General features: G+C 55.0%; 88 protein-coding genes and 1 tRNA gene (2 of these 89 running past the window's edge). 58 read left to right on the top strand and 31 right to left on the bottom strand.

The window, feature by feature from the left end; translation table 11 throughout:
- The 13 genes from hutW to AC6I1V_RS03495 form a co-directional block, all read left to right on the top strand.
- A protein-coding gene (gene hutW, locus AC6I1V_RS03555; RefSeq protein WP_486853981.1) for a heme anaerobic degradation radical SAM methyltransferase ChuW/HutW crosses the window boundary here: on the top strand, positions 1 to 867 show its 3' portion. Its footprint begins 528 nt before the window's first position; 867 of the gene's 1395 nt are visible here — the last part of the coding sequence; the start codon falls outside the window, past its left edge; it ends in the stop codon at positions 865 to 867.
- Positions 867 to 1553 carry a TonB-dependent receptor plug domain-containing protein gene (locus AC6I1V_RS03550; protein ID WP_486853980.1) on the top strand — a complete coding sequence of 229 codons (687 nt, stop codon included), beginning with the start codon at positions 867 to 869 and terminating at the stop codon, positions 1551 to 1553. Before hutW ends, AC6I1V_RS03550 begins: the two co-directional genes overlap by 1 nt.
- A gap of 94 nt (positions 1554 to 1647) precedes the next feature.
- Entirely contained in the window at positions 1648 to 3027 is a 1380-nt protein-coding gene (locus AC6I1V_RS03545; protein ID WP_497736855.1) for a TonB-dependent receptor, read from the top strand.
- A gap of 136 nt (positions 3028 to 3163) precedes the next feature.
- The gene (locus tag AC6I1V_RS03540) at positions 3164 to 3715 is read left to right on the top strand and encodes an MptD family putative ECF transporter S component (RefSeq protein WP_479859737.1); all 552 of its coding nucleotides are present in this window, start codon (positions 3164 to 3166) and stop codon (positions 3713 to 3715) included.
- On the top strand, positions 3693 to 4475 hold the full coding sequence (locus AC6I1V_RS03535; RefSeq protein WP_302552713.1) for an energy-coupling factor transporter transmembrane component T family protein: 783 nt from the start codon (positions 3693 to 3695) through the stop codon (positions 4473 to 4475). The genes AC6I1V_RS03540 and AC6I1V_RS03535 overlap by 23 nt, the downstream gene beginning before the upstream one ends.
- Positions 4475 to 5878, top strand: coding sequence for an ABC transporter ATP-binding protein (locus AC6I1V_RS03530; RefSeq protein ID WP_497736854.1), 1404 nt, complete (start codon positions 4475 to 4477; stop codon positions 5876 to 5878). Before AC6I1V_RS03535 ends, AC6I1V_RS03530 begins: the two co-directional genes overlap by 1 nt.
- A 133-nt stretch (positions 5879 to 6011) precedes the next feature.
- On the top strand, positions 6012 to 6545 hold the full coding sequence (gene hutX / locus AC6I1V_RS03525) for a heme utilization cystosolic carrier protein HutX (RefSeq protein ID WP_302552711.1): 534 nt from the start codon (positions 6012 to 6014) through the stop codon (positions 6543 to 6545).
- Positions 6542 to 7054, top strand: a complete 513-nt coding sequence (locus AC6I1V_RS03520) for a flavodoxin family protein (RefSeq protein ID WP_486854949.1) — start codon at positions 6542 to 6544, stop codon at positions 7052 to 7054. The genes hutX and AC6I1V_RS03520 overlap by 4 nt, the downstream gene beginning before the upstream one ends.
- Before the next feature lie 82 nt (positions 7055 to 7136).
- Complete coding sequence (locus AC6I1V_RS03515) at positions 7137 to 7775, top strand: MotA/TolQ/ExbB proton channel family protein (RefSeq protein WP_302552709.1); 639 nt, start codon at positions 7137 to 7139, stop codon at positions 7773 to 7775.
- A complete protein-coding gene (locus AC6I1V_RS03510) occupies positions 7768 to 8154 on the top strand; it encodes an ExbD/TolR family protein (RefSeq protein ID WP_302552708.1) in 387 nt (128 codons plus the stop codon). The genes AC6I1V_RS03515 and AC6I1V_RS03510 overlap by 8 nt, the downstream gene beginning before the upstream one ends.
- Positions 8123 to 8968 carry an energy transducer TonB gene (locus AC6I1V_RS03505; protein ID WP_483971702.1) on the top strand — a complete coding sequence of 282 codons (846 nt, stop codon included), beginning with the start codon at positions 8123 to 8125 and terminating at the stop codon, positions 8966 to 8968. The genes AC6I1V_RS03510 and AC6I1V_RS03505 overlap by 32 nt, the downstream gene beginning before the upstream one ends.
- Before the next feature lie 820 nt (positions 8969 to 9788).
- The gene (locus AC6I1V_RS03500; protein WP_486854948.1) at positions 9789 to 10415 is read left to right on the top strand and encodes a class I SAM-dependent methyltransferase; all 627 of its coding nucleotides are present in this window, start codon (positions 9789 to 9791) and stop codon (positions 10413 to 10415) included.
- Positions 10416 to 10606: 191 nt separating this feature from the next.
- Positions 10607 to 10783, top strand: a complete 177-nt coding sequence (locus AC6I1V_RS03495; RefSeq protein WP_486854947.1) for a hypothetical protein — start codon at positions 10607 to 10609, stop codon at positions 10781 to 10783.
- 91 nt (positions 10784 to 10874) lie between these two features.
- Here the strand turns inward: AC6I1V_RS03495 and AC6I1V_RS03490 are convergent, their stop codons facing one another.
- Together AC6I1V_RS03490 and AC6I1V_RS03485 are read right to left on the bottom strand one after the other, a co-directional pair.
- Positions 10875 to 11435 (bottom strand): metal-dependent transcriptional regulator, encoded by a 561-nt coding sequence (locus AC6I1V_RS03490; RefSeq protein WP_302552705.1) that lies wholly within the window; start codon positions 11433 to 11435, stop codon positions 10875 to 10877.
- Between the two features lie 24 nt (positions 11436 to 11459).
- Complete coding sequence (locus AC6I1V_RS03485) at positions 11460 to 12833, bottom strand: MATE family efflux transporter (protein ID WP_486855000.1); 1374 nt, start codon at positions 12831 to 12833, stop codon at positions 11460 to 11462.
- 393 nt (positions 12834 to 13226) lie between these two features.
- Between AC6I1V_RS03485 and AC6I1V_RS03480 the strand changes: the two genes are divergently transcribed.
- The 6 genes from AC6I1V_RS03480 to AC6I1V_RS03455 all read left to right on the top strand — a co-directional run bounded on the left by AC6I1V_RS03480 (position 13227) and on the right by AC6I1V_RS03455 (position 20444).
- Positions 13227 to 13460, top strand: coding sequence for a FeoA family protein (locus AC6I1V_RS03480; RefSeq protein WP_302552703.1), 234 nt, complete (start codon positions 13227 to 13229; stop codon positions 13458 to 13460).
- Complete coding sequence (feoB, locus tag AC6I1V_RS03475) at positions 13457 to 15706, top strand: ferrous iron transport protein B (RefSeq protein WP_486855001.1); 2250 nt, start codon at positions 13457 to 13459, stop codon at positions 15704 to 15706. Before AC6I1V_RS03480 ends, feoB begins: the two co-directional genes overlap by 4 nt.
- Positions 15707 to 15917: 211 nt before the next feature.
- Positions 15918 to 16166 (top strand): DUF6110 family protein, encoded by a 249-nt coding sequence (locus tag AC6I1V_RS03470; protein ID WP_005029800.1) that lies wholly within the window; start codon positions 15918 to 15920, stop codon positions 16164 to 16166.
- 179 nt (positions 16167 to 16345) lie between these two features.
- Positions 16346 to 18448: a heavy metal translocating P-type ATPase gene (locus AC6I1V_RS03465; protein ID WP_486855051.1), complete on the top strand. Its 2103-nt coding sequence runs from the start codon at positions 16346 to 16348 to the stop codon at positions 18446 to 18448.
- Positions 18445 to 18888 carry an HMA2 domain-containing protein gene (locus AC6I1V_RS03460; protein WP_302552700.1) on the top strand — a complete coding sequence of 148 codons (444 nt, stop codon included), beginning with the start codon at positions 18445 to 18447 and terminating at the stop codon, positions 18886 to 18888. The genes AC6I1V_RS03465 and AC6I1V_RS03460 overlap by 4 nt, the downstream gene beginning before the upstream one ends.
- A 158-nt stretch (positions 18889 to 19046) precedes the next feature.
- Positions 19047 to 20444, top strand: a complete 1398-nt coding sequence (locus AC6I1V_RS03455; protein ID WP_486854467.1) for an outer membrane homotrimeric porin — start codon at positions 19047 to 19049, stop codon at positions 20442 to 20444.
- Between the two features lie 292 nt (positions 20445 to 20736).
- Here the strand turns inward: AC6I1V_RS03455 and AC6I1V_RS03450 are convergent, their stop codons facing one another.
- Together AC6I1V_RS03450 and AC6I1V_RS03445 are read right to left on the bottom strand one after the other, a co-directional pair.
- On the bottom strand, positions 20737 to 20940 hold the full coding sequence (locus AC6I1V_RS03450) for a hypothetical protein (RefSeq protein ID WP_486854468.1): 204 nt from the start codon (positions 20938 to 20940) through the stop codon (positions 20737 to 20739).
- Between the two features lie 411 nt (positions 20941 to 21351).
- On the bottom strand, positions 21352 to 24024 hold the full coding sequence (locus tag AC6I1V_RS03445) for a mechanosensitive ion channel family protein (RefSeq protein WP_486854469.1): 2673 nt from the start codon (positions 24022 to 24024) through the stop codon (positions 21352 to 21354).
- A gap of 503 nt (positions 24025 to 24527) precedes the next feature.
- Between AC6I1V_RS03445 and AC6I1V_RS03440 the strand changes: the two genes are divergently transcribed.
- From AC6I1V_RS03440 to AC6I1V_RS03430, 3 genes are read left to right on the top strand one after another with little or no spacing between them, the layout of a single operon-like run.
- Positions 24528 to 25634, top strand: a complete 1107-nt coding sequence (locus tag AC6I1V_RS03440; protein ID WP_486854470.1) for a class II glutamine amidotransferase domain-containing protein — start codon at positions 24528 to 24530, stop codon at positions 25632 to 25634.
- Positions 25622 to 27253, top strand: coding sequence for a glutamate synthase-related protein (locus tag AC6I1V_RS03435; protein WP_302552696.1), 1632 nt, complete (start codon positions 25622 to 25624; stop codon positions 27251 to 27253). Before AC6I1V_RS03440 ends, AC6I1V_RS03435 begins: the two co-directional genes overlap by 13 nt.
- A gap of 11 nt (positions 27254 to 27264) precedes the next feature.
- Entirely contained in the window at positions 27265 to 29568 is a 2304-nt protein-coding gene (locus AC6I1V_RS03430) for an FAD-dependent oxidoreductase (protein WP_486854471.1), read from the top strand.
- A gap of 1135 nt (positions 29569 to 30703) precedes the next feature.
- Here AC6I1V_RS03430 and AC6I1V_RS03425 read toward each other — a convergent pair.
- Positions 30704 to 32317: a Na/Pi cotransporter family protein gene (locus AC6I1V_RS03425; RefSeq protein WP_486854472.1), complete on the bottom strand. Its 1614-nt coding sequence runs from the start codon at positions 32315 to 32317 to the stop codon at positions 30704 to 30706.
- Between the two features lie 259 nt (positions 32318 to 32576).
- Between AC6I1V_RS03425 and AC6I1V_RS03420 the strand changes: the two genes are divergently transcribed.
- The 6 genes from AC6I1V_RS03420 (at position 32577) to AC6I1V_RS03395 (ending at position 49695) form a co-directional block, all read left to right on the top strand.
- Positions 32577 to 32666 (top strand) — tRNA-Ser (locus AC6I1V_RS03420).
- A 94-nt stretch (positions 32667 to 32760) separates the two neighbouring features.
- Complete coding sequence (locus AC6I1V_RS03415) at positions 32761 to 33117, top strand: DUF6538 domain-containing protein (RefSeq protein ID WP_486854473.1); 357 nt, start codon at positions 32761 to 32763, stop codon at positions 33115 to 33117.
- Between the two features lie 53 nt (positions 33118 to 33170).
- Positions 33171 to 34442: a site-specific integrase gene (locus tag AC6I1V_RS03410; protein WP_497736853.1), complete on the top strand. Its 1272-nt coding sequence runs from the start codon at positions 33171 to 33173 to the stop codon at positions 34440 to 34442.
- A 1202-nt stretch (positions 34443 to 35644) separates the two neighbouring features.
- On the top strand, positions 35645 to 36946 hold the full coding sequence (locus AC6I1V_RS03405; protein WP_497736852.1) for an AAA family ATPase: 1302 nt from the start codon (positions 35645 to 35647) through the stop codon (positions 36944 to 36946).
- Between the two features lie 928 nt (positions 36947 to 37874).
- Positions 37875 to 48341 (top strand): VCBS domain-containing protein, encoded by a 10467-nt coding sequence (locus tag AC6I1V_RS03400; RefSeq protein ID WP_497736851.1) that lies wholly within the window; start codon positions 37875 to 37877, stop codon positions 48339 to 48341.
- 223 nt (positions 48342 to 48564) lie between these two features.
- Complete coding sequence (locus AC6I1V_RS03395) at positions 48565 to 49695, top strand: glycosyltransferase family protein (protein ID WP_497736850.1); 1131 nt, start codon at positions 48565 to 48567, stop codon at positions 49693 to 49695.
- A gap of 42 nt (positions 49696 to 49737) precedes the next feature.
- On the opposite strand, the gene AC6I1V_RS03390 is transcribed toward AC6I1V_RS03395, so the two are convergent.
- From AC6I1V_RS03390 to AC6I1V_RS03370, 5 genes are all read right to left on the bottom strand, one after another.
- Positions 49738 to 50361: a hypothetical protein gene (locus tag AC6I1V_RS03390; RefSeq protein ID WP_497736849.1), complete on the bottom strand. Its 624-nt coding sequence runs from the start codon at positions 50359 to 50361 to the stop codon at positions 49738 to 49740.
- A gap of 565 nt (positions 50362 to 50926) precedes the next feature.
- Complete coding sequence (locus AC6I1V_RS03385) at positions 50927 to 51352, bottom strand: hypothetical protein (RefSeq protein ID WP_497736848.1); 426 nt, start codon at positions 51350 to 51352, stop codon at positions 50927 to 50929.
- A 55-nt stretch (positions 51353 to 51407) separates the two neighbouring features.
- Positions 51408 to 51701, bottom strand: a complete 294-nt coding sequence (locus AC6I1V_RS03380; RefSeq protein ID WP_497736847.1) for a hypothetical protein — start codon at positions 51699 to 51701, stop codon at positions 51408 to 51410.
- 16 nt (positions 51702 to 51717) lie between these two features.
- The gene (locus tag AC6I1V_RS03375) at positions 51718 to 52347 is read right to left on the bottom strand and encodes a YagK/YfjJ domain-containing protein (protein WP_497736846.1); all 630 of its coding nucleotides are present in this window, start codon (positions 52345 to 52347) and stop codon (positions 51718 to 51720) included.
- A 913-nt stretch (positions 52348 to 53260) separates the two neighbouring features.
- Positions 53261 to 53785: a hypothetical protein gene (locus AC6I1V_RS03370; protein ID WP_497736845.1), complete on the bottom strand. Its 525-nt coding sequence runs from the start codon at positions 53783 to 53785 to the stop codon at positions 53261 to 53263.
- Positions 53786 to 53938: 153 nt separating this feature from the next.
- Between AC6I1V_RS03370 and AC6I1V_RS03365 the strand changes: the two genes are divergently transcribed.
- The 18 genes from AC6I1V_RS03365 (at position 53939) to AC6I1V_RS03280 (ending at position 67583) form a co-directional block, all read left to right on the top strand.
- Positions 53939 to 54637 (top strand): lysozyme inhibitor LprI family protein, encoded by a 699-nt coding sequence (locus AC6I1V_RS03365; RefSeq protein ID WP_497736844.1) that lies wholly within the window; start codon positions 53939 to 53941, stop codon positions 54635 to 54637.
- A gap of 117 nt (positions 54638 to 54754) precedes the next feature.
- Positions 54755 to 56266: a magnetosome protein MamC family protein gene (locus AC6I1V_RS03360; protein ID WP_497736843.1), complete on the top strand. Its 1512-nt coding sequence runs from the start codon at positions 54755 to 54757 to the stop codon at positions 56264 to 56266.
- Positions 56267 to 56276: 10 nt separating this feature from the next.
- Positions 56277 to 58442, top strand: a complete 2166-nt coding sequence (locus tag AC6I1V_RS03355; RefSeq protein WP_497736842.1) for a hypothetical protein — start codon at positions 56277 to 56279, stop codon at positions 58440 to 58442.
- Positions 58376 to 59386: a helix-turn-helix transcriptional regulator gene (locus tag AC6I1V_RS03350; protein WP_497736841.1), complete on the top strand. Its 1011-nt coding sequence runs from the start codon at positions 58376 to 58378 to the stop codon at positions 59384 to 59386. The genes AC6I1V_RS03355 and AC6I1V_RS03350 overlap by 67 nt, the downstream gene beginning before the upstream one ends.
- A gap of 129 nt (positions 59387 to 59515) precedes the next feature.
- Positions 59516 to 59950, top strand: coding sequence for an ERF family protein (locus AC6I1V_RS03345; RefSeq protein ID WP_486853764.1), 435 nt, complete (start codon positions 59516 to 59518; stop codon positions 59948 to 59950).
- A gap of 342 nt (positions 59951 to 60292) precedes the next feature.
- The gene (locus tag AC6I1V_RS03340) at positions 60293 to 61096 is read left to right on the top strand and encodes a hypothetical protein (RefSeq protein WP_497736840.1); all 804 of its coding nucleotides are present in this window, start codon (positions 60293 to 60295) and stop codon (positions 61094 to 61096) included.
- Between the two features lie 78 nt (positions 61097 to 61174).
- Entirely contained in the window at positions 61175 to 61420 is a 246-nt protein-coding gene (locus AC6I1V_RS03335) for a type II toxin-antitoxin system Phd/YefM family antitoxin (protein WP_227327165.1), read from the top strand.
- Positions 61410 to 61694, top strand: coding sequence for a type II toxin-antitoxin system RelE family toxin (locus tag AC6I1V_RS03330; protein ID WP_479859294.1), 285 nt, complete (start codon positions 61410 to 61412; stop codon positions 61692 to 61694). The genes AC6I1V_RS03335 and AC6I1V_RS03330 overlap by 11 nt, the downstream gene beginning before the upstream one ends.
- Positions 61695 to 61778: 84 nt before the next feature.
- The gene (locus AC6I1V_RS03325; protein WP_486853762.1) at positions 61779 to 62768 is read left to right on the top strand and encodes an AAA family ATPase; all 990 of its coding nucleotides are present in this window, start codon (positions 61779 to 61781) and stop codon (positions 62766 to 62768) included.
- A 2-nt stretch (positions 62769 to 62770) separates the two neighbouring features.
- Positions 62771 to 63091 (top strand): hypothetical protein, encoded by a 321-nt coding sequence (locus tag AC6I1V_RS03320; RefSeq protein WP_486853761.1) that lies wholly within the window; start codon positions 62771 to 62773, stop codon positions 63089 to 63091.
- A gap of 10 nt (positions 63092 to 63101) precedes the next feature.
- Positions 63102 to 64079 (top strand): DUF3150 domain-containing protein, encoded by a 978-nt coding sequence (locus AC6I1V_RS03315; protein ID WP_486853760.1) that lies wholly within the window; start codon positions 63102 to 63104, stop codon positions 64077 to 64079.
- A gap of 4 nt (positions 64080 to 64083) precedes the next feature.
- Positions 64084 to 64737, top strand: a complete 654-nt coding sequence (locus tag AC6I1V_RS03310) for a hypothetical protein (protein ID WP_486853759.1) — start codon at positions 64084 to 64086, stop codon at positions 64735 to 64737.
- Positions 64619 to 65653, top strand: a complete 1035-nt coding sequence (locus AC6I1V_RS03305) for a vWA domain-containing protein (RefSeq protein ID WP_497736839.1) — start codon at positions 64619 to 64621, stop codon at positions 65651 to 65653. Before AC6I1V_RS03310 ends, AC6I1V_RS03305 begins: the two co-directional genes overlap by 119 nt.
- Entirely contained in the window at positions 65650 to 65778 is a 129-nt protein-coding gene (locus tag AC6I1V_RS03300) for a hypothetical protein (protein WP_308770701.1), read from the top strand. Before AC6I1V_RS03305 ends, AC6I1V_RS03300 begins: the two co-directional genes overlap by 4 nt.
- 249 nt (positions 65779 to 66027) lie before the next feature.
- Entirely contained in the window at positions 66028 to 66273 is a 246-nt protein-coding gene (locus AC6I1V_RS03295) for a hypothetical protein (protein ID WP_486853757.1), read from the top strand.
- On the top strand, positions 66270 to 66749 hold the full coding sequence (locus AC6I1V_RS03290) for a type II toxin-antitoxin system death-on-curing family toxin (protein WP_486853756.1): 480 nt from the start codon (positions 66270 to 66272) through the stop codon (positions 66747 to 66749). Before AC6I1V_RS03295 ends, AC6I1V_RS03290 begins: the two co-directional genes overlap by 4 nt.
- A complete protein-coding gene (locus tag AC6I1V_RS03285; protein WP_486853755.1) occupies positions 66650 to 67264 on the top strand; it encodes a restriction endonuclease in 615 nt (204 codons plus the stop codon). The genes AC6I1V_RS03290 and AC6I1V_RS03285 overlap by 100 nt, the downstream gene beginning before the upstream one ends.
- The gene (locus AC6I1V_RS03280) at positions 67209 to 67583 is read left to right on the top strand and encodes an endonuclease NucS domain-containing protein (RefSeq protein WP_486853754.1); all 375 of its coding nucleotides are present in this window, start codon (positions 67209 to 67211) and stop codon (positions 67581 to 67583) included. The genes AC6I1V_RS03285 and AC6I1V_RS03280 overlap by 56 nt, the downstream gene beginning before the upstream one ends.
- 776 nt (positions 67584 to 68359) lie before the next feature.
- Here AC6I1V_RS03280 and AC6I1V_RS03275 read toward each other — a convergent pair.
- On the bottom strand, positions 68360 to 69610 hold the full coding sequence (locus AC6I1V_RS03275; protein ID WP_486853753.1) for an MFS transporter: 1251 nt from the start codon (positions 69608 to 69610) through the stop codon (positions 68360 to 68362).
- A gap of 356 nt (positions 69611 to 69966) precedes the next feature.
- On the opposite strand from AC6I1V_RS03275, the gene AC6I1V_RS03270 reads away from it, so the two are divergent.
- The 3 genes from AC6I1V_RS03270 (at position 69967) to AC6I1V_RS03260 (ending at position 75268) form a co-directional block, all read left to right on the top strand.
- Entirely contained in the window at positions 69967 to 71241 is a 1275-nt protein-coding gene (locus AC6I1V_RS03270) for an ABC transporter substrate-binding protein (protein ID WP_497736838.1), read from the top strand.
- On the top strand, positions 71238 to 73529 hold the full coding sequence (locus AC6I1V_RS03265; protein WP_486853751.1) for a bifunctional diguanylate cyclase/phosphodiesterase: 2292 nt from the start codon (positions 71238 to 71240) through the stop codon (positions 73527 to 73529). Before AC6I1V_RS03270 ends, AC6I1V_RS03265 begins: the two co-directional genes overlap by 4 nt.
- Positions 73530 to 75025: 1496 nt before the next feature.
- Positions 75026 to 75268: a phage regulatory CII family protein gene (locus tag AC6I1V_RS03260; RefSeq protein WP_302551598.1), complete on the top strand. Its 243-nt coding sequence runs from the start codon at positions 75026 to 75028 to the stop codon at positions 75266 to 75268.
- Positions 75269 to 75735: 467 nt separating this feature from the next.
- On the opposite strand, the gene AC6I1V_RS03255 is transcribed toward AC6I1V_RS03260, so the two are convergent.
- From AC6I1V_RS03255 to AC6I1V_RS03245, 3 genes are all read right to left on the bottom strand, one after another.
- Positions 75736 to 77193: an SLC13 family permease gene (locus AC6I1V_RS03255; RefSeq protein WP_486853750.1), complete on the bottom strand. Its 1458-nt coding sequence runs from the start codon at positions 77191 to 77193 to the stop codon at positions 75736 to 75738.
- A 141-nt stretch (positions 77194 to 77334) separates the two neighbouring features.
- Positions 77335 to 79050: an FAD-binding protein gene (locus AC6I1V_RS03250; protein WP_486853749.1), complete on the bottom strand. Its 1716-nt coding sequence runs from the start codon at positions 79048 to 79050 to the stop codon at positions 77335 to 77337.
- Positions 79051 to 79061: 11 nt separating this feature from the next.
- Entirely contained in the window at positions 79062 to 80702 is a 1641-nt protein-coding gene (locus tag AC6I1V_RS03245) for an FAD-dependent oxidoreductase (RefSeq protein ID WP_486853748.1), read from the bottom strand.
- 364 nt (positions 80703 to 81066) lie between these two features.
- Here AC6I1V_RS03245 and AC6I1V_RS03240 point away from each other — a divergent pair, with 364 nt between their 5' ends.
- Positions 81067 to 84135 carry a sigma 54-interacting transcriptional regulator gene (locus tag AC6I1V_RS03240; protein ID WP_486853747.1) on the top strand — a complete coding sequence of 1023 codons (3069 nt, stop codon included), beginning with the start codon at positions 81067 to 81069 and terminating at the stop codon, positions 84133 to 84135.
- Positions 84136 to 84291: 156 nt separating this feature from the next.
- Here the strand turns inward: AC6I1V_RS03240 and AC6I1V_RS03235 are convergent, their stop codons facing one another.
- From AC6I1V_RS03235 to AC6I1V_RS03215, 5 genes are all read right to left on the bottom strand, one after another.
- Positions 84292 to 84558, bottom strand: coding sequence for an amidohydrolase family protein (locus AC6I1V_RS03235; protein ID WP_486853766.1), 267 nt, complete (start codon positions 84556 to 84558; stop codon positions 84292 to 84294).
- Positions 84559 to 84579: 21 nt separating this feature from the next.
- Positions 84580 to 84705 (bottom strand): hypothetical protein, encoded by a 126-nt coding sequence (locus AC6I1V_RS03230; RefSeq protein ID WP_486853746.1) that lies wholly within the window; start codon positions 84703 to 84705, stop codon positions 84580 to 84582.
- Positions 84706 to 84798: 93 nt separating this feature from the next.
- The gene (locus tag AC6I1V_RS03225; RefSeq protein ID WP_486853745.1) at positions 84799 to 85680 is read right to left on the bottom strand and encodes an SDR family NAD(P)-dependent oxidoreductase; all 882 of its coding nucleotides are present in this window, start codon (positions 85678 to 85680) and stop codon (positions 84799 to 84801) included.
- A 71-nt stretch (positions 85681 to 85751) separates the two neighbouring features.
- A complete protein-coding gene (locus AC6I1V_RS03220) occupies positions 85752 to 86462 on the bottom strand; it encodes an SDR family NAD(P)-dependent oxidoreductase (RefSeq protein ID WP_497736837.1) in 711 nt (236 codons plus the stop codon).
- A gap of 13 nt (positions 86463 to 86475) precedes the next feature.
- On the bottom strand, positions 86476 to 87399 hold the full coding sequence (locus tag AC6I1V_RS03215; protein ID WP_486853743.1) for a DMT family transporter: 924 nt from the start codon (positions 87397 to 87399) through the stop codon (positions 86476 to 86478).
- Between the two features lie 559 nt (positions 87400 to 87958).
- Here AC6I1V_RS03215 and AC6I1V_RS03210 point away from each other — a divergent pair.
- Positions 87959 to 89350 carry a GGDEF domain-containing protein gene (locus tag AC6I1V_RS03210; RefSeq protein ID WP_497736836.1) on the top strand — a complete coding sequence of 464 codons (1392 nt, stop codon included), beginning with the start codon at positions 87959 to 87961 and terminating at the stop codon, positions 89348 to 89350.
- Between the two features lie 325 nt (positions 89351 to 89675).
- Here the strand turns inward: AC6I1V_RS03210 and AC6I1V_RS03205 are convergent, their stop codons facing one another.
- From AC6I1V_RS03205 to AC6I1V_RS03185, 5 genes are all read right to left on the bottom strand, one after another.
- Entirely contained in the window at positions 89676 to 90344 is a 669-nt protein-coding gene (locus tag AC6I1V_RS03205; RefSeq protein ID WP_302551609.1) for a YoaK family protein, read from the bottom strand.
- A gap of 1100 nt (positions 90345 to 91444) precedes the next feature.
- Positions 91445 to 92254 carry a MetQ/NlpA family ABC transporter substrate-binding protein gene (locus AC6I1V_RS03200; protein ID WP_302551610.1) on the bottom strand — a complete coding sequence of 270 codons (810 nt, stop codon included), beginning with the start codon at positions 92252 to 92254 and terminating at the stop codon, positions 91445 to 91447.
- Between the two features lie 77 nt (positions 92255 to 92331).
- Positions 92332 to 92994: a methionine ABC transporter permease gene (locus AC6I1V_RS03195; protein ID WP_308771239.1), complete on the bottom strand. Its 663-nt coding sequence runs from the start codon at positions 92992 to 92994 to the stop codon at positions 92332 to 92334.
- Complete coding sequence (locus AC6I1V_RS03190) at positions 92987 to 93988, bottom strand: methionine ABC transporter ATP-binding protein (protein ID WP_368044244.1); 1002 nt, start codon at positions 93986 to 93988, stop codon at positions 92987 to 92989. Before AC6I1V_RS03190 ends, AC6I1V_RS03195 begins: the two co-directional genes overlap by 8 nt.
- Positions 93989 to 94687: 699 nt before the next feature.
- Positions 94688 to 95032, bottom strand: a complete 345-nt coding sequence (locus AC6I1V_RS03185) for a cupin domain-containing protein (RefSeq protein WP_486854933.1) — start codon at positions 95030 to 95032, stop codon at positions 94688 to 94690.
- A gap of 444 nt (positions 95033 to 95476) precedes the next feature.
- On the opposite strand from AC6I1V_RS03185, the gene ndk reads away from it, so the two are divergent.
- Positions 95477 to 95893 (top strand): nucleoside-diphosphate kinase, encoded by a 417-nt coding sequence (ndk, locus tag AC6I1V_RS03180; RefSeq protein ID WP_302551615.1) that lies wholly within the window; start codon positions 95477 to 95479, stop codon positions 95891 to 95893.
- 364 nt (positions 95894 to 96257) lie between these two features.
- Positions 96258 to 96389 carry a hypothetical protein gene (locus AC6I1V_RS03175; protein WP_486854934.1) on the top strand — a complete coding sequence of 44 codons (132 nt, stop codon included), beginning with the start codon at positions 96258 to 96260 and terminating at the stop codon, positions 96387 to 96389.
- Positions 96390 to 96736: 347 nt separating this feature from the next.
- Here the strand turns inward: AC6I1V_RS03175 and AC6I1V_RS03170 are convergent, their stop codons facing one another.
- The 5 genes from AC6I1V_RS03170 to AC6I1V_RS03150 all read right to left on the bottom strand — a co-directional run bounded on the left by AC6I1V_RS03170 (position 96737) and on the right by AC6I1V_RS03150 (position 106369).
- Positions 96737 to 97423 (bottom strand): hypothetical protein, encoded by a 687-nt coding sequence (locus tag AC6I1V_RS03170; RefSeq protein WP_497736835.1) that lies wholly within the window; start codon positions 97421 to 97423, stop codon positions 96737 to 96739.
- Between the two features lie 196 nt (positions 97424 to 97619).
- On the bottom strand, positions 97620 to 99002 hold the full coding sequence (locus AC6I1V_RS03165; protein ID WP_486854403.1) for a sodium-dependent transporter: 1383 nt from the start codon (positions 99000 to 99002) through the stop codon (positions 97620 to 97622).
- A gap of 152 nt (positions 99003 to 99154) precedes the next feature.
- A complete protein-coding gene (locus tag AC6I1V_RS03160) occupies positions 99155 to 102853 on the bottom strand; it encodes an AAA family ATPase (protein ID WP_497736834.1) in 3699 nt (1232 codons plus the stop codon).
- Positions 102854 to 102863: 10 nt separating this feature from the next.
- A complete protein-coding gene (locus AC6I1V_RS03155; protein ID WP_486854405.1) occupies positions 102864 to 104093 on the bottom strand; it encodes an exonuclease SbcCD subunit D C-terminal domain-containing protein in 1230 nt (409 codons plus the stop codon).
- 77 nt (positions 104094 to 104170) lie between these two features.
- Positions 104171 to 106369 (bottom strand): hypothetical protein, encoded by a 2199-nt coding sequence (locus AC6I1V_RS03150; RefSeq protein ID WP_486854406.1) that lies wholly within the window; start codon positions 106367 to 106369, stop codon positions 104171 to 104173.
- A 190-nt stretch (positions 106370 to 106559) separates the two neighbouring features.
- On the opposite strand from AC6I1V_RS03150, the gene AC6I1V_RS03145 reads away from it, so the two are divergent.
- Positions 106560 to 106826: a hypothetical protein gene (locus AC6I1V_RS03145; protein ID WP_302553173.1), complete on the top strand. Its 267-nt coding sequence runs from the start codon at positions 106560 to 106562 to the stop codon at positions 106824 to 106826.
- 679 nt (positions 106827 to 107505) lie between these two features.
- On the opposite strand, the gene AC6I1V_RS03140 is transcribed toward AC6I1V_RS03145, so the two are convergent.
- Complete coding sequence (locus AC6I1V_RS03140) at positions 107506 to 107928, bottom strand: hypothetical protein (RefSeq protein ID WP_486854407.1); 423 nt, start codon at positions 107926 to 107928, stop codon at positions 107506 to 107508.
- Between the two features lie 300 nt (positions 107929 to 108228).
- On the opposite strand from AC6I1V_RS03140, the gene AC6I1V_RS03135 reads away from it, so the two are divergent.
- The 4 genes from AC6I1V_RS03135 to AC6I1V_RS03120 all read left to right on the top strand — a co-directional run bounded on the left by AC6I1V_RS03135 (position 108229) and on the right by AC6I1V_RS03120 (position 114606).
- Entirely contained in the window at positions 108229 to 109110 is an 882-nt protein-coding gene (locus tag AC6I1V_RS03135) for a YitT family protein (RefSeq protein ID WP_486854408.1), read from the top strand.
- An 808-nt stretch (positions 109111 to 109918) separates the two neighbouring features.
- On the top strand, positions 109919 to 110530 hold the full coding sequence (locus AC6I1V_RS03130; protein ID WP_005027572.1) for a TetR/AcrR family transcriptional regulator: 612 nt from the start codon (positions 109919 to 109921) through the stop codon (positions 110528 to 110530).
- Positions 110521 to 111558 (top strand): HlyD family secretion protein, encoded by a 1038-nt coding sequence (locus AC6I1V_RS03125; RefSeq protein WP_486854409.1) that lies wholly within the window; start codon positions 110521 to 110523, stop codon positions 111556 to 111558. The genes AC6I1V_RS03130 and AC6I1V_RS03125 overlap by 10 nt, the downstream gene beginning before the upstream one ends.
- Before the next feature lie 24 nt (positions 111559 to 111582).
- Positions 111583 to 114606: an efflux transporter outer membrane subunit gene (locus tag AC6I1V_RS03120; protein ID WP_486854410.1), complete on the top strand. Its 3024-nt coding sequence runs from the start codon at positions 111583 to 111585 to the stop codon at positions 114604 to 114606.
- Positions 114607 to 114834: 228 nt separating this feature from the next.
- On the opposite strand, the gene AC6I1V_RS03115 is transcribed toward AC6I1V_RS03120, so the two are convergent.
- Positions 114835 to 115343 carry the 3' end of an aldehyde dehydrogenase gene (locus AC6I1V_RS03115; protein ID WP_497736833.1) on the bottom strand. Its footprint extends 991 nt past the window's final position, so only the last 509 of its 1500 coding nucleotides appear in the window; the start codon falls outside the window, past its right edge; it ends in the stop codon at positions 114835 to 114837.

Raw genomic sequence — 115343 nt, 5'->3', positions numbered from 1 at the left:
AATTTCGGCCCTGACAAGATGGAAGCCTGCTTTGATGGCGGTGCGAACCGTTTTTCGCTCGGGGTGCAGAGCTTTGACACGGAGATCCGGCAGGCGATGGGCCGTGTGTCCGATCGCGATACGCTGATCCGGCAGCTTGAGCTGTTGCAGAGCTATGATCAGGCCGCCGTCATCGTGGATCTCATCTACGGCTTCCCCATGCAGACGATGGATCGCTGGCTGGCGGACATCGCCACGGCCCAGTCGCTCAAGCTCGACGGCGCGGACTGCTACCAGCTCAACGTGTACCGGAACACCCCGCTTGCCAAGGCCATTGAGAGCGGCCGGCTTCCCGCCGGGGCCGACATCCCCATGCAGTCGGCCATGTTCGCCGCAGGGGTAAAGGCCATGCAGAAGGGGTTCTTCCGCCGTCTTTCAATCAGCCACTGGGCCCGGACGTCACGGGAACGCAACCTGTACAACCTGTACGTCAAAGGCCGTGCCCACTGTCTGGCGTTCGGCCCCGGCGCTGGCGGCAATCTGGACGGGTTCTTCTACCTGAACCAGTCGGACTACCGCGCGTGGCAGGAAGAAGTCCGGGCCGGAAGCAAGCCCATCGCCATGATGTTCCGCCCGTTCCCGCAGGGCAAGCTGTTCAAGGCCATCGCCGAGGGGATGGAGCAGGGCTGGTTGGACATGCCGGGGCTGGAAGCGGCTTATGGTATCCCGGTGGGCGAAATATGGAAACCCGTGCTTGAGCAATGGGAGCGGGCGGGTCTTGTCGAACGGGACGGGGCCTTTGTCGTGCTCACGCTCGCCGGGCAGTTCTGGCAGGTGAACCTTTCACAACTGTTGCTTGATTATCTCAAGCGTTCTTTGGAGGACTGATGTTTGTAAGGAAGATGCTGGCCCGCGCTTTGCCGTTGACGGCGCTGGGCTTGGCGGCGTGGTGCCCCGCGTATGCCGTGGAGGAGCCGATCAAAGCGGACGATGTGTACGTGACGGCCACGAGGGTGGAAAAGGAATTGCAGGACGTTCCCATGAGCGTTTCCGTCATGACGAGCGAGGACATCAAGCGTTCCCCAGCCCGGACCATCGGCGAGCTTTTGCAGGACATTCCGGGTGTAGAAATCAACAATTCCGGCGGGCAGGGCTTTAAGCGCATATCGATCCGCGGCGAAAGCCCCAACCGGGTGCTGATCCTCATCGACGGGCAGAAGCTTGTGGAAAACAAGTCGATGGACGGCACGCCCCTGTTGATCGATCCGTCCAATGTGGAGCGCGTGGAAGTCATCAAGGGCCCCGCGTCCGTGCTCTATGGCTCGGAAGCCATCGGCGGCGTGGTCAACATCATCACCAAAAAGGGCGGTGATAAGCCGATTCAGGGCGAGGCGTCCGTGGCCTACAACGGCGCATCCAACGGTTTTGCCGAATCCCTGTCGGCTTTCGGCGGCATGAACGGATTCAAATACCGCGTGTCCGGCTCATACAGCGATCAGGGGAACCTGCGCACCCCTGACGGCGAAGCGCCGAATACCTCCTTCCGCCAGAAGGAAGGCAGCGCGTTCCTGTGACTTTTCCGACAAGTTCACGGTCGGCGGCGGGCTGGACAGCTTCAAAGGTTCCATCCATGCCGGAAGCATGGAGCCCGGCTATGAAAATTTCGCCGTGAACGTTCCCAAGTGGCAGCGCGATAAGGTCTATGCCTTTGCCGAAGCCAAAAACGTGACGCCGTGGCTTCCCCGTGTGCGCTTCGATGCGTTCTGGCAGAAGAACGAAAAGGACATGCATAACCATGTGGAAGTAGATGGTATGCCTATGATCCTCGATAACTACGCGGACAATAAGAACGGGCAGATCGGTGCATCAATTCAGGCGGACTGGCAGATCGGTGCGAACCACTATCTGATCACTGGCTACGATATCAACCGCGATACGTTAAAGGCGACGACACGGGCCACAGCCAACTCCGAGATGATGTCCGGGACGTTGGCGACAATGAAGGGGGTGTACGACAGGCTGGCACTTATTAATCCCGCTTCTGCCGCGAGCATTAAGGCTGCCATCGAGGAGATTGACGATACATTCAACTATAACTCTGTAGCCAACCATAAGGGCGACATGCTGACCAACGCCCTGTATGCGCAGATGGAATCGATGCTGCCCTACGACTTCACATTGAGTTATGGAGTCCGTTATACATGGGTGCAGTCCAGCATGAACCGCGCCGACGGCATAAAGACCCTCGGTACTTTCGGCACGGTAAACGGCATGGATGTGGGGATGGAAGGTTCCTCGGACAATTCCCGGCCTGTCTTCAACGTGGGCCTCACGTGGTCGGGCATCCCGGATCTGACGCTGCGGGCCACCTTTGCGCAGGGCTTCCGCGTTCCTTCGCTGCAGGAAAAATATGTGATGTCCGCGATGGGCGGCGGGACGATCCTGCCGAACCCCGGCCTCAAGCCGGAAACCTCGAACAGCTATGAAATCGGGGCGCGGTATGTCCACGATGGCCTGTCGGTAGACGTCGCGGCCTTCTATTCCGATGCGGACGACTACATTTACAACCCCACCATCGACCCGGACACCGATACCTCGCGCTATATCAACATCTCGTCGGCAAAGACCCACGGGGTGGAACTGGCGGCGAGCTATGATTTTGAAAACGGCCTCACGCCGTATGTTTCCGCGACATGGATGCGGCGCAAGTTCGACTACGGCACGCTGAGCACATGGAAAACCGGCGTACCCGAATGGTCGGGCAGGGCTGGTGTGCGCTTCAAGCACGCCCTGAGCGAAAACGTGGACTTCAACGCCGACGTGTACGGGCGGTTCTCCTCAAATTCCGTCGAGAAAACCGAAAGCGAGACGCTCCATTACAACAACTGGCAGACGGCGAACGTGGCTTTTGGCTTCGACTTTGGCGACGAGAAGCAATATTCTGTCACCGCCGAAGTCCTGAACCTCTTCGACAAGCGGTATCGTCAGGACGACAGCATTTTGGAACCCGGCCTGCACGCCAACATCAAGGTTGGGATGAAGTTCTGATTTCGTGAGAAAGTTTGTGCTTCTGTATTGAAATTGAATTTCATTTAGATTATCAAAAGCTCCTCCCGCGCTGCACGGCAGCGGACGCCCACGGCATGGCCGTGCGGCGTCAGGCGGAGGAGAGGAAGGAAAACGGATGCCGTCACAGGTTTTCAACCGTCATTACTGGAGCGCGCAGGAACTCGTCGTCCTTGGCGTTTTCTCGGCTGCCGCCAAGCTTTCCACCCTGCTGGTCGCGCTGGTGGGGGGAGGGATGAACCCGGTGAGCCTGCTCGCCAAGAACCTCATTTTCACCACGCTGCTCGTGGTCATGCTCTACAAGGTGCGCAAGCCGGGGACATTGGCCCTGTTTGTCCTTGTGAACATGCTCATCAGCATGCTTCTGCTTGGCGGCAGCGTGACGCTTCTTCCGGCCATGCTGCTGGCGGCGGGATGCGCCGAGGCTGTGATGGCCTGCTCCGGTGGGATGCGGAAGCCGTGGGCGCCCGTGCTGGGCGTCGCGGTGTATGATCTCACTTCAAAAGTTTTTTCACTGGGCGTCTCGTGGCTGTTCATGCGCGAGAGCCCGGCCTTGTTATATGTCATCGTTCCCATTGTGGTCATTGGCTACGTGGGATCGCTGTGCGGGCTTTTTTCCGGCGTCCGCGCCGTTCGGGAGCTGCGTCATGCAGGCATTGTCCGTAACTAAGGGTTCCGTCTGGGGTGGCGGGCTGCACGCGGTGGATACGCGGGCGAAGATGTTCGTCAGCCTGCTGGCGTCCGTGGCTACGGTGGCCCTGTCCGCTGTTGAGCCGCAGATGGTGCTTTTCGGCATGTCTCTGGTGTATGCCCTTGGGATGCGGCGGTTCCGCATCCTGCTGATCGGGTATGCTGTCCTTGTCGGCATGTCGCTGCTGGCTATGGGCTGTGCGTTCGGGATGAGCCTGCTGATCCCGTCCATGCCCCCGTTTTCGGCGGTGTCGCTGGTGGTGCCGTTCCTGCGCATGGCGACGATGCTGAACGTGATCCTGCCGCTGGCCTTTTCCTGCCGGGTGCAGAGCCTGCTGACCTCCCTGAAGAGCCTGCACCTCCCGTTTTGCCTGTATCTCCCGGCGGCGGTGATGATCCGCTTCATCCCCACGTTTTTGCATGACGTCAAACAGGTTTCGGAGACGCTTCGGATACGCGGCTGGCGCATGACCCCGTGGAATGCCTTCCGCCATCCTGTACTGATGATCCGGCTGGTGTTCACGCCGCTGCTGTTCCGTTCGCTGAAGACGTCGGAAGAGCTGGGCATCGCCGCCGAACTCAAGGGCCTCGGCTACGGCGAGGGGATGCGCCCTTACCGTAAGTTGGTCTGGAAGGCGTCCGATACGTGGCTTTTGATCGCGGCCTGTCTCGTGGCCGTTGCGGCTGTGCTGTGCCAGAATGCCGTGGGGTGGGCTCCGCTGGAAGGGGGGATGCGCTGATGATCCGTTTTGAAAACGTGACCTACACGTATCCGTTCCAGACGCGCCCGGCGGTTTCGGATATTTCGTTTTCGGTGCGGCCCGGCGAACTGGTGCTGTGCACCGGGGCCAGCGGCTGCGGCAAGTCCACGCTGATGCGCCTCGCCAACGGCCTGTGCCCCCACTATTTCCAAGGGGCGCTGGAAGGGCGTGTCCTGATCGGCGGCGAACCGACGGACGCCCGGCCCATCAACGTCATTGCGCGGGAGGTCGGGACGCTTTTTCAGGATCCCGAACAGCAGTTTTTCGCCCTGAATGTCGAGGACGAACTGGCGTTCGCCCATGAATGGCAGGGCGTTTCGCCTGAAGACATCGCCGCCAAGATCGATGAGGCGGCGCGGGCCTTCCGGCTTGGGCCAATCTTGTCTTCCTCCATCCACGAGCTGTCCGAAGGGCAGAAACAGAAGGTCGGGCTGGCCTCCATCCTTTCACAGGGGCCGAGGGCCCTTATCCTTGATGAGCCGAGCGCCAACCTCGATCCAGAAGCTACCGAGGATCTGGCCCGCAAGCTCGCTGAACTGAAAGCGCGGGGCATGGCGATCCTTGTGGTGGATCATCGGCTGTACTGGCTGGAAGGCATAGCGGATCGCGTGCTTGTCATGCAGGAAGGCCGGATTGCGGAACGGGGCGGTTTTGACCTGCTGTATGACGACGCCCTGCGCGAGCGGTGCGGGCTGCGCGCCGCCCGTGTGGACGATCCCCGCCGCACGCTGCCGGACTGCGCGGCGGAACGGCTGGAGCCGGGTGAAGGCGGGCTGGCCGTTTCGGGCCTGCGGTTCGCGTACCCCGGAAAGCCGGCCCTGTTCGACGGTGTGGACGTGTCGGTTCCGGCGGGCGTGACCGCGCTCATCGGGGACAACGGCACGGGCAAGACCACGCTCGCCCGCCTGCTTACCGGCCTGAACGCCGCGCAGGAAGGGCGGTTCGCCATCGCGGGGAAGCCTGTCCCGGCGGCGAAGCTGCTTTCGAGAGTGGGGATCGTGCTCCAGAACGCGGATCACCAGCTTCATATGAAGACGGTGCGGCAGGAGCTTGAAGTCAGCCTGTCGCTGGCGGGATACGGCGCGGACGATGTGCCCGGCCTGCTGTCGCTGTTCGCGCTGGAAGGGCTTGCGGAACGCCACCCGCAGTCGCTTTCCGGCGGCGAAAAGCAGCGGCTTGTGATCGCCTGCGCCTTCGCCAAGCGCCCGGACGTGCTCATCCTCGACGAGCCCACCAGCGGCCTTGACGGGCGCAACATGCGCCGCATCGCCGACGCGCTGGATCTGCTCGCGGGCAGGGGGGCATGCGTCCTTGTGATCACCCATGATCTCGAACTGATGGGGCTGTCCTGCGCTAGGGCGCTGCGGCTGCCTCTTTCATAGCGGGTGCGTGCGGAGGGAATGCTGCCGGAAGCGAAGCCTTCCGGGGGCCCCACATGAGCCATTTTTTCCGAGGCGTTTCAGACGAAGCGCCGCGGGAATGGGAATAAACGGAAACCAAACGGGAGAACGAAGTATGACGGCATCGTGTTGCCAGAAGACGGAAACGCTGGGCGAGTCCATCGCCACGGCCCTGCGGGAAAAGAAGCCGGTGATGCTGGCGAGCCTTGCGGAACGCTTCGGCGTTTCGGAACTGGAAGTCGCTGAAGCCCTGCCGGATGATGCGCGGGCCTTCGCGGGCAAAGACGCCTTTGATACGGTCTGGCAGACTCTGACCTCATGGGAAAACGCCACCTTCATCATGACGCATTTGGGCACCGTCATCGAAATCAAGGGAAAGATACCGGAAGGCAGGCACGGGCACGGTTATTTCAACCTGTCCGGCGGCAGCGGGCTCGGCGGGCATCTCAAGATCGACGATCTTGGGCACATCTGTTTCCTGTCGCTGCCCTTTATGGGTTTGGAAAGCCATTCCGTACAGTTTTTCAACGCGGCGGGCACGGTCATGTTTTCCGTGTATGTGGGCCGCGAAAACCGTCAACTCATCCCGGCCGCGCGCGAGTCGTTCTTCGCATTGCGTGAGGCCGTGGGCACAAAGGAACTGTCATGAAAGCTCTTGTCGTTTATTCGTCCCGGACCGGGAATACCCGGAAAATCGCCGAAGCCATCGCCGCCGTCCTTCCCGGCTGTGAGATCCATCCTGTGGAGTCCGCTCCCGCGCCTGAAGGGTACGATCTGGTCGCCGTAGGCTACTGGGTGGACAAAGGCATGCCCGACGCACAGGCCAAGGCTTATCTGGAAACGGTGCGCGACACGAATGTGGCCCTGTTCGGCACGCTGGGCGCATGGCCTGATTCCGATCACGCCAGGGACTGCATCGCTCAGGGCGAGGCGCTGGTGAACGCTCCCGAGCGGGGGAACAAGGTGCTCGGCACCTACCTGTGTCAGGGCAAGGTCGATCCGAAGATCGTCGCCATGATGCAGAAAGTGGCGTCCGACGTGCATCCCATGACGCCGGAACGCAAGGCGCGCCTTGAGGAAGCGGCCAAGCATCCCGATGAGGCCGACTGCCTCCGGGCGCAGGAAGCCTTCAAGGGGTTTGCGGGACAGGTGGCCTGACGGCCAGAAACATCAACGGGGCTTCGGCCCCGAAACCGGAAGGGCGGCTCTGCCGCCCATACATCGTGTTCAGGAAACGCTCATGAATCTTGCCTCAATTTATGCGTCCATAGGCCCGGCCGGTGTTGCGCTGATTTTTGTCGGCTGCGCGGGATTGTACCTCGCGTTGCGGAATCTTCTGTACCTGCATTTCGTTTGGCGCGACTTTAAGCGGGATTTTCTTGACATCGAACATCAGGAAGGCCGCTGTATGCGCGACGTATGCGATAAGAGCGACAATCCGCTGATCGCCATCATCCGCGATATCGTGAAGACCCACGGGGGCCACTCCGAGGACATCCGGGCCGAGGTCGCGTACCTGTTCCACCGCAATTTCGAGCAGGTCACGAAAGGCCTGTGCTGGCTGAGGCTCATTTCGGTGGTATCGCCGCTGCTCGGCCTGCTCGGAACCATCCTCGGCATGGTGACGGTGTTCCGTACCATCGCGGAAAACAGCGCCCCCAACGCCGCACAGTTGGCGGCGGGCATTTGGGAAGCGCTCATCACCACGATCATGGGCCTGTGCGTCGCAATCCCCATGCTGATGTTCTATTATTACCTGATGCTCAAATTTAAGGGCTTCCATATCGAAGCCGTGGAGCACAGCTACCGTGCGTTGGAGCTGTGCGGCGGCGCGAAGCGGGAAGCCCGGCCTGAACCCCGGGGGACGAGCCATGAATGATTTCGACGAAGATGCGAGCATCGATCTGACGCCGGTCATCGACGTTATATTCATGCTCCTGATTTTCTTCATTATGACCACGACATTCAGCAAACCGGTGCTGGATATCGTGCTTCCGGCCTCGGAGACCGCCGAGGAACCCAGCCGCAAGAACGCGGAACTGTTGATTTCGGTAAAGGCCGACGGGACTATCCACTATCAGGATCAGCAACTGACGAAAGAGGCGTTGACCGCCGTGCTTGAGACGCGGCCCGAAGCGCTGCTGAATCTGTACGTCGACGAAAAGGCCCCTTTTGAAGCGTTTGTCGACGTCATAGACATCGCCAAGCTGAAGAGAGGAGGACACTTTGTTATCAGCACGCAGCCAAGTGAGCGTTAGGCCCCTGTACGGGGTGGAGGAATTCCGCAAGAGCCGCAGCATGGCGGGCGGCATGACCGGAGGCTTTGTCCTGCTGGCCTTGGCCGTGTGCCTGATGACCCCCTCCGTCAAGCTCCTCACGCCGCCGAAAGCCCCTTCATCCGTCATGTTGATGCGCGTGATCCGCCCTGAGCCGAAGCCGGAGGTGAAACCCGTTCAGCCGGACGCCATGCGCAAGCTGTTGAGCCCTGAATCGGAGGTGACCATCCCCGTGCCGCCTCCGGTCGTTGAGCGGCCCAAGCCTCCGCAGGAGGCGCCCAAAACGGTGGCTCCCGAACCCGTGAAGCCGAAACCGGTCAAGAAGGCTCCTCCGGTGAAAAAAAAGCGGCCGGTGGTTCAGCAGCCGCAGAAGCCCGTGCCGCCTTCCGCCCCCGTGGGCAAACCGGTGGAGGCCCCCCCTTCGGCTACGCCGGGGACGGGTGTAGCCTCCGTGACGGCGGTCGCGCCTCCGGCTATGGTCGGGGGGACGGAGGAACGGCCGGACGACAAGAGCAAGGCGCTGGGGACTATCCTTAACGCCCTGAATCGCCATAAGCGGTATCCCCGGCAGGCGCGGCGCATCGGCGCCGAAGGGACGGTACAGCTTCTTGTGACGATCTCCGCCGACGGAAAGGTCAGCGCGTGCTCGCTCGGTAAGGGCAGTGGTTTCGGCATGCTCGATGCGGCCACCGAGCGGCTCGGTGAGAAGCTCATCGGCCTTGATGTGCCCTCGGTTCGTGGAGGAAAAGGTTTTCAGGTGCTGGTGCCGGTGCGCTACTCGCTCAAGGATGCCTGATCAGGCCCCTGTTGCCTCGCCGGATCGGAGCGCCTCGATGTGGGTGCTCCTCTTGGCGTATGGGCCGTCGGTTCCGCAAGGTTCCGTATGAGGAAATGTTGAGGGATATTCGGATTGGGGGCGTTCGCTCTGGTAAGGGAGGCCCCCCGGATTCCCCAACGCCTAGGGAGGGCCTGTTGTGCCGGGGTTTCTGCCCGTGGACAATATTGGCTCTGTCATAGCATATGGTTGTTTTATTTCAGCAGGATGCTGAAAAGAGGGACTTTTTCTCCAATTTTTCCGCTGACGGACTCCATGATGGGGAAACTTTATTGGTTATGCCTTTTGAATTTCAAGAAATAAAACATCAACCGTTTCCTATGACACAGCCACAATATTTCGGGCGCCCTCGATCTGTTGGGGGAAGGCTCTTTGTAAAAGGCTGTGTTCTAGAAAATGGTTGATGCTTTTTTCCTTGAAACTCCAAAGGGATAACCGGAAAAAGCCTTAGCCGTGGATCCCGCCAAGGGGAAAACCGGAAAAAAAGCTCTATTTTTCACCGCACTGTGGAGATGAAACAACCACATGCTATAAAGAGCCTTGTAAAATAAGGGGTGTTCCATCTCCGCCATATGGTAAAGGGAAGCCTTTTTCCTTCAGTTTCCCCCGTTGGTGGGCTCCACGTCTGAGGCGTTTGGGGCTATCCCTTTGGAATTTCAAAAAAGAAAGCGGCAACCGTTTCCTATGGCACAGCCTTGGGAAAAAGATGGTATCCGAAACCGAGGCTTGTTCCATTTGATGCGGAGCAGGGCGGGATCAGCCGGATAGACGAGGAGGGTATATGCACCGTTTGTTGCGTGCGTTTTTTCAGAATGCCCGGAAGCCTGACGGCGTAGCCGGAAGGGTTATGCTGTGGGCCATGAACTGGGGGCACGCTTCGCTGGCAAAGTGGGGGCGGGCGCATGTGTCGCCGGAGCCCGATGCCCGTGTACTCGATATAGGATGCGGCGGAGGGGCGAATCTGGCGCAGTTCCTGAAGCTTTGCCCACAGGGGCATGTCTGTGGGATTGATTTTTCTATCGAGAGTGTCGCAAGCAGCCTTCGGAAGAACGCCGGAGCCGTCGCCGCCGGGCGCTGTGAAGTACGGCAGGGGGATGTTTCCCGGCTGCCGTATGCCGATGGTTCCTTCGATCTCGCCACCGCTTTCGAGACGGTCTATTTCTGGCCGGATGTGCCCGCCGCCTTTGCCGAGGTATTCCGTGTGCTCAGGCCGTCTGGCGTATTTTTGATCGTAAACGAAGAGTCCGGGGATTCCCGGTGGTGCGCCATTGTGGATGGGATGCGGACGTATGCGGCGGACACTTTGACGGAATGGCTGCATGCCGCCGGATTTGGCGACGTCAGGGCCGACATCAGGGAAGACGGGGCGCTGTGCCTCGTTGCGAAGAAAGCCCCTGATTCCGTCTGAGAGGCCAAGGCGGCAGAACCACAGCGGGGCAGGGGAGCAACCTAAAAAGAACGGGAATATTCATACGGACGAATATTCCGGGTCTTTTCCGCGTGTTGGGGCCAAAGCCAAGCGCGAAGCCTTAGGAATGTGTTGTTAATTAGATATAATCTATTGAAACTATTTAATTACTCTTGGATCTGTCATGATATATGGTTGCTTCATCTCCACAACATGGTGAAAATGCAGACTTTTTCTCAAGATTTTCCTTTAGCGGAATCCATAGCCAAGGCATTTTGCCGGTTATTCCTTTGGAACTTCAAGGAAAAAAGCATCAACCTTTTTCTAGGACACAGCCTTATTTTTTAAGTCAAAAATATTTTAAATAATTTCACATGGTTATATATAGATTGACGGCACGGTAGGGTGTCTCCGCAGGCCGCACCCCATGCGGGGTGGATCCGTGTTAACGGTACTTTGTTAACGGTACTTTTTCCGCAGCTCGTCCTGCCCCATCATCTGGGTGCGCATGGCGAGCATGGGCGGCACGTTGCGGACAAGATCCCTGTCCGCATTGGCGGACTGGATATGTTCCAGCCTGATTTCTTTGTAGTCTTCCTGCCAGTTTTTCCAGTTCTCCTCGCGGCTCCGCAGATACAGGACAAATTGCCCCAAACGCCGGATGACGTCGGGCGGGATGACATGCTCCAGTTCACAGGCCACGTCGTTGGAGACGCTCGGCCCCAGTTGGAGGATATGCTGGAAAAATTCCTGAATGACGATATGCCTGTGGGCGATGTCCCTGCCGATGTGCATCCCCGCTTCCGTCAGGTGGACGAGGCTGTAGGGCTCATAGTCTACATAGCCCATGCTTTTCAGCGCCTTCAGCGTGCTGGTGACGGTGGAACGGGACACGCCCGCCGCCTCCGCGATGGAACTGGCACGGGCCGCGCCTTCCCGGATTTCCTGATAGAAGATGATTTCTAGGTAGTTTTCCAGCACAGGTGAAAGCTGTCTGGCGTCATTCCGCTCTTCGGGCATACCGCATTCTCCTCTTGTGGCTCGTCAGGCATTCTGACGCTTTCGCATGCCGTATTCAAGCCATTTTTTTCCGGCATAGAGCCGTGCGTACCAGAATGCCGAACCCGCATTCGCACAGAGCATGGCGGCGTAGATGCCGACCGCTCCGAAGGCGTTGCCGAGTGCCCACGCCAGCGGAAGCTGGAACGCCCACATGGTCACGCAGTTGACTTTGCAGGAGACGCGTGTGGCCCCCGCCCCGGCGAAAGCCCCGTTCACAAGCATGGAATAGGTCTTGAGCGGTATGCCCGCGCACGCGAAGACGAGGAACTGCGCCGCTTGCCGGACTACCTCAGGCTGTGTGGACAACAGCCCCGCCACCGGCCCCCGGAACAGGAACAGCAGCCCCGCGCCGATTCCAAGCGCGAGGGCGGCTGAAAGGGCGAGCCGTTGGCCGAAACGGAACAGGGCTTCGAGCCTGTTCGCACCGATCAGATGCCCGCTCAGGATGGTGACGGTCATGCTCAGCGCCGCCGTGGGGAAGGTCAGAAAGCTTTCCACCCGCGAGCCGAGGGTCATCCCGGCAAGGACCGGAACCATGTCGCCGGGCAGTCCCGTGAGCAGCGACAGGATGACGAGATTCCCCATGTGGCCGGCCAAGGCGCCGAGGGCGGACGGCCCGCCCACCTTAAACAGGTAGGGCATGGCGCGCCGGGCCCACCGCCACGGGGCGAGGGATGCGCGGGTCAGGATGCCGTGCCGGACGATGGCGCACAGGTTGCAGGCGAGCCCGAGCAGGGCGGCCCCGAAGGTGCTCCACGCGATCCCCTGATACCCGTAATTGGGAAGGCCGCACAGCCCCAGCCCGAAACCTGCGCTGCCGATGAGATTGCCGACGGCGACCACGGCGATGGCGATGAGCGGGAGGCGAACCAGCTTGTAGGCCCGGAATACCGAGTTCAGCATGATCAGGGTGTAATAAAACGGCAGTTGGCAGCTATAGGCAATGATAAAGGTTCTGACCACGGGCTCCATTTCGGGGGAGACGTGCATGAGCCGGAGCGTCAGGGGCAGGCATAGGAGGCTTGCCGTTGCGATGATTGTGCCCGTAAGCCCGGCAAGCCCCGCAATCAACGCCGCGTACCTGCGGGCGCGCTGTTCGAGCCCGGCCCCAAGTGCTTGGCTGATGGTCGTCAGGCAGCCGCTTCCGGCAAGGGAGGTGATCAGCATGAGGAGGGTAAAGACCTGTGAAACGATGCCGAGCGACGCCTGTACGGAGGCGTCCAGCCGTCCCGCCACCCAGAGATCCGTCATGGAAACGGCGAGATGGCACAGCATCATGCCGAGCTGTGGCACGGTGAGGGAAACGAGTTCCCGGGCGGTTGGCAGGGCATTGTTCGGAGCGGCGTTTGTAAGCATGGATTCCCCCAAAAGCCGGGAAGTAGGTCAAAAGTGTTTATTTGTCAAATAAAGTTTGACTAATCAATCTTTAAGATTTTCCCTGAAAAAGGCCCGCTCCAAGTTGTTTTGGCTGGGGAAATGGCCTTGCTGCGTTTTCTAACGCGCAGAAATCGTATGCTATAGAAAAGTGCAGACATACAATTGAAAGTTTTTCTCACTTATATTGACAATACTTTTCAAGAATGGCATCTTTCCCCCGTTCCGGGAGGGCTCACATCAGGGTGGTGCAGACCCCGTGAAAGTCCCCCGGTGGAAAACCGTAACGCACGCAGTAAACTGCATGCGCTGGTGAAGCAGAGTGTCGTCTGGTTTTCTTAATAAAGAAAATCAAAATCAATCTTGGAGGACTGTATGCGGAGGATAGGTTTGCGCCAGATGCAGGCGGGGCAAAAGGGCAGCATCGTCAGCGTGAATGCCGACGGCGAGCTCGGGCGGCGTATCCGCGACATGGGGCTCATCCCCGGTACGGATGTGGAAGTTGTGGGCCGCGCGCCGTTGCGTGACCCGGTTGCACTGCGGCTTTTTGGGGTCACGCTGGCCCTGCGGAACCGTGAAGCCGATTATATCACTGTGGAGGTCGCATGAGTCAGGCCCATGCCGATTGCCCGCACTGCCGTCAGGACGGCGGCGGGGCGAAGCACATCGCGTTGAAAGAGGTTCGTATTGCGCTGGCGGGGAACCCGAACTGTGGGAAAACCACGGCGTTCAATGAATACACCGGAACCCATCAGCATGTGGGGAACTATCCCGGCGTCACCGTCGATAAGAAAGAAGGCTATGTCTCCATCGACGGCGTCGAAGTCCTGATGGTTGACCTTCCCGGCACGTATTCCCTGACGGCGTACTCGCAGGAGGAAATCGTCACCCGTGCCGTGCTCGCGCCTGAAAAGGCCGAGGAAAAACCCATGGCGGTCGTGGATCTGGTAGACACCTCCGCACTTGAGCGCAACCTGTTCCTTACCGTCCAGATTATGGAAATGGGCCTGCCGGTCGTGCTGGCCTGCAACATGATGGACGAAGCCCGCAAGGCCGGCATCCACGTGGACACGAAGGAACTGGGCAAGCAGCTCGGCATCCCCGTTGTGGCGACCGTGGCGCGTTCCGGCGAGGGCCTCAAGGACGCCCTGCGCGAAGCCATCGCCTTCGGCCGCCGGGGGAGCGCCCCGCTGAACATTTCCTACGGCCCGGATCTCGATCCGGTTCTCACCAAGATGGAGCGGCTCCTTACCGAGAAGGGGCTGCTGACGGATCGTTATCCTGCCCGCTGGATCGCCTTGAAGGTACTGGAAAACGATTCCGAAATCCTGAAGCAGGTGGAGCGTATGCCCGACGTGGCCGCACAGCTGCGCGCCGACCGGGAAACCGTGGCCGAACATCTTCGGGGTACTTTGCAGACGTCGCCCGAAGCCATCATTGCCGACTACCGTTACGGCTTTATCCGCGGGGTGCTGCGCAGCGGGGCCGTCCGGCGCGAATCGGCCAAGGATCGCCTTGAGCTGTCCGACAAGCTGGATAAGGTGCTGACCAATACCCTGTTCGGCCCCCTCATCATGCTTGCCGTGTTGTACGCCATGTTCCAGCTCACCTTTGTGATCGGCGCGTACCCGCAGGGATGGGTCGAGGAAGGCTTCGGCTGGCTTGGCGAAACCGTAAGCAATCTGATGCCCGACGGCTTCCTCAAGTCGCTTATCGTCAGCGGCGTCATCGACGGCCTTGGCGGTGTCATGAGCTTCGTGCCGCTTATCGTTATTATGTTCACGCTGGTTGCGATTCTCGAAGACTTCGGCTACATGGCTCGTATGGCTTACATGCTTGACCGCGTGTTCCGCGCCTTCGGCCTGCACGGGGCTTCCGTCATGCCGTTCATCATTGCGGGCGGCATCGCGGGCGGCTGCGCCATCCCCGGCGTCATGGCCACCCGCACGCTGCGCAGCCCCAAGGAAAAGCTGGCGACCCTGCTCACGCTTCCTTATATGGCGTGCGGAGCCAAGCTCCCCGTGTTCCTGCTGCTGGTGGGCGTGTTCTTCCCCGAAAACCCCGCCCGCACCATGTTCCTGCTGACGCTGGCAGGTTGGGCCGCCGCGCTCATTATGGCGCGCATCATGCGCTCGACCATTATCCGCGGCGAATCCACGCCGTTCGTCATGGAGCTGCCCCCGTACCGCATCCCCACCCTGCGCAGCGTGCTCACCCACTGCTGGGAACGTACATGGATGTATCTCAAGAAGGCCGGGACTGTGCTTGTCGCCGTCTCCATCCTGATTTGGGCGAGCATGACCTTCCCGACGCTGGATCCCGAACAGGCCGCGCCGCTGGAAGCGCAGATCGCCACCTTGCAGGAACAGGTGGACGCCTTGCCCGAAGGGGATGAGGCCCGCGCTCCGCTGGAGGAAGAACTGGCCGCTGTGCAGGCGACCCTCGCTGAAGAAGCCCTGCAGTACTCGTGGGCGGGACGGCTCGGCATGGCCATCGAACCCCTGACCAAGCCCGTGGGCTTCGACTGGCGCACGGACGTGGCCCTGATTGGCGGCATCGCGGCCAAGGAAGCCATCGTTTCCACGCTCGGCACGGCCTATTCGCTTGGCGAGCAGGATCCTGAAGAAGCGACGTCGTTGGCGGAACGCCTTGCGCAGGATCCGAATTGGAATAAGGCGACGGCGCTGTCCCTCATGCTCTTCGTACTGCTGTACTCCCCCTGCTTCGTGGCCCTCGTGGTTATCCGTCAGGAAGCGGGCAACTGGGGTTGGGTTGCGTTCAGCATGATATTCAACACCGTGTTTGCGTACGGCGTGGCGGCGGCAGCCTATAGGATCTGCATGGCTGTTTTGTAGGCATCTTTTGAAAGGCTGTGTTATAAAAATGGTTGATGCTTTTTTTCTTGAAATTCCAAAGGAATAACCGGAAAAATACCTTAGCCGTGGATTCCGCCAAGAGGAAAACTGGAGAAAAGGGCTGTATTTTCATCGCACTATGGAGATGAAACAACCGCATGCTGTAACAGAGCCTGATGAAAAACGAAATTCCACATCGAAGGAGAATGTTATGAACGAGAACATGAAGTACGGCTTGTTTTTCCTCGGCGGCTTGGCCCTTGGTGCAATCGGCGCGGTGGCGGTGAGCAAGGGCAAGCTCGACCTGAAGCCTATGGCCGCTGACCTGCTGAGCCGTGGCATGGACGTCAAGGACGCGGTGCTCGCCAAAGTGGAAACCGTGAAGGAAAATATGGACGATATGGTGGCTGAAGCCCGCCATGCGGCGGAACAGCGCCGGGAAGCGAAGGAAGAGGCCTAGCCTCTGTTTCCCGCGGGCGTTTAGCCGATGTTTCCGGTAGGTTTCCCCCGAAAGAGGGGCAACTCCGGGAACGGAAGCGCAACGTCCTCCCCCCCCTCTCTTACGCCTCCGGGACGGCTTCATGCCGCTCCCGGAAGGCGGGCGGCCTTCCCCCGCCTTTCCTCCAAAAAGGAATTCCCATGCAGTTTTTTATTGTCCATGATGTGCCGGGGCGGGTCCGTCTGCGTGCCCGATCCGGTTTCAGCCTCCGCAAGGCGCAGGTCCTTGCGGACAGGCTCGACGCCGTCGACGGCATCGAAGGGGTGCGCGTCAATCCCCGTACGGGGAGCGTGCTTCTCTTGTATGCCACCGAGGAAGCGAAGCGGGCCGCGATCCTGTTGCTGGCGGTGCCCGCTTCGGAACAGCCTTCCGGGGATGTCGCCGTGTGCGGCGAAAACCTCCCCGAACCGGCCGGAAGGCCCAGTTGGGGGCCTTTCCTCCGCTATATTTTTATCCGGCCGTTTATGCCGGCCCTCATTCGGGTGGCCACGGCGGTGGCGGCCTCCGTCCCCTTTATCCTCAAAGGGGTTGCCGCGTTGTGCCGCGGACGCCTCAGCGTGGATGTCCTTGATGCCGCCGCCATCAGCATTTCCCTGCTGCGCCGCGATTTCAAGACGGCGCGCCTGCTGACCCTGCTCCTTGGCTTCGGTGAAGCGCTTGAAGCGTGGACGCGCAAGAAGTCGCTGGATACCCTCGCCCAGAGCCTTGCGCTTGATGTCGATACCGTCTGGGTGCGGCGTGAAGGCCGGGAGATGCACGTCGCCATCAGCGAGTTGGGCGAAGACGATCTGGTCATTGTCCGCACGGGTTCCGCCATTCCGGTGGACGGTGTGGTGGCTGAAGGCGAGGCCTCGGTCAATCAGGCTTCCATGACCGGAGAGCCGCTCGGCGTCCTGCGCTCTCCCGGTTCGTCGGTATACGCGGGAACCGTGGTTGAGGAGGGCGAGATCGCCATCCGGCCCACGGGTGTGGGCGACGGCACGCGCCTTCGGCAGATCGTCCGTTTCATTGAGGATTCCGAAGCGCTTAAGGCAGGGGTGCAGGGCAAGGCGGAACGGCTTGCCGATGCGGTGGTGCCGTTCAGCTTCCTGCTGGCTGGGCTCGTCTGGCTGGTCACCCGCAATCCGGCCCGCGCCGCTTCCGTCCTTCTTGTCGACTATTCGTGCGCACTGAAACTTTCCACCCCTCTGGCGGTGCTTGCCGCCATGAAGGAAGGGGTCGGGCGCGGCGTCCTCGTCAAGGGCGGGCGGTTCCTCGAATCTCTGGCGGCGGCTGACGCTGTGGTCTTTGACAAGACCGGCACCCTTACGGAGTCCCGTCCGCGTGTCGCGGAGGTGATCCCCGGCGAAGGCTACGAACGGGACGACATCCTGAGGACGGCGGCCTGTCTTGAGGAGCATTTCCCGCATCCCGTCGCCCGGGCCGTCGTGCGGAAGGCCGAGCAGGAGGGCCTGCACCATCAGGAAGAACATACCGAAGTCGAATATGTGGTGGCGCACGGCATAGCCTCCCGTCTGCACGGCAAGCGCGTGCTGCTTGGGAGCCGCCATTATATCCACCACGACGAGGGTGTGCCGGTGGATGGCATGCGGGACGACATCGAACGTCTGGCCCGTGAAGGCCGTTCGATCCTCTATTTGGCTGTGGATGGGAAACTGGCCGGGCTCATCGCCATTGAAGATCCGTTACGGCCTGAGGCTGCTTCGGTTATCCGTAAGCTGCTCGGCCGGGGAATCCGTGTCGTCATGCTTACCGGGGATGACGAACGCACCGCCGCCGCTGTAGCTGAGCGGTTGGGCATCAGCGAGTACAGGGCGCAGGTGTTGCCTACGGACAAGGCCGCGGTGATCCGCAGTCTTCAGGCGGAAGGCCACACGGTGGCCATGCTCGGCGACGGGATCAACGACTCTCCGGCGCTGTCCGCCGCCGACGTGGGGGTGACCCTGAGCGACGGTGCCGATCTGGCTCGGGAAGTGGCGGATGTGGTTCTGACGGAAGGCCGTCTTGATGGGCTCGTCACCGCAGTGGATCTGGGCAAGGCCGCCATGCGGCGCATCCGTACGGACTTCGGCCTGATCATGACCCTGAATACCCTGTTCCTCGCGTCCGGGTTGGCCGGTTTCCTCCAGCCGGGGCCCTCGGCACTCCTGCATAACCTGACGACGGTGGGCGTGTCCCTCAACGCCATGCGTCCGATGCTCAAAGCGGGCGCGGAACCTCAACTTGAGGAGGTCTCGGCATGAGCGAAATCGAATCGTACATTACGAGTTTTGTGGATGGGCGGGTGCGCCTGCGCCATCCTTCCTTGAAACGGGCGGAGGACGCCGAACAGGTTCGCGGTTTTCTGGCCTCACTGCCGGGGATGTTGCATGTGACGGTGAACAGCCGTACCGGATCCCTGTTGCTGGAATACGATCCGGCCCAGATCAGCCGGGAAGACTTATTGGCCCTTGCCGGGCAGTGGGCGGATTTCGCCTCTGCCCAAGATGGGGCCGCGGCACCCCGGAAGCGGCACTTCAGCAGGGCTAAGGCCATCCGGTTCACGAACCGGGGCATGTTGGCGACGCTTGCCGCATCCCTCGCTTTCGGCCTTGCCGGACGGGAACGCGGGCACATCGTGGCGGGGGGCTTGTTCCTCCTCTTCAATCTCGCCCATCTCTATACCTATAGAAAGGCCCTGTAGCCTTCAAAGACGGGCTCTCACGCTCATCGGGAAGCTCGGCTGGCGACGGTGTCGCAAGCCGAGGCCATGCCTTGCGTCCTCATTCCGGCGGGCGGTCAACCATAAACGGGCCATCGGCCCTTTCCATGAACCTCAAAGGCTCCATATCAGGAAGAAACATGAAGAAAATAGCCGTCCTTCTTTTGGCAGCAGGGCTTGTTTTCGGCGCGGCGCACAAGGGTGCGCAGGCCGCCGACATCAAGGTTTCAGGAGAATGGGATTTCAACACCGAATGGAACAATGTCGGCTTTACCAAGGAAAAGACCGACGATCTGTTCCATGCCCGCCAGCGTTTGCGCACGCAGGTGGACATCATCGCGTCCGAATCCCTGAAGGGTACGGTGTTCTTTGAAGTCGGGGACACCAATTGGGGCAACAGCAGCGAAGGTGGCGCGCTCGGAACGGACGGCAAGGTCGTCGAAGTCCGGTACTCCTATGTGGACTGGGTTGTGCCCCAGACGGATCTGCGCGTCCGCATGGGCTTGCAGCCGTTCAGCCTGCCGAACTTCGTGGCGGGCGATCCCATCATGGGGAGCGACGACTCGGACGGTGCGGGCATCACCCTGTCCTATCAGTTCAACGATATGGCCGGGATGTCCCTGTTCTGGCTGCGCGCGGAAAACGACAACACCACGGTTGACCGCGGCGTAGGCAACGCGATGGATTTTGTGGGCCTGAGCGTCCCGTTGGCCGGCGCGGGCTGGCAGCTCAACCCGTGGGGCATGTACGGCAACCTCGGCAAGAACAGCCTGCATGAAGTGGGCGAAAACGGGGAATCCCTGATCGACGGGCTGCTTCCCTACGGGCAGGATGGTGTTTCCTTGGTAGCCAAGGACTCGAACAACCCGGCATGGTGGTTTGGCATCGGTGGGGAACTGACGACTTACGATCCGCTGCGTCTCGGCTTTGATTTTGCGTACGGCAAGGCCGATTGGGGCAAGGCGACCAACGGGCAGGATTTGACCCGGGAAGGCTGGCTGCTTTCCGGCATCGCCGAATACAAACTCGACTATGTGACCCCCGGCCTCATTGCGTGGTACGGCTCCGGCGACAATTCCGACACGATGGACGGTTCGGAACGCCTGCCCACGCTGTCCCCCGGCTGGGGCGCCACGACGCTTGGCTGGGATGGTGCGTATGGGATTTCGGACGGTGCCGTGCTCAACAACACCCCTGCCGGAACGTGGGGCGTGGTCGCCCGCCTTGCCGACATTTCGTTCTTTGAAGACCTCACCCATACGCTGGCGGTGGGCTTCTATACGGGTACCAACAATACCCGGATGGTCACTTCCGGCCCGGTCGACGGTATCCAGGGCGGCAATGTCTACCTGACGACGAAAGACCATGCCTGGGAAGTCAACTTTGATTCCCAGTACAAGCTTTACGAGAACCTGACGCTGGCGGCTGAAATGGGCCTTGTGCGTCTTGATCTGGATAAGGATGTTTGGGGAAGCAAGCTCAACGGCGTTGACAAGACCGCATATAAGGTTGGCCTGAACTTGAACTATGCGTTCTAATCATTTTCTAGTGGAAGCAGTTCCACAGGAATGAAGCGAGGCCGGGACTCATTGCCAAGAAATGAGCCCCGGCCTTTTCCGTTCTATGAAGGGTTCATTGCCGGAGGAAGTAATACGGCATTGACGTTAAGGTAAAAGGGCCATTACCATTTTGGGTTGTAGATTTGGATGGATCTGCCAGAAAATATGATTGATATCTTTATACAGTGTAATGCAGTATTCTTTGGGTTTGTTTATAGCTAAGATTGATGTTTTGTTTCTGTAATTCAAGAGAGTGCTGAGGAAAGCGTTTTCAGCCGCGGAACACGCCAGCTAAAGAAATCAATGAAATCAATTGATATGAAACTGTATCAATCAAATGCTGCGCTAGGGCTATTTTCTTTGGCTGTATCATAGAAATGGTTGGTGCTTTTCTCTTGAATTTCCAAATGAAGAACCAATAAAATGCCTTGGCCATGGATTCCGCCAACGGGAAAAACGGATGAAAAGGCTGCATGTTCATCATCCTGTGGAAATGAAACAGCCACGCTTATGACAAAGCCTTCTTTTTTAGAATGCCCTATTGAAAAACGCTATGGCTGAGGCATAGTATTGGTTATTTGTTTGGGGGATTTCAAGAAACAGAATGCCAATCAGCTACTGTTGTACAGCCATTTGACTAGGCTATGTCATAGAAAATGGTTGATGTTTTTTTGGAGTTCCAAAGGGATAACCGGCAAAATGCCTTGGCTATGGATTCCGCAAAGGGGAAGGCTGGAGAAAAAGGCTGTATGTTCACCGTGCTGTGGAGAGGAAACAACCACATGCCATGACGAGCCTACGGCTGCTGATTGCTGGCAAAACAGGCTCCTCCGATTGCCGGGAGAGCCTGTTTTTATTGTGTCGGTAACGGGAGCACGTACCGTTTTTATCCCTCAACCCGTGACAGGGGCTGAGCCTGAGGGATGACGTGCACGTCAAGCTGCGGGAAGGCGATTTCCACCTGATGCGCGGCAAAGACTTCCACAATCCGGTGGCGGATAGCTGAGGCGGCATCCGTGGCGGTTCCGATATCCGACCAATACCGGAGTACGAAGTTCAGCGTGCTGTCAGCGAAATCCATGAACAGGACGAAGGGCTGAGGCCGCCGCACAATCTGCGGGACGGACTGCGCCACTTCAACCAGCAGCCGTTCCACGAGCTTGGGATCAGTCCCGTAGGCCACGCCGATGGCCACTTCGCGGCGCACGATGCGCCCGTTGCGCGTCCAGTTGATCAGGCGGTTGGAGACAAACTCCGAGTTCGGGACGAAGATGACGGCGTTGTCGAATGTTTCCACCGTGGTCGCGCGGACGCTGATCTTGCGGACGATGCCTTGCAGGTTGCCCACATCGATGACGTCGCCTTCGTGCAGGGTGCGGCTGAAAATCAGGATGAGGCCCGACAGGAAGTTGTTGACGATGGTTTGCATGCCGAAGCCGATGCCGACGGAGAGGCCCCCGGCGATGACCGCGAGGTTTTCCAGCCCAAACCCAAGGGCCTTCAGGGTAAAGAGGGCGAAGAGCGTCCACAGCCCGTAGGTGATGCCCGTCTGCATGGGCGGGATCAGGGTTTTGTCGATTTTGTATGACTGCGAGGCCACGCGGTTCAGGAACGAGCGGGAGGCTGTGATGGCCGCCCTCGTAATGTAGAACACGCTGACGATGAGGATAAGATGAACCATGTTGAACGAGGCGGAGCCGACCTGCACGCCGGTGCCGAGGTAATGCAGCAGGAGCAGCGCCCCGCCGGGCATGGCGATGACCCAGAGCACCATGCCGCACAAGATGAGCAGCAGCACGATGGGCGCGATGAAGGCCGCGACGAGGCCGGCGAGCACGCTGCGCTGGGCGTGCTGCTCACCGTCCTGCACGTCCGAGGAACGGTTGAGGATCTGGAGCAGGCCGATGATGAACTGGGTGTTGATGGCGAGGCAGTCGACGAGGATGAGCACGAGGATCGCCATGCGCGGCCAGCCGATGGCGGCGATGGCCATACTGAGCCAGACGGTCAGCCTGTGGACGTGCAGCAGGTTGTTTTCGATGCCGGGAAGCTCACCCGCATGCAGCTCCTTGAGGATGTACAGCGAAAGCAGGCCCACCGCAATCCAACCTAGGGAGAGGATGCCGCCGGGCAGGTTGGGATAGCTGAGCAGGATGCCGAGGCTTGAGGCGAGGTACATGGGCCAGAGCGGTGTGGGGCCCATCTTTTTGCCGAGGATGAAGCAGCGCATGCCCCATGCGAGGGTCATCTCGCCGCCGATGACGAGGATGCTGCCGAGTACGAGCAGCCCACGGAAGAGCTCGCCTTGGCTTCCGAAGGAGGCCCCGACCAGGGCGAGGCCGGAGAACTGCCACAGAAGGCTGCGCAGGATGCCGGATCGGGCGGCCGTGGGCATGGTGCCGTTCTTTTCGGCACGGACCATGCGGCGGTTGACGAAGAAGACGGCGACGCAGCCCAGGAGCAGCACATTGAGGAAACGCAGCCCCACGCCCTTCCATGCGGAAGGGTTGCGCGGGATTTCAATGCTCATGCGCAGGTTCATGTTCTGGAGCGTCTTTTCCCACTGTTCGGTGATTCCCTCCCATGCCACGGGATCGAAGAAGCGGCTCGGGACTGAAAAATAATAGGTCTGCCACAGGCTCGGCAGGTAGCCGGTCACGCTTGTGTGCATCTTCTCGATTTTGTTGAGCAGATCCGTGGCTGAGGAAAGTTCGAGCGTCAGCCGCTGATCCATTTTGCTGAGCTTGTTCCCAATGCGGCTGATGTTTTTCCACGTCTGCTGCTGATCGGGGTTCAGCTTTTCCTTGCTGCCCTTTTCCGGGAGGGGCGGGAGGCTCCTTTTCATCTGTTCCAGTGCGGCGATCTTGTCCTTGACCACGTTTTGTGCGGTCAGGACGGGCTGCATCTGCTGGCGCAGGCCCGATGCCTGCAATACGCCGCGCTGATCGATGGACTCCAGCATGATGGGATCGAGCTTGTGCGTCCCGGCCAGCGAGAACAGGCGCTGGGCGGCTTCCTCCATGCCGGGAAGGCTCTTGCGGAGCGGATTGATGATCGCCTTGAGGCTCCCGGCCAAGCCGTCGATCTCGATTTCCATCGCGTTCAGCTCGTCCAGGTTCTGCTTGAACGCCTCTTCCCACACGGCGTCGTCGGAGGCGGTGGACTCGCTTTTCTGCTGGGCGGCTTCGGCCTCCGCCTGAAGCTTGGCTGCCGCGGCCTCAGCCTCCTGACGCGCCCTTTCTTCGGCCTCCTGCTTGGCCTTGGCCTCCTCTTCGGCCTTGGCTTTGGCTTCGGCCTCAAGGCGGGCCTTTTCCTCGGCTTCCTGTTTGGCCTTCTCTTCAGCTTCGAGTTTGGCTTTTTCCTTGTCCGTCAGGGAGTCTTTGCCGGCGGCCTTGCCGGAGGACGCGTCAGCCGTTTTCTGGCCGGACGCGGCAGGGGCGTCCTTGCCGGAAGCGGCGAGCAGGGGCTGCGCGGCAAGGCTTGCGCACAGCAGCCCGGCCATCATGAACAGGGCGAAGCGCCCGAACGTGGATCGTGTGAAAAAACGCTGTAGGGACATGGTCTTCTATCCTTTATCAACTCGAAAAGATGTTCCCGTTCATACGGCAAAGCGTCAGGCCATGCAAGGCCGTTTGCCTGCGGAACGGGGGATGGGACGGTTCGTGCCGTATGGCGGGCCATCAGGAAGGAATGCCGTGTGAGCGCGCTGCCGCCTCGCTGGGCAAGGAAATATAAGGAAAGGGGCATTGGGGAGGTGTTTTGATGAAAAAAAACGAATATTACAATTTTGTAAAAATAGAATAAAAATCGAATGAATGAATTGATACCTAAAAATAAGTATGTTATTGGCTCATTGAATCGTCAAACAGGATATGTATTTTTCTTTTGACATTTAAAATAACAATTTTGTATAACACGTGTGTCGCCGGGCCGGAAGCGGCCCGCCAAGGGCCTTTTTGTATTGCTGCGGGCGGTTGCCGCCCGCACGGGAAACGCGGGATGGCGCGCCGTCACGAGCCCTGCCGCGCGTGGCGGGCAATCCGTATGAGGATGGAGGAAGCTATGTGCAGAATCGGAGCGATCAAAAGCAAGGTGCCGGTCGAACCGGCAAAAGCGTTGTATTTGATGCTTCCCCAACAGGAAGGGCATGACAATTCGGGTTATGCCATGGTGATGCAGGATCTGTACGGCGTGTTCGAGGGCCATAAGGACAAGCCGCTGCTGTCGCTGGCCTGCACGCCGCGCGGCGTCCGGATGGTCGATGCGTATATGGCGGAGCAGGGGTTCGAGCAGGTGTTGGAGTGGCTTCCGGACGTGGATCGGCGGCCCGGCCTCGATATCAAGGCCATGCCCTGTTATGTGTTCCGTAACTACGAGTATCCCGAAGCCTACAGGGGACGCCCGCAGGCCGAGCGTGAGGAACTCCTGCTCGACACGCGGCTTGCCCTGCGCCGGATGCTGGAAAAGGACGGGCAGGGGTTCGTCTATTCCTTCTGGCCCGATGTGCTGACCTTGAAGGAAATCGGCGATCCCCGCGACATCGCCGCCTATTTCCGGCTGTGGGACGGGGACGGCCCCCTGCGGGCGAAGAGCATCGTGACCCAATGCCGCCAGAACACGAACTACGACATCGTCCGGTATGCGGCGCATCCGTTCTTCCTTCAGGGCTATACCCTGTGCGCCAACGGGGAAAACACGTTCTATACGAAGAACACGGAGTACCAGAAGTCGTTGCACCGGGGATACGTCGGGTTCGAGTCGGACTCGCAGAATTTTCTCTACACCCTGCATTACGTGCTGCGCGAACTGAAGTGGCCCCTCAAGTATTTCAAGCACGTCATTACGCCGCTGCCCTTTGCGGAAGCGGAACGGCGCGGCGACCGCAAGGTGCTGAGCCTCATCCGCGAATCCCTCGCCCATCTGGAAATCAACGGCCCCAACACGATCATCGCCGTGCTCCCTGACGGAAGCATGATGACGTGCTGCGACTCCAAAAAGCTGCGCCCTGTGGTTGTGGGCGGCGACGGGACGACCATGGCGATTTCCTCCGAAGTCTGCGGGCTGAATGCGGTGCTGCCCGATCGGGATGCCTCGCGGGACATCTATCCCAACGAGCGGGAAGTTGTGCTCATCAATAACGATTTGGCGGTGCAAAGATGGAATCAGTGACCACGCAGGACATTGGCGTCAACGATTTGAGGTGGATCATCGACTATCGGCCTGAGCGCTGCACCATGTGCGGCAGCTGCGTGGCGGGGTGCACCTTGAACGCGCTTGAGGTCGCGGTCATGAGGCAGGATCTGACGGTCTCCCGTGCGAGCCGGCCGGAACCGGTTCGGGAGCACCTGGCCCGTCCCGTCATCCGGCAGAAGGCGAGCCTTGGCGAATCATGCGTCGGCTGCGGCATGTGTGAAAAAGTATGCCCCAATCAGGCCATCCGTCCCGTCCGCAACCCTGACAGCCGATATGCGCTGCTGGCCCGGACGAACGGCCCCACCAAGCGCGGCGGACGGACCAATCTGAACGCGCAGCGCACCCTTGATCACATCGTCGTGGGCCGCATCAGCCAGATGACCGACCCGGCGCTGGATTCCGAGCGGCATACCTTTGACATTCTGGCCCCGTTCGGGCGTGTGCTCCTGCCCGGAGAGCTTCCTTTGCGCGCCGAGGGCGGCGAACTCAGGCTTGAGGGGAAAACGCCCCCGCTGCACTGGATTTATCCGGTCATTTTCAGCGACATGTCCATCGGCGCGCTGTCCACGCGGGCGTGGGAGGCCATTGCGCTGGCTACGGCCTACCTCAACGAGCAATGCGGCCTTCCCGTGCGCATGAGTTCGGGCGAGGGCGGTATGCCCGTCAAGCTGTTGGAATCCGAGCGGCTCAAGTACATGATCCTGCAAATCGCTTCCGGGCATTTCGGCTGGAACCGCATCATCAAGGCCATGCCCCGCATGAAGGCGGACCCGGCGGGCATCCTGATCAAGATAGGGCAGGGCGCCAAGCCCGGCGACGGCGGCCTGCTCCCCGCCGCCAAGGTGGCCCCGCACATTCAGGCCATCCGCGGCGTCCCAAAGGCGACCCTACATTCGCCGCCGAACCATCAGGGGCTTTATTCCATCGAAGAATCGGTCCAGAAGATGCACTTGTCCCTGAACGCGGCCTTCGGGTTCCGCGTTCCCGTGGCCATCAAGTGCGCGGCCTCGGCAACGTCCGTATCGGTCTACAACAACCTGCTCCGCGATCCGTACAAAATCTGCGGCGGGTTCTTCATCGACGGCATTCAGGGCGGCACCGGCGCGGCGAACGAGGTTTCGCTCGATCATACGGGGCATCCGGTGGTTTCCAAGCTACGCGACTGCTACCTCGCCGCCGTGCGGCAGGGATTGCAGGGGCAGATCCCGTTGTGGGCGGGCGGCGGCATCGGCATGACCGGGACGGCGGCGGCCGACGCCTTCAAGATGATCTGCCTCGGCGCGAACGGCGTGTTCCTCGGCAAGATCCTCATTCAGCTTCTGGGATGCGTGGGCAATGAGCAGGGCCGCTGCAACGCCTGCTCCACGGGCAGATGCCCCACCGGCATCTGTACGCAGGACCCGCGCCTCGTCCACCGGCTGGACGTCGATCGCGGCGCTCAAAATATTGTAGATTATATGCTGGCGTTGGACGGCGAACTGCGCAAACTGATGGCTCCCATCGGCAACAGCTCGTTGCCGGTGGGCCGTTCCGACGCCCTTGTGACGACGGACAGGGCCGTGGCCGACAAGCTCGGCATCCAATACGTGTGCTAGGAGGGCGCGACATGTTGACAATCAAGACATTGCAAGGGACGCACCGCATGTCGACCCAGGACTTGCTTCTCGTCATTGAGGAAGCGGTCGGCAACGGCGAGACATCGTTTGAAATCGAAGCGTCGGGCCAGCACGACATTGGCGGCCCGCTGTGGAACAGGGAAGGCAAGGCCCTGCGGTTCCGTGTGACCAACCCCGGCCAGCGCGTCGGCTCCATGTGCCTCGACAATACGGAAATCCTTGTGGACGGCCCCGCGCCCGCCGATGTGGGCTGGCTGAACGCGGGAGGCCGCATTGTCGTGCGTGGGGATGCGGGCGACACCGCCGGGCACTGCGCGGCGGCGGGCGTCATCCATATCGGCGGCCGGGCGGGGGCCCGATCCGGTTCGCTCATGAAGCACGATCCCCTTTATGAGCCGCCGGAACTGTGGGTGCTCAAGAATGTGGGCAGTTTTTCCTTCGAGTTCATGGGCGGGGGCAAGGCCGTGGTCTGCGGTTATGATTGCGAAGGGCTTCCTTCCGTCCTTGGCGAACGTCCCTGCGTGGGCATGGTCGGCGGCATAGTGTATGTCCGCGGCGCACTTTCCGAGGACGTTGCGGACGATCTCGCCGTATCCGGGCTGGAACCGGATGATGTCGCCTACCTTGAGGCCGGGATGGAAACATTTTTGTCCGCCGTGGGCAGGCCGGAACTGCGTGCCGTCCTCAGCGATTGGAGCGAGTGGCGGAAGATTCATCCCCTTACCTTAGGGGGACATTCCCCTAGGCCCGATCCCATGCCGATGAAAGTGTTCCGGGCCAAGGAGTGGATACAGGGCGGCATCTTCAGCGACGTATGCCGTGACGATTTCTCCGTGAACGCCACCGTAGCGCGCGGCCTGTACCGCCAGCGCGTCCCCTCGTGGGACAACGCCGCCTGTGCCGCGCCCTGTGAGTTCCGTTGCCCGGCCTCTATCCCCACACAGCGACGGTACAACCTGCTGCGTGCGGGCAAGGTGGAGGAAGCCTACAAGCTGGTGCTCGACTATACGCCGTTCCCCGGTTCGGTATGTGGCGGCGTGTGTCCCAACCCGTGCATGGAAGGGTGCACACGCGGCGGCATCGACGAAGCCGTCCAAATCGGGGCGCTCGGGCGCTGTTCCATTGATGTGGCCTTGCCCCGTCCCACTGGGCGTACCGGCAAAAAAGTCGCCGTGATCGGCGGCGGGGTCGCGGGGTTGAGCGCCGCATGGCGGCTTGCCCGGAAGGGGCATGAGGTCACCGTCTACGAAGCCGACGACCGCATGGGCGGCAAGTTGGAGCAGGTCATCCCCCGCGCCCGTCTTCCGCACGAGGTTTTGGAAAAGGAACTGAAGCGCATTGAGGACATGGGCGTGCGTTTCGTGACCGGCAGCCGGGTTGACGCGGACGGGTTCCAACGGCTCCGGCGGGAAAGCGATGCGGTGATCGTCGCCACCGGAGGGCATATCCCCCGCGTGTTCCCGTGGCCCGGCCACGAGAAGATTGTGGCGGGCATCGATTTCCTCAAGGCCATCAACAAGGGCGGGAACCCTCGTGTCGGCCGGAATGTCATCGTCATCGGCTGCGGCAACGCGGGCATGGATGCCGCAGCCGGGGCCTATGCGATGGGCGCGGAAAGCGTGACCTGCATCGACGTGCAGAAACCGGCGGCCTTTGCCCATGAAATCGCGCACATCGAAGCGCTGGGCGGCAAGCTGCTCTGGCCGGTGATGACCAAGGAAATAACCGATGACGGGCTCATCACGGCGGACGGGACGCTCATCCCCGGCGATATGGTCATCATCACCATCGGCGAATCCCCGGATTTGGGCTACCTGCCTGAAGGCGTGCGGAAATTCCGCGATTGGGTCGTTCCCGGGGCGGACATGAGCCTTCTTGAAAACGTGTTCGCGGCGGGCGACGTGATCAAACCCGGATTGCTGGCGGATGCCATCGGAACGGGAATCAAGGCGGCTGAGGCCGTTGACGCCTCGCTTCGCGGTGTGGCCTATGCGCCCGTCGAGAAGAAGCCGGTACCCTCAGGGCAATTGAGCACAGCGTATTTCGCCCGTTGTCCTCATGGCGATCTGCCTGCCGCGAACCGGGATTTTGACCGTTGTGTCAGTTGCGGAACCTGCCGGGATTGCAGAATGTGCTTGGAATCCTGCCCGGAGGGGGCCATCAGCCGGGAAACGCTGGCGGGCGGCGCATATCGGTATGTTTCCGATCCCGATCGGTGCATCGGATGCGGCATCTGCTCCGGCGTCTGTCCCTGCGGCATTTGGACGATGCATCCCAATGTTCCGCTGGAGTAGGGGAGGCGCACGGAAGATTGGGGAGGGAGGAGCTTTTTGAATAGGCTGTGTCATAGGAAATGGTTGATGCTTTATTTCTCAAAAATTCCAAGGGAATAACCAATAAAATGCCCCAACTGTGGAGTCCGCCAATGGAAAAATGAGAGAAAAGGTCTCTATTTTGACCATACTGTGGAGATGAAACAACCATAGCCTATGACAGGGCCTCTGAATACAGTTTCTCCTTCCCTAAAAAACGCCTTCTCTCCGTTTTAAACATGTTCATTTTTATTGAACTCTGCCCACAGGAGAGGACGGGGAAAAGGTCTGTTGTGCCATGATTGATGCAGGGAAAGGCTTCCTGCTCTCAAGAAAATACCTTCGACTATGGGGCTAAGGGAAGCCTTTCCTTTTTTGGGAGATGCTACGGTTTATCCTGTAGGGATGAGCTTCCTCTGTGGCATATCCGTACGAGGGCAAGGTTCGGTTCATTCCTCTTTCTTTGAATGGAAAGAAAACGAAATGACGCCAACGTCCCCGTTAAGCTGACTTTTGCTTGGTGCGCCCGCGTACGGATAGTTATCGCCCTAGGGTGTGTCGCTATTTGTATATAGCTATTTGAAATTATTAAAATGATTTTTATGGTTTGAAAAATAATTAAATAATTTCAATAGATTATATCTAATAACGACACGACCTAGGCTTGTTCACACAAACAGAGAATAAATATAATCTCTATAAATGATTATATTTATTTTTGAGCGATGCTGTATTTTTCTTCAAAGCTCTATTATGGTACTTGGTTGTTTTATTTCATCAATATACTAAAAAATAGATGCTTTTTCTTCAATTTTTTCGCAGGCAGGCTCCATGATTGGGGGGATTGGTTATTTCTTTGGAATTTCAAGAAGTAAGGCACCAACCGTTTTCTATGGCACAGCCCTCTTCAACACTCTTCAATCATGGGAAAAATTCAGCATAACGTGAACACGCCCTAGCTTTGTGTCGTTAACTGTGTATAATTTATTGAAATTATTAACTATTTTTTTAAATCATAAAATATTATTTTAATAATTTCAAATAATTGCATTCAGTGTAACGACACGCCCCAGACAGTTTGCCTCATGATCGGGAGAAGGCCCCCTCTTGTTTTTCACTATGCCTTCGCTTCCGCACAGGTGGAAATGGTGGCCTTGGCGACATTGTTTGAATGATAGCCGATGTGCTCAATGATACCGAGGATATCCACATAGACAAGGCCGGTTTCGGAGTCGCATTCCTGCTTGTCCAGACGCTGGATGTGGCGGTTCCGAAGCTCGACTTCAAGGCCGCGCAGCTTCCCGGCGATGGGGGCGACTTCACGCGCCTTGTCGGGATCGTCGTTGATGAAGCCGTCCAGCGCGGTCACAATGGCGTGGTGGGCTTCGGCGTACATGCCGGAGAGTTCCGTCATGGCCTGCGGGGAGAAATCCTTCGGCCTGTTCTGGCGGTACGCATAGTACTCAAGGAGCTTCTTGCCGTAATCGCCGATGCGTTCGATGTTCCCGGAGCTGGCGACATACAGCGTCAGCACACGGGCCGCGTCGTCGGAAATCCCGGCCTGCATGATGTCCTCGGCATAGGCTTTGACGGCCTTATGCAGTTGGTCGATTTTGGTTTCGGTCTCTTCGATTTTGGGGATGAGGTCTTTCCTATTATTGAAGAAGACCTCCTGAACCGAATCAAGAAGATGGATAGCCAAAAAGCCCATGTAGGCGCATTCGTTCTTGACCGCTTCCACGGCGATGCCGGGGGTGGCCTCGATGAGCTTGGGATCGAGATACTGGGCCCCTTCGACGGTCTTGTGGGCCTTGTCGGGCAGGAGCCTGCGGATAAGCGTCGCGAACAGCTTGACGAAGGGCAGGAAAATGATGGTGTTGAAGACGTTGAACAGCGTATGGGCGTTGGCGATCTGGTGGGCGATGCCCGTCGCCGTCATGGCGATCAACTCTTGGTAGAGCGGGAGGATGGTGAGGAAAATGCATACGCCGATGACATTGAAGAGCACATGGGCGGCGCAGGCTTGTTTGGCTGTCCTATCCGTGCCGATGGAGGCGAGGACTGCGGTTATGGTGGTTCCGATATTGTCGCCTAGGATGATGGGGATGGCCGCGTGGAGGGGCAGGAGGCCCTGCACCCCAAGGGCGATGGTCAGGCCGACCGTAGCGGCGCTGGATTGGACAAGAAGGGTGAGCAGCGTTCCGGCTAGAACCCCCATAAGCGGGTTGTAGCTGAACATGAGGAACAATTCCTTTTCATTACGGAGAAAACTCATGGAGGATTCCATGGTCTGCATGCCCACGAAGAGCAGGCCGAAACCCAACAGGCCGTTGCCGGCGTACTTCTGTACCTTGGAGCGTCCGAAGAAGGAGAGGAGCACGCCTATAATAATGAAGAGGTAGGCGTAGTCTTGGATCTTGATGGCGAGGATCTGGCCCGTAACCGTGGTTCCGATGTTGGCGCCCATGATGACGCCGATGGCCTGCGTCAGGGTCATGAGCCCCGCATCGACGAAACTGACCGTCATGACCGTGGTGGCGCTGCTGCTTTGGATGAGAATGGTAACGCAGGCACCCACCAGCACGCCCATGATCGGCGTTTTGGTCAGTGTTCCGATAAGCTGTCGCAATCGGTCCCCGGCTATCAGCTGTAAGGCCTCACTGATCAGCTTGATGGCGAAGAGGAAGAGCCCAACGCCGCCAAGAAGCTGAATGATGCTTTGTACAGACATGAAGACGCTCCTTAGAGTTTGGTTCGACTCTTGCCCCATGAAAAGATGAACTGTCAAGGGAATTCCCGACGAATTCGGATACCCGGTACTTCAAAAAAGGAGAACGACATTTTTTTAGAGTATCATGATGATAAAATTTCCTTTATTTATCGCGTATTATTTGTTGATAACGTCCGCAGCGTGGGAAAAACGCCGATTTTTCCCAAAAAAAAGCTTGCCAGCCATCCTGAATTTCGCTAGTTACATCCCTGCACGACGCGGAGAGGTGTCCGAGCTGGTCGAAGGAGCACGATTGGAAATCGTGTGTACTCAAAAGGTACCGGGAGTTCGAATCTCCCCCTCTCCGCCAGAAATTTTGAACCCACTGGAAACAGTGGGTTTTTTGTTTTTGGCATGAGCTTTATTCCTGTGGATACAGTTCAGGGATACATTTGAGGCTCATCATGCCATTTGTCGGGGTATCTTCTTACTCCCGGTACCGTTCCTACCAGACGACCCATCGCGGTATTCCCTACATCCGCATTCTTGTTCCCAACCATCTGCAATCACTGATTGGTCAACGCGAGATCAGACGTTCTCTGAATGGTCTGGACAGCCGTAGTGCCCGTACCAAGGCGTTGCGGCTCTCGCTTGCTGCCCAACATTTTTTTGCCTTGGCTGATGATCTTGCCCATGAACGGATACATTCCGTGCAGGAAGAAACTATTCAATCATTTGGTATCACAAGAGAAAACATCAAATCTGTGGGTACATTTCTTTTTGATTCCACACTGAAAAAGACCTGTCTCCGGCTTCCCTGACCCTCTTGCTCCCTTCTTTCCTGAGGGAGCAAAAGGGGACCCTTTCCGTCAAAATGTTTTCTGAAAAAGCTGTTCCTGTTCGCAAAGAATCCATAGAGGACGAACCACCTGCCATTAAAGACGAACACAATCTTCCTACCCGTTCAGCTGAAACAACACGCCGCAGGATCAAACTGGAAGGGAAAAAGGAACTCCCCAATCTCAGGGAGGCGCTGGACGCCTATGTAAAGGCCAAGATGCTTACATGGTCAGCCGCAAGCGCCAAGGACATTCCTCCTCAGGTGCGGCAGTTCGTGGAAATAGTGAGGGAACTGGAACATGGTCGGGATATTCGTGTGGATGAGCTTTCCCGTGAGCACATCCGAAGCTACTTTGATACGCTGAAACACCTGCCCTGCCGCCTTTGCGGGCAGAGGCAGTTTGCGGGCAAGGGCTGGCTCCAGCTTGCCGATATGGGACGCTCCGGGCAGATCGAACGGCTTTTGAGCGTGAAGACGATGGAAGTCCGCCAGACGAACGTGCGAAGTTTCGTCAACTGGTGTGAGTTGGAGTATCGCGGAGCTGTACAGGCCAAGTACGTGAACTCAGGGTTCCCGAAGGTTCTTTCCGGCAAGGACATCAGACGAAAAGGAGTGAAGCGTGAGGCGTTCACACAAGATGAGCTGAAAGCCCTTTTTGGGGATATGGGAAAATACGTTCAGGCAACGGAAGGTGTACCGTCACGCTTCTGGGCTCCGTTGATTGCGCTGTATTCCGGGATGCGGCTGGAAGAGATTTGCCAGCTTCATCTTTCCGATATCGTGAAGGTGGATGGAGTGCTGTGCTTCTCCATCAATGAGGAAAGCGGGGGCTCCGGGTATGTGAAGCACGTCAAGAGCTCTGCCGGCATCCGCAAGGTGCCCGTCCATCCCCATTTGTGGGATGAACTCGGACTGAAGAAGTTTGTTGCTTCCAGATGGACGAAAACGCCGGAGGAAAACTACACGTCGACTCTGCTTTTTCCTGATTTACAGGAAAGGGTAAACGCCGTGAACCATGCCACTGTGAAGCTCGGTTCCGCCCTGACGCACTGGTTTACGCGCTATCGTCGTTCCGTGGGAGTGGGAGGACAACATGGTGAGCCGAGCACCAAGGCTTTCCATAGCTTCCGCCATACGGTGATCGAGTATCTGCACAAAGAGGCCCGTGTGGACCTTTCCATGCTTCAGGCCGTGGTTGGGCATGAGATGGTGGATATGGGGGTAACGGAGAACTATGCTGGTGACTGGCCCGTGAAGGTGTTGTTGACTGATGTTATAAGCCGATTAGACTGGAAATTAATTTAAGAAATAATTAGCAGCCAACAGGATATTTGGGGGACTGGAGAGTTACGCTTTTAGGCCATATTCTTTTTATAGCACGAACTATCGTATATTTGGGAGAATTAATATGTAACTATTTAAAATAATAAGATATTTTTAGGTTTAGAAAAGGACTGACATCAGGAGTGTTATGTTGTTATATTAATAACAAATTATTTAAAAGTGTGAGGCTTTGTGTGCCAACCGATAATTAATAATCATATAGCTGGATAAAGATCGACGAAGCCTGTTTTGGTTACTATGCGCTTCAAGAAGTATAAAGTAATACTTTTTGAGGCTTTTTGTTTTTTGTAACTCCTTTTCACTGATAGAACTAAAATCAAAATCGATATTGATGTAGCTATTTATGAGGACTTATTTTGGAGAAAAATGCAAACATCTCCAAATTTTGTTAAGAAAGTTGTACTGTTAGTTTGGCCTGATGCTCAGTTAAATGATAATGAAATTGCCTTTAGTAACTATAGTGTTTCTCTTAATACAGAAAGTTGTAGTAGTTATATATCGAAAAGGAACTATAATTTATACAAATATTTAGATAGAAGTGATTATGATGATAAGTGTATTGGTTTTGCTTGTGGATCTTCCATGTCGATGGGGTATTATTGGGAGCCATTGATTAATATAAAAATTGATATACTGAATCAAAATATAGTCCGTAACCTTATGTACCGTCTTGGTATGTTTTTATACTTAATGAACGATATACTTTTAATAAAAAAGCATGTCATGAACGTATAATTATAGATACTTATTCTTTTAAAAATATTTATGAAAAGCGTTTAATAGATTTACTAAAAAATATTATCTAGTGCGTTACGGCTTCACACAGGCAAAGTATTTTTTGTATCATTGTGAGGATGGTTGTTTTGACTTTGCGGTTGCTTATTTTAATCATCCTATTGGAAAGACTGTAAAAATTGCCATAACAGCATGGCATGAAAACCAATATCAAGAACGAGTAGTGTTCGATGCTATTCATCCTAGAAAAAAGGCTTCTCTTTATAGGGTAAATAATATTGTTAACTGTCGTAACCGAGTCTAGACTGTTCTCATTTGCCCTGATGAATATATTTTCGACATAATTAGCAATCAACATAGGTGGTTGAAATCGTGCATGCTGGTGACGACATATAGTTCTGTTGAAGAAACGGATTGGAGTGTCCTGCATGGATTATCTCCTGTCATTTTGCCGCATAGTACTGAGGAAGGTTGCCGCGAGGCCTATCGGCTTTATCGAATACTGGAAACACAGGGCATTTAGCACTCGATTCATAAACAGACTACAGGCTGAAAAATATGACGATTGGGCCCTTGGAAAGGATTTACGTAAAGCTTTATCCGACTCTGTAACACCACTTAGAATTGGGGATTTTGCAGCCTTTTGTAAAAAAGAATACGCTGTGGATCCTCCAGTAGGTATTTTGCCGAAAGCTGTCTCTCTACTGGAGCTGAGCTCAGGTACGGAACGCGAGATTCTTCTTGATAGACTTCTTCGGTTGGGAGATCAGATGATCTTGTACGCGAGGCGAGGAGTAAGAAAAAGCTTGCTCTCTGCCTTCCTGATGGTTTGCTTTGCCTCTGGGAAAAAAGCGCTTGATGGGAAAATTTGTCCTTCGAGGCCGTACCGTGTTCCTCTCATTGATGGAGAGTTGTCCGAGGGTGATCTGCAACAGCGTTTCCGTGCCATATGCAGCGGATTGGGGCTTTCTAAAGACGTTCTTTCTAACATTATGGTGAGAAGTGCGATTCATGAGAGAAAAGATCTTGTTCTCGATACGGAGAATGGTTGGGCGGATCTTGAACCGGATATGTGGCTTGCCGATATTATTGTGGTCGACAGTCTTTTCTTGGCATTTCCGTCCGCGATGGGGACAGATTTTTCTGGAACCGCGCGTTTGAATGATTTTTATGGGTGGTGCAAGAGAAGAGTGAAAACAGCCATCGTTGTTGATCACCAGGGGAAAAAAGGTGATACGCCGTTTGGATCTATGGGGAAGGACATCGGACTGGATGTAGTTCTTCAGCTGATTGGTGAAAAACAAGACAAGACTCTGAAGATTATGAAGTGTAGGAATTTTTCGACACATTCTGACAGCTGGAAGAAATTTCGGATCAGCGAGACGGGGGATAGAATTTTTTTTGAAGGGCAACAACTAGCATCTCTTTCAACTCATGAAGACAATTGCTCTTCTTCCGAATCCAATGAGGAAGAATTCCAAGAGATTGATGAGGCAAGTTCTCTGGACGACACCAGTAGGGAAATCCTGAAGTATGTCACGGAACATTCCAATCTGTCACAGAAAGAAATAGTAGAAAATTTGGTCAAGGTTAATGTCGCAAGCAGGAGTACAATCTATAAGAGGCTTTCTCTATTGAAAGAAAAGGGCCTTATTCCTTCTGGGCTTAAACGGGATAACGATGCAGAGGAGATAGCCAAAGAGTCTTCTACGGAAGATGTCGACGAGTAGTTTTCATCTGTCCAGTCTTGGTATCATGCTCCCCTAAGGGGAGCATGATGGTGAACGGACGAGACTGGAAGATTGGAGGTCAGGCTCTTTTACTACATTCTAACTTTTTATATTAAACATAATATATTGAAATAAAAATATTTTTGTATTTTATTCTCGATCCACCTCGAAATTTCCTTCCTTTTGAAAGGTTCAAAAAATTTTTTCTGGACGGACTTGGCCTGTTTTTAAAGGCTGTGTCATAGAAAACGGTTGATGCTTTATCTCTTGAAATTCAAAAGGGATAACCAACAAAATCCCCCGGTCATGGAGCCCGCCAGCGGAAAATTGGAGAAAAAGCATATATTTTTCAGTATATTGTCGAGACAAAACAACCATGTGCTATGACAGAGCCTTTTTAAAAAGAATGAAATATTAGCGGATATCACTGGAGAGTGTTGGCAACAATTGTGTGGGTGGGAGAAAGGTAAAACAGAAAAATTCCTTTTTAAGAGTTTTTTTTAAAAAAATAATATTTAATTTAAAATAGTTATAAAAATTCTGTCAAAAGGTTAATACCTTATCAAACATTTCCTCTTGACTTAATACGAAGGAAATGCGTAACATAAAGACGTTAGCCATATTGGTATTTGGCTTTATCGTTCCTGCTGGTATTGGAACTTGTGTGTGGAAAGACGCGTTACGTCTTTTTAAATACAAGTAACCAGGTGATATAGCAGGATTTTTTTATGCTCTCTCTCTCTCTCTCTCTCTCTCTCTCTCTCTCTCTCTCTCTCTCTCTCTCTCTTTCTCTCTTAATCGTTATCTTTTGGCGTAATCCTCCTTCCATTCCTCCGCCTGAATAAGCCCTGTCCGGTGTACTGCCGGCGCAGGGCTTTTTGCGTGGTAATCATTTTTTTCCAGCCCCTTCTTTTTCCAGGAGACAACCATGCCTGATGTGCGCCTTGTAAAGCCCGCTGCGGGTATATCCCAGAATATTGTTTGTGAACCGCAGGCCCGTTTCGTTTTTGATTTTCCTACGGATGCCGCTACACTGTCCCGTTCCGGAGACAATCTTGTCCTGACCTTCGAGGACGGGAGCAGTCTCCAGCTTGAAAATTTCTATACGGCCTATTCCAGCGAGAACATGCCTTCCTTCTCTGTGGAGGGAGTTGAGATTTCCGGTCAGGACTTCTTCGCGGCCATGAATGAACCCGACCTGATGCCTGCTGCCGGTCCTGCCTCCAATGCGGGGCAGGGAAACGGCGCCCGCTATCATGAGTACACAAGCGCAGACCTTCTTGACGGGCTTGACCGTCTTGACGGTCTGGATGTGGGCTGGACGGACAGCAATATCCCGTTTGACGATCTGGAAGCCTTTGGCACGGATGAAAGTTCCGCTGTTGACTATTCCGTCACCATCACTCCCGGTATCGGGAATAGTTTTCTTAGTGTCTCGGAAAAGGACTGGACTCCGGAAACGCACCCTGAAGCGTCCGGGAATATGCTCATCACCGCTCCCGATGGCGTTGCTTCCATTGTTTTTGGCGGCGTTACCATTTTTGAGAATGGCGCGATGACGGGTAATCTCGTCACTGTGGATGGAGGGCATTTCGAGTTTGCTTTCGATGAGTCTACTGGACGCCTTGACTATACCTTTGTTCTGGATGATGCGGCAACTCACGATAAGAGTCTCGGAAACGACGAGCAGGTTTCACACAACTTTACTATCACAGTAACGGACACGGATGGTGACAGTGCCAGCGGCGAAGTTCGGCTTGATATCATCGACGATATGCCGACCTTGACGGTGGGTGAGTTCTCCGGCGCGTACGGTGAAGGCATTGACGGTACGGTGAACTTCGGCTTCGGCGCGGACAACGGCGAAGGTGCGAAGATCGAGCTTTCCGTGAACGGCGGTGAAAAGGTTGCAGGCGTCAGCACTGACGGCGGCAAGACCTGGACGTTCACTGTGGAGGGCAAGACGGTGACGCTGAATGCGGAAACGGGTGAGTTCCACTATGACCTGCCTGCTTCCGGTTCCGATGCCGAATACAGCTTCCAGTTTACGGTGACGGACGCGGACGGCGACATGGTGAGTGCGCCTGAAGCTGTGAATGTCAAGGTGGAAGGCACCGACCTGTCCGGCATGAAGGGTAACGTGATTGGTGACGATGCCAACGTGCTTACCGAGACGGCAGTTTCCGTGACGATGCCTGAACTTCCTGCGGGCGTGACCCTGGTCGCGAACCAGACTGTGAACGTGACGGATGAGGACGGCACTGTGTACGGCCAGCTGATAGTGGATGCCGAGGGCAACGTGACGTTCAAGCAGACGGAAGCGTACAGCGGCGGGAAGCACGGCGAGCAGGGCGAAGAGCTCGCGACGGGCTTCAGCGGCAGCCTGAATGTGACCCTTGCGGACGGCACGGAGTCCAGCATCACTGTGGATGTGAGCATCCGTGACGATATGCCGACCTTGACGGTGGGTGAGTTCTCCGGCGCGTACGGTGAAGGCATTGACGGTACGGTGAACTTCGACTTCGGCGCGGACAACGGCGAAGGTGCGAAGATCGAGCTTTCCGTGAACGGCGATGAAAAGGTTGCAGGCGTCAGCACTGACGGCGGCAAGACCTGGACGTTCACTGTGGAGGGCAAGACGGTGACGCTGAATGCGGAAACGGGTGAGTTCCACTATGACCTGCCTGCTTCCGGTTCCGATGCCGAATACAGCTTCCAGTTTACGGTGACGGACGCGGACGGCGACATGGTGAGTGCGCCTGAAGCTGTGAATGTCAAGGTGGAAGGCACCGACCTGTCCGGCATGAAGGGTAACGTGATTGGTGACGATGCCAACGTGCTTACCGAGACGGCAGTTTCCGTGACGATGCCTGAACTTCCTGCGGGCGTGACCCTGGTCGCGAACCAGACTGTGAACGTGACGGATGAGGACGGCACTGTGTACGGCCAGCTGATAGTGGATGCCGAGGGCAACGTGACGTTCAAGCAGACGGAGGCGTACAGCGGCGGGAAGCACGGCACGCAGGGCGAAGAGCTCGCGACGGGCTTCAGCGGCAGCCTGAATGTGACCCTTGCGGACGGCACGGAGTCCAGCATCACTGTTGATGTGAGCATCCGTGACGATATGCCGACCTTGACGGTGGGTGAGTTCTCCGGCGCGTACGGTGAAGGCATTGACGGTACGGTGAACTTCGGCTTCGGCGCGGACAACGGCGAAGGCGCGAAAATCGAGCTTTCCGTGAACGGCGGTGAAAAGGTTGCAGGCGTCAGCACTGACGGCGGCAAGACCTGGACGTTCACTGTGGAGGGCAAGACGGTGACGCTGAATGCGGAAACGGGTGAGTTCCACTATGACCTGCCTGCTTCCGGTTCCGATGCCGAATACAGCTTCCAGTTCACGGTGACGGACGCGGACGGCGACGTGGTGAGTGCGCCTGAAGCTGTGAATGTCAAGGTGGAAGGCACCGACCTGTCCGGCATGAAGGGTAACGTAATTGGTGACGATGCCAACGTGCTTACCGAGACGGCAGTTTCCGTGACGATGCCTGAACTTCCTGCGGGCGTGACCCTGGTTGCGAACCAGACTGTGAACGTGACGGATACGGACGGCACTGTGTACGGCCAGCTGATAGTGGATGCCGAGGGCAACGTGACGTTCAAGCAGACGGAGGCATACAGCGGCGGGAAGCACGGCACGCAGGGCGAAGAGCTCGCGACGGGCTTCAGCGGCAGCCTGAATGTGACCCTTGCGGACGGTACGGAGTCCAGCATCACTGTTGATGTGAGCATCCGTGACGATATGCCGACCTTGACGGTGGGTGAGTTCTCCGGCGCGTACGGTGAAGGCATTGACGGTACGGTGAACTTCGGCTTCGGCGCGGACAACGGCGAAGGCGCGAAAATCGAGCTTTCCGTGAACGGCGGTGAAAAGGTTGCAGGCGTCAGCACTGACGGCGGCAAGACCTGGACGTTCACTGTAGAGGGCAAGACGATGACGCTGAATGCGGAAACGGGTGAGTTCCACTATGACCTGCCTGCTTCCGGTTCCGATGCCGAATACAGCTTCCAGTTTACGGTGACGGACGCGGACGGCGACATGGTGAGTGCGCCTGAAGCTGTGAATGTCAAGGTGGAAGGCACCGACCTGTCCGGCATGAAGGGTAACGTGATTGGTGACGATGCCAACGTGCTTACCGAGACGGCAGTTTCCGTGACGATGCCTGAACTTCCTGCGGGCGTGACCCTGGTCGCGAACCAGACTGTGAACGTGACGGATACGGACGGCACTGTGTACGGTCAGCTGATAGTGGATGCCGAGGGCAACGTGACGTTCAAGCAGACGGAGGCATACAGCGGCGGGAAGCACGGCACGCAGGGCGAAGAGCTCGCGACGGGCTTCAGCGGCAGCCTGAATGTGACCCTTGCGGACGGCACGGAGTCCAGCATCACTGTTGATGTGAGCATCCGTGACGATATGCCGACCTTGACGGTGGGTGAGTTCTCCGGCGCGTACGGTGAAGGCATTGACGGTACGGTGAACTTCGGCTTCGGCGCGGACAACGGCGAAGGCGCGAAAATCGAGCTTTCCGTGAACGGCGGTGAAAAGGTTGCAGGCGTCAGCACTGACGGCGGCAAGACCTGGACGTTCACTGTGGAGGGCAAGACGGTGACGCTGAATGCGGAAACGGGTGAGTTCCACTATGACCTGCCTGCTTCCGGTTCCGATGCCGAATACAGCTTCCAGTTCACGGTGACGGACGCGGACGGCGACGTGGTGAGTGCGCCTGAAGCTGTGAATGTCAAGGTGGAAGGCACCGACCTGTCCGGCATGAAGGGTAACGTGATTGGTGACGATGCCAACGTGCTTACCGAGACGGCAGTTTCCGTGACGATGCCTGAACTTCCTGCGGGCGTGACCCTGGTCGCGAACCAGACTGTGAACGTGACGGATACGGACGGCACTGTGTACGGTCAGCTGATAGTGGATGCCGAGGGCAACGTGACGTTCAAGCAGACGGAGGCATACAGCGGCGGGAAGCACGGCACGCAGGGCGAAGAGCTCGCGACGGGCTTCAGCGGCAGCCTGAATGTGACCCTTGCGGACGGTACGGAGTCCAGCATCACTGTTGATGTGAGCATCCGTGACGATATGCCGACCTTGACGGTGGGTGAGTTCTCCGGCGCGTACGGTGAAGGCATTGACGGTACGGTGAACTTCGGCTTCGGCGCGGACAACGGCGAAGGCGCGAAAATCGAGCTTTCCGTGAACGGCGGTGAAAAGGTTGCAGGCGTCAGCACTGACGGCGGCAAGACCTGGACGTTCACTGTGGAGGGCAAGACGGTGACGCTGAATGCGGAAACGGGTGAGTTCCACTATGACCTGCCTGCTTCCGGTTCCGATGCCGAATACAGCTTCCAGTTCACGGTGACGGACGCGGACGGCGACGTGGTGAGTGCGCCTGAAGCTGTGAATGTCAAGGTGGAAGGCACCGACCTGTCCGGCATGAAGGGTAACGTAATTGGTGACGATGCCAACGTGCTTACCGAGACGGCAGTTTCCGTGACGATGCCTGAACTTCCTGCGGGCGTGACCCTGGTTGCGAACCAGACTGTGAACGTGACGGATACGGACGGCACTGTGTACGGTCAGCTGATAGTGGATGCCGAGGGCAACGTGACGTTCAAGCAGACGGAGGCATACAGCGGCGGGAAGCACGGCACGCAGGGCGAAGAGCTCGCGACGGGCTTCAGCGGCAGCCTGAATGTGACCCTTGCGGACGGTACGGAGTCCAGCATCACTGTTGATGTGAGCATCCGTGACGATATGCCGACCTTGACGGTGGGTGAGTTCTCCGGCGCGTACGGTGAAGGCATTGACGGTACGGTGAACTTCGGCTTCGGCGCGGACAACGGCGAAGGCGCGAAAATCGAGCTTTCCGTGAACGGCGGTGAAAAGGTTGCAGGCGTCAGCACTGACGGCGGCAAGACCTGGACGTTCACTGTGGAGGGCAAGACGGTGACGCTGAATGCGGAAACGGGTGAGTTCCACTATGACCTGCCTGCTTCCGGTTCCGATGCCGAATACAGCTTCCAGTTCACGGTGACGGACGCGGACGGCGACGTGGTGAGTGCGCCAGAAGCTGTGAATGTCAAGGTGGAAGGCACCGACCTGTCCGGCATGAAGGGTAACGTAATTGGTGACGATGCCAACGTGCTTACCGAGACGGCAGTTTCCGTGACGATGCCTGAACTTCCTGCGGGCGTGACCCTGGTTGCGAACCAGACTGTGAACGTGACGGATACGGACGGCACTGTGTACGGCCAGCTGATAGTGGATGCCGAGGGCAACGTGACGTTCAAGCAGACGGAGGCATACAGCGGCGGGAAGCACGGCACGCAGGGCGAAGAGCTCGCGACGGGCTTCAGCGGCAGCCTGAATGTGACCCTTGCGGACGGTACGGAGTCCAGCATCACTGTTGATGTGAGCATCCGTGACGATATGCCGACCTTGACGGTGGGTGAGTTCTCCGGCGCGTACGGTGAAGGCATTGACGGTACGGTGAACTTCGGCTTCGGCGCGGACAACGGCGAAGGTGCGAAGATCGAGCTTTCCGTGAACGGCGGTGAAAAGGTTGCAGGCGTCAGCACTGACGGCGGCAAGACCTGGACGTTCACTGTAGAGGGCAAGACGATGACGCTGAATGCGGAAACGGGTGAGTTCCACTATGACCTGCCTGCTTCCGGTTCCGATGCCGAATACAGCTTCCAGTTCACGGTGACGGACGCGGACGGCGACGTGGTGAGTGCGCCTGAAGCTGTGAATGTCAAGGTGGAAGGCACCGACCTGTCCGGCATGAAGGGTAACGTGATTGGTGACGATGCCAACGTGCTTACCGAGACGGCAGTTTCCGTGACGATGCCTGAACTTCCTGCGGGCGTGACCCTGGTCGCGAACCAGACTGTGAACGTGACGGATGAGGACGGCACTGTGTACGGCCAGCTGATTGTGGACGCTGAAGGTAACGTGACGTTCAAGCAGACGGAAGCGTACAGCGGCGGGAAGCACGGCGAGCAGGGCGAAGAGCTCGCGACGGGCTTCAGCGGCAGCCTGAATGTGACCCTTGCGGACGGCACGGAGTCCAGCATCACTGTTGATGTGAGCATCCGTGACGATATGCCGACCTTGACGGTGGGTGAGTTCTCCGGCGCGTACGGTGAAGGCATTGACGGTACGGTGAACTTCGGCTTCGGCGCGGACAACGGCGAAGGCGCGAAAATCGAGCTTTCCGTGAACGGCGGTGAAAAGGTTGCAGGCGTCAGCACTGACGGCGGCAAGACCTGGACGTTCACTGTGGAGGGCAAGACGGTGACGCTGAATGCGGAAACGGGTGAGTTCCACTATGACCTGCCTGCTTCCGGTTCCGATGCCGAATACAGCTTCCAGTTCACGGTGACGGACGCGGACGGCGACGTGGTGAGTGCGCCTGAAGCTGTGAATGTCAAGGTGGAAGGCACCGACCTGTCCGGCATGAAGGGTAACGTGATTGGTGACGATGCCAACGTGCTTACCGAGACGGCAGTTTCCGTGACGATGCCTGAACTTCCTGCGGGCGTGACCCTGGTCGCGAACCAGACTGTGAACGTGACGGATACGGACGGCACTGTGTACGGTCAGCTGATAGTGGATGCCGAGGGCAACGTGACGTTCAAGCAGACGGAGGCATATAGCGGCGGGAAGCACGGCACGCAGGGCGAAGAGCTCGCGACGGGCTTCAGCGGCAGCCTGAATGTGACCCTTGCGGACGGCACGGAGTCCAGCATCACTGTGGATGTGAGCATCCGTGACGATATGCCGATTATCGAGGCTTCTACTCCATCAACTTCCATAACTCCCGGAGGATCGGGCAATAATCTGGTAGAATCCGATGAGGTTATCTCCTTCACTGAAGGAAATAAGGGTGAGGATGTCCGGAAAACCTGGTGGAATGGTCAGGTTGAGATCAGTGCCGCCAAAGTTACCTACGAGGGGACCGATTCCTTGGGACATCCGAGCATAAGTGAGGAGAACCCTGAAGGTATGAGTCTTGGTTACAGCTTCTATAACGGAGGAGCAAAGCAATATTATAAGAATAGGCCTCCTCAGGAAGATATAGATAGCGGGATTGCTCAGAGGGATAATGACGGCAAATGGTATCGCGAGGCTCCCAAATCGGACTGGGGCCTGACGGTCAATGGTGGTGAAGGTGATGGAGAGATCCAGGCCTCTGATGATAATACGAGTGAGGCGGTAGTCATTAATCTTAAGGGATATGCCTATGGCATGACCATTAATTTCGGAGCATTCTTCGCAGGTAAGTCGAATCCGGACGACCCCGCAGCAGGCACCGGATACGATACCGTATCCGAAAAGGCGCTTATCACGTTCTATAAGGATGGAAAGCTGGTTTATTCCACCGTTGTGGAGGGAACCAACAGTGGTGAGTTTACGTTCAATACCGGTGATGTTGTTCTTGAGGGCTTTGACAAGGTAGTCATTTCTGCTGTGGATAATGGAGAAAACAGCGACTTCACCATTCAGGGCTTTGACTTTATCACCAAGCGCGACGACGCCATCATTGTCAGTAAGGGCGAAGTGAAGGCGGAATCCGGTGCGGACGGCTTCGCAGATGCCTATATGGAAGTCCATGCCGGTTTTGACCTTGAAAGCATTGTCACCAAGGCGAACGGCAATATGGGTGATGACGGCACGGGTACCATTGAGGTGCAGGTGAATGGGGAAACCTATATCGCCACGCTGCAAGTCAGCACCGGGTCATCCTCCGGGGAATCAATCCTGACCGCGACGCTGAGTGGCGGGTCTGGGACCGGTAGCCTTAATGGCCAGCAACTTTTCACCGCAACGCTGGACAAGGACGGCAACTGGAGCATGGAGCAGTACGAGCAGTTCCGTGTGGATAACGGAACCGGCGACTTATCCAACGAGTTCGAGCTTGTATTCAAGACCGAAGACGCCGACGGCGATGTGGCGACAACCACTGTCAACGTGCCGCTGGAAGTGAAGAGTCAGGAAGCAAACGACAGCGGGGATGCCATTGGCAATAGCGACGACAGAATCACCATTGCCGGTGATGACGGCGTTGCCGGAACCGTGGCCGCAGGCGACAGCGGCGGCATGACCGAAGGCCAGCAGATTGAGGCCAACTACAATGTCTGCTTCATTCTGGATATGTCCTCATCCATGAGTAGTAATAGAGTGGATGGAAGGGATTCTGATACCCGTCTGGAGGCTGCGGAAAAATCTATCCAGAACTTTATCAAGAGCATTGAAAGTAATAGTGACTTTACCGACGGAAGCGTGACCATTGCAGTCATTCCTTTTGCCGAACGGGCTGGGAATTCCATCGAAATAACAGTTAACAGGGTGGACGGTAAAACATCCTACAGTTATGGCGGGCAGGATAACCTGACCTTTGAACAGCTCAGCATAAACTTGAAGAGTGCTATCGACCAGGCACGTGTTGGCAACGACAATACTACGGCTTATGGGCCTGCCTTTGAGGCGGCTGCCAACTGGTTTGACGGGCTGGGTAACAGTGTCGAAAACGCTACAGGGAATATCACCTATTTCCTGACGGACGGATGTCCCGCCCCTGCAGGCAGCAATGAGGCTGGCATAGAGGATTACCAGAAGGCATGGAATGGCTACCAGAAGCTCCTGGCTGCCCAGGGTGATGGCCACATCGATATCCATGCCATCGGTTTTGGCAATAGTCTGTCTGAAACGGACATGGAAAACCTTGCCATGTTTGACAACACGGGCACGCAGGAAGGCAACGCCTATGCTGCCAAGGGCTGGTTTGACGCTGACGATGGCATTTATGCCCCCTATGGTGTGGAATACCAGAAGCCGGACAGGATTGATAACGGGGAAACCTATTATGTCCAGCTTGATGACGGACGCTGGCAGGAAGTGAGTTATCAGAAGGTAGGAGGCGGCATATTCGGTGGAGGCAAGAGTGAGTGGGGCTACTACACTGGCACATGGCCCAACTATGAATGGAACAAGGTAAACAGGAATGACCTTTATGAGCAGGTTCCCGTTTCAGGAGAGGGAGGCGTCAGCCAGAAGGTGACGGATGCGGACAGCCTGACCGCCGCCTTTGAAAGCGGCTTCAAACCGGGGGCGCTGGCCTCTGCCGGTAACGACACCATCACGGCGGAAGAGTCCGCTTCGTCCGTCATCGTTTACGGTGACGTGATGAATACGGACATGCTGCTGAACAACCTGAACGGAGCCAGTAGCAACATCGCGGCAGCGCTTGTAGCGGCCGACATCGACTTCGGTTCCGGTTCCAAAGTGTTCCAGTGGCTGGAAGAGCATGGCAACAGCGATCTGCTCAAAGGCACGGACTATGAAGGCTGGTCGCACGGCGATACCGTTAAGTACATGCTGGAACACCATGAAGAGCTTGGCTACGAGACCCGCGTGGACGGAGATGGCAAGCCCTACCTTGTAGATGCGAGCGGCAATGTCCTGAATATGGACGGGACGAGTGCGCACGTCTCCCTGGATGAGCTTACCGGCCGTACCGGTGGCGATGATGTCATTACCGGCAGCGGGGCTGATGACTTTATCTTCGGTCAGGAAGGTGACGACATCATCAGCGGCGGCCTTGGCAATGATGCCCTCTATGGAGGGACGGGCGACGATATTCTCTTTGGTGATGAGGACATATTAAGCTCGGTAAGGAATGTCCTGAATATTAGTGATGACTCTGACATCATTGGAGCCATAAAAGATACCGCCAATGATGAGGATGCTCTTACAAAGTTTATTAATGCTGTGGAAGGTGCAGGGAATGGCGGCGACGATCAGCTCTTCGGCGGTTCCGGCGATGACCTTCTGTTCGGTATGGGAGGAAATGATTACCTCTCCGGTGGAGAAGGAGAGGATTTCCTCTTCGGCGGTTCTGGAAATGACATCATTGTCTATGACAAGAATGACTATCTGGTAGACGGCGGTTCCGGCATCGACTTCATGGTGTCCAACGAGCCGTTGACGCTGGATGACATTCTGAACAACGAGAATACCAATGCCGGGCCTCTTGTGAACAGCATTGAAGTGCTCATCACCGGCGAAGGGGCGCTTGACCTGACCAATATAAATCAGCTTGCCGAAAAGTACGGCATCACGCTTGGAGAAAATGCTGACGGTGAGGAAACGCTCTCTCTGGACATGAGCAAATGGACACAGGACGGCGAAACCAATACCTATACCTCCAATGATGGAAGGTTGACTCTGGAGACGAATCTGGAACGGGTGGACATGGACGGGCAGGATGATGCTCAGATTCAGCAGCATATGTTCATCCTCCAGAATGGACAGGGCTCGTAACCTTTTCATATGCGCTGGAGCGGTTCAGAAGAACCGCTCCGGCTTTTTTTACATCTGTTCTCCGGTTCCGGCGGCTCTTTCGATTGCCGGTATATCTCTGGCAGTCATGCTGCGCCGGATCGCGGGCGGCAATATGGACATCCCGTTCCGTCATGTGTCCGGAGTGTGAGGGTATATGCGTATTCTTTTTTGTAATGTCAGTTATCCCGGTAGGTTCGGAAGAATGCCTTCCGACCTGGCTGCCGACCCCACAAACGAGGTGATGTTCCTTTCCTTCCATCCAAAGAAAGATAACGCATCATCCGGCATTATTCACGCCCGTCTGAACCTCAACAGGGATCGCGGACGTATGCCGCGGGGCGACGATACCTTTGTGATGGAATGGGAAAAGATGTTCAGCCTGGGGAAGCAGGCTTTACAGACCTTTCTGCATATTCGAGATTCGGGATTTATTCCTGATATGATATTCGTCTCGTTTTTTGACGGCCCCGCTCTCTTCCTTCGGCACATTTTCCCACAGGCCTTCATCGTGTCCTATTTCAACGGCTTCAGGAGCAAACTCGCCGATGACGGAAAACTGCTGGCTGTCATGGATCTCCAAAGGGCGATGGCCGCGCAGAGTGACCTTTACTTCGTGCGTTCGGAAGTACAGAAAAACTCTTTCCCGCCCGTGCTCCATCCGGTCATCCACGTATGGCCGCCCTATGTGGATACGGCTCTTTTCCACCCCATGCCCCGTGACCTTTCCCTGTTTTTTCCCCATGAAGCACCAAACTCAGACAAGGAACTGGTGACAGGGCACATGAAAGGAACAGGCCGTTCCCAAAAAGAACTGATGTGGGTCATTTTTGATCTGCTTGAATGCCGTCCTCATTGCCTTGCGGCGCTTACGTTTGAGAGCGAAGCGTCCAAAAAGCAATGGCAACAGGTAATATACGCCCTGCCGAAGCATGTGCGGCAACGCATTTTCTTGGCGGGAGGCCTCGACATCGAGAGGTATCATCACCTGTTATGTTCCAGTTCCGTGTATGTTTTTCCCGAATACAGCAATTCTCCGTTACAGGGGATGCTCGAAACCATGAGTTGCGAAACTCTGCTGATGACGCCGGTACAGGAAGGCGCGGATTTTCTTTTCCTGCCGGAAAAAACGATGCTCGCCTACCCTGAAGAGGGCAGGGAAAAACAACGGGAAGCGATCTGCCGCGTCCTTGACCATTTGGAAGAATATGATTCCGTGCGGCAAAAAGGCAGGGAGGTGATCGCGAAAAAATGCGACGAGCGGGTCGTTTTGGGGGAACATCTGGATTTTGTCATGAAAGAGTATGAAAAGTTTACCCGTTTAAGCAGAGTCTGATTCTACTTCATTGCTTTCGGGTAATCTGTCGATTTTTTGCTCTTATCTCATACGGATTCCGGGAATCCTTCGCAACGCCTGATTCTTTTCGGTGACCTCCGCCTTGTGATTTATCACCATCTGTGTTTCTTCGGCTGTTTTGCCTTTGGCGGAAATATTTTCTTTGAGCAGTCGTTCCGTATCGAGCAAGGTATAGGTGTTTCCTTCTATTTTCGAAGATTTCCAAGCTAGCTCAACGGTCAGGCGTTCAAATTCCTTTTTCAGGAGTCCAGGTGATAACCTTGCCTTTTTCTGTCTGAAAGACTCATTCAAACTGGTCAGTTCCGCAATCTCATTGGCAGTCAGGAGCTGATATAATTCTCTAAATACATCGAAGTTAAATCTCTCACTCCGCAGTTCTCGTTCATCGATGTCTTTGGCGAAATAGGCTTCGACATTGATTGGAAATGTCTGGGTCGAGTGGACACTCAGCGCATATTTGGTGGCTTTGCCTGCTCCTGATTTTTTAACCAAGTTGGCGGAAATCAGTTTGTCCAGATCGCGCAGGAGTGTGATCTTTGAGCCTGTATGTCCCTGTTGGTGTAGATACCGCTCAATCGCCTCACGGGAAGAGGGCCCCTGATTTCTTAGGTACATAAGGATGAAATCTTGACGTTTGTTGGTCATGGTTGCCTCCCTCAATTCGTATCATTTTGTTTTAAATTCGTATCGTTTTTGAAACGAATACTCAAGTTTTTCATACTGTAAAGAGGAGCTATCTCATAACTTGGGACTACGCGCCACGCGACTGCCTTGAAAGATGCCGGTACACCTCCAGTTTGAAACTGTCCGATGCTCAACAAAAAGCCGGGCATCAGCATGGCATGAACCGCAAGAATGTCGTGTTGCGAGGAAGGGGGGCTGTTTCCAGATGTTTATGTGTACTGAAACCATACGAACTCATTGAATTTCAAAAAGTTGACCCAATATATGTATTCCGCTCAGGACCGCTGTGGCCTGCTCCAGAGTAAGAGCGTTGTTTTCAATGGATAAGGAGGTATGGATGATCCAAATCCGGTTTTCCTTACACAGGAAGGGAGAAGCCGAACGCTTGTATTTCATGTTTAGATTCCGTTTCTGCAAAAATATAAGCCAGATGAGTGCATTTAGCAGATGGTTGAGAAACAGGGTATCCGATGGCATTCGGATACCCTGTTGTCGGACTAGCGTGGTTTGGTAAGGAGTTCTTTGATCAGGCTATCAGCCTCGTATCCCTTGAGGTCTTGTAACTGTTTGCCAAAACGGGAAGCAGCAAGCTCTTCGGGATTTTTCCTTTGTTCCTGAGCCTTGTTGCGAATGAGGGAGAGCTGGTTACGGCTGGCAGGCTTGCCTCCTCCCCGGAATCTATTCTTATCGTCCTGAGAGGCATTTTGAGAGATGTTTTGATGATTTTGGATATAGGATCAGCTTTTTGTTTAACAACGTTTATAACCCTGTTTTTAGCGATTTCAAGAGTATCTTCGTTTTCAAAAGGAGAACGAGGAGATGCGGAACAAACATCACTTACGATTCTTCCATCTGGCATGACTATACTTGCAGACACAATTGCAATCCTTCCATTCTTATCGGTGGGAAGCTGAAGTACATGAACAGAAATTGAATTCAAAACATCAAACATAGAAATTTTCTCCTGTAAAAATGGTTTTGAAAAGCACTCCATCGCCTAGTCCAAGTCAAAATGTTCTGAATGGTGTTGAATTGGGCATATAATGGAAAGTGTTTTCTTTTTTTATATCAGGAGCGTTATGTTTCATTTTTCCTCGTAGCCATTGAAGAAAAGAATCTCTTTCATATCCAATTTTCTTGTCAATCTTGACTTTCACAGTAGGACCAGTCCCAAGAGCATCAGCATTCGACATGCTTTTCGCAGAAAAGATTCTTCCAATCTTCTCTGAAGCAAATTCTCTTGTAAAAACTGGAGGCAGTTCCTTACGCAATTGCTCAAAGAATACTTCATCTCCAAACATGATTTTTCTCCTTTTGTTATGGCCTAGGAAGCCTTGAATACCCATATCGCCATGCATGTTTATCAAGGCCATCTTTGCTGAAGGTTTTAGCAAGATAGCTCCCAGAGCGAAATGCTACATCTCTTTTCATAGAGAAATCTTCTTTATTTCTGTCAATGATGATTCCATTGTCGTATTCAGGTTCTCTTTTGTCACTTAAACAGTAATGAACAAGACCATTTTCATTCGTTTTTAAAATATTTTTCCATGTTTCATTTGTTATATTGAAAATAGTAAATTTATTCTTTATGGCATTTGCATTAATCCAGAGAAGAAAATGATAATGAGGAAAACAAGAATCATGAATCTCCCTGACCCAAAGGTACAAAGGATCAACTCTATGAGTTGCTATGACCATTCGTTTCAGCCTTCGTGAAAGGTTATAACTGAAATCAGATATATGGTCAGGAGAAGGAAGAATAGAGCCATCAGAAGGGTAGTGAAGATCAAAACGAATTTGCATGATCTTGCTATGTTCTGCTAAAGAAAAATCCATAAGTTCTTTTTGCTTTCTCAAGATGTCAATAAACTTACTTTCAGTGTCATCTCTTGAAGGAAGGATTTGCAATCCATCAAAAACATCTTCAAATGTAACCTTTCTTTTCATGAGAACTCCTTTTGTTTAATTTCATATTCTCATGAGCATATGTTAAAAATGAAATGTGATCTTTATGTGAGATAATTCTCTTTATTTCACTACTTGTTGTGGTTGGTTATAAATAGCTATGCTTTTACTTCTCTCACACCTGTGTGGTGTGAGGTTAATGTTATCTCTTTTTTTCTATCTTCTGTTCTCTTTTTTATTATCTTTCTTATTCTTTTTATGTTTTATATTGTCTTTCTTCTTTGTTGTTATCTTTTATTTGTCTTTGTTTATTCTTTTTTAGTAATACAATCAGACCTAGAAAATATATTCAAAAATTGTGATGAAAATTTTCATTATAAGTGTGTCCTTATCGTGAAGGATTATGGCAAACTAGGCATATTATACGATAAAAACTTGGCGGATTTATATCAAAAAAAGTCCATCCCTTTTTATGGGGATGGACTGTATATTGATTGAAAAATAGAAATTTAAAATCTGCTAGGGAACAGTTTTATACAGAAAAATAATTTTGAGAGCTTTCAATCCACTAAGGCATTTATATTGATTCTTTCAATACTCTGTCTGGTTTTAGTCAAAATCATCGTATTTTCTTCAAACCAGAGAATATCTTCAAGAATAGCAATATCAGAAACCGTCAGAGGAATATTTTCCTGCAATTTGCGCAATGCAGGATTATCTTGGTGTTGTCGAATATAAAAGCTGACTTTTATGTTATAATTCTGAAGGTCATCATTTTCAAGTTCTGACTCTTTCCACTCAATAGAAAGTAATTTATCCGAAAAATCTGTCTCGTACAGAACTTGTTTTCTGTTTGCAGTTTTAATTGATAATTTGATGTGATTATTGTTTTTATCTAGTTTTTTTGAGTTTTAATAGCATAAAATGCTCTTTAGCAACTATGAATTTTATATCCTTATTTGTTTTCCAATTTGTTTTGGATGTAAGCTAGTCTATTAAAAAATATGCTTATATCTACTCCTGTCACAGCGACCATACTCAGGGCTGTCATAACGGCAGGTTCTTGACGACCTTTCTCCGTATTAAGGATATTTCGGAGTGTGTAGCCTGTTGCGTCACTGATAGCCTGTTGTGTGATCCGGTTAGCAATGCGGATTTGCCTGAAAAATGGTCCAAATAGGCATTTGCACTCTTTCCATGCCTCTTCTTCATCTACTTCTTGCCATAGCCGGGGCATGATCTCGTGCCGCATCAAATTCGCTTCCTTAGCTAAGTCGGCAAAAAAGAAGCCGACATTGCTCCCCATTGCGGAGACAAGCCGTACTGCAAGCATCACCCCCGGCTGGAGCTCTCCCCCCTCGATCTTTTGGATACTCCGAGGATGGATCTCGGCAAGAATAGATAGTTTCCATTGGGAATATCCCGATTGTCTGCGGTATTCACGGAATATTCTCGCAAGTATTTGTTTTAATTCTTCCATCTTTTCATATTTGACGGAAGCATTAAAAAAAGCTAGACGATTAAAAAGGCTACGCCTTATATATCCATAAAGAAAATTTTACAAAAACTCCTTGGTATTATGCTGGATGGAATCCAATAAAACCGACTAGCTGAAATAATCGCAGGAGGATGTATGAGGACTCTCAAATGGATAGGGCCTCTTTTTGTGCTGCTCTGCCTCACACCCAATGCTTATGCAGACTCAGAGGCATTATGCCCATCCAAGGTGTTGGATAGCGGAACCATCACTGGAGTCTACAAGGGCTCACAGTGTGGAGATATGTGTTACGGCGCATTCCAGCTTGATTCTGGGGAGTCCGTTTTCATGCTTGCCGATCCTGATCAGCTTGATCAGGAACTGGGAGAGGAAGGCAACCGGGTTTCAGTAAATTACGATGTCCAACAGTTCTGGAATGTATACGGTGAAGAATGTTCACGGATGGAAGTATACAAAAGCGGACATGTCATACAGCAACCTACCCAAGGAAACGCTTCCACGCAGAATTCCATGCTCAGTGCGGAATACGCCCAGTGCATGGAGAAAAGCGGTGGTGTCACCGTAGCCATGCAGGATTGCCTGACTGCGGAAGAAGAACGCATGGAAGCTCTTCTCAACGCCACGTACAAAAAAACAATGCAGGCAATGGATGAGAAGCAAAAGATCTTGTTGCGTGATTCCCAACGGGCATGGCTCAAATATCGGGAAGGTTCATGCGACACGATGACGTCTGTCCTTGGAGGAACTTTCGCTGGCCTTATCACGACAGGCTGGCGGCTCGAAATGACGGCACGGCGTGTGAGTTGGCTCAAGGATATATTGGATACTTTTTAGTGGTCATGCGGAACAAACCTGTTGTGCTCAAAAAATTCTTTCCATCTTTCCGGCGTCTGGAAAGATCTTCCATTAGTCTATCGATATGGTTGAAACCATTCTCAGGAGACGAGACTTATGCAGAGCAAATTTTCTAAGGAAGAGGAAGTTGGGAAAATTTTTGAGCAGACTGTGTCCACGGCCCCTGTTTTTTCCCATGCGGCAAAGCAGCAGATGGCCAAGATGATAGAAGCTACTCTTCGGAGTCGAACGCACATCCAATGCCGCCTCGATACTTCACAACTGCCTTCCCAGAAAGGGGGATTCATTGCGGAGGAGTTCCATGCCGAATCTTTTAATCTCGATGCCATTCTTAAGGATAAGGATTTTCGGGCTATCACGGATCAGTACAAACCGGAATGGAACCAATTGAATCGTACTGGGAATGATGGTGTAGCCGACATCATTATTACCAAAGGGAACAAGAGCGTTCATGTCGCTCAATCCAAATATGGAGCCAATGCGGAAACAACTGCCGGACGAGGGGAAACAGGGTTTTCCCAGGTAAAAGATGGCAAGGTGAAGTACGATGAAGCAGATACGTATCTCGCCCCCAGTGATCAGACTGCACCGAAGGACGGCAGCGTCAGTATCAAAGAACATGCGGAAGCAGCAGCCCAAGGCAATGACGCTCGTGGTGGAGATCCTGTTCAGACGGAAGCCTATAAGCAAACAGCGAAAAAGGCGAACAGTAGATTGGAACATGAAGGAGTTTCTTCTTCTGAATTGTCCAAAGAAGAAGCAACGCTCATGGGTGAAGGCGATATATCCAAAGTGGATCAAATGGAATCGCGCTACAAGACAGCTTCCACACTACAGCAGATGGGCAAAGCCGCCGCTGGAGCGGCTGCAATGTCAGCTGTTGTCTGCGGAACTCTCAATGTCGTTCGGTATATCCAAATGGTTCGAGAGGGAAAGCTCTCTGAGGAAGAGGCTGTTGTTGAAATTTTAGTGGAGACGGCTTCTTCCGCTGCGGACAGTGCCGTCAAAGCCGGAGCTGTTGTTGGAGCTCAAAGCCTTCTTGTTCGTTATGGCTCTGAAAAGGTGCTCATTGATGCGTTGTCCAAACAAAGCCTCAAATCCCTCGCCAAAACGAATGCCGTTGCCGTGGGGGTCGTATGCGCCATTGATGCTGTGAAGGATCTGGTTGCTCTTGGATTGGGCAAGCTCAGCCGTGAGGAATTCTTTGAAAGGCAAGGCAAAAACGTGCTGAATACTTCATCTGGCGTTGTCGGAGGGACTTTAGGGGCCATCGCAGCGGAAAGTGCTGTCACGGCACTGGGATTTTCGTCATCCTTTATGGTTCCGCTCCTTGGCGGCATAGCCGGTGGTTTGATTGCCGGCCTTGCCATGCAATGTGCCATTGAGAACCATATTGAACGTCCTTACAGAGAGCTGCTCCAAAATACGGAAGACTTGAGGACTGCCGCCGAGGAGCTGCAACGGACATCCCAGAATATACTGGGATGCCGGATTTTGTTCACCAAGGTTATGGAACACGAAAATATTTTGGAACGCATTCTCTCACAGCAATTTTCGAGAATTGATGAGGCTGGAGAGCGCGCACGGGCGACTATAGAGAAAATATAAGGAGAGTAATATGCTTGCACTGACCGAGAAAGAAATCCAATCCATAGACGGTATGCTTGAAAGTAAAATGGCGTGGGCACGAAGCAAGAGTGCGGAAGCGGAACAGCTTGCCCTTGATTGTACCCGCCTCTTATCTTGCACTGAAGAGCGGCTTGGCCAAATCCAGAATCAGGGATTCTTCAAGCGATGCTGGAATCGGCTTTCTGGGCAAACCGGAGCAATGGAGCGAGCCAATACAGCTGATCTGATCCAAATGCAAAAGGTATCACTTCGCTATATCAATATGTTGCAAGAACAACAGATGATGACCGCCCATTCTCTTCTTGCCCTGAAGAACAATTTGGTCACCCTTGCGATCAAAGAAGAAGAGACGCGAAAGCTCGTAGGGCTTCTGGCGGAACGGACGCTCCAACGCTTTCAAGATTTGGAAAAGCGGGTGGATCAGCTTGAAATATCGCAGAACCTTCAAGGCTGGCTCCTCACCCTTGAGGATCGCGGCTATGATGTAAATTACCCTACGCCGTATCTGCGAATGCTCAAAATCATCAATGATTTTTACGGATACAAGAGTGACGGATGGAATTACAACGACATGCTATTCATGCGAAAGGCTCTTCGGACAGTTGGATTGAACCCTAAGGAGCAGATTTCCATGAATATGTTCATGGACACTCTTGTTGAAGAGATCAAGAAACAGGGGTTTGATACATATCGGGAGCTCCTTATCGCTCATATTCCGAGCGATAAGGATGACTTTGGATATTTTGCGATAGAGAATGTTTCTTCACAAGTTTTTACTACACTCAACGGTATTTATACTCAATATACTGATAAATCAGAAGTTATCGAAGCATTGAGTGATGAGCTGTCCATATCGTCCGAAGCGGCGTTAAAACGCCTGCTTGCACGTACCATATCAAAACTAAATGTCGATTTGGACTGTCAGTTGCCATTATCTGATATTGCTGCTGAAATGCTGGTTGGATTAAAACTTACCAATCAATTGCTTATAGAAGATTCTGTTCAAGAAAAAATAAAAGAAGAATGTATAGAGCAAACTGACATTGAGTGCATTGATAGTGATAAGTCCTATGATATACCCAGTGTTCAAAAAGAGGATCAATTTGTTGATGTAATGAAATTGGGTGAACCAAAGTGGAAAATTCAAAACATTCCATTGGAAGATCCTAATTATTTGTATCCTGAAATAAGTGATATTATATTTAGTGAAGATGGATATACTTTTGCTATTCGTGAAGACTATAGTAAAGTATATTTTTATAAAACAAAAGAACTTAAAAATTTTACGTTGAAAAATTCAATAACGAACATTAATTCTCCCGTAAACATTAATAATATTTGGTTTGATTTAGGTGAACAAAAATATTCATATGACGGAAAGAGTTTTGTAAAATTAAAGTTGTCGTCATGCTCTAGTGAAGATATAGAGCTTATTGATATTATTTATGATAACAACAAATGGTATTTTATATGTACACACCCAATGGACTATACATACACAAAATCTGGTATACTATTCAATAGTGAAGGAAGTTCGTACTATGATAATTCAATAATAATTGAATCTGAAGATCTTAAAAGATTTTACATTGTGTATAACTTTAAAGATAATGATGACTTTTATAGATATAATACAAAAATATGTATCCATAATGGAAAATATATAGCTTATGCTGAATATGACGCTGATTTCGAAAATAACTTTATTGCTATTTCGTTGGATGGTGAAAACTGGGAAAAAGTAGAAGAAGAACTTTCAACTGAATTTAAGAAGCTATTTTGGAATAATACATTTAATATTATCACAGAGGGAAAGATTTATTCATCAAAGGATGGTTTTGTTGATGGTTATAATTTTGATATTTCATGTTTTAAAAACAAAAATATAATTGTATGTTTAAATAATGGTGAATTGTATATTTCAAATGACTTAAAAAAGGTAAAAACTATCAAAAATCCTTTTAATGACACATCACCATCTTACTATTCTTTTTTTATTTGCAACAACACTCTTATTGTTTATAATAAAAAAGAAAAAAATTTGCTTACTGGTCTTATTCAAAATAGGCATCAATTGGATAAAATACAATGCCTGATAAAATTGACCAGTCATCAACCGCATCTCGGAAAGCTATCTACTTATTTGGAGTTTTAATATTTGGACATAAGGCGTACTCTCTAAGGCAACTTGCAGAAAAATTAAACTGTTCACGGCAAACAATACTAAGGTTGATTGAAGAGATAGAGTCTACAGGCACATGCAAAATTAAAAAATGGACTTCAGAGAGACAAAATTGGTATCAAGCTGAAATCAATAACCTGCCTACTCCTTTGTCTATGACAGTAGCTGAATATAATCAGCTACTGTTATGCAAGGAATTTGTTAGTCGGATTTTACCACGTGAACATCAATCCTTATTGGAGCAAGCAACTAATAAAGTAGCGTCGTTGGTGGAACATAGAAAAAATCAATTTAAAACCTCTGATTTATATTTCTTAAAAGGTAGTATAGACTATACTCCTCATGAAGAAGTGCTAGAAAATATTATTTCTGCCTGTGATGAACGACGTGTATTGGATGTTTTATATTGGCCTCGTTCCCCATCTACTCCTAAGATACATTCTTTTGTACCCGGTTGTATTTTAGTTTATCGTGAAGGTCTTTATATAAAAGGATGGAAAATAACTAAAAAGGGAAAACAAATACTTGGTGTAATGACATTGGCCCTACATCGTATTCTTGAAATCTGTCCAACACGATTGGTACTCCATGAACAAGATACTCAAGCTTTTTCTCTTACACAGGAGGATGTGTTTGGAATAGTGCCAGAAAAGATTCCGTTTCAAGTCCGTATCAAATTTACTCTTCCTGCTTCAGATTATATTTGTGAACGACATTGGAGTTCTGGACAAAAAATAGAAGCCTTTCCTGATGGATCGATTATTCTAACCATAACAGCACAATCTGACATGGAAGTAATCAAATGGGTGTTGAGCTATGGCAAAGAAGCTACATTGCTTGAACCAGTTCACCTTAGAAAAAAAATTGTCGAAGAATTAGATTGTAGTAAAAAAATATACTGTAATGACAATATTTGATTATTAAAAATTTTTATTGTCGTTCATATATACATAACTATATATTACACTCCAAATAATAAGGGAAGAATCTCTTCTAAATACTCTCTCAAGTAAGTCTGGAGGGAGTATTTTTTTACCGGAGGAAGCATGCAAGACTACAACTCACAGGATACCACTGAACTCGCCAAGGCCCTCATCAAAGTTCAACGCCAGCTTCAACCCGCAACCAAGGATGCCAACAACCCGTTTACCAAGAGCAGATACGCCACATTGAACAGCGTCATGGACTCGTGCCGTGACGCCTTGCTTTCCAACAATATCTGGCTTTGCCAGTATCCGGTTCCTGCCGAACCGGGATATCTTGGGTTGGTCACGAAACTCACCCATGCCGAGTCTGGACAATGGCAGTCGAGCCTTGCCGTGGTCCCCCTGCCCAAAGCCGATCCCCAAGGGGTAGGCATCAGCATGACCTGCGCAGGTATGCGCTTTCAGCCATGCTCGGCATCGTCACGGAGGAAGATACGGACGGAGAGTTCGCTTCAGACAAGCCCAACCGCCTTCAGAGACAGAATAGCGCCGTAAACGCCCCACAGCGGGGCAAAACGGTTCAGGATGATCAGGCAAGCAAAAAATATTTCACCCGCCTCCAATCGAACGTCAGGCGGACTTTCAAAATTGCCTCACCTGGATGGAATTTCATATCAAATCGTATCGGCAGCGGCACTGGCTGCCAAACTCTGCACAACTGAACGGGGAAATACTGCCGAAGCTCTCAAACGCCAACTGCTCCTCCAACGAGGGCACTGGTTTGAGACGGGCGTCCATCAGGCTCTTATGGGATATGGTTTATCTCCCCTTTCTCAACTGGAAATCGGGATCAGACATGGGAACATCCCGATCAAGGCCCATCTGGATTTCACGCTGGTGACTGACCAGCCACATCCGTCTGTACGGATTTTGGAAGTCAAATCCACAGCAAAGCTGCCGACAACGCTTTCCGAGAGCTACGCCATGCAGATCGGCGGGCAGGCGGCATTGCTCAAAGCCTACTGGAACCATCCGGTTTTCAACATCATTCAGGAGACGGGGGAAGTGCTCTGCCACAGGACGTTCCCTGAAATCTGTAGAGAACTCCTTGGCGTATCCCTTTCTGATGATGCTTCAGCTTGCGACGTTCAAGGGTGGGTTCTCTGCCTGTCCATGCATGATGCAAAGGCCTTTGGCCCGTTTCTTCCTGAAAATACGGATGTTGCCCGATGTCTGGATATGGCTTCAGAATTCTGGGAGACGATGAATGACCTGAAAGAACATAGGCTGAATCTGAACGCGGTTCAAACGGCACAGGGGTTTGCCCCCCTGTGCCCGTCATGTTTCTGGAAGGAAGATTGCCCATATTTCAAAGGCTCCTCGCATCCTGAGTGGGAGGATACCGTCGCACAGCTTATGGAGTTGAAAGCACAGAAAAAATCGCTTGATGAGGCTATCGGTGAACTGGAAGTCCGTTTGAAGGCCGCCTACCAGCTTTCCCATACGGTGAGGGGAGAATGGATCAACACGGGAAACCATACGTTCCGGGTGATTCCTCAGAACGGGAGAGTGACATTGGATCGAAAACGTCTGGCTGAAGAGCTTGACACTCTGCTTGGTGAACAGAATGCCCAGACGCTTATGGCGAGATGCGAAAAGCAGGGAGAACCCTTTGAGAGGTTGTATGCGATTCGGATGTGAAAGGCAGAACTCCAGCTTGACAGCTCAATAAAAAGCACCTAATTTAGCATATAAATAGATGTTAAAAAGAGGTTAAAAATGGAGACTATCCACGCAGACATGACAGTGAGCGTAACGGAACTGAAGCGAAATTTTGCTGGTATTCTCGCTTCTGCGCAGGGGAACCCTGTTGCCGTGTTGAATCATAACAAGCCGGAAGCCTACCTTATTCCCGCCCGGCATTACGAACAACTTTTGAGCCGATTGGAAGATGCCGAAGACAGAAAACTTGTCCTTGAGCGCAGTGACGGCCCATTTGTTGAGGTATCACTGAATGAGCTATAAGCTTCGATTTCATGAGCTGGCTCTCAAGGAGTGGAAAAAACTTGGGGCGACACTACAGGAGCAATTCAAAAAGAAACTCGCAGAACGTTTGGAACAGCCAAGAATTCCTTCCGCTGCTCTTTCAGGTATGTCTGATTGCTATAAAATCAAGCTGAAGGCGGCTGGCTATCGTCTCGTATACCGTGTTGAAGACGATATTGTGTATGTTACCGTAATCGCTGTTGGGAAACGAGAGCGCAACATCGTATACAGTACTGCACACAGTCGTATGTAAGATAAGAAAAAAGATTTATCACATCCCGGTTTCTCTTCGGAGAGGCCGGGATTTTCTGTTTTTGAACCCCAAAAGGAGAATATCATGGAATTGCAGAACATTCAGGAACTGGAAGCCCTCACGCCCGTCGAAATGGATGCTGGGCTTGTCTTCAGCGGCGTACCGACAGGAAACAAGATTTGGGGATTCCAGAATCCCTGCCTGTATACCCCCGCTATCGACCCACATTACAGCTTTCATGAATCGGCACGGGATGCCGCCGTTTGGTTCATGAACAAACTTGATCCGCTGTATCTCTACGGCCCTACGGGTTCGGGAAAGACGAGCCTCATCAAACAGCTTGCCGCACGTTTGAACTATCCCGTGTTTGAGGTGACGGGACACGGACGGATGGAGTTCGCTGACCTGTGTGGTCATATTTCCCTGCACGAGGGAAGCATGCGTTACGAGTACGGGCCGTTGTCCTTGGCGATGCGTTACGGGGGACTTTTCCTGATAAACGAAGTGGATTTGCTCTCTCCAGAGGTTGCCGTAGGGCTCAACGGCGTTCTTGAAGGTGCGCCGTTGTGCCTGCCGGAGAACGGTGGGGAAGTCATTCCTCCGCATGAAATGTTCCGCATCGCCTGCACGGGCAACACCAACGGAGGCGGGGACGACACCGGGCTTTATCAGGGAACCGGGAGGATGAACCTTGCTTGGCTTGATCGCTTCATGCTGTGCGAGGTCAATTACCCGGATGCCGCAGTGGAAAAGGATTTGCTGGTGAAGCTCCATCCGGCCCTGCCGGAACACCTCGCCGTCAAGATGGTGGATTTCGCCAATGAAATCAGGAAGCAGTTCATAGGCGCTTCCGATTCCTACACGGACACCATCGAGGTGACGCTCTCCACGAGAACCTTGCTCCGCTGGGCGGACTTGACCCTGCGCTTTCAGCCGTTGGCGCATCAGGGCATCCAGCCGTTGTCCTACGCGCTGGATCGGGCTTTGGGTTTCCGGGCGTCCCGGCCTACCCGCGCCATGCTGCATGAACTCCTCCAGCGGATGTTCCCGATGGATTGCCATCTGGGGGAGTAAAAATGGCTCCGGCAGCCATGCTGGAGCAATGGCTGGCCTCAATTCCCAGGCATATGGAGACGGCCCCAGACTATCTCGACACGCTTCCTCAGCTTCCGCAGGTGATTTTGAAAAACGAGGCTTCTTCACGCTTCCGGCGTGGGGAAGCCTTTTCCCATGCGCTGGAGATTCTCCGGGGATGTTCCGGGCAATCAGGCCGAAGCCTGGCCATTCCTGCGGATGATTGCGTGGATGGAAACCCTGTCCGGGAATTGCTGCAACGCTCCCTCCAAAAACTCTCTGAAGACGATCACATCGAACTCTTAACCCCTTTAACCCAATAACGGAGTTGTCATGGATACCCCCATTCTTTCCGACATCAAGGTTCTCGACAATCTTCTCGCCCTGAATCTTAACGTCAGCCTCTGGTCCGCCCGCAAGAAGATGGTGCTGGAAGACTTCGGCGGCGCGGAACTTCCCCCGGAAGACCTCGCCTCTCTGGGTTCCAAGCGCATCGCTGATCCCAATAGCCTCAAGGTGTTCTCCACCCTGAAAGCCCGTGCCTTCAATTTCCTTGACCGCCACGGCATCCGGTTCATGTCCGGCTGGGCCATCCCGGAAGACAAGGCCGGAGAGATCATTAGGGAACTCATAGGCATCCGGGATGAATTCCTGAAGGAAAAAGATGCGTTCCTCGCCGATTACGACAAGTCCATTGAAAATTGGATCAACAAACACACGAAGTGGGCCGGCATCATCAGGGAATCCACGGTGGGTTCCGAGTATGTCCGTTCCCGTATGGGATTTTCCTGGCAGTTGTACCGGGTTGCGCCGCTCATGGATCATGCCGTCCCGGAAGCCGTTGCTGAGTCCGGCCTCAACGAGGAGGTGGAGAATCTCGCCAAAACGCTTTTCGGGGAGATTGCCCGTTCCGCGGATGAAACATGGAACCGCGTCTACGCGGGCAAAACGGAAGTGACCCACAAGGCGTTGTCCCCCCTGCGGACGCTCCAGCGGAAACTGTCCGGCCTGACCTTCATCAATCCCCATGTGAGCCCCGTGGTGGACATCATCCAGACGGCCTTCAATCGGGTTCCCAAGAAGGGCAGCATCACCGGGGCGGATTTGGTCATGTTGCAGGGACTTGTGTGTCTGCTCCGTGATCCCGATGCGCTCATTGCCCATGCCGGGCGGCTTATCGAAGGCTATGGGCCCGCCAGCGTGCTCGATGCGGTAACGGCTCCTGCCATGCGGGATATTCCTGTGCGTGAGGACTTGCCGGAGGTCATGTCCGTCCCCCATGCCAATCTCCCCAACGTAGGATTGTGGTAACATCATGTTGAAGCTAAAGGATATCATGGATTGCTTGCCGCTGCTGGCGAGCGTTTTGGGTAACCAGTACGGCGTAACGGTGGAAATCGGCGGAAGTGAAGCCTATACGGACGGCAAAACGATTCACCTGCCCGCGCTTCCGTTGGATTCTGAACCGGAATTGATAACAATGATAAAAGGATATTGCGATCACGAATCCGCTCATATCCGGGAAACGGACTTTGAAATTCTGAGAAAGGCCCAATTAACGCCTTTTCAGCATAATCTGTTCAACATCCTTGAGGATTGGCGTGTCGAAGAGCGCCTTTCGGCACGGTATCCGGGATGCCGGGAAAACTTCAGACACCTGATTCAAAAGCTCTTTGGAGTACAAAAGGCCGGGGATACGAACCCGGCCTTTTCCATTTTGAACACCATATTGCTAACGGTACGTTCGTGGTCGGTGGACGCAATTATCCCCCGCAGAGAATCCGTGGCGAAGACGATGGAACGCCAATATCCCGGACTCCGAAAGGCATTGGACGGGATTCTCGATAGGAATGAGGGATTCCTGCAAGGATACCGGAGACTGCATCCGGTATGCGCTGGAACTGGAGCAGGCCATCCTGCAATGGTATTCCGAACAAACGGATGTCCAACAAAGGAGAAAAAAAGATGAATCCATTACAAAGAATTCTCTGGATACAGCCAAGGTTTCCCTGGATGCTCTGGCGAGTATGCTGAACGCTTCCTCTTCTGATGAGCTGCCCAAAGGGGTCGGCGAGTCTCTGGCGGAACGGATCGAGTTAGACAGCCCCAAGGACAGGCAGAAGCAACTGAGGGTTGCCGTCATAGGGCAGAAGCGGCTTGCGGAGCTTCCTCCCGGACAACTCAACCGGATCGAACGCCAGACTGCCGGACTCGGTTTCAGGCTTCAGGGATTCATGCAGGCGCAGAAATGGCTGCCCGTCATGCCGGGAGCACGAGGCCGTTTTTTCTCTTCTCTGTGCCACAGATTGGCTGTCGGGAATTCCAGAGTCTTCGTGAAGAACGGTTTCAGGGAATCGCCGAATACGGCGGTTCATATCCTCTTGGACAGCAGCGGTTCCATGACGGACTCCGGCCTCATGTTGGCGAACGCCGTGTGTTATGCCGTGGGAAAAGCCCTTCAGGGTATCCCCGGCGTAAATCTGAGCATTACGGCGTTTCCCGGCGCAAACAGGGCGAAACGCGGGGCAACGGTGGTGCCTGTTCTTCGGCACGGTGAAAAGCTCACCGCCAGATTCCCCGAAGTCGCCTATGGGATGACTCCGATGGCGGAATCCCTCTGGTGGGTCATGCAGCAGATGTATTTCCTCCGCGAGAGCAGAAAAATCATCCTGATCATCACGGACGGAGAACCCGACTCCATCCCCGCCGCACAGGAGGCGTTCAAACAGGCCCAGAAAAAAGGTTTTGAATGCTGCGGCCTCGGCATCATGTGTCCGGGCATCGCAGCCTTGCTGCCTCATGCCAGCCGCGTCATTGAGACGCTTCCACAGCTTGCCCCGGCACTGTTCGGACTGCTCGAAGATGCCTTGAGGAGGAACGCATGACGGATACCTGCCGACTGTGCCGCCTTGGGCTTTTGACGAGGGTGCCGCTGTGTCTTGGAAAACATATCGAGTGGGACTACGGAACTGCCCGCCAGTGCCGTTTGTCCCGCTTCATAACCAGATAGAAAGGAGGAACATATGAACTGGTCTGCGTGGATCGCTGTTGCCATTGCCATACTTGAAGCCATCCGTGAGGAATCGGATTAAACGAAAAACGAGGAGCACCCGATGTGTTCGGGTGTTCCTCATTCTGTAAAGTGTAAGAAATTTTTTGTGTCCGATTTTTGGGTATTAAACATGGAATTGGAAAGATTCATGACGTTTCTTGACAAATCAAGATGAACTGCCTAGTTTCAAGAAAAGGAGAAGGAAAAATGACGCAATCAATTGCAACAACAGGACAAAAAGTCAAATTTGCAACGCAGCTCTCCCCGGACGTTCTTGCCGAATTACGTCAAATGGCTCACGAGGAGGGGCGTCAGATTCAATCCATCCTTGATGAAGCCCTGAGGGAATACATTGAAAACAAAAGGAATGCCAAGCCACGCACGCATGTGATGGCCGCTCTTTTTTCAAGTATGACGGAACATGACGCGCTCTATGAGGCTCTGTCCAAATGAGCCGGGATTATCTTACAACTGCCGATGTCCTTGGTTTGCATGCCATATTGCTCGAACGCTACGGAGGGGCTTCCGGCATCAGGGATATGGGTGCGCTGGAGTCTTCCGTCTATCGGCCTCAATGCGGTTATTACGCTGATATTGTGGAAGAGGCTTGTGCCCTGATGGAAAGCTTGTTGATCAATCATCCTTTTGTGGATGGCAATAAAAGGACGGCATTCGCCGCATTTGACGTATTCCTGCGTATTAACGGAAAACGCCTAAATGGATTCGGCAAGACTTTATACCCTGATCATACACTGGATAGAGCTTCCTCCCTCAATGCGATTACAGAATATGATGCAAGATGTGCGACCCTTTGTTCTGGAGTAAATCAATGGCAAACACGAAATACTATCGCCTTATGCTCGGCAAGGGTAGCCGCCATGCAGAGCAATGTCTTGCAGAGCGTTTCATTGGTGCGGATTATGGCATAGAACGCGACCTGTCTCGCGAGCTTCCTGACAGCTGGCGTCAGTTCAACGCGATGTTCATTCCTGTCTATCAAGAAACGCATCCCGAAAAGACCAAAGTTGCCGCCGGACTTGCCTGCGGCATGCTCTGGACTGTCTGTAAAGGTATGTCCGATGGAGATATTGTGCTTTGCCCTGACGGAACAGGCTGTTACCGTGTGGGAGAAATCAGCGGCCCATACCACTACGAATCGGGGCAGGTACTTCCACATCGTCGTCCAGTACGATGGTTGGATATAGCCATCGACCGGAGTGAAATGAGTTCCGCGTTGAGGAATTCAGCAGGGTCTATTGGCGCTGTTTGTAACATTTCCGATTATGCGGAAGAAATCAAAGCATTGCTGGCTGTGCATCAACCTAATCCCATTCAGGTTCAAGACCCGGACATCGAAAACCCTGTCGCCTTTGTGCTCGAAAAGCATCTTGAAGATTTTCTTGTGGCCAACTGGGTTCAAACGGAACTGGGGCGGAGGTTATGATATTTTCGAGGATGACGGCGAAATCATTGGACAACAGTTTGCTACCGATACCGGGAACATGGACATTCTCGCCATCAGCAAGGATAGGCGAGAACTGCTGGTAGTAGAACTCAAAAAAGGTCAGGCCGCGGATAAGGTTGTGGGACAGATTCTCCGATATATGGGCTATGCCGCTCAGGAATTGGCTGAGGAAGGTCAAACGGTCAAGGGTATCATCATTACTCAGGAAGATGACCTGCGCCTCAGAAGAGCCTTATCGGTAACGCCCAATGTGAGCTTTTACCGCTATCAGGTGAGTTTCAAGCTGATCCCTTCATAACTTCCCATATGTATCTTTTTACGTCAGGCCTCCTACCATCTGTCATAGATAAAACCGAAGATGCGTAAGGCTTGCCAATCCTCCATTTTATGGATACGGTCTGTACAACAAACGCAACCAGACGGGTATAAAGTTTAATGAGTTAAGGGAGTTAAGCCTGAATCTCCCCCTCTCCGCCAGAAATTTTGAACCCACTGGAAACAGTGGGTTTTTTGTTTTTGCCGTGAGCTTTATTCCTGTGGATACAGTTCAGGGATACATTTAGAGCTCATCATGCCATTTGTCGGGGTATCTTCTCACTCCCGGTACCGTTTCTACCTGACGACCCATCGTGCTATACTTTATTTCCGCATTCTTGTTCCCAACCATCTGCAATCACTGATTGGTCAACGCAAGTCAGACGTTCTCTGAATGGTCTGGACAGTTGCAGTACTCGCACCAAGGCAATGTAATAAATTTTTGCTTCTGATTTTTTAGTCAGCTCACAGCAAATGTAAAAAGATAATAGTTTAATATGTTATGCTTTGTCCTATGAGTAAGATAATCAACAATGTTGGTATTTTTTTACATATCAAAATAGGTTGACTCACCTTATAAATGAACGTCTTCAAGACAGCAATAGTACAATAATTTGATTCATACAGAATATTCTATTTATAGTAATATTTTTCTTTGATATTTTGAGGAGAAAACTTATGTACAACATCTTTAGCTAGATTAATCCATGAGCAGTATATACGGCTATTACTGTATTCACTTTGTATTAGAGGCGTATTTTATTGAACGCTAGAAACTGGTTCTCCTTTAAGTGCATGGCGCAGGGCAGGTAAAAACAGTGCCGTTATCGTGAGCAGTGCCAGCCCTGCACACGGCGCCGCCGCCAAAGCGAAAAAAGCGGCGCTATAGCTGGCATGGTGGGCGAAAAGGCCGCCGTAAGCGTTGCTGAAGGAGGCCCCTACGCCCTGAATAGTCAGTACAAAGCCAAGCCCCATATTGATATGCCCGCCGCCTTGCAGAAGACGGGCGACAATGCCGGGTGTCGCCACGCCGAGCAGTCCCGCACCTACACCATCAAGCAATTGCACTGGTATGATGCTCCAAGGGCTATTCCATAGGCCCGCAATACATCCTCGTAGGGGGAGGGCTAACAGGGCCATGTAAAAAAGCGGCCCATACCCCTTTCTTTGTGCGATATGAGCACCCCACAGAGCGGTCAGAATCATGGTTGTTTGTGCTAACACTACTGTGCCAGCCGTGTAAGCTGCCGCATTTACCTCGAAACGGGCGACAGCCGACTGCCCTAATAACGGCAGTAAGGCCGCATTCCCAAGGTGGAAGAAAAAAAGCGTCATCCCCACGACCAAAAGTGATTTGTCGGTGAACAGTGGATACAACTTTTTTGATTTTAACGCGGCATGTCCAATACTGTCGGGATTGAGGCCACGCGCGACGGCATAGTCTATGTGCCTAGGGGCAATGCCCAATAAACAGAAAATGGCCATGCCTCCCATGAGTGCCATCACAAAAAAGACGCCGGGAATGCCGGAGGTATATCCAATAACGCCTCCCAAGATGGCGGTAACCGCGTTTCCAGCATGGCTCCATGCTTCATTCGTTCCTAAGCGTGCAGGGAGCCCCCGTTGTCCTACCATGCCCAGAGTAATACCAGTCAGGGCGGGCATTATGGCTGCTGCGGCCGTACACGACAGGATTTTGGAAAATGTTACGGCAGCGGCCCCATTCCATGAAAAAATCATACCACACGCCACTACTATCAATAATACACTGGTCGCGATAAGCCCGCGCTTATATCTAGTGTGATCAGCAAGTGCTCCCAATGGGGTTGTGCATACAAGCCCAGCCAGGCCGCCCGCTGTCATGACAAATCCTATTTCATCCGGCATCCAGCCTAGGCTTTGCAGGTAAACGCCCAAAAAGGGGCCTAACCCGTCGCGCACATCTGCAAGAGAGAAGCAAAGCAGTGAAAGAAAAATCAATGATTTCTGCTTTGAAGGCGTATCTGGCATATGTTGTCCCCAATGAGTTGATTATAAAAACGGGTTGATCGCCACTATAAGAAAAAAGACACATTTTGAGAAGAAGGCACAAGATGGAGCATGGCAGTACCACGTGTGAAGTAGTTGCGTGGTATACAAAGTAAAATAGGAAATCCGGCATGCTTGGTTGCCCTCTTTTCGTATTTTTGTTATCCAACAGTTATTTTATTGATGATTTCAGATCTGCTGCCCTTATCTCATTTAAATAACAATAGCCAGCAGGCAGTTTTTTCTTTCTTGTATAGGCAAGCCGTTTTTTTAGCAGCGCTGTTTGCGTGACAGACACACATATCCTCAACACTGCAAAGTCATTTCGGTATTTTTTTATGAGAAAGTTGCTTTTTTTATTCATCCTCTCACAATACTTTCTTTTATCCGGTTTTTATTTCCAAAGGGGCAATCAGAACGTGGAATACGATAACCCCGCCCTGTACCCGCAAGTCCTGCTGACATTTTTGGGCGTTCAATATCCATCCGAAAATAAAACGGCCACAGAGCATGTCTTAAATGATTATTTAAAGTTACATCAAAACATCCTTGTTAGTTACGAGTGGGTTCCGTTACATGAGTACCCTTGCATCCTGAAGAAGCGGATCCGGTCAAACAGCCTTGACGACGTGTTCATGTTTTCACTGGGCTCCCGGTACCAAATACCGGAGGGACTGCTTGTCGATCTTGCCAACCTGCCGACCTTGGCCGCATATCGCCAGCAAGTCCTTGCGCAAATGCGGAATGGTGACGCCGTCCCGTATGTGACGACCAGCCTTGGGGCGTTCGGCCTGTTCTGCAATCTGAATATGCTTGAGCGGAACCGGCTGAAGGTTCCACAGACGCTGGATGAGTTTCTTGCCGCCTGTGAAACCTTCCGCCGCACGGGGCTCATCCCCCTTGCCGTAACACGGGAATGTTTGCGTGCCCTGCTCATTGCCAGAGCTTTTGAGCCTGCCGCCTTTGGGAATGCCGACGCCTTCTTCCATTCGCTCAACACGGATGAGGCTTTTTTGAGGCGAACATTGCTGAATGGTTTCCTTTTTCTGGCTTTGCTGCGCGATAAAGGGTATTTTGATGTCGACGGGCTCATCCAGATACGGGAAAACATGCCCGGCATGTCCTTTTTGGCGGGTGAGCAGCCGTTTATGATCGGTGGCAGCTGGTTCTCCCCTGTGCTTGGCAAGGCGCAGCCCGCGTTTCGCTTTTCCGTTTTTCCCCTTCCGGCAACGAGTCAAGGGGCTGTCGCCGTACTCGGCCTTGATACGCCGCTTTCGGTCAGTTCACGGGGGGAGCATGTGCCGCAGGCCGTCCAGTTGGTGGAAGGGCTGACGAGTCCAGAGAGCATTCGGGTTTTCAATGATGGGCAGGGGTGTTTCAGCCCGTTGAAGGATGCGCCCCTTCCAGCGGATAAGGCTGTGCATCCGCTTTGGAAGAGCATGGATGCGGGGAGGGGGATTTTTCATTCGGATATCAGGTTGCACCACGATCTTTGGCGCTGGCTTGACTCCGGTATCGAATTGATCCTTTCAGGTGCCTCTGCCGAGGAAGCGACGGAAAGCGTCATTCAAGCCTTGCACGACGCCCGGCAGGAAGAAGGAAAACAGTTATGATGACGCCGCGAAAACAAAACTTGTTTATCGGTTCCGCCGTTGCCTTGCTTTTTGGGGTGTTGTGTTGGATTTCTTTTGACTTCATGGAGTCGGTGCAACAGTCCCTGTGGGATAATTCAGTCAAAAATATTATGGAGAGCACCGCGCGCGGCGCGAATGTGCTCCAGCGTGGCTATATTAAAGATATTGAAATGCTGCGCATGCTGGCGAATGAACTTGAGCAGGGAAAGTCATCCGATTCGGAACGCATCCGCAGCAAATTGAAGACATTCCTTTCCGATACGGGCAACCTTTCCGCCCTTATCTTCGAGGATGGCACCGGCTATGTGGACAGCGGGCTTGCCGTTACGCTCACGCCTCAGGAAATGGATACCCTCAAGGGGTTGCATGCGCGCAGCGGTTTGCTGTTCCCGTACCACAACCGGGGGACGGGGAGGAGGACACTTACCATTTATACGGCGGTGGATTTCCCCGACGGGCGCAAGGCATACCTGTTCAAGGGCTATAACGTCGAGACGCTGTACGCTACCTATGCCATGTCCTTCTATAACAATACGGGGTTTTCCTATGTGGTGGCTCCGGACGGCAATATTGCCATGCGCTCGGTTCATCCTGCCAGCAACAAGACCTTTTCCAACCTGTTCGATCTCATCAGCCAGGGCGAAAATAACCCAAATGTCGTGGAATCGTTCCGTAATTCCTTGAAAAACGGCAAGATGGGCATAGCCGTATTCAACAACCAGCATGAGGAATATGTTTTTTGCTACGTCCCCATGCCTGAGATGGACGGATGGTATGTCGTTTCCATTGTCCCCAACGTGGAGATCATGCGGGAAGCGAACTCCATCATTCAGAAAACACTGTTTATCTGTTTCCTGATTTTTGCGGGCTTTCTGATCTGCTTCCTCATTTACCTGTACATCACGCGGGGTTATCAGAAAGAGATGTATGCGCTCGCGTTTACGGACAAGCTCACGGGAGTGCGGAATTTTGCGAAGTTCAGGCAGGATGGCGAAGAAAGGCTTCAAGCCGCGGATGGGCTCCCATGTGCGCTCTTGTCCATCAATATGCTCAACTTCAAGATATTCAACGACGTGATGGGGTATTCAGAAGGGGATGCGCTGCTGAAGGCCTTTGCGCGGATATTGGAGCGCGAAGCGCCCCGCCCGGTGCTCGTCGCGCGTATGCTGGCCGATGCGTTTCTGGTGCTGTTCCCCTATGAGGAGAAAGAGGATTTGGTGGCGTATTGCGAGGCGTATTCCCGTGCGCTCAATGATTTCATCATGTCCCGGAAGCAAAACTACCAGTTGGAGCTGCGTTCTGGTATCTGTTGCGTGGAAGACGGCGGCGTCTCGGACATCAATTCGCTGCTGGATCGCGCCAACATGGCCTTGCAGACGATCAAGAGGAAGGGGGCGGCCCAGTGGAAATTTTACGACCGCACCATGCGTGACAAGCTGCTGAGGGAGAAGGATCTGGAAATACGCATGGAAAAGGCTCTTGCCGATGGGGAATTCCTTGTCTACATCCAGCCGAAATACTGGGTTGGGAGCCGGGCCCTCGCGGGAGGGGAAGCATTGGTACGATGGAAGAGCCCGGATCAGGGATTCCTTTCTCCCGGCGAATTCATTCCGCTTTTTGAAAAAAACGGCTTTATTGTCAAGCTCGATCAGTTTATGTTCGTATCCGTATGCGTCCTGTTGCGCCAGTGGATCGACGCAGGGATCGAGCCCTGCCCCCTTTCCGTCAATGTGTCGCGCATGCAGTTCCATACGCCAGACTTCGTTGAACGGTATATCAAGATAAAGTCCCAGTACGCTATCCCCGACGGTTTGTTGGAATTGGAGTTCACCGAGAGCATCTTTTTCGAGAATGTGGCGCTATTGAGTTCCGCCGTGCATGAGTTGCGCCGGGCGGGGATAAAGTGCGCCATTGATGATTTCGGGGCGGGATATTCCTCGCTCAATGTGCTCAAAGCGTTGCCCGTAAGCGTGCTCAAGCTCGACGGTATGTTCTTCCGCACGGCGAAAGACGATGAACAGGCCAAGATCGTCATCCGAAACATCATGCGTATGGCCGCAGAACTCAAGATGTCCACGGTCGCTGAGGGCGTTGAGACGCACGAGCAGGTGGCTTTTCTGGAAACGACGGGATGCGATATTATCCAAGGTTACGTTTTCGCCCGCCCAATGCCGGCAGCCGAGTTCACCGGGCTTCTTGAAGGGGAGGGAAGGCACGCGGAGCGCTTGACCAGAGAAAGGCGTTTTGCCTGTAAACGGGGCGATTAGGGGCTGTCTCTAAACAGTTTATTGAAGTCAAATCAGGCGTGCGGCGAGTATGGCAGCCGCTTTAAATGTTACGGCAAGTTGAGCATATCGAGCAGCAACCCTGCGGGATGGTTTTAGCTTGGCAAAAAGAACCATTCAGCAAGATGACGCTCTTTCGCATGTGCGTCGTACTCTCGTCGGATCAGCCCGCCAAGCATGGAGGAATAACCGCTTCATGGTTTCGGCGTTCCGCTGACGCGAGCAGTTTATTGGCATCATAAACCCTGTCCGCAGGGAGCTTGCCTGCCGGTGAGCCCTCCATCAAGCCAGCGTAGGAACGCTGTTCCCGATTCCCGGATACCTTTGGCACCTAGGAATCGCGCATTTTTGTGCCCCACCTTTTAGAGGGCTGTGCCATAGGAAACGGTTGATGTTGATGTTTTATTTCTTAAAATTCCAACGGAATAACGAATAAAACGCCCCAGTCATGGAGCCCATCAGTGAGAAAATCTGGAAAAATCTATATGGTAAGCATATTGTAAAACAAAAACAACAAGATACTATGGCAGAGCCTTCCAAAAAGATAACCAAAAACACCTTGGCTATGGGGGGCACCAACGGGAAAACAAGAAGGAATTTTATTTGGCTCTGTCATATATTGGGTTGTGTTATCTCTACAGCACGGTAAAAGTACGGCTTTTTTATCCGGTTTTTTCGCTGGCGAAATACATGGTTAGGTCGTGCTGTTAATTGTATAATATATTGAAATAATTTAACTATTTTAAATCATAAAAAGATTATTTTCAACAATTCCGTAATTCCGTTGGAACTTCAAGAAAAAAGCATCAGCTATTTTCTACGAAACAGCCTTTTATTTTCACCATGTGGTGGAGGTGAAACAACCATTCAGAGAGTTAGGAAGATATCGGGACAGTTGAAAAAAGCGGCTTACTGGGGTCGCAAACTGCTGAGGGAGGTCCTCTATCCGTAAGGAGGGGGCCTTTCGCATTGAGTGGAGACTGTTAAGTGTTATGCTGAACCCGAAAACGCAACTTCTCTTATGGGCTGAGTCAGCGGCATACTGTTGCGGCGCGGTTCTGTAGGGCGATGCCTTCGGAATTTTTGAGGTGCAGTATTTCGTTTTTTCCTCCAGATCGTGTCGTTAATTGTATAATATATTTATATTATTAAATTATTTTTAAGTTATAAAAAGATTGTTTTCAATAAATTAAAATAGCTGCATGTCAAATGACGACACGGCCTAGTTGGGGGAGATGTTTGCCCCATGTTTTCGCCTCCTCCGATCCGGTAAGGACACACTTTGAAGATTGTATATAATATACTGTAACAAAACATTTTTTTGTATATAACACGTTACGGTGAAGAGTATTTGACTATTTATCATTTTATATATATCAAAAAAACGATATAAGATGTCTCATTCTACATCTGGCGGCGTTAGGAAAATGTCCCTCTGGCGAGGGATGTTGGCAATGACGACTGAAAGGAGAACGGACATGCACGAACAGCTTATCAAAGAGATTCAGAAGACGGTGAGAGATGGGGAAGTTCCCGCCAAAAGTGTCGCTGAAGCCGTCGGTAAGCCCTATTCGACGCTGATGCGGGAGATCAACCCTTATGACAAGGGGGCGAAGCTTGGCGTGGAGACGTTTATGGCGATCATCGAGACTACGGGAGACACCACGCCTCTGAAAGTGATGGCACACGAACTTGGCTACGAGCTTATCCCCAACAAGTGATGTCGGCTTCGTCGCAGGGGCGTATCGAGGGAGGCAAGCCATCGCGGTGAGAAGTTTCTTTTCGGTGCTTATCCCGCAGGGAAGACGAAGCTCTTTGGAGGACGGACGAACCGTTGTGAAGCCGCACCATCTGGAGGTGTAGAAAACTGCCATTGGCAACAGGATAGAAAAAAGAGGGGAAGCAACAGTTTCTCCTCTTTTTTGTGCGGAATTATCTGGAATTGTTATCCTACGGCAAAATTTCCGTAGATGAAAGTATTGTTACCTTGTAGAGTTCATTTCCGGTATTTATCAAGAGAGTTACGCCGCTTCCTGTATTGAACTCGCGTTTGAAGCTTAATATTCTGTTTCACATTAACTGATTGCTGGGTATACATGAGAAGATTACCATCCCATGTATACCCTTTCTGCCTTTTGAAGTTACGCGGGCTAAGGATACTGTCTTGGTAGAAAGGCTCTGTGAAATGTTAGAATAGGGTTTTGCCCAGTACAACGACAATAAACGAAATAGTGGCCCATGTTGCGAGGATGACGATGGGCACGGTCCTCCAGATGGCTTTCGCATTCGACCACTCGTTGCCGTGCAGCAGCGAGGCGCTCGCGCTGGCGGCCGGAGTGAGGAACGCGATATGGACGCCCATGACCACCATGATGATGGCAAGCTCGGGAGGAACGTTCATGCTTGTACAGTAGCTGTAGACGACGGGCATCAGGGCGATGCCCGTTGCGCCGTTGTTCATGAACTGCGTGAGGACCGTAGCGAAAAAGCCCATGCACAGTACGAATACCAGCGAAGATTCGTTTCCGAAGAAGGGTGTCATCAATGCCATGAGGAACTTGGTGATCCCGCTTTCGTCGTTGGCCATCGCATGGGAAAGGGGCATCACCACGGCGAGGATGAGGATGATCCCCCACGTCACCCCGGAATCCACCATCGTCTTGAACCGGAGCAGCGGCTTGCCGTCGACCTTGAGGAGACACATCACGGTTACGAGGAGCATACAGATGCCCGTGTTCCCGATGGTCTTGAAGAAGCGGGCGATGCCGGACGTGGCGGGCAGGATGTTAGGCAAAAGCAGCAGGATGACCAGCGCGAACAGGAACCCCAGCACGATTTTTTGGACTTTATTCAGCCGCAGCGCGCCTTCCGTGTCCAGCCCTTCCGTATCCAGCGAGATCAGTTTCCTCATGTCGGGCTTGAACACGTACTTGGCCATGACGATGAACAGCAGGGAGCACAGCGCGCAGCATGTTATCGCAATGATCATGTACTTCGCGTAATCGATGGTCACGCCGGACATGTTTTCATACGCGCCGAGTACGGTAAACGGAACCTGCTTGAACGGGATGATCGACATGCCGATTTGCGCGGCGTACACGATGCCGAAAACCATCATCGTCGGATAGCCTTCGCCCTTTTGGTAGCCGCACTTGTCACAGATGCCGTACAGGATGCTCCAGCCGATGACGACCGCCGGGGATGCGCTGGTCAGTGCGCCCAGCAGCATGATGGACAGGAAAAATGTATAGGTGAACAGCCACGGTTTCCCCGCGACGCATTTGCGGGTGATGAACCACAGCGAGATGAACTTGGACAGGCCGTAATAGTTGATGGTCGCGCAGAAGACGAAAATGAAGAACATCATCATAACGAGCGGATCACCGAAACTGGTCTGGAACAGCTCGCTGGGCTTCATGCCGCCGATGAGCATGAGCGCCAGCAGGCCCGCCATGCTCGGCCAAATGATGTCTATGAAAATCCAGCCATATAGTACTCCGAGGAAGATGCCGATGAGATTCATCCCCAGCGGAGTCAAAGGGGGTATGGGCGTGAGCTGGCCGCAGCCGAACATGATCAGAAGGCTTGTCAGGGAATGGGCGTAGTAGACGATCTCTTTGTCTTTGAGAGAGGAAGGAAGTTGCATGGCCGGTTCTCCTTGCGTGGTGCCTCTGTAACAGGGGGGTCTTGCCTGTTGGCAAAAAGGGAGGGAGGCCGTTTCCCGTCCTTCTGTGGAGACGGGAAACGGCGGGCCTGAAAACCGGATAAAAGGGGGATAGATTTGGAATCAGACGGCCTTGTGAGGCGTCGGCCAGTTGAAGTTGTCCATGTAGTAGCGGTATGGCTTGATAGGGTAGTCGTTCAAGGGAACAGGGACGGTATGGACTTCCCGCTTGCCGTCGACCTGCTTCTGCTCGATCCACTTGAGCCAGTGTTCGTTGTCCCGTTCAGGATAATCTTCGCGGTAATGCCCGGCGCGGGATTCCTTGCGCATCAGGGCTGCATTAAGGCACAGCTCGGTAAGGAGCACTGTGGACGTGGCCTCAAACAGCTTGGCGAGTTCGTGCGGATCTCGCGCTCCCAGGTGCGGCAGCACTTCCGAGCGGATTTCTTCCACACGGTCGAGCCCGCGCGAAAGCCCCTTGCCCGTCTTCATCAGCGCGATGTCGGGGGCGCTCATGACCTCGCGCATGTCGGAGATGACATCCTTGGGCGCGATGCCGTCCTTGCCGAGGTATCCGGTGAACGTTTCAAGCCGGGAGGCGGCGTACGCCTCATCAAAGGCCACGGCATCATGCCCCTGTACAAACTGCGCGGCAGCTTCCCCAGCCGAATAACCCGTCGTCGCCGTGATGCATGTGGCCCAGCCGCCCATGTAGACGCCCGGATCGGGATTGCGGGCAAGCCCGGCGGCATAGAGCCCCTTTATGGCGGTGGAACCGTCGAGATCAGCTACAATGCCGCCGTACGTATGGCGCACTTGCGGCATCCATTCCAGTTTTTGCCCGAAGAAATCGATGCCGAGTTCGCGCAGCTTCTTGTCGTTGAGGCCCATCCAGCCCGCTCTGGGGCGCATGGTTTCCACATCCTCGGGCTTCATCTGGCTGCAATCGAAACGGATGGGGCCGTTTCCGGCTCTCACTTCGTGCACCATGCCCCGGGTATTGTAATGGGGATCGGCCTTGGCTCCAAATTTGGGGGAGTATTTTTTCATGAAATCCTCTCCCTTGGCGTTCAGGAACCGGGCTCCCTTGGGGAGAAGGCCCGTTTGCCCTTCCCACGCGAAATCGACCGGCACATTCCATACTTTCCAGAATTCAAAGTTCCGCATGGCACAGCCTGCGTTCCAAGCGATGCTGACGCCTTCGCTGGCTGGCGTGTTCTGATGGTAGGAGGGCTTCCAGCCGCCCGTATTGGTGGCGAGCAGAACGGCGCGGGCCTTGATGAAGACGGGCACCCCGCTCTGGCTGTGAAAGCCCACGGCCCCGGTCACGCGTTCGCCGTCGGTGATGACGTCGGTGATGACCGTGCGCCCAAGCCGCCGCACGCCCCTCTTTTCGCATTCCTGCTTGAGCAGGCGGGCTTTTTCGATGCCGCCCATCCCGTAGGGGTGGTAGTAGTAATAGCGCATGTAATCAAGGGCGCGTTGGGGGATGAAGCACAGTTCTCCCTTGTCGTTGCGGACGAATTTGTGCCCCAGATTCTCAAAATCCATGAACCGATCATAGGATTGCGTCAGGATCTGTCCGAGAAGTTTTTGATCGGCAAGCCCGTCGTAATAATACACGAGATCGTCGAGCAGATCGTCCAGCTTCATGTCGGGTTGCTTGACGATCATGTCCCCGCCGGAAAGCCCGCCTAGCCCGCCCCAGTCTCGAGGCCCCTTGTCCACGACCAGCACATCGCCCAGAAAATCCTTGGCACGCATGGCAGCCCACATTCCGCTGAAACCGCAGCCGATAACCAGCAGATCCGTCGTGTATTGATAGCCTTGTTCTTTCATATGCGCCTCACTTACTGGTTGTCGGCTTCAATTTGATCAAGGGTGCGGGCGAAACGTTCCTTGAAGGGATGCACATAGATGGCCCCAGAAGGGCAGTTCAGCTCGCAGTTGAAACAGGTCATGCAGTCGTCGGTATAGGTGATGCGGGACTTGCTGCCGCAGGTCATGCACCGCAGGGCCTCGGCAAAGCAGGCTTCCATATCCAAAGGCTGCAAGGTTTCCGCAAAAGGATCGCTGGAGGGAGCTGGATGGCTGACGCGCTCCTGTCTCGGTTCATGGCGGATGCCTTCGCGGGGCCATTGTTCCTCAGGGAGATCGGGACGTTTGCGCCCGCGTTCGCCCCGGATGTCCGCGCCCTTGAGCATGCGGTCGATGGAAAAAGCGCATTCGCGTCCGCCGGCAATGGCGCTGACGACGGAAGAAGGGCCCGTGGCGGCGTCGCCCGCGGCGAAGATTCCCCACGTCGAGGTAGCGAAGGTGACGTCTTCAACCACGATACGTCCCTGTTCAGTGCGCACGTCCTTGGCGAACCCGTTCAGTTCGGATGCTTGGCCGATGGCAAAGATAATATGATCGGCCCGGATGCGCATGGTGGCGTTTTCATCGAACAGAGGTGCGAAACGCCCTTGTTCGTCGACGACCCGGATGCACGTTTTCAGTTCCATGCCCGCGACATGCCCGTTCTCTTGAAGGATGACGCCGGGGCCGAACCCGCAATGGAATTCGATGCCCTCCCTCAGGGCGTCCGCCTGATTGTGCGGGTACGCGGGCATGGTTTCGCGCGATTCAAGACAGGCCATGCTCACTTTGGCGGCACCAAGCCTTTTAGCAGTGATGGCGGCATCTACAGCAACGTCTCCGCCCCCAATGACGAGCACGTCTCCGGACAGGCTAGGCCGCTCATCGCCCCGGTTGGCGCGCAGGAACTCAAGGCCCCAGTGGACGCCGGGGAGCTCGACGCCTTCCATGTGTACCTTGCGGCTGACCGTCGTTCCGGGGGCCAGCATGATGGCCTTGAATCCTAACCGCTTCAGGTCGGAAAGGCTCAGGTCCGCGCCTTCGCCGATCTTCGTATTGCAGCGGAAGGCGACGCCCATCGCTTCAAGCCGGGCGATATGGGCCGCAACGATCGCGTCGGGAAGCCGATACGCGGGGATGCCGTACCGCAACATGCCGCCGGGAAGCGGCATAGCCTCGAAAACCGTCACCGGGTATCCCATCTGTGCGAGGAACCACGCGCAGGAAAGCCCCGCCGGGCCGGAACCGATCACCGCGACCTTTGTAATGTGTCTGCGGACGGGCTTTTCGAGAGGCGCCTTCAGATCCCAGTCACCCATGATCTGCTCGACGGCATTGATGTTTACCGCCTCGTCCACATGGTTCCGGGCGCATTTTTTCTCGCAGGGATGGAAACATACCCGGCCCGTGATGGCCGGAAACGGCTGGACGCTGCGGTAGCGCCGGGCCGCTTCGCCAAGGTGCCCCTGCTGGATCAGGTAATGGTTGCCGCGAATGTCGACCCCGGCGGGGCAAGCCGCCATGCAAGGGGAAAGGGCTTCTTGCGCGGGTTCGAGCCTGAAAACATCCAGTGGGCATGTCTTGGTGCAGGTTCCGCAGCCGGTACAGGCCGCAGGATCGATGCTGTGGATCATATGAACTCCTTTTACGCATCTGATTGGGAAGGTGACTGCCCCTGTGGGGACAGTGCGTCCGAAACATGGCTGCCGCCGTGGTGTTTTTCTTTGGTCAGGGAAACAAGTTGAAAGGAAACCCTCCTCTAGGCTGCATGGGGATGAACGTCACGGCAGCGAAATGTTGTGCGTCGTTGATAAAGAGTAAGCAAAGGGCGTTCCATCTCGTTATTGTAGCGTTTTTATTAGTTTTATTTGAAAAGGACTCCCTCATATTTCTTTTTTTGTCTTAAAAACGTACAATTTTGTATATTGCCGTCTTGTTTTCGGACGGCTATGCTGGCGAAGGCTGAACGGTCGATGGGCCGCGGCGAAGGAGAAGGATATGGCGAAAGAAAAGGCGTGGTATGCGGACAGTGCTGTCGGGACATTGCTCGCGGATCTGTTTGAAGGGAAATGGTCCCCCGAATTGCTCGCACAGCTTGCCCAGATCCCGCTCGCTGAAGCGGAGCGGGGTACGTTCCCCGGCTGTCCGCCTTCCTCCGGGAGGGAACGCCGGTTCCGTCTGATGAAGCGTGTCCAAGCCCACAAGGAGGCGTGCTCGTTTTTGCTGGCTCGGCCCTCCGGCTCCGGCCTCGAATCGTTTTTGCGGCTGGCTGCGGAGGGGGAAGAGCTTGGGGCGTTGGAAGTGTTGCTGGGGCTGGGATTAAGCCGCATGAACACCTTGCGCCCAGCGGAGATCAATAGTGTCCTCCGTCTCGTCCATCGGAGCCTTTTGGGTATAGTCCTGCGAGGGTTAAGCGCTGATGGGGCAAAGCGGTACCGACGTCTTTGCCGTGACGTGCACCCGCTTATCGTTTGTTCGGGCAGCAATACGCCTTCGCTCGCCCGGCTCTTTTTCCGGGCGCGGGGGCTGGCCGTGAAGTTCGGGGACAGACGCGACATGGCGCTCTTCGACCTGCTCATCGGCTCCATAAACGTCTGCAATACGCCGGAACACGGGAACCCGCGTTTCCACGCTATCATGGCCCGCGGGTATGCGGCGCTTGAGGCGCTCAAAGAACCGGATCTGTTCGAGCAGGCGACGCCCTATCTGGGCATTTACCATTTCATTGAGGGGAACTACGAACAGGCAATGAACCTCTTTTCCCGCGCAAGCCGGAAACTGCGCGCGCAGGAGCACCATCTCGTCGAAATGTTTTATGTCAGGCACTGGAGCTTTGCGGCTTCCTGCCGGGGGAATTTTGAGCTGGCGGCCGGGCTGCTGCTCTCGCGGCTGCGCATGTTCGCCGCGCGCAGCGACAACCAGCTCGCCCGTTCCATACGTGGGCAGCTTGCGGCGTTGTACTTGCGCATGGGGCAATATGAAAAGGCGCTGGAACAGCTGGACATAGCGCAAATAGGCGTTTCGCCGCAGGCGGATATCGTCAGCGGCGTCACCAATGCGCGCCACCTCGCCTACTACCATATGTTGTCTGGAAATCTGAAGGCGGCCTACAAGGTGCTCCATTCGGCACTGGATGAGGCACGGCGTCAGGGGTATGAGCGCCCGATTTATCTGGGGGGCGCACTGCTTGAGCTTTTGTGCGCCTTTCAGGAGCAGGGATGCCCGCCGCTTCCCTGCTATTCGGCGGAGCAGGAGCTGCAACGCTGCCTCAAGGGGCCCAACCGTATGTTGCGGGGCGTTGCGGCCCGCTTGTTCGGCAATGCGCTGATGCGCGGAGGAAATGAGGATGGGGCGCTCGGCCTGTATCAGGACAGCCTCGCACTGCTTGAAAAGATAGGCTGCCCGCTTGAGGCGGCGAAAACGCGGCTGGCGCTGGCTTCACTGGCGTTGCGGCGCAACGACAAGGAAAAGGCCGTGCTGCTCGTGAGCGACGCATGGCCCATGTACGATTATCTCAAGGATTTTTTCTGGCCGGAGGAACTGCTTGCTCTGCTTCCCTCCTACATGCGCAAGCATGGGGACGCCAATCTTTCCTCACGGGCCCTTCTCGAAGCCTACCGTGAAAGTTTTTCCCCCAACAGGACATGGGAACAGTTCGAGGCATTTTCGCAGGCTTTGTTGGCGGAGTCGGCCCGCATCCTCGGCACTACGCAGGGATACCTCTTTCATGTCCCGTATCCGCATGCGCCGCTTCGCCTTGTGGCCGTTCTCGGAGGCAAGCTCGAATCCGTGACATATCCTTATGCCTCCCTGCCCGATCTCATGGAGCTCGTAGCCGAGGGAACTCCGCTTATTCTGGACAATGTGCAGGAAGGAAGGATGGGGTTCGGAAGCATGTTGATCGGCATCCCCATAGACTGCCGTCCCGATGGGGTTTATGCGCTGTGCCATGTTGGGGCTTTTTTGCCGGAGGTCCGAACCGTCCTTGAAGAGAATGTGTTGAAAGATATCGGGCGTGTCCTTGCGTGGGAATGTTCCCGCGTCATGGAGCGGGAGCGGCGTCATACGGATCGCCTTGAGACGCTTGCGGATAGCTCTGGAGAAATGATCTGCGTTTCCGATGAGATGGGACGGTTTCTCGGCGATGTGGAACTTGCGGCGAAAACCGACGCTTCCATTCTGCTTTGCGGGGAATCCGGCGTGGGCAAGGAGATGGTGGCTCGGTACATCCACGAGAAAAGCGGCAGGAGCGGCAGGCTTGTCATCATCAACATGGCGAGCCTTCAGGACGAGTTGTTCGAGAGCGAGTTCTTCGGGCATGAAAAGGGATCTTTCACGGGAGCCATGACCAGCAAGCCCGGTCTTGTGGAAATGGCTGAAAACGGCACGCTGTTTCTGGATGAATTTACGGAAGCCAGCACGCGGGTGCAGGCCAAGCTCCTGCGGGTCCTTCAGGAGCGCTGCTTCCATCGCGTGGGCGGAACGCAGACCATCAGTGTGAACTTCCGCCTTATCGCGGCCTCCAACAGGGACATCACCCATGCGGTCAGGCAGGGGCTCTTCCGCGCGGATCTCTATTATCGCGTCGCCGTGATCAATCTGAAAATCCCTCCGCTGCGCGAACGCAAGGCCGACATCCTCGCCATTGCCCGCTACTATCTGCATTTTTTTTCGCACTGGCATCATCGGGAATGCATTCAGGATTTTTCTCCGGAAAACCGCCGTATTCTGGAAAGCTGGAGTTGGCCGGGGAATATACGCGAGCTGCGCAACGTCATCGAGCAGTCGGTCGTCTTGACCGGGGGGCGGCACCTGACGCTTCCTGCTCCGGTGGAGCATACAGAGACTTCCCGAGGCGTCGAGGCTCTGGGAGGTGGGGAGATGCCCGAAGAGTTGTTTTCCGGAAATCCGTCTCTGGCGGATCTCGAAAAACGGTATATCGAGAGGACGCTGGAGCAGTCGGGCTGGCGGATTGAAGGGAAGAGGGGAGCACTCGCCGTGCTGCGTATAAGCCGATCCGCATTGTACGACAAGATGCGGCGGTATGGAGTGAAAAGGCCCTTTTGAGGACTGATGCCTCTGAAGGTCGTCATAGCTAAAGTAAAACATGAAGGATGAGCGACATAAAAAACATTCCCAAAACGGGGAAGTGAGGCAAAACGCGGGACGGAGAAAAGAGGCTGCCAGCCTTTGCGTGAACGGCTGGCAGCCTTGGAGATGATCTCAGGATTCGTAGACGATGCGCCCTCCGGAGATGGTCTTGAGCACGGAAAGCGTTTCGATGGACTCGGGCGGCACGGTCAGCGGATTTCCGGAAAGCTGTACAAAATCCGCGTAGTATCCGGGAGCGATTGTACCGACGGCATGATCCCGTGCGCTGCACTTGGCGGCATTGACGGTATAGGCTTTGAGGGCGTCGAGCGGGGAGATTCTCTGATCTGGGCCGAGAATGCGCCCCGCCGTGGTTGTGCGGTTGACGGCGGTATGGATGGAACGTTGGAATACCGCGAACTAGGCGTTTTCTTTGAGCAGGCCCTCCGGCATGCCGTCATCGCCGAGTACAACCACCCCGCCCTCAACGGAAAAATCAGCGGTGACGCCGAGTTTGGCGAGTCCGAGCGTGTTTGTATGCCTCATGTGGCGCAGTGGGGTGTGGAAGGCGCAAAAACGGGCATCCATCAGAAACGATTGAGGAGGCCAACGCCTCCTCTCTTAGCGCGTAGGGCTCGTTTATATGGCTGTCCAGCCTCCATCAATATGGATGATCTGCCCCGTGATATAGTCGGACGCAGGGGAAGCGAGGAACATGGTCAATCCTTGAATATCTTCCGCGAAGCCCACCCGCTTCATGGTGGTTTGCCGGGCGAGGGCCTCGACGACTTCCGGCCTGTCGAAGAGCGGGGCGGTGAGCTGCGTCTTGAAGAAGCCCGGCGCGATGGCATTGGCCGTAATGCCCGTTCCGGGGCGTGACCATGCTTCGGCCATGCCCCGCGTGAGCTGGGCGATGCCGCCCTTTGACGCCCCGTAGGGCAGGCCGTTGGGGAAGGCGCGGCTGCTTTGAAGGGAGGCGATGTTGATGATGCGCCCCCATCCTCGGCGCATCATTTCGGGTACGAGGGCCTGAGCAAGGAAGAACGGCGCGGAAAGGTTGAGCCGCAGCGTGTATTCCCAAATTTCGGGCGTGAGTTCGTCCCACGGCTTGCGCGGGTTCAGGCCGGCGGCGTTGATGAGGATGTCCGGTGCTCCGAAAGGCTGGGACGCCCTTTGGACGAGCTCCGGCAGCGCCTTGAGTTCGCTCACATCGAAGGCAATGCAGGCGATGCGCTTGTCTTGATCCGGATCCCGATGGGCGGAGCGTGCCGAGGGATCGGAATCATACGCAAGGCGGCAGCCCTGCTGCTTCAAGCTGGCAAAGATCTCTTCCGCCGAGGCTTCAAGACGATCCGGCGTGCGGCCCACGAGGATGAGATTGGCCCCAGCGTGGAGCAGGGCATGGGCCATATATTTGCCGAGCCCGGAACCCGCGCCTGTGACAAGTGCTGTATGGCCTTGGAGCGAAAAGAGGTGCGTCTGAAGAGGGGAGCGTGCTTCCGTATCGCGTTGACAATCCATGAGAGCCTCCGACAGCGTAGTTTTGTTGTGTTGCGGGGTGCCGTTTAACGAGACGTCGTGTTCCGAAACCGTTATTCGACGTAAATCATCCGTTTGGTCATCCCCCCGTCAACAATAAGGTTATGCCCGTTGACGAAATCGTTTTCCTCGTGGGCAAGGAACAGGCAGGCATTGACGATATCGCGGGGGATGCCCACACGCCCGGAAGGGTGTTGGGCATGATCCGCAGGGGAAAGCGCTTCATAGCCGTCGGCCTGTATCCAGCCGGGGCTCACGGCGTTGACCGTGATCGGCGTGGCGCTCAGGGATACGGCCAGCGTATTCGTGAGGGAGACAAGGCCCCCTTTTGAAGCGCCGTAGGCCTCCCACCCCGCTTCGTTCTGGTTCCAGCGGGTGGAGGCGATATTGATGATGCGCCCGTAATCCTGCCCCGCGTTGGCCTTGATGAATGCCTGCGCGCACAGGAACGCGCCGCGCAGGTTTACGGAAAGGGCGCTGTCGAATTCGTCGGCGGTCATTTCCATGATGGGCTTGTGGAAATGGGCGAGGGCCGCGTTGTTGACGAGAACGTGGACGGCGCCGTGCCGTTCCGTCACCCGTTGGAAGGCATCATTGACAGCCTCGGCCTGCCTCAAGTCGGTTCGGATGAAGCCAATGCCTTCAGGCAAGGCTTTGTGCTGTTCCACGTCGAGGGCCGTGACCGCATACCCCGCACGCTGGAAGCCTTCGCAAAGGTGGAAACCGATGCCGCCTGTGCCGCCCGTGATGATGCATATCCTCATGCCGCACCCCGTGTTATGCTGGAGCCGCCCCAGCGTTTTTTACGTTCTTCTGCGGGAGCTGCGCAAGCACGATTGCGCAGAACATGAAGGCGCATCCCACCGTTTCCCGCATGGTCAATTGCTGGTTCAGTATGACGAATCCGGCCAACACGGACACCACGGCCTCAAGGCTGAGAATCAGGGAGGCGACTGTGGGGTTCATGCCCTTCTGCCCCACAATTTGCAGCGTATAGGCAACGCCGCTCGACATGATCCCCGCATAGAGGATAGGTTTCCATGCGGCGAAGAGCTGCGTGAGGTTCGGCGCCTCAAAGAGCAGCATGGGAACCGCGCAGAGCAGGCCGCAGACGAAAAACTGGATGCAGGACATTTTGACGCCATCCACGCGCAGCGTGAAGTAATCAATGATCAAAATATGGATGGAAAACAGGATGGCACAAATGAAGATTAGGAAATCCCCAAACTGGATGGTTAGGCTCTCCGTAATGCAGAGGAAATAGAGGCCGATGATGGCCAGCACTACGCCGATCCAGACGAACAGGCCGCACCGTCTTTTGAAGAACAGCCCAAGGAGTGGGACGATGATGATATAGAAGGCCGTAATGAACCCCGCCTTGCCCACGGATGTATACATGATGCCGATTTGCTGAAAACAGCTTGCGAAGCAGAGCATCACGCCGCAGCACACGCCGCCGATCCAGAGCTGCCCCCTTGTTTTTGTATCCGAGGGCTTGATGCCGCCGGGGGAGACGGGGTTCAGCCTGTTGAGCAGTGCAATGCAGGGGATGAGGAACAGGCCGCCGATGAAGGAGCGCACGCAGGTAAACGTGTAGGGGCCCACATAGTCCATTCCTACGCTCTGGGCGACGAAGGCCACTCCCCAAATGACGGCGGTGAGGAACAGCAGAAAGGAGTTCCTGAGTTGCAACGTGTTCATAGGCGGTGTGATAGCCTGAGAAGGCCGGGGATGCAATAAAGCTCAAGAGGCTTTTTCGGCGACACGGCGATGAGGCACGGCAAAGGCCCCCTCCGTACTTATTTTCGCCGATGCCGAAGAACCATAGCATTAAACGGCTGGTGCGTATTTGAGGAATGGCCGAGGCCCTTTGGATGGTTGCCAGACATCTTGATAACATATTATTTCTGTTGTAAAATAAAATAATTTAGCCGATAATGCAACGCCAAGAATGTTTTTGTTTCTCCTTATTTGGAAAATGAGAAGGAAAACGTGTAGAGGGAAACGCCATTCCCCTTGGCTGAGCAGCCGGGGCATTCGTGGCTGAGGGATTTTAAAAGGCTCTGCCATAGCATGTGGTTGCTTCATCTTCACAGCACAGTGAAAATGCAGTTTTTCCAGTCTTCCCCTTGGCGGAATCTATGGCTGAGGCCTTTTGTTGGTTATTCTTTTGGAATTTCAAGGAAAAAAGCATCAACCATTTTCTATGGCAGGGTCTTCCCAAAATGGCCGTCATCCAAAATGTGAATGGATCCGCAGCATGACAACATTTCTTTCCAATGCGCAATCTCTTTCCGGTAACCGCCGAGACTGCCCTGAGAGCCTGTTGCAGATTATTATGGATGAAGTGGATGAAATCGTTTATGTAAGCGATACCACCACATACGAGATCCTCTATCTGAATGAGTTCGGAAAAAAGGAATTCGGGATTACGGACATCGGAAATGGCAAAAAGTGCTATGAAGTCTTGCAAGGCCTTGATGCTCCATGCCCGTTTTGTACCAATCCGTTTCTCAACTGTGAAACATTCTACATTTGGGAAATTACCAATCCCGTTTCGCACCGCCATTATTTGCTCAGAGACAAGCTGATCCACTGGAATGGGCATCTTGCCCGGCTGGAATTTGCCGTCGACATTACGGAAAAGGAGAACATCAGCCAAGCTGTGCAGCGCAAGCTTGATATTGAGAGCACCTTGCTGGAGTGCATCCGTATTTTGAACAGGGAAGAAAATTTCCCGCAAGCCGTGGACATGGTTCTGGAGAACCTTGGAACGATGCATCAGGCTGATCGCGCCTATATTTTCGAGTACAGCGTTTTGAAAAGCGGCGAACTCATCGCCAACAACACCTATGAATGGTGCTCAGAGGGTATTTCCCCTCAGAAAGAAGCCCTCCAAAATGTGCCTTTCAGCTGCATCAGTTGCTGGCAGAAGATGTTTGAGCGGCGTGAGGATGTGGTTATCGACAACCTTGAGTCAATCCGGGACAGCGATTTGGATATGTACAACGTACTCAAGCCGCAGGGGATCGAGAGGCTCATCGTTGTCCCTCTCGTCCTGAATGATGTCATTTCCGGGTTCATCGGCGTGGATAACCCAAAGGCCAATCAGGACGATCATTCCCTGCTGCATTCGTTGGCCTATTTCGTTACGAATGAGCAGCGGAAGCGCAATATGCAGAGCGAGCTCAAGCGGATGAGCTACTGCGACGGCTTGACGGGGCTGCATAACAGGAACAGCTATATTTCCGTATTGCAGAAGCTTGAAAAAAATCCCCCGGATTCGCTCGGCGTCGTTTTTGTGGATCTCAACGGGTTAAAGCGCATCAACGATCAGCAAGGGCACGACTCCGGCGACAAATACATCCGGGACATCAGCCGGATATTCAGCCGCTATTTCCGGGGGGACGATCTTTTCCGCATTGGCGGCGACGAATTCGTCTTCCTCTGCCGGAACATTCCGAAACGGGTTTTTCATGAGAAGCTCGCCGCGCTTCGACGCGAGGCCAATAGAGCATACCCCGAATCCCTGTCGCTTGGGCAGGTATGGACCGAAGGGGACGTGCACATCATGGATATGGTGAAACAGGCGGATAAGCGTATGTATCAGGAAAAGGCCGAATACCGTACCCGGCGTGGCGATACGGCCTAAAATAATATGAAAACAGGCACGATGTCCTTTTACGGATGCCGTGCCTGCTTTTTCAAAGGCCATATCATAGGAAATGGCTGATGCTTTCTTGAAGTTCCAAAGGAATAACCAATAAAATGCCTCGGCTATAGAGCCAGCCAGCGGAAAAATTGGAGAAAAAGGCTGTATTTTTCACCGTGCTGTGGGGATGAAGCAATCACATGCTGTGACAGATCCTTTTCAAACAGGCATGGGGAGCGCAAGGAGCCGGGGCTTCCGGGCCGTCTTGCCCTCCGCTCGAAACGTCCGTCAGTTTTTTCCACACGGCCTAGATGCGGTTTTAGGCTCATATTTCTTTCGCAAACATGCTCAAGAACGCTATGATAAGAAAGAGGCAGCAGAACAGAATGGCTTTTTCAGCGAAGAGGGTGGACAGGGCGGCCCCCAGCGTTGCGCCGAGCGCGAAAAAGACGACGATTTCGTAGTAGCTGAGGATGGTTTTCTTTGTATCGGGGTCTCGCGTGCGGACATAATGGAATATCTGCTCGGTGGCGCTGCGGAGATTGCCGGTACACATGGTCGTCGCCACACTGTGCCCATTGACTTTTCTGAAACTTTCCACCTGTACGGCACAGACGAAGGAAATCAGGATGTTGACGGCAGTATCCCATACCCCGGAGGCCATGAAGGCCGGAAAAAAGAGAAGAAGCGCCTCAAAGAAAACAACGATCTGCCTCCAGTGAAGCAGATCGTATTCCTTGAATTTGGCCCGTATCCACTCCGTGAACAGGATGCCCAAGGCAAACGCGATGATGGGGAAAAAGTAAAGGGCGACTTCCTTGAGGTTGCCTTCCGCAAGATTCAGCCCAAGGAGCACGATATTCCCCGTCTGTGCGTTGGCAAAGACCTCTCCCCGCGTGATGTACGTGTAGACATCAAGGAACCCTCCCGTCATCGTCAGCAGGGCGCAGAGCAGGAATGATTCCGATACTTGAATGTGTTTGCTGTGTTTCATCCTTGACCCAACCCGGACGGCTGGCTTTCCCTTGGAACGTTGCCGGATGCTTCAGCCGGTGAGAGCTTTTTCTTTTGGCTCTGTCATAGCATGTGGTTGCTTCATCTCCACAGCACGGTGAAAAATACAGCCTTTTTCTCCAGTTTTCCCATTGCGGAATCCCTGGTTAAGACATTTTGCAGGTTATTCCTTTGGGGCTTCAAGGAAAAAAGCATCAACCACTTTCTATGACACAGCCTTCCTTTTTTGTGGGGGACGGCTGACCGTATTCCCGTCCACCTGCGCCCCGCAGCCTTTTACAGAAACCGTTTGAGGCGCAACGGGGTGAACAGGTATCCCCGTTGGATTGAGAAGTCAAGTAAAGCAATGTGATACATTATTAGGGGCAATGTATTCCGTTTTTCAGGATTATCCTTTTCCCATCCCTTTCCGCGTTGGAAGAATAAAAAAGCTGTGCCATAGGAAACGGTTGATGCTTTATTTCTTGAAATTCCAAAAGAATACCAATGGATTGAGCCAAGCATGGAGTCCTTCAGCGAAAAAATTGGATAAAAAGGCCGTATTTTCACCGTACTGTGGAGATAAAGCAATCATATATATGACAGATCCAATAAAAATGTACGCAGCATGTCTTTGGGGGAACACACCACTCCATCATGGAGAGGATATACTCCTTATACGGTATCCCTATTGGAGCGTTGAAGAAATGTCGGCTGCATTTCTGCATGAAACCAGACAAAAGCTATAGACATCACAAAGGGAAAAGATGAGCCTTTACATAGATCCGCTACTTGGCGGTGAGGCTTTTCATGCTTGCAAGACTGCTTAAAAGAAGGACATCCTGTGTTGCTATGTCCGTATTCAGCACATGTGCAACTTATTTATAGAAGGCTTTATCATAGTATATGGTTGTTTTATCTCCACAGCATAGTAAAATACAGTCTTATAGGATATTGAAAGGATGTCTAAAAGGGATGTGCTTCGGACGGTACGGAAATATTCAGGAAAAAACAGGTTCGGTAATGGGGAGTTCGCCGCAGCAAACAAAAGCCCTGCCGAGAGTCCCGGCAGGGCATAAAGGCGGGGAGACAAAAAGCGGCTTAGTTGGCGGGAACCACGGCGCCTTCGTACTTCTTGGTCATGAATTCCTTGACCTGATCGCCCTTGAGGGCATTGATCAGCGCCTTGAGTTCAGGGCGGTTTTCATCTCCGGCGCGTACGGCGAGGATATTGGCATAGGTCGTCGCGGCGATGGAGTCGGCTTTTTCGGCAGACAGCGCATCGGCCACTTTGAGGCCGCCGAGGATGGCGTAATTGCCGTTGATGATGGCGAGGTCAACGTCAGGCAGGGCGCGGACAAGCTGTGCCGCTTCGATTTCTTCAATCTTGAGCTTCTTGGGGTTTTCCGCAATGTCGCGGCGGGTGGCGGTGAGTCCGGCACCGTCCTTCAGCTTGATGAGGCCGTTGGACTGGAGGAGGAGCAGGGCGCGGGCTTCGTTGGTGGTGTCATTGGGCACGGCCACCATAGCGCCGTCCTTCAAGGCGTCAAGGGACTTCGTCTTGCCGGCGTAAATGCCGAAAGGTTCATAGTGCACGGTGCCGATGGATATCAGCTTGGTACCCTTTTCTTTATTGAAGTCGTCAAGATAGGGCTTATGCTGGAAGAAGTTGGCATCCAGCTCCTTGCCTTCGAGCGCCATATTGGGCTGCACGTAGTCGGAATATTCGATGATCTGAAGTTCGTAACCCTGCGGTTTCAGAACGTCGTTGGCGACCTTGAGGATTTCCGCGTGAGGCGTCGGGGAAGCGCCGACGCGGATTTTCGTGGCGGCCTGAGCCGCGGTTGCAGAACCGGCGGCGACGGCGAGGGACAAGGCCGCGGCCAGAAGGGCGGAGCGGAAGTTTTTCATGATACCGTATCCTTATCAAGTGTTAAAGGTTCACGGCCGCGGGCGTGGGCCCAAGAAGCCGTTTATCGCGGAAAAAATCAGGAAATGCGCCTGTCGCTTCGCTTCGTGGCCCAGTTGCCGAAGCTCTGGAACACCTGCACGATGACGATGAGCAGGACGACGGTGATGAACATGATGTCGGTCTGGTAACGGTTGTAGCCGTACATGATCGCCAGTTTGCCGAGGCCCCCGCCGCCGACGGCTCCCGACATGGCGGAATAGCCGAGGATCGTGGTCGCTGCGATGGCGCTGCCGTTGATGAGCGAAGGCAACGCTTCGGGCAAAAGCACCTTCATGATGATCTGCATGGTGGACGCCCCCATAGATTGCGCCGCCTCAATGACGCCGCCGTCGACTTCCAGCAGGGAGGATTCCACAAGCCGGGCCACGAAGGGCGCGGCGGCGATGACCAGCGGGACGACCGTGGCGTTGTTGCCGATGGTCGTCCCCACGAGCAGGCGGGTCAGGGGAATGACCGCGATCATGAGGATGAGGAAAGGGAACGAGCGGGTCAGGTTCACCACGACATCAAGCACGGCATAGAGCATGGGCCGGGGCGTGATGCCGTCCTGACGGCAGATGACGAGGACTGTCCCCATCATCATCCCGAACACATAGGAAAAAAAGGTGGAGACCAGCGTCATGTACAGCGTGTCCACGACGCCTTCAAGCAGCATTTCGATGGTGGCCTGATCAAACATTCTTCATTTCCTCCAGCATCAGTCCCTTGGAGTCGGCATAGGCGACGATACGCCGGACGACGTCCTCGTTGTCCGGCAGTTGCAGCACCATCTGACCGAATGCCGTCCCGCCGATGTCGCGCGTGTCGGCAAACATGATGTTGACGGGGGCCCCGCATTCCAGCACCAGATTGCTGATGACCGGCTCGAACGAGGAACGGCCGTTGAAGATGATCCGGTACAGCCTGCTGTGCGGCATATCCTGCAAGGCTTCGGGGATGACGAGCTGGCGCGCCTCTTCGGTCTGGGGGTGGAAGAAAACCTCTTCGACCGATCCCGTTTCGGCAATCCGCCCGTGGCTGATGATGGCGACCTGATTGCAGATTTTCTCGATCACGCTCATTTCGTGCGTGATGATGACGGCGGTGATCCCCAGACGCCGGTTGATGTCCTTAATCAGCGAAAGGATGGATTCCGTGGTGGCGGGGTCGAGGGCTGAGGTGGCCTCATCGCACAGGAGGATCTTGGGGTTGGTGGCCAGAGCGCGGGCGATGGCTACGCGCTGCTTCTGCCCGCCTGAAAGCTGCGACGGGTAGGACTGCGCCCGGTCGGACAGGTTGACGAGCTCAAGCAGTTCACGCGCCCGTTCGCGGGCGGCGTCCTTTTTGACCCCGGCAAGCTCCAGGGGAAAACAGATGTTTTCCTCAGCCGTGCGCTGCATGAGGAGGTTGAACTGCTGGAAGATCATGCCCATGCTGCGGCGGGCCACTTGCAGATCCCGCGAACCCAGACGGCACATGTCTTTGCCTTCAAACATGACGCTGCCGCCGGTGGGCCGCTCAAGCATGTTGATGCAGCGCACCAGCGTGCTTTTCCCTGCTCCGCTTTTGCCGATGATCCCGAAAATATCCCCTTTCCGTATGGTCAGGTTGATGCCTTGGAGGGCATAGACTTCGGTATTTTTGCTCCTGAACCGTTTTTCGAGGTTCTGGATTTGAATGATGGCTTCCGTCATCCGCATTTTTCTCCTGTTCCGTTTACATCAGGAGCTACGATAGTAGCGTGCACGCACACCGCCAAACGTCCGTGCGGGCGATACTATTACCTACTTTTGGCTCTTTGAGAACGCCGGAAACACTATTTTTCTGATGAAAAAATTAATCTATTATTCCTAATAGATAGAATAGGGTATCATCATGTTTCCCACGAAAGGGGAAATGTGATTCCCATCATGCTTCGCGGCGGGCGGGGGTTGTGATCTCAAACTTATAGATTTGATGTGCGGTTTTCGTCAATCCCCAAAGGACACGAGACGTTCACCTTCTCGATGATTTTAAAAAAATTATTTTGAATTTCATATAGTTAAAATGTATCTTTCATTGCAAAAGTGAACGTCTCAGGGCACAGATAGCTGAGAAAGAAACTTAGGAGAGGAGGAATGATAAGGAAATATGTATGGACTCTTCCCAGATTGGTTACAATAATGTAAAGACGTAACCGTAACTCTATGTCAACGCTGCAACATTCCGCTATACATCACGGCATCAAACGGTTTTTGTCCATATTGAAAAGCAGTAAGGGGTTGTGCAACAAAAAAGCTCTCCTCAAAGGAGAGCTTTGCATTATGGCTTTTAGCCTATTGAGGGGGCGAAGCGATAGAACCAGTAACCCACCTGTTATGTGAATGATTGTTATTCGGGTATTGAAATGAAGATTACGTATAGAGGATCAAGGCGATAAATTCAAGATCTTCAGTGCCGTTGTTCTCCAGCATGTGTTCCTCGCCGTCTTTACAGATCATTACGTCACCGGCGGCTACTGGCTTCATCTCGCCATTGTCGAAATAAAGGCCAGTGCCGCTGAGGACATAGTAGACTTCAAAATCACCGACATGGCGATGCTGGCCGACGGAACAGCCGGGCTTGAGCACGCAATGGTTGAAAAGGCGGCCCTTGCCCGCGAAGTCATCGCCGCTGAGCAGTTCCGCAGCGAGGATATGCCCCTTGCCGCCTTTGTGCGGCATGTCCAATTTGTTCAGTTCATCATAGTGCCGTATCATGAAAATGCTCCTTTTGGCCCATGATACGGCACTTCATGACTTTTGTGAATGATGGGCGTGCAGCATTGCTTACTTCCCGTAAATGTACATGGAGCATCTTCGATATGTTCGCCGCAGTCCAGCGCATCAATCTGCTCCATTCCTTAGGCTGTGTCGTTATATTGCATATAACTATTTTAAATTATTTAAAATAATCTTTTTATGACCTGAAAAATAGTAAAATAATTTCAAGATATTATATCTAATTGACGACACGGCCTATTGCCCGGGGTGAGTATGAAGGAAAATACGTCCCCGTTTTCATGTATGGGGAATGAAAAGAAGCAAGGGAAAGGTATCAGTATATGAAGGCGGCGGTACGGAGTGATTGCTTTTTGCCGAGGAGTCCTTTAGGCAGGAAGACATGTGTCGGCTCTCCCTTTTTACCTACAGGAGTGAACAAACATGATCGAGCGTACCCTTTCCCTGATCAAACCCGATGCCGTACAACGGAATCTGACCGGCGAAATCCTTGCCATGATCCAGGGGGCTGGCCTCAAGGTCGTGGCCCTCAAGATGATCCACATGACCAAGGCACAGGCGGAAGGGTTTTACGCCGTACACCGGGAGCGTCCTTTTTTTGACAGCCTGACCAATTATATGAGTTCCGGCCCGGTGGTCTGCTCCATTCTGGAAGGTGAGGACGCCATCCATCGGTACCGTGAACTCATGGGCGCCACCAATCCGGAAAAAGCCGCTGAGGGGACAATCCGCAAGAAATATGCGGTCAGCCTCGAGGCGAACTCCGTACATGGTTCCGACGCGCCGGAAACGGCGGCCTTTGAAACCCGCTATTTCTTCAACGCGTTTGAAATAGTATAGGGTTTACCTGTTCAAAAAGAACATGAAGGCCACAAGGACGACGAACAATAAAACCAACGATGTGGTAATCATATAAACCTCCCTTTGTGAAAAGCCCCGGTCATACCGGGGTTTTTCGTTGGCTCTGTTATAGTATGTGGTTGTTTCATCTCCACAGTGCGGTGAAAATACGGCCTTTTTCTCCTGTTTTCCCCTTGGCGGGATCCACGGATAAGGCATTTTGCCGGTTATCCCTTTGGAACTTCAGGGAAAAAAGCATCAACCATTTTCTACAACACAGCCTTTTCGTTACATTCCGAACCATATACAGCCGCTGTAGGGCGGGAAGCGTCCGCAAACCTCACCCGCCACGATGAGCAGGGGTATGATACCAGCCCTGCTCCAGAGCGGGCAGGCCCGGCAAGCGCCCGGAAGCATTTTGTTGACGCCGCTACAGATGAACAGCAGAGGGTTCGGCGTTACGCTGAAGAACAGGATCGTCGAATGCTATCGGTAGCTAGGTGGAGAATGGCGATTGTACCAACAAGAGTTGTAACGGGTTCATCGGCATTTGAAGGATGAAGGCCAATACTGTGCAAGGTGAAGATGGCGAGACTCTGATAACCGTGCATGGCTAAACTCCTCCGGGGTTACTGATATGTTTCCCGTGCAGCCCTTCAGTGTTGCCCTGCGGTTTGGAATGAAGGTTGGAAGCACAGGTGAAGTAGGGGCGGGTGAATTCCGGCCTTGGAAGCGGTACGATGCTGGCCTGTTTCCCATAACGCTTGAGCAAGTTCTTCGTATTCATTGTAATCCAGCGCGCGGCAGGGGGCAGGCCGCGACGCAGGACAGGGCTGGCCTTACTCAAGATAACCGCGGCAGAAGTCGCATTTGGTCATCTCCTCGCGTATCGGAGTAAACTGCGGCGCGCCGTAGGGAAAGTTCCATCCGCAGCAGCAACCCGCATAACGGTCTGGAGCCGCCTACAAGATTCATGAGCCGGGCAACGGGCGTAGCGGCCGGAGGCCGTCTTTTGCCTATGGTACTGCCGATCGCACCCGTGCCGTATTCTGATGGACGGCCTCGTTGCCGTAGGTGTCGATGGTTCCGCGCAGCCCCTGTCCGATCTCCCCGAAGGGTTCCTCCCCTCTGATGCGCTCGAACTTCCTTCCATCCTGTAGCCACCCGGTACAGTGGATAGGGGATACGCTGTTCGGCATGGATGCGCTGACGCATGGAGCGGTCGAGCGGGCAGGCCCGGATCTGCTGTATACCGTAGCGCTCATCTCCGGTGTTGCCCGTCTCCACATGGGTGTTCACGCCGTCTTTGACGTGCACCCTCAGTGCGCAATGGTTGCTGCGGTTGACGTTGCAGGAATCCCAAAGGATACGCTCTTCCCCGGTTCCTGATGGGGGGCGGTACGGCGGCGCTTCCCGTATTGAGGATTTCGATGGAAAAAGGAAAGAACGCCGAGGTGAGGACGACGCGTCGCCTTTGATTCCGTCGCACCGTTTGAACAGCGTCTGCGTGGTACAATGGGGGTTCCGCATGGGCCCTCCGCAGAAAAAGGATTCCGTTCCCGGAACGTCCAGATAGGGCTGGATTCGAGGAACAGGCAGGCTTGCAGCATACCGCACCGGAAAGGCGGCTGTCAGTGATAAGTGGGAACCAGAGGTTCGCGTCATTAGGACATAAAAAAGGGAAGGCCGGAGCCTTCCCCATACGGAAACGGGCGCGCCTGAAGCGCTATTTGAAAAACTTGTCGATATAGCCCTGCACGAAAACAAAGAAGACGATGAAGGGCAGGATATATTTGACATACAGGCGCAGGCATTTCGGGAACATGAGGCCCTTGCCGGCGTCCGCTTCGGCGATGAAGTTGTCCCATCCCCAGCCGCGCTTGTAGCAGCAGAAGAACAGGAACACCATGGAGCCGAGGGGCAGCAGGTTGTTGCTGACGATGAAGTCTTCCAGATCGAGGATCATGGAGCCGGGGCCAAAGGGCTGGATGTCGGACAGCACGTTGAAGCCGAGGGCGCAGGGCAGGGAGAGCAGGAAGACCAGAACGAAGTTGACGGCGACCGCCTTCTTACGGGTCCAACCGAGCACGTCGATGCCGTAGGCCACGATGTTTTCCAGTACGGCGATGACAGTGGTGAGGGCCGCGAAGCTCATGAAGACGAAGAAGAGCATACCCCACAGCTGGCCGCCGGGCATGCTGTTGAATACGTTGGGAAGGGTGACGAATATAAGGCCGGGGCCGGAACCCGCGTCGACGTTGAAGGCGAAACAGGCCGGGAAGATGATAAGGCCAGCCATGAGCGCGACGAACGTATCCAACAGCATGATGTGGATGGACTCGCCGGTCAGGGAACGCTGTTTGCCGATGTAGCTGCCGAAGATGGTCATGGCGCCGATGCCGAGGCTCAGGGTGAAGAACGCCTGCCCCATGGCGGCATAGATGGGTTCCCAAATGCCGTGCTGGAACATCTTGCCGAAGTCCGGCTTCAAATAGAACAGAATGCCCTTTTCAGCTCCCGGCAGGGTGACGGAGCGGAGCACTAGAAAGGTCATGACGACCAGCAAGCAGCCCATCATGATTTTGGTGATGCGTTCGACGCCCCTCTGCAAGCCCATGGAGCAGACGATGAACCCGGCGATGACCGTAACGGCCATCCAGCCGACCTGATCAAAAGGATCGCCGAGCGTCCCGCCGAAAAATGCGCCGATCTGTTCGGGCGTAAGGCCCGAAAGCTGGCCCGAACCCATATACCAGCAGTAGGACAGCATCCAGCCGGTGACGGTCGTATAGAACATCATCAGTACGTAGCAGCCGATGATGCCCCCGTAACCGTACAGATGCCAAAATGTTCCCTTGGGTTCCAGCTTGCGGAAAGCCAGGCCGATGCCCTGTTGGGCGGCACGGCCCACGGAGAATTCCATCACCATGATGGGAAGGCCGAGAATAACGAGAAAAATGAGATAGATGAGGACGAATGCCGCCCCACCGTAGGCTCCGGTGATGAAGGGGAAGCGCCAGACGTTGCCGAGGCCGATGGCGCAGCCGGCCGATAGCAGCAGGAAACCAAGGCGGCTCCCCAGCTTTTCACGTTCAATACCTTGTTCCACTGTTGTTCCTCCTTAGGATGTGGGAGGATGAATAGGTGACTTTTGCGTCTGAGGCAAGCAGAGACTGATAGCCGGAAAACGCTCAGGTTTCCTGTTGTAAGGGGAAAGGCGATACGTTATCGGGGATTAGGCCTTGTCTCCATACCGGGCCCTTATGCCGAAGTGCAGCCGGGGCCGCTGACGGCGCTGCGGCCTCCGGTTTTCGGGGTGACCTGTATCTGCGTCCCGATGCGTTCCTTCAAGGCCGCCACATGCGAAATCACGCCGATGAGCTTGCCGTCCCGGTGCAGCCCGGCCAGCGTATCCAGCGCGGTGTCCAGCGTATCCTCATCCAGGGTGCCGAACCCTTCGTCGAGGAAAAGGGAGTCCACCCGTACCTTCTTGCTCGCCATTTGCGAAAGGCCAAGGGCGAGGGCAAGGCTCACAATGAAGCTCTCGCCGCCGGAAAGGTTTTTGGTGGAGCGGATTTCCCCGGCCTGATAGCCGTCGATGACGTCGAGTTCCAACGGCTGTTCCTTGCTGCGGAGAAGCAGATACCGGTCGGTCATGCGCCGGAGCTGGCGGTTTGCGTGCTCGATCATGATTTCAAACGTCAACACCTGCACGAAATTGCGGTATTTTTTTCCGTCGGCGGAGCCGATGAGATCGTGCAGATTGTTCCAGCGGCGGCACTCGCGGCGCTGCGCCTCCACCGCCGCCGTGCGTTCCTGATGCGCCAGCTTGACCATATGGTTGTCGTGGAGCTTCTGCCGCAGGCCGCCGATGGCTTCCTGCTGGTTCTTGAGGGTATCCCGAAGCCTTGCCAGCGTTTCGTCAAGTTCTTCTTGTGTGCGATCGGTCACCTGTTTTTCGCGTTCGGCGGCCAACTGCGCGATCCGGTCGGCCAGACGCGCTTCCAGTTCGGCCCGTTCCGTGAGCAGCCCCTGTTCCTTCTGGGCCAACGTATTCCGTACCGTTTCCGTGAGGCAGGCATCCCGGTATTCCGTTTCGTCGGCAAAGCCGGTTTGCGAAAGGCGAAGCCGGAAATCCTCTTCCAGCGGCCCAAGCTGCGCCTGGCGTTCCGCGATGGCGCGATCGAGCGTCTCCTTTTTGCTGGTCAGCCCCGCAAGTTCCTGTCTGGCGGCATCGACGGTTTGGCGGACGCTTTCAAGCCGTTTTTCGGCTCCTTCGACGAGCCCGTTGAGCCGTTTTTCTTCCTCATCCGGGGAGTTGTCCCCAAACAGTTGCCTCCGGTCGAGCCGCAGCTTTTCCTGCCCCTCCGACAAGGAACGTACCGCCTCCCGCTGCTTGTCCAGCTCCTTCCCCATATCGAGGAGCCGGGAAGCGAGATGCCGGGATTCCAACTCCAACGCGCCCATAGTTTGTTGCAAAAGATCGCGCCGTTTTTCCAGAGATGCCCAATGGTCGCGCCGTTCGGACAGGCTGTGGAGCAAGCCCTCCAGCCCGTCCACCGCAAGGCTTTCGATGCCGTAAGGCCGCAGTTCCCGCAAAACGGCTTGGCGCAGTGCCGTGTATTGTTCCAGCAGCGAGCACCGTTCTCGTTCGGTGCGCACGGCTTCCTGTTCGGCACTGTCCTTATGGTGGAGGGCGGTTTGCAGGGCCAGTTCCAGCCGGTTCGCTTCGTGCCGGGCCTTCTCCCATGCCGCCATGTCGGCTTGCAGCCCGGCGTCCTCCTGTTCGGCCTGCTGTAGGATGCGTTCAGCCAGCCGCCGCTCGGCCTCCGTCGTTTCCCGCAGCCCTTGAAGCGAGAGGGGTAGGGAAGAAGGAAACGGCTGCTCTTGGGGGGCTGTGGTGATGGAGGGATGCGACAGCGCGGTGAGGCATTCGCGCATGTGCGTTTCGTGTTCGGACAGTGCGGCGGCTTCTTTTTGCAGTTGTTCCGTCATCCATTCCCGTTCGCGCGAAAGCCCGGCGAGATCGCTTTGAAGGGAAGCTAAAACGGTTCCAGATCGCTTCAGGTCTCCCTTGAGCCGTGCAAGATGGGCTTCCGGCGCGGCGGGGGCGGGAACGGAAAGTCCGGCAAAGGGATGTTCCGTAGCTCCGCACAACGGGCACGGTTCCCCATTATAGAGATGCCGCCGCGCTTCCTCAAAAGCCCGCAGGCGAGAGTATTCGGCCTGTTCCGCTTCCCGTTTTTCATATTCCGCCTCCAGGCGGAGGTGCTCTTTTTCGGCGGCTTGCAGGCGCTGCGTGAGTTCGGCCTCATTGCGGGCACGTTTTTCTTGCCGCTGCTCAAGCCCCTTGATTCCCATGAGGCAGGCTTCATAGCGCCGCAGGGCTTCTTCCGCTTTGTCCAGCAGGCCGTTGCGGGTTGCCGCGTCCATAAGGCGTGCCCGCCAGTCGGCGACGCTCCGATCACCCAAGAGCTCCGTCAGCGTTTTCCGGCGCAGGGCAACCGCTTGTTCCAGACGGGCTGTTTCCCGTTCCTGCCGTTCCTTGAGGGCAAGCGCGTTCTTATGCGCTTGGGCCGTCTCTTGCTGGCGGGACAACGCCGTTTCGACGGCACGCTTCTTTTCGCGTCCCGTTTCGGCCAGTTGGAGCAACTGCCCACAGGAATGCTGTATGGCGGACAGGTTTTCGACAAGCCCCTGATCCGCCGCCGTGCGTTGCAGGGCGGCAAGCACTTCCGTGAGGCCGGTTCGTGTGTCGGCAAGCTGTGCGTTCAGGGTTTGATGGGCCGACTGCGCGGCGGCAAAGGCGTTTTCCCGCTCGGCAAGTTCCCGTTTGAGGGCGGACAGGGCCGTCTCTTTTTCAAGGATTTTGACATCATATTCCCGCACGGCGCGGATTGTCCGCAAGCCTTGCTCACGTTCCCGCTTGCTCTTCTCCAGCACCGTCCCGGCTGAAGCGAACGCCGTTTCCGTTTGCCGCAATTCGGTTTCGCACGCGGGCAACGCCTCGGCGTATTCCTTTTGCTGCCGGAGATCCTGCGTCTGGGCATTTCGGAGGGAGACGAGCCCGGCATACGCCCCGGAGAGTTCCAGTGCCTTGTTGGCACGTTCCAGTTTATGGCGTTCCGGCTGAAACGCTTCAATCCGTTCCGCAAGCTGCTTCTTGCGGCTTTCCAGCATGGCAAGTTCAGCCTGAAGGGTACGGATGCCCTCCAGCCAGAGCAGGGCCTGTTGCGTCCGGTCGGACTGCCGCGCCGCTTCGGAAGCCTGTTCGATCAAGGAGGCCAGATCCGCATGGAGGCGCTGTTCTTCCGCTTCCTCAAGGAGGTGGATACCCGCCAGCTCCGCCTCCAGCGTTTCAAGCCTGGTGCGCTCAAGCACGACCCGCGCATGTACGCATTTAGAGATATCCGAGTAGACTTCCGTGCCCGTGAGCTGTTCCAGAATGGGGGCGCGCTGATCCGCAGGCGCTTGCAGGAACGCGGCGAATCCCCCCTGCGCAAGGAGCATGGAGCGCGTGAATCGCTCGAAATTCATTCCGGTGGCTTCTTCCACCTTGTCGTTCACACCCTGGATGGAGTTCTCGATAAGCCGGCCCGAAGCGGCGTCGGAAAGTTCGCGGCGGGGGGGTTGCAGTTCCCCGGAGGCTTTTTTCCTCGCCCGCCTTTGGCCCCAATGACAGCGGAACGTGCCCGCCCGCGTTTCAAAAGTGACTTCGGCGAAGCATTCCCCGGTCTGGCGGGACATGATTTCGTTTTCGCTTTTGGTGACGCGGGGCAGGCGCGGCGTACGCCCATACAAGGCAAGGCACACGGCATCGAGGATGGTCGTCTTGCCCGCACCCGTGGGGCCGGTGATGACGAAAATGCCGTCCGACAGAAAAGCCGGGTGCGTAAGATCGATGGCCCATTCCCCGACAAGGGAATTGAGGTTTTTGAAGCGGATCTGGAGAATGCGCATGGTGTTTCCGTTAGGCGTGAGGGTCTTCTTCGAGAAATGAGGCGACGGTTTCCCTGTAGGCCAGACGGAGATCCGGCCTTTGCTCGTCGGGCACGCCGTGGGCGGCGAGGCAGCGTTCAAACACTTCGTAGACGTCCAGCGCATCCAGCGTGTCGGCATCGTCATCCCGTTCCAGGGCGCGTTCCATGAGCCGGGCGTTCTTGATGCGCAGGACTTCCATGTCCGTTCCCGCCGTAAGCGTTTCGACCCGGTCGCGGAGATCGCTGATGAGTTCGCTGCCCGTATAGATGATTTCGAGCCACGGGCGCCCGCCCTCGGCGGCAAGGGTTTTCAGCCGGAATTCGATGGCCTCCCATGCCCCTTCAATGCGTTCCAGCTCCTGAAAAACAGGAACGGGAACGCACTCCACGGATGCCTGACGGCCCGTGAAATCCACAAGGCAGACGCTCTTGGCGCCGCGTTCCCCGAAGCCCATGGGCACGGGGGAACCGCTGTAGCGCCGGGTTTCTGAGCCGCCGATTTTTTGCGGGATATGCAGATGTCCGAGGGCGAGATAGTCGATGGTGTCCGGGAAGCAGTCGGCGGTCACTTGTGCGAGCGATCCGATATAGAGCTGGCGCACGCCGTCGCCGTCGGCGGTCTGGCCGCCCGACGCGAAGAGGTGCCCGGTTGCGAGCACGGGGAGATCCGGGCGCGTCCGGTACGTTTCGGCCTGCGCGCTGACCGCGGCGTAGTGGCGGCGGATGCCGTCGATGAGGTTCCGTTCCTTGTCTTCAATGCTTTCGCCGGCCTCGACCACCCGGATGTCCCGATCCCGCAGATAGGGGACGGCGCAGACGATGAGCTCAGGCTCACCGTCCGGGCCGTTGAGCCGAAGGATTTCGTGTTTGGGGTCGTCCGTGATTGCGCCTACGACATGGACGTTAAGGGCGCGCAGGAGTTCTTTGGGGGCTGTCAGGAAGGACGGCGAGTCATGATTGCCCGCCACTACGACGATATGGCGGCAGAAAGGCACGACCCTGCAGAGGAAGCGGTAATAGAGTTCTTGAGCACGGTTGCTTGGGGCGCTGGTATCGAACACGTCCCCGGCGACGATGAGCACATTGACCTGCCGGTCACGGATTGTATCCGCCAGCCAATCGAGGAAGGCGGAAAAGGTTTCGTAGCGTCTGTGCCCGTAGAGGATGCGCCCGATATGCCAGTCGGACGTATGCAGTATTCGTAAGGACGGTGTTTTCATCTTGAAGGCTCCGTAGCAGGCCTCCGTTGGAGGCCGGTTGCTACAGATAGCCTCTGAGCACGGGGCGGGCAAGTCCCTTACTTGACCGGAGGAGCGGGAACCTTGGGAGCGGCGATGTCGCTGGCCTGTTCCTGCTTTGCCGGATGCCGCTTCTGATATTCTTTCCAGCCCCAGTAGCCGCCTCCGGCGAGCAGTGCGGCGAGGCAGGCGGCGCCGAACGCCACAGCCCATTTTTTCCAGCGGTTCTGTTTGCGGAAGGGATCGTCAAAGGAACGGCTGGCATTGGGAGGCAGGGCCGCCGCGTCGGTCAGGCAGGAACCGAGCATGAAGTTGATGGGGATTTGGCTGTTCACCGCCCACCCCGATGCGTCAAGGACTGGCCCAAGCGTCCTGCGCCGCAGCTTCAGCCACGCAAGGAACATGGAGGGGCCGGATATGCACAGGAAGATCCCAAGGAAAAGCAGGGGGAACTGCCACCACGACAAAGCGAACAACGCCGCCGCGATGCTGGCGAGCGCCGTGCCGATGGCGCCGAGGGCGAGCCCGATAGCCGCGAAGATCCCCATGCTCCGCCCGATGTCGAACGGTTTGGCATCCTTTTGGGTATCCGTGGCTAGTTTTTCAATGGATTTGGAGGCGTCGGACATGAGCGCGGAATCTTTGGACGACGCCAGCTTTTCGAGCTGGTCGGTGAGCATGCGCCCGAACCGTTTGTAAGGCGCGAACATGGCTGTACGGATACTGATGGGGTTGTCCACCAGCTTGACCAAAACGGCTTCCCAGCTCTGGCCTTGCGTGTCCACAAAAATGCCGTGCCGCCCCGGTAACAGCAGGTTGGAGTCACCCGCCGTAACCGCAGCGACGATATTCATTTTTTGGCCCGTGTCGGGGCGTGAGCACTCGCAATAGGCAAGGCAGAGATGGCTGGGCTGGGCCTGTGCCGCGTGGCTGGTGATGTCGTCTACGCGCAGGCAGAGATTGCAGCCTCTGCCGTCGATGAACAGCGTGCCGATCTGAAAGGTCGTAGGCCGTGAAAGGGCGTAGAAGTCGCAGAAGGAAACGAAGTTCATCAACAGCCGGTGCAGGTGGTGATGGTAGAGGACGAGGCGCTCCACGTCCGTGAGCGTTTTGAGGTGGCCCGCTGCCTCTTCGTCCTGTTGCGCCAACGCCTCGAAACGGGAGGGGAGATCGCTGGAGAGCAGTTCTCCAAGCCGTTCCATGCCGAGTTGTTCCACGCCGCTTTCGGGTTTGCGGGCAACCAGTTCCGCATACGGGGCGAAACGCGTTTTGATGGTTTGCCATTTATCGGAGGTCAGCTCGTCCCGTACGCCAAGGAGGGGAACGGCAATCGTATCTTTCAGAGCGATGATCTGATCGCGCCATGCGGGGTTGAGGCCTTTTTCAAGAGGAAGAGGCTGATCCGCCGCGATATGCGCGAGGGGCAGTTCGCGCATAGCCTCGTCATTCGTATTGAGGTCGTGATCGACAAGCTGGGCGAAAACCGTTTCCGGGGCATTGAGCGTATCCGAGGCCCGAACGTCAAAGGCGACAAGTTGACAGCGCGTGAAGTAGTCATCGATTTTGGATTGGACGGACTGTAAAACCCGGAAGGCCGCGTCCGTACCGGAACCAAGCGGAAAAGTGTCCGCATAGGCCGCAAGTTCGTCGAACCATACCTTGTAATCCTGTATGTTGCGCATAAATGTTTGGGCCAGTTCGAGCGTGGCGCCTTGCTGGCCTCCAACGTCGGTCGCTCCGCCCGTGGTTGTGATGATGTCTTCGATGAAGCGGTTCATATCGGGAGCGAAGGAAGGGTGCGGCGTCATCACCCCGTCGCCGTTGAAGGCCGTCTGTGTCGCCGCGTCAATGGCTCCCATCACATCTTCCTGTGTGAGGGGCCCCTCTTTTCCGTTTTGCGTGAGGATACGGCTTGCGGCGGCATACAGCAGGCGGCCTTCATCCGTATCCTGCCTGATTTCCTCAAGGGCCAACCCCGGACGGCTTTCGGCCAGCAGCGCGGGATCGCTGAGACGGGCTACAGTCCAGCGTACGGCGTCAAGGACTTCCTGAATGCGGATGCGTCCGTCTTTGTCGGCGTCAAGCAGTTCCAGCGTCCGGGCGTCAAACTGGAGCTTGTCGATGGGGCAACTGAGCGCGACCCAGAGCTTGGGGTCAAGCTCGTCGAGGTGCAGCAATTCTTCAGGCGTCCGCAAGGTCACCTGATCCAGGCCGCCGATTCTGTGAAACTTCCAACTGAAGGCCGCATGATTAGGCATGGCGTTCTCCTCTAAGCGTAATGTCCTTTTGGCTGTAGCCCGGATCGGGGATGTTTCAAATGAAAATGTGCGGCGGGGGTGCGTGCGGGGCGTAGCCTTTTGGACAAAGAAGACGTACAAACAGAAAATCTCACCTCAATGAAGGGGGAGTTTCCTGAAAAGGCATAACCGAAACCTAAAGGATATGACGATGCCGAAATTGCAAGCGGCGCGAGTGACGCAATGCGGATTGGATTTCGCGGTGGTGCTGGTCGACCCCAAGCTGTTTCTGAACCCCAGCGAACTGGAAGCGTTTTCGGAACGCGCCCAAGCCCTCTTTCCCGGCGTTCCGGTAGCGATGTTGAGTTACGATGATCTCAAGGTGACCCGCTATCACGGCCCGGATGATGTTGTGGCCTTCCTCAAGCAGGTGCGTGTGGTCAGCCTGCCGTGGGTTGAATACACCATCGGTGAATAAGTTGAAGGGGCCGGATTGTTTCGGCCCCTTTCTATTGTTTATTGGCTGTGTCATAGAAAATGGTTGACGCTTTTTTCCTTGAAGTTCCAAAGAAATAACCAACAGAATGCCTTAGTTTTGGATTCCGCAATAGGAAAATTGTATAAAAAGCTGTATTTTCACCGCACTACATAGGAAATGGTTGATGCCTTATTTCTCCAAAATTCCAAGGGAATAACCAATAAAATCCCCAACCAGAGAATCCGTCAACGGGAAAGTAAGAGAAAAAGTCTCTCTTTTTACCATACTGTGGAGATAAAACAGCCACATTCTATGACAGAACCTTTCTCTTTAAAAAGCGGCTTCAAGGCTGGGAAAGGGGAGAAAGGGAGGAAAAAAGCGTGCCGTTATCGCTTGTTGAGGGAGAACCGGGAAGCACGCCGCCGAAGCGGCAGCCTCCCGGATTCCGAGGATATGACGTTGCAGGGCGAGCTAGTCGGCGAGCTTCTTGCCGATGAGTCCGAGAACCGTGCTAAGAAGCATGAAAGCGGCGCAAATGAGGATAACCTTCAATCCGAGATCCATAAGAACTCCTTGTCGTTTTTCAGGGAAGGGCGAAGTGTCCCGCCAAGGCGGGGCTAGCCGCCTCGCGGTTCCGGCACGCCCTTTTGGGGGCGTCCCTGACCATGGAAAATGTGCGTTATACGCAAGCCTTGATAGTGGAAATGAAGGAGATCCGATGGAAGGGCGGCGCGCCGGGGAGTGGCAGCATGCCCCGGATTTCAGCAAGCCTGGGTAGGAGGAGATCCGACCATGAGAGCGTCCTGAGCGAGCGCGTGCAGAGCGGATAGAGCAGGAGGAAAAGCAGGGCAAGGAGTGGGAACCCTGTTTCCCTGTTGAGTCCCCGCTCAGGGAGAAGAACCTTATTTGTTCGGATAATGGCGGCGGCCTGCTCCGTTTCGAGGGGCAGGTATTCACTGGGGGAGAGGCTCATTGTGATGAGAGTGTCAAAAGAAGCATTTGCCCTCGGCACGTCAGGCGTGCAGAACAGCGTGAGCAGCATCAGTATGCTCAATAAGCTCTTGATAAAGAGCCTGTTCTTGGCAAAGGGGAACAACGTCATGAAATCCGCCGTTAGGTTTAACTTGAGCATAACCCACGCAGGATAAGAGGTCAATAGTCTAGGAAAAAAGCTATGTTACCTCTTTCAAAAAATGTTGCTCTAATAGTGAAATAAAGAGTAATGAAGGGCCTTGTGAAGGCTGGAGCGGGAAAGGGGACGAAAGGCGAGAGGGGCGTGGCTCTTGTCCGGGCCGTGGGATACGCTTGCAGGGCGGATTGCCAAGGCTTTGGGGATGGCTTAAGGAAGGAGAGGCAGTTCTCTAACCCTTTGGACAACATAGCTTTTTTACAGGATATAGATATGGGGCTTTTGAAGGGGTATGTGCTGCGGAACCCGCACCTGTCGTTACGGCGTGAGTGGCATACCCTGTTGGCCGCCACCCTCGGCACCTTGTTGACGTGTTTTGCGGTCGTCGGGCTGACGGTGCCGTATCAGTTCGCGGGCGGCGGCGTGCTTGGGCTTGCTTTGATCAGCAATTATGCGTGGGGGATATCCCCAGCATGGGTGCTCAGTATCGGCAACGCCGTCCTGTTGCTGTGGGGCTGGAAGGCGCTGTCCCTCCGGTTCGCGCTCTGGACGTTGTACGTGACGGTCCTGACCAGTGTGGCTATCCCTGCCTTCGAGTTGTTCCAGTATCCGGTTATCGGCAATACCATCCTCGCTGCGCTGCTGGCCGGGGCGGTGGGCGGGGTGGGCTTCGGGATGCTTTTCCGCGTGGGGGCATCCAGCGGCGGGACGGACGTCATCGTCATGGTGGCCCGGAAGCGCTGGGGCGTGGATATCGGGTCAATGTCCTTTTATATCAATGTGGTTATCCTCTTCACGTCCTTTGTGGTCGTGGATATTGAAAAGATCCTTATGGGCGGGCTCTTGCTGTACGTGGAGACGGTGACCATCGACAGGGTATTGAAATCATTCGACAGGCACAGCCAGGTTTTGATCATCAGCAAGCGCACGCAGGACATCGCGGACTTTATCCTCAAGGAGCTTGATCGTTCTGCGACCGTCATCCCGGCGAAAGGGGCGTATTCTGATCGGCCCCATGACATGCTGCTTGTCGTGCTCACCCGGCGGCAGACAGTGGATTTGCGGCGGTATATCGCGGAAATCGACCCGGAAGCGTTCCTCATTTTCTCCGATGTGACGGAAGTGGTGGGGCTCGGCTTCAAAAACTGGGAATGAGGCGGTACGGGCGCATGGAGCGCCGAATCAACATACCGGGCGAGCCGGGGCCGTTTGGTTCCGCCCGTTCCCCCGCTTATCTTCTTCTCGGCGCTCGAAACATCTCCTCGGACTGCTTCCCCCGAAAGGGAGTGCTTGTGCTCAGGCAGTGCCATGTATCTGGATCGCGCACGGCTTTCCCAAAAGGCTGTGTCATAGAAAAAAGTTGATGCTTTATTTCTTGAAATTCCGAAGGAATAATCAATAAAATGTCCCAAGCACTGAGTCCATCAACAGAAAACTGGAGAAAACATCCGTATTTTCACTATACTGTGGAGATAAAACAACCACCTGCTATGCCAGAGCCTTCCAAAAAAGATGGATGCTGTCTATGCGAAGTGCATCAAAATCAGAGAGATATCTTATCTGGCTGAGCTCCAAGACCTTTTTCCATCCTTGCCGCTGTTCCGTTCCCTGCCGCCCGCTGCGTGTGGCCTCTCCATCTTCCTCCTAGGAGACATTCTTCCGCCGCATCCTGAGGGCGGAACCCGCCGTTACAGTTTCTTCTTGGGATATGTTGCGAGCGGGGGAAGCGGCTGAGGAGATGGAAGAAATCCTCTCCAACCTTGGCGCAGGGCATACAGGGGAGCGGGGAGGGCCGCTTGACAGTCCGGAATGTTAGTTATACTAACTCACGAGCTGCGGGGATTCCCTGCCCGCCCGCCGGGTTCGCGGGGGGCCCCTCCGCCAGCTTGCAATGTCAGGACTCCCCGCGCGGCTCCCCGCCGGGGCGGAGAGGGCAAAACGTTTTTCTTTCAGGATGGACGGCATGACGGCGAAACCGGGTACCACTTCCACGGCGGACCGCATCCTTGATGCGGCCATCGGGCTCATGAATACGAAAGGCTACAACCCCGTGTCGGTACGGGAAATCGCCAAGGCCGTCGGCCTCAGCGAGATGACCGTGTTCCGGCATTTCCCTTCCAAGTACGCCATGCTGATGGCGGCCATGCGCCGGGCGCCGTATGCGGAAATGATCGAGGACGTCTTCACCACGCATGTCCGCTGGGAGCTTGAGCACGACCTGCGCCATTTCATGCGCCGCTACATGGACATCGCCGAGCAGCGGATCGGCATCTGGCGGATTTATTTCAGCGCCATCGGGCAGATCGACGAGCACAGCACGGAGCTGGTCAGCGACGTCACCTCGTTCCGCGAGCGCCTGCGGGCGTATTTCGAGGAGATGATCCGGCGCGGGCACATCCGGCAGCTGGACAGCCTGTATGTTTCCTCGCTGTTCTGGAACCTCATTTTCGGTTTCGTCATGACGCTGGTGATCGGGCGCAAGCGCCCGGGGCTGGTCCGGGACGAATACATCGAAAACGCGGTGTCCGTATTCATCGGCGGCGTTGCCCCGAAGGAAGGCGAAGCATGGCGGTAAGCGTCAGAAAGCCCGTGCTGTATGCGTTCGGTGTGGTTTTGTGCGCGGGGATCATCGGCGGCATCTGGCTGTGGTACCGCACCCACTGCGTCCTGATCACCAACGACTCCCGCATCGAGGGGACGCTCGTCGGCGTGGCTTCCCGCCTGTCCGACCGGGTGGTGCAGGTCATGGTGAACGAGGGCGACACGGTGCGCAAGGGGCAGGGGCTCGTGCGCATCGACAGCCGCAGCGTCATGGCCCGCAAAGCCAAGGCCGAGGCCGCGCTCGAGCTTGCCAAGGCCCGCTGGGAGGACGCCAAGGCCGGGTTCCGGCGGCAGGAGATCATGGCGGCGCAGGCCCATCTGGATCAGGCGCAGGCCATGCTGGAGCGGGCGGGGCGCGACTTCCGGCGCATGGAGCAGCTTGCCCGCAACGACGGCGGGGTCACGCAGGCCGACCGGGACGCCGCCAGTTCCGCCTACCGTGCGGCGCAGGCCAACGTCGCCGCCGCGCAGGAGGAACTTGCCCTCAAGAAGGAAGGCTCGCGCCCGGAAGTCATCCGGGCCGCCGAAGCGCAGGTCATGCAGGCGCAGGCCGAACTCGACGAGATCAACGTGCTGTGCCAGGACAGCGTGATCCCTTCCCCGGTCAACGGCGTCGTGGCCCAGAAGCTCGTGAGCGCCGGGGAACTGGTGGCGGCGGGGCAGAAGTTGTTTACGCTCGTCAATACCGACGACATCTGGCTCAACGCCCGCATCGAGGAAACCCGCATCGGGCAGATCCGCGTGGGGCAGGACGTGACGTTCACCATCGACGGCTATCCGGGCCGCACCTTCTCCGGGCGCATCTATGAGATCAACCCGGCGGCGTGCTCCGTGTTTTCCCTGATTTCCACCGAAAACGTCGCGGGCTACTTCACCAAGATCATGCAGCGCGTCCCAGTGAAGATTTCCCTGCCGCGCCTCGACAGCCCGGAAACGGACCCCGGCGAGCCCGAGGTGGTGTTCCGCATCGGGATGCAGGGAACCATTGAAATTCAGCTCTAACGCGGCGGCCCGGAAGGTGATGCCATGCCTGTTTCCCTGATTGCGGCGGGGGACGCCCTCGCCCGTTTCTTCGCCGCGCCGGAAATCGGCTCGGTCCCGCACCGGAGCGCCCGGCAGGGCATCCTGATTCTTGTGGCCTTCATCGGCGGGATGCTGCCGATTTCCAACATGGCCATGCTCAGTTCGGCCTATCTGGCGCTTTCCGGCGACTTCAACGCGGATCTCATCGACCTCGGGCGGCTGGCGCTCGGCAACCTTCTGATCATGGGGCTGGTGCAGCCGCTGGTAAACCACATCCATGCCGGGCTCGGCCTGCGCGGGGCGCTCTTCCTCGCGCTCTGCGTGGTGTCCGTGGCCGGGGTGGGGGCGGCCTTTTCCGGCTCGCTCACCGAGATGACCCTGTGGTACGCGCTGGCGGGGTTCGGGGGAGGGCTGTTCCTGAGCCTTTCCGCGCGCATCCTGTTTGTGGTCGTGCCCCCGGAATCGCGCAGGCTCATGATGGCGATCTGGAGCTTCTTCATCGGGTTCGGGTCCAACCTGAGCCCGCTGCTCGGCGGGTTCCTCGTGGAGTTCCTGACGTGGCACTCCCTGTTCCTGCTCTCGCCCGTGGTGGCGCTGCCGTGCCTCGTGATCCTCTTCTTCCTGCTGCCGGACAGCCGCCCCGCCGGGATGCCGCCGTTCGACTGGTGCTCGTTCGCCTTCCTCGTCGCCTTCGCCGTGCCGACGCTCATCGTCGTGTGCTACGGGCAGACCTTCGGCTGGAACTCCTCGTTCATCCTGATCATGATCTTCTGCGCCGTCTCCGCGCTGTTCCTGTTCCTCGTCTCCTGCCTCAGCGCCGAGGCCCCGCTCCTGCACCTGCGCAACCTGCGCATCAAGGGCGTGGGGCTGGCGGTCATGGCGGCGCTCCTGCTCGTGATCAGCCATGTGGGGATGCGCATCCAGATGATCCTGTTCATGCGCAACGTGCTCGGCTACCCGCCGTCGGAGATCGGGCTCATGTTCCTGCTGCCGCTGTGCGTGTTCGTGCTGACGGTCGTCCCGACGGGCATCATGGTCGCCACGCACGGCAACCCCAAGCCCTTCCTCCTGGCCGGGATCGCCTGCATCGCCGGGGCCGGGCTCCTGCTCTCGCGGCTCGACGCCAATGCGGACTGGTGGCACATGGCGGTGCCGCTGGCCCTGCGGAGCTTCGGCTATGCGATGGGCAGCGCCTCGGCCACGCCCTTCCTGCTGCGCAACGTCCCGCCGGAGAAGCAGCCGCAGACGCTCCCGGCCATCAACAGCGTGCGTTTCTTCAGCATGTGCGTGTGCATGGGGTCGATCACCACCCTGAGCGTGCTCCTCAACAAGTGGTATTTCGCCCTCATCGCCGCGCAGGTGACGCAGGGCTCCTCGGCGGCTTCGGCTTCCATTTCGCGCTGGTCGGCGCTGTTCGCCGGGCAGGGGCTCTCGCCCTCCCAGTCCCGGCACGACGCGCTCCTCATCGTGTCCTCATCCATCAAAAAGCAGGCGTCCGTGTTTACCTTCGATCATCTCTTCCTCATCCTGTCGCTGGTGGCGTGCGTGGCTTTCGTGTGCGCCCTCCTGAGCCGCCGCGTGGACCCGCACCCCCATGCCGTGCGCGCCCATGCCCGGAATAGCCTGTCCCGCCTGTGGGCCGCCGTCCGGTCGCGGCTGCCGCGTCCCGCCTTCCCGCTGGCGGGGCTGCTCCTGTGCTGCCTGCTGGCGGCGGGGTGCACCCTCGGGCCGGACTACAAGCGCCCGGATCTGGATCTGCCCGCCGCTTCCGTTGCGGCGGACGAGCCCGGCGCGCTGTTCACCCGCGAACGCTGGTGGGAAGTCTTCCATGACGACGCCCTGAACCGCCTTGAGGAGGCGGCCCTCGCGCACAACAGCAATCTGGCGCAGGCGATGGCCCGGGTCGAGGAGGCAAGCGCGGCGGCGGGCGTCGCCTTTGCGGATCGCCTGCCTGCCGTGGGCCTGCGGAGTCAGGACGGCAAGCGCCTGATGACGGAAGGGGAGGAGCTCACGCACCACTACGCCTCGCGGACGCAGGAGGCGTACAAGGCGGTCGGGTTCCTGAGCTTCGAGCTTGACCTGTGGGGCAAGTACCGCCGTCTGGACGAGGCCGCCCGCGCCGAGCTGCTGTCGACCGAAGCCGCCCGCGACACGATCCGGCTGGCGGTGGCCTCGGAAACCGCGCTGGCGTATTTCCAGCTCCGCACCTTGCAGGAGCAGGAACGGATCGCCGCCGACATGCTCAAGTCCTACGAGCGGACGTGCAAGGTCTATGAGACGCGCTACCGCCTCGGGCAGTCGCCGGAAACCACGCTGCGGCGGTTCGCGGCGGAACGCGACAAGACGCAGGCGCAATTGTATGATCTGGAGGAACGGCGCATCCGCTGCGAAGGCGCGCTTGCCGTGCTCGCGGGGTTCAGCCCCGCCGGGATCGTGGACGGGGCGGGGCGGGCCTTTCAGGAAGGCCGGACGCTCGGCGAACTGGCACCGCCGCCGGACGTGCCCTCGGGCATCCCTTCGGATCTGCTCCAGCGCCGCCCGGACGTCCGCTCCGCCGAAGGCCGCCTCATGGCCGCCAATGCCCGCATCGGCGCGGCGCGCGCGGCGTTCTTCCCGTCCTTCTCGCTGACGGCGGAGGGGGGCTACTCCTCGACGCATCTGGATCGGGTATTCCTCGATCCGGCGCGGATATGGAGCATCATGGGCGGGCTGGCGCAGCCGCTGTTCGAGGGCGGCAGGCTCACGGCGAAGCAGCGCATGGCGGAGGCCAAATACGAGGAAGCGCGGGCGGCCTATGTGGGGAGCGTACAGAACGCCTTCACGGAGACGCGCGACGCCCTCGCCGGGAACCGCATCAGCCGCAAGGCGCTCGCCGCCAGCACGGAGCGGGTGAAGGAGCTTGCGCGCAGCAACGAGATCATGGAAAAGCAGTATGATGCTGGCCTGAGCAGCGTTATGGACCTGCTCGACGTGCGCCGCCAGCTCTTGGCCGCCCGGCAGGGGCTGGACGGAAGCGAAGGGGTTTGAATGAGGCATCGGGGAAGGGAACCCTTCGGAAGGGATTCCCTTTCCCCTCCCGGACCAGCCTGCCTGCGCCTTCCGCCGCACGGGGCTTCCGTTCCGTTGCCGTCCCGGAATGTCCCGCCGGGGATGCGCCTTCCCGTGGGCTTTCGGCCGGGGAGGGGGCGGGCCGCCGGGTTCCGGGGAACGGGAACGTTCCGGCGTGGAAGGGCAGCGGCCCGCGTGGGGGAGGCTCTATCTGTCGAGGTTCAGGAAGATGGTCTTGGTTTCGGTGTACTGGTCGTGGGATTCGCGGCCCTTGTCCTTGCCGCCGAACCCGGAGAGCTTGTAGCCGCCGAAGGGCGTGGTGTTGTCGCCCTCGCTGAAGCAGTTGACGGAGACGGTGCCCGCCTTGAGCGCGCGGGCGTACTTGTGGGCCTTGGTGACGTCCTCGGTGAACAGGGTGGCCTGCAAGCCGTATGCGGTGGCGTTGGCGAGCCCTACGGCTTCCTCGTCGCTGTCGGCGGGGAGGATGGCGGTGACGGGGCCGAAGATTTCCTCACGGACGATGGTCATGTCCGGGGTCACGCCGTCGAAGATGGTGGGCGGGATGAACAGCCCGCTGCCGATGGCGAGGGGCGCTCCGCCGGTGAGGACATGCCCTCCTTCGGCCTTGCCCTTCTCGATGTAGCCCATGATGGTCCTGAACTGGCCTTCGCTCACGATGGAGCCGAGGTTGTTCTCGGGATCGAGCGGGTCGCCGA

It is taken from the genome of Bilophila sp. T19-St14, from assembly GCF_059728385.1.
The sequence above is the reverse complement of the archived record's forward strand: the minus strand, read 5'-3'. Positions and strand labels throughout refer to the sequence as shown.

Coding starts and splice junctions, on each gene's coding strand:
- AC6I1V_RS03415 (WP_486854473.1), top strand. CDS start 32,761: ATGCCATTTGTCGGGGTATCTTCTTACTCCCGGTACCGTTCCTACCAG.
- AC6I1V_RS03460 (WP_302552700.1), top strand. CDS start 18,445: ATGAGCGAAATCGAATCGTACATTACGAGTTTTGTGGATGGGCGGGTG.
- AC6I1V_RS03380 (WP_497736847.1), bottom strand. CDS start 51,701: ATGTTTGGAGATGAAGTATTCTTTGAGCAATTGCGTAAGGAACTGCCT.
- AC6I1V_RS03510 (WP_302552708.1), top strand. CDS start 7,768: ATGAATGATTTCGACGAAGATGCGAGCATCGATCTGACGCCGGTCATC.
- AC6I1V_RS03470 (WP_005029800.1), top strand. CDS start 15,918: ATGAACGAGAACATGAAGTACGGCTTGTTTTTCCTCGGCGGCTTGGCC.
- AC6I1V_RS03530 (WP_497736854.1), top strand. CDS start 4,475: ATGATCCGTTTTGAAAACGTGACCTACACGTATCCGTTCCAGACGCGC.
- AC6I1V_RS03330 (WP_479859294.1), top strand. CDS start 61,410: ATGAGCTATAAGCTTCGATTTCATGAGCTGGCTCTCAAGGAGTGGAAA.
- AC6I1V_RS03350 (WP_497736841.1), top strand. CDS start 58,376: ATGCCTGATAAAATTGACCAGTCATCAACCGCATCTCGGAAAGCTATC.
- AC6I1V_RS03225 (WP_486853745.1), bottom strand. CDS start 85,680: ATGGATTGTCAACGCGATACGGAAGCACGCTCCCCTCTTCAGACGCAC.
- AC6I1V_RS03230 (WP_486853746.1), bottom strand. CDS start 84,705: ATGAGGCATACAAACACGCTCGGACTCGCCAAACTCGGCGTCACCGCT.
- AC6I1V_RS03300 (WP_308770701.1), top strand. CDS start 65,650: ATGACGGATACCTGCCGACTGTGCCGCCTTGGGCTTTTGACGAGGGTG.
- AC6I1V_RS03385 (WP_497736848.1), bottom strand. CDS start 51,352: ATGTTTGATGTTTTGAATTCAATTTCTGTTCATGTACTTCAGCTTCCC.
- AC6I1V_RS03390 (WP_497736849.1), bottom strand. CDS start 50,361: ATGACCAACAAACGTCAAGATTTCATCCTTATGTACCTAAGAAATCAG.
- AC6I1V_RS03370 (WP_497736845.1), bottom strand. CDS start 53,785: ATGGAAGAATTAAAACAAATACTTGCGAGAATATTCCGTGAATACCGC.
- ndk (WP_302551615.1), top strand. CDS start 95,477: ATGATCGAGCGTACCCTTTCCCTGATCAAACCCGATGCCGTACAACGG.
- AC6I1V_RS03200 (WP_302551610.1), bottom strand. CDS start 92,254: ATGAAAAACTTCCGCTCCGCCCTTCTGGCCGCGGCCTTGTCCCTCGCC.
- AC6I1V_RS03250 (WP_486853749.1), bottom strand. CDS start 79,050: ATGAAAGAACAAGGCTATCAATACACGACGGATCTGCTGGTTATCGGC.
- AC6I1V_RS03195 (WP_308771239.1), bottom strand. CDS start 92,994: ATGTTTGATCAGGCCACCATCGAAATGCTGCTTGAAGGCGTCGTGGAC.
- AC6I1V_RS03240 (WP_486853747.1), top strand. CDS start 81,067: ATGGCGAAAGAAAAGGCGTGGTATGCGGACAGTGCTGTCGGGACATTG.
- AC6I1V_RS03290 (WP_486853756.1), top strand. CDS start 66,270: ATGAGCCGGGATTATCTTACAACTGCCGATGTCCTTGGTTTGCATGCC.
- AC6I1V_RS03175 (WP_486854934.1), top strand. CDS start 96,258: ATGATACCAGCCCTGCTCCAGAGCGGGCAGGCCCGGCAAGCGCCCGGA.
- AC6I1V_RS03185 (WP_486854933.1), bottom strand. CDS start 95,032: ATGATACGGCACTATGATGAACTGAACAAATTGGACATGCCGCACAAA.
- AC6I1V_RS03430 (WP_486854471.1), top strand. CDS start 27,265: ATGTTGACAATCAAGACATTGCAAGGGACGCACCGCATGTCGACCCAG.
- AC6I1V_RS03450 (WP_486854468.1), bottom strand. CDS start 20,940: ATGCAGCCTTTTCATCCGTTTTTCCCGTTGGCGGAATCCATGGCCAAG.
- AC6I1V_RS03150 (WP_486854406.1), bottom strand. CDS start 106,369: ATGCCTAATCATGCGGCCTTCAGTTGGAAGTTTCACAGAATCGGCGGC.
- AC6I1V_RS03325 (WP_486853762.1), top strand. CDS start 61,779: ATGGAATTGCAGAACATTCAGGAACTGGAAGCCCTCACGCCCGTCGAA.
- AC6I1V_RS03320 (WP_486853761.1), top strand. CDS start 62,771: ATGGCTCCGGCAGCCATGCTGGAGCAATGGCTGGCCTCAATTCCCAGG.
- AC6I1V_RS03550 (WP_486853980.1), top strand. CDS start 867: ATGTTTGTAAGGAAGATGCTGGCCCGCGCTTTGCCGTTGACGGCGCTG.
- AC6I1V_RS03465 (WP_486855051.1), top strand. CDS start 16,346: ATGCAGTTTTTTATTGTCCATGATGTGCCGGGGCGGGTCCGTCTGCGT.
- AC6I1V_RS03295 (WP_486853757.1), top strand. CDS start 66,028: ATGACGCAATCAATTGCAACAACAGGACAAAAAGTCAAATTTGCAACG.
- AC6I1V_RS03270 (WP_497736838.1), top strand. CDS start 69,967: ATGAGAAAGTTGCTTTTTTTATTCATCCTCTCACAATACTTTCTTTTA.
- AC6I1V_RS03485 (WP_486855000.1), bottom strand. CDS start 12,833: ATGCTTACAAACGCCGCTCCGAACAATGCCCTGCCAACCGCCCGGGAA.
- AC6I1V_RS03445 (WP_486854469.1), bottom strand. CDS start 24,024: ATGTCCCTACAGCGTTTTTTCACACGATCCACGTTCGGGCGCTTCGCC.
- AC6I1V_RS03495 (WP_486854947.1), top strand. CDS start 10,607: ATGGTTGCTTCATCTCCACAACATGGTGAAAATGCAGACTTTTTCTCA.
- AC6I1V_RS03520 (WP_486854949.1), top strand. CDS start 6,542: ATGAAAGCTCTTGTCGTTTATTCGTCCCGGACCGGGAATACCCGGAAA.
- feoB (WP_486855001.1), top strand. CDS start 13,457: ATGAGTCAGGCCCATGCCGATTGCCCGCACTGCCGTCAGGACGGCGGC.
- AC6I1V_RS03210 (WP_497736836.1), top strand. CDS start 87,959: ATGACAACATTTCTTTCCAATGCGCAATCTCTTTCCGGTAACCGCCGA.
- AC6I1V_RS03335 (WP_227327165.1), top strand. CDS start 61,175: ATGGAGACTATCCACGCAGACATGACAGTGAGCGTAACGGAACTGAAG.
- AC6I1V_RS03405 (WP_497736852.1), top strand. CDS start 35,645: ATGGATTATCTCCTGTCATTTTGCCGCATAGTACTGAGGAAGGTTGCC.
- AC6I1V_RS03170 (WP_497736835.1), bottom strand. CDS start 97,423: ATGCGGAACCCCCATTGTACCACGCAGACGCTGTTCAAACGGTGCGAC.
- AC6I1V_RS03215 (WP_486853743.1), bottom strand. CDS start 87,399: ATGAACACGTTGCAACTCAGGAACTCCTTTCTGCTGTTCCTCACCGCC.
- AC6I1V_RS03515 (WP_302552709.1), top strand. CDS start 7,137: ATGAATCTTGCCTCAATTTATGCGTCCATAGGCCCGGCCGGTGTTGCG.
- AC6I1V_RS03145 (WP_302553173.1), top strand. CDS start 106,560: ATGCCGAAATTGCAAGCGGCGCGAGTGACGCAATGCGGATTGGATTTC.
- AC6I1V_RS03345 (WP_486853764.1), top strand. CDS start 59,516: ATGCAAGACTACAACTCACAGGATACCACTGAACTCGCCAAGGCCCTC.
- AC6I1V_RS03245 (WP_486853748.1), bottom strand. CDS start 80,702: ATGATCCACAGCATCGATCCTGCGGCCTGTACCGGCTGCGGAACCTGC.
- AC6I1V_RS03395 (WP_497736850.1), top strand. CDS start 48,565: ATGCCTTCCGACCTGGCTGCCGACCCCACAAACGAGGTGATGTTCCTT.
- AC6I1V_RS03540 (WP_479859737.1), top strand. CDS start 3,164: ATGCCGTCACAGGTTTTCAACCGTCATTACTGGAGCGCGCAGGAACTC.
- AC6I1V_RS03130 (WP_005027572.1), top strand. CDS start 109,919: ATGACGGCGAAACCGGGTACCACTTCCACGGCGGACCGCATCCTTGAT.
- AC6I1V_RS03535 (WP_302552713.1), top strand. CDS start 3,693: ATGCAGGCATTGTCCGTAACTAAGGGTTCCGTCTGGGGTGGCGGGCTG.
- AC6I1V_RS03205 (WP_302551609.1), bottom strand. CDS start 90,344: ATGAAACACAGCAAACACATTCAAGTATCGGAATCATTCCTGCTCTGC.
- AC6I1V_RS03500 (WP_486854948.1), top strand. CDS start 9,789: ATGCACCGTTTGTTGCGTGCGTTTTTTCAGAATGCCCGGAAGCCTGAC.
- AC6I1V_RS03260 (WP_302551598.1), top strand. CDS start 75,026: ATGCACGAACAGCTTATCAAAGAGATTCAGAAGACGGTGAGAGATGGG.
- AC6I1V_RS03365 (WP_497736844.1), top strand. CDS start 53,939: ATGAGGACTCTCAAATGGATAGGGCCTCTTTTTGTGCTGCTCTGCCTC.
- AC6I1V_RS03490 (WP_302552705.1), bottom strand. CDS start 11,435: ATGCCCGAAGAGCGGAATGACGCCAGACAGCTTTCACCTGTGCTGGAA.
- AC6I1V_RS03255 (WP_486853750.1), bottom strand. CDS start 77,193: ATGCAACTTCCTTCCTCTCTCAAAGACAAAGAGATCGTCTACTACGCC.
- AC6I1V_RS03425 (WP_486854472.1), bottom strand. CDS start 32,317: ATGTCTGTACAAAGCATCATTCAGCTTCTTGGCGGCGTTGGGCTCTTC.
- AC6I1V_RS03480 (WP_302552703.1), top strand. CDS start 13,227: ATGCGGAGGATAGGTTTGCGCCAGATGCAGGCGGGGCAAAAGGGCAGC.
- AC6I1V_RS03220 (WP_497736837.1), bottom strand. CDS start 86,462: ATGAGGATATGCATCATCACGGGCGGCACAGGCGGCATCGGTTTCCAC.
- AC6I1V_RS03435 (WP_302552696.1), top strand. CDS start 25,622: ATGGAATCAGTGACCACGCAGGACATTGGCGTCAACGATTTGAGGTGG.
- AC6I1V_RS03275 (WP_486853753.1), bottom strand. CDS start 69,610: ATGCCAGATACGCCTTCAAAGCAGAAATCATTGATTTTTCTTTCACTG.
- AC6I1V_RS03135 (WP_486854408.1), top strand. CDS start 108,229: ATGGGGCTTTTGAAGGGGTATGTGCTGCGGAACCCGCACCTGTCGTTA.
- AC6I1V_RS03375 (WP_497736846.1), bottom strand. CDS start 52,347: ATGAAAAGAAAGGTTACATTTGAAGATGTTTTTGATGGATTGCAAATC.
- AC6I1V_RS03305 (WP_497736839.1), top strand. CDS start 64,619: ATGAGGGATTCCTGCAAGGATACCGGAGACTGCATCCGGTATGCGCTG.
- AC6I1V_RS03455 (WP_486854467.1), top strand. CDS start 19,047: ATGAAGAAAATAGCCGTCCTTCTTTTGGCAGCAGGGCTTGTTTTCGGC.
- AC6I1V_RS03140 (WP_486854407.1), bottom strand. CDS start 107,928: ATGACGTTGTTCCCCTTTGCCAAGAACAGGCTCTTTATCAAGAGCTTA.
- AC6I1V_RS03315 (WP_486853760.1), top strand. CDS start 63,102: ATGGATACCCCCATTCTTTCCGACATCAAGGTTCTCGACAATCTTCTC.
- AC6I1V_RS03410 (WP_497736853.1), top strand. CDS start 33,171: ATGTTTTCTGAAAAAGCTGTTCCTGTTCGCAAAGAATCCATAGAGGAC.
- AC6I1V_RS03360 (WP_497736843.1), top strand. CDS start 54,755: ATGCAGAGCAAATTTTCTAAGGAAGAGGAAGTTGGGAAAATTTTTGAG.
- AC6I1V_RS03440 (WP_486854470.1), top strand. CDS start 24,528: ATGTGCAGAATCGGAGCGATCAAAAGCAAGGTGCCGGTCGAACCGGCA.
- AC6I1V_RS03190 (WP_368044244.1), bottom strand. CDS start 93,988: ATGACGGAAGCCATCATTCAAATCCAGAACCTCGAAAAACGGTTCAGG.
- hutX (WP_302552711.1), top strand. CDS start 6,012: ATGACGGCATCGTGTTGCCAGAAGACGGAAACGCTGGGCGAGTCCATC.
- AC6I1V_RS03155 (WP_486854405.1), bottom strand. CDS start 104,093: ATGAAAACACCGTCCTTACGAATACTGCATACGTCCGACTGGCATATC.
- AC6I1V_RS03160 (WP_497736834.1), bottom strand. CDS start 102,853: ATGCGCATTCTCCAGATCCGCTTCAAAAACCTCAATTCCCTTGTCGGG.
- AC6I1V_RS03265 (WP_486853751.1), top strand. CDS start 71,238: ATGATGACGCCGCGAAAACAAAACTTGTTTATCGGTTCCGCCGTTGCC.
- AC6I1V_RS03125 (WP_486854409.1), top strand. CDS start 110,521: ATGGCGGTAAGCGTCAGAAAGCCCGTGCTGTATGCGTTCGGTGTGGTT.
- AC6I1V_RS03310 (WP_486853759.1), top strand. CDS start 64,084: ATGTTGAAGCTAAAGGATATCATGGATTGCTTGCCGCTGCTGGCGAGC.
- AC6I1V_RS03120 (WP_486854410.1), top strand. CDS start 111,583: ATGCCTGTTTCCCTGATTGCGGCGGGGGACGCCCTCGCCCGTTTCTTC.
- AC6I1V_RS03355 (WP_497736842.1), top strand. CDS start 56,277: ATGCTTGCACTGACCGAGAAAGAAATCCAATCCATAGACGGTATGCTT.
- AC6I1V_RS03285 (WP_486853755.1), top strand. CDS start 66,650: ATGGCAAACACGAAATACTATCGCCTTATGCTCGGCAAGGGTAGCCGC.
- AC6I1V_RS03400 (WP_497736851.1), top strand. CDS start 37,875: ATGCCTGATGTGCGCCTTGTAAAGCCCGCTGCGGGTATATCCCAGAAT.